Below are 114,645 nucleotides of genomic sequence, written 5' to 3'. Positions count from 1 at the left end.
GCGCCGACATCCACCGTGACGTGGTGGCGCAGCTGCTGGCGGCGGGTGAGGCTTACGAGGCGTTCTCGACGCCGGAGGAAGTCGAGGCCCGCCACCTCGCCGCCGGCCGTAACCCCAAGCTGGGTTACGACAACTTCGACCGTGAGCTGACCCCCGAGCAGCGGGCCGGTTTTCTGGCCGAGGGCCGCAAGCCCGTCGTGCGGTTGCGGATGCCCGATACCGAACTCGGTTGGACGGACCTGGTGCGCGGGCCGACGTCCTTTCCGGCGGGCACCGTTCCCGATTTCGCGCTGACCCGCGCCAACGGGGATCCGTTGTACACGTTGGTCAACCCGGTCGACGACGCCATGATGAAGATCACCCACGTGCTGCGCGGCGAGGACCTTTTGCCGTCCACGCCACGTCAGATCGCGCTGTACCAGGCATTGATCCGCATCGGCGTCGCTGATCGCGTCCCGGAATTCGGCCATCTGCCAACCGTTTTGGGCGAGGGAACGAAGAAGCTGTCCAAGCGTGACCCGCAGTCGAACCTTTTCGCGCACCGCGACCGGGGCTTCATCCCCGAGGGGCTGTTGAACTACCTGGCATTGCTGGGCTGGTCCATCGCCGACGACCACGACGTGTTCAGCCTTGACGAGATGGTCGCCGCGTTCGATGTGGTCGACGTCAACTCCAACCCGGCCAGGTTCGACCAGAAGAAGGCCGATGCGCTCAATGCCGAGCACATCCGGCTGCTTGACGCCGACGACTTCACCGCACGGTTGCGCAGTTATCTCGACACCCACGGACATGACACCGGCCTGGACGACGCCGGCTTCGGGGTAGCCGCTGCACTGGTGCAGACCCGCATCGTGGTGCTCGGCGACGCCTGGCCGTTGCTGAAGTTCTTCAACGACGATCACTTCGAGCTGGACCCGCGCGCCGCGGCCAAGGAATTGGGCCCCGACGCCGCTCCGGTGTTGAATGCGGCCATCGCTGCGCTGGAGGGCGTGGGGGAGTGGACCACCGCCAACATCGAGGCCGCGCTGAAAGCGGCGCTGCTGGACGAGCTGGGGCTCAAACCGCGCAAGGCGTTCGGGCCGATCCGGGTCGGGGTCTCCGGTGGTCTGGTCAGCCCGCCGCTGTTCGAGTCCCTGGAACTGCTTGGCCCGGACCGCAGCCTGGCCCGGCTGCGGAGCGCCCGAGACGGCGTTGGGGAAGCGCGATGACAACTTCGCCGTAGAAGTTTGGTAGTCTGCTCGTCGGCCCAAGAACGGCTGGCCAGCAGTGCCCACCCGGCACTCTGACCAGCGGTAATGGTCGGCCAATGGGGTATGGTGTAATTGGCAACACAGCTGATTCTGGTTCAGCCATTCTAGGTTCGAGTCCTGGTACCCCAGCAAAAACGGTCCGCTGCAAGCGATTAGGCGGGCCGTGCGGGTTGGGCTATGCTGACAACCCGGAAATGTTCTAGCCCCCGTCGTCTAGCGGCCTAGGACGCCGCCCTCTCACGGCGGTAGCGTGGGTTCGAATCCCATCGGGGGTACATCGCAAAAGGCCCGCACCTTCTCGAAGGTGCGGGCCTTTTTGTGGGTCTGTCCAAGGCCGAGTGGGTGGTTCAGTCGCCCTTCGGGGCGGTGGAACCAGACAGCGGCATTGCCGGCAACCCGAGCTTGCGGTGGTCCCAGGAGCGAGTGCGGCGTGTGACGATGCGCACAGCGACCCGGTTGTTCATCATCGCGTCGACGCCGGGCTTCATCTCGTCGGTGTAGGGACCGGTGTAGCGCTCCCAGATGCTGACGCCTACCCGGAAGAGGGTGTCGGGGTCATCGACGATCTCCGCGACGCCCTCGAAGGCGGCCCCGCGCAGCGTGTCGTACGTCTGGCCGGCCTCCAGAAGGAAGGTGACCCGCGGATCGCGGCGCAGGTTGACCGCCTTCTGGGACTTGGCCTTGGTCTCGAGCCAAATCTCGCCGTCGAGCACCGCGTACCACATGGCGGTCAGATGGGGCTGGCCGTCGGGCCCGATGGTGGCCAGCGTCCCGGTGCGGTGACTGTTGACGAAATCAGCGACCTCGGCCTCGGTCATGACGATCTGTGCGCGCTGTTTGGTTCCCATAGCAGCAGTCTGTCAGGCGGACCGGACCCTCAGGCGAGCGGACGCGGAATCGCACTGAACCGGCCAGTGGCATGCGATTCTGTGGCTGCTCGCGTCCGGGTTACAGCCGCTCGGCGAGCGCGTCGGCCGCCGCGAGCAGGTCGGCGGCCCAGCGCGCGCCCGGGCGGCGCCCCATCCGGTCGATTGGACCCGACACCGAGATCGCTGCCACCACAGTGCCGCGGTGATCGCGCACCGGTGCCGACACGCTGGCCACCCCGGGCTCGCGTTCGGCAACGCTTTGTGCCCAGCCCCGCCGACGCATCTCCGAGAGGGTGCGGCTGGTGAACTTGGCCTCCGCCAGCATTTCCTGTTGCACGGCCGCATCGGCGTAGGCCAGCAGGACCTTGGCGCCCGAGCCGGCCGTCATCGGCAGCCGGGCACCGACCGGAACCGTGTCGCGCAGCCCCGCAGGCGGTTCCAGCGCCGCAACGCAGACCCGTTCGGAGCCCTCGCGGCGGTACAGCTGCACGCTCTCTCCAGTGATCTCTCGTAACCGTGGCAGCACCGCCGCGCCGGCCGCCCGAAGCGGATCGTCGGCGCGAGCCGCCAGTTCGCTGACCGCGGGACCGATCTGCCAGCGACCCTCGTTGTCGCGTCCGAGCAGCCGGTGGGTTTCCAGGCCTGCGGCCAGCCGGTGTGCGGTGGCGCGCGGCAGGCCGGTGCGGTCGCACAGTTCGGCCAGCCCGCACGGCGATTCGGCAACTGAGTGCAGTACTGCCAGCGCTTTGTCCAGAACGCCGATGCCGCTATGCTGTCCCATATACAGATACTAGCGTCTCAAAATATGAGACGACATAGATTGAGGGATGGCAGTGATGTTCAAGACCGAGCAGCCTCGCACCCTGGCCGAGAAGGTCTGGGCAGACCACGTCGTGGTATCCGGCGGCGGAACCGAACCCGATCTCATCTACATCGACCTGCACCTGGTTCACGAAGTCACCAGCCCGCAGGCCTTTGAGGGACTGCGGCTGGCCGGTCGTGGAGTGCGGCGCCCGGATCTGACCATCGCCACCGAGGACCACAACGTGCCGACGGTCGATATCGACAAACCGATCGCCGACCCGGTGTCGCGCACCCAGGTCGAGACGTTGCGGCACAACTGCGCCGAGTTCGGCATCCGGTTACATCCGATGGGCGACATCGATCAGGGGATCGTGCACATCATCGGGCCGCAGCTGGGGCTCACCCAGCCGGGCACGACGGTGGTGTGCGGCGACAGTCACACCTCCACCCACGGCGCGTTCGGTGCACTGGCGATGGGTATCGGCACCTCGGAGGTCGAACACGTGCTGGCCACCCAGACGTTGCCGCTGAAGCCCTTCAAGACCATGGCGGTCAATGTCGACGGGCGACTCGCCGACGGCGTGACGGCCAAGGACATCATCTTGGCGGTGATCGCCCAGATCGGTACTGGTGGCGGCCAGGGCTACGTCATCGAATACCGCGGCAGCGCCATTGAGGCGCTGTCGATGGAGGCCCGGATGACGATCTGCAACATGAGCATTGAGGCCGGTGCCCGGGCCGGCATGGTGGCCCCCGACGAGACCACGTACGAGTACCTGCGGGGCCGGCCGCACGCACCGACCGGTGCGGACTGGGACGCCGCCGTGGCCTATTGGAGCGGCCTGCGCACCGATCCGGGTGCGGTGTTCGACGCCGAGGTCCACCTGGATGCGGACGCGCTGACGCCGTTCGTGACCTGGGGCACCAACCCCGGCCAGGGCGTCCCGCTGGGCGCCCAGGTGCCCGACCCGGAGTCGATCAACGACGAGGCCGAGCGGCGGGCCGCGGAGAAGGCGTTGGCGTACATGGACCTTCAACCGGGGACGCCGATGCGCGACATCACGGTCGACACGGTGTTCGTCGGGTCGTGCACCAACGGTCGCATCGAGGACCTGCGCGCGGCGGCTGATGTGCTGCGCGGACGCCAGGTTGCCGACGGGGTGCGGATGCTCGTGGTGCCGGGTTCGATGCGGGTGCGCAATCAAGCCGAAGCCGAAGGTCTCGCGGAAGTCTTCACCGCCGCCGGCGCCGAGTGGCGCCAGCCCGGCTGCTCAATGTGCCTGGGCATGAACCCGGATCAGCTGGAGCCGGGCCAACGGTCCGCGTCGACGTCCAACCGCAATTTCGAGGGCCGGCAGGGCAAGGGTGGACGCACTCATCTGGTTTCCCCGGTCGTGGCGGCGGCCACCGCCGTCCGTGGGACGCTGTCGGCCCCCCAGGACCTGAACTGACTTGAACTGACCGCCACGGGATTAAAAGGAGCCTAGTCATGGAAGCTTTCCACACCCATACCGGAATCGGAGTCCCGCTGCGGCGGTCCAATGTCGACACCGACCAAATCATCCCCGCGGTCTATTTGAAGCGCATCACCCGGACGGGATTTGAGGACGGCCTGTTCGCCACCTGGCGCACCGATCCGTCCTTCGTACTGAATCTCAGCCCCTTCGACCAAGGTTCGGTGCTGGTGGCCGGGCCGGACTTCGGTACCGGATCGTCACGGGAACATGCGGTGTGGGCGCTGCTCGACTACGGGTTCCGGGTGGTGATCTCCTCCCGATTCGCCGACATCTTCCGGGGCAATGCCGGCAAGGCCGGCCTGCTGGCGGCCCAGGTGGCCCAAGATGATGTGGAACTGCTGTGGAAAGTCATCGAGCAGAGCCCGGGGCTGGAAATCACTGTCAATCTTCAAGATCGGAATATCACCGCCGGAACGGTGGTGGTGGCGTTCACGATTGACGACTACACCGCCTGGCGGCTGTCTGAAGGACTCGACGATATAGGCCTTACGCTGCGGAAACTCGACGATATCGATTCTTTCGAGGCTGCCCGACCGAGCTGGAAACCGCGCACCTTGCCCGCTTCTTGAGGGGCCGCGCCGGAGCTGAATTCCGGTAGGTACGACGCTCTCGTCAGCGTCCAAGGGCGGTAACCGGATTGCCGAATTCGCCCATAATCTCATCTGAAATTGCGCGTGGCTCTTGGATATCAGTGGTATCAGGGTTTACCGTGTGCTCTAGTCGGCTCAAGTAGGGCCACTGGTTTCGGAGGGATTGGATGAACAAAGCAGAGCTCATCGAGGTGCTCACAAAGGAATTGGACACCGACCGCAGGTCGGCGACTGAAGCCGTCGAGCATTTCGTCAATGCCATTGTGCGCGCCGTCCACAAGGGTGAGAGCGTCACCATCACCGGGTTCGGCGTTTTTGAGCGTCGTCGTCGCGCCGCACGCGTGGCCCGCAATCCCCGCACCGGTGAAACGGTCAAGGTGAAGCCGACGTCCGTTCCCGCATTCCGCCCCGGTGCGCAGTTCAAGGCGATTGTTTCTGGCGCGCAGAAGGTCCCGTCCGAGGGGCTCGCCGTCAAGCGCGGTGCTGGTGCCAGCGCCACTGCCGCCAAGAAGGCCCCGGCCAAGAAGGCCACCAAGGCCGCCGCGAAGAAGACCGCCGCCAAGGCTCCGGCCAAGAAGGTTGTCGCGAAGAAGGCAGCGACTAAGGCTCCGGCCAAGAAGGCTGTGACCAAGGCTCCGGCCAAGAAGGTCGTTGCGAAGAAGGCAGCGACTAAGGCTCCGGCCAAGAAGGCTGTGACCAAGGCTCCGGCCAAGAAGGTCGTTGCGAAGAAGGCAGCGACTAAGGCTCCGGCCAAGAAGGTCGTTGCGAAGAAGGCCGCGACCAAGGCCGTGGCGAAGAAGGCTCCGGCCAAGAAAGCCACCAAGGCGCCGGCCCGTAAGGGTCGCAAGTAGCAACGAATAGCCGAGCGCCGCGGGGTTATCCCCGCGGCGCTCGGTCGTTCATACCAGTGCTTGGGTAGCCAGCGGACTACCGATGTGGTCCGCGGCCACCAGTCGGCCGCCCGACAGCGACAGCACCCAGGTGCTGCCCTTGCGGTTGCGGGACTTGTCTGGGCTGACACCGTCGCGCTCGCACCACCAGGCGATCAGGTCCGGAATCACCTTGCCCTGAGTACAGATCACCGGTGTGCCGCCCAATTGCGCGATCTCGACCACCCTGCGGCGGGCCCTTTTCGGGTTGTCGCCGTAAGACTCCTCGGTCAGCGTGGGCTCGTTGTGCACCGCCACCCCGAGTTCGGCGGCCAACGGCTCCACAGTCTGCTGACAGCGCACCCGGTCGGCCGCGTACACTGCGGTCGCGCCGAAGGCCAGCAGCTGATCGGTGAGCGCCTCGGCCTGCGCACGGCCCCTCTTGTCCAGCGGCCGCTGGCGGTCGTCGCCGGAGAACCGGGAACGACGCCCAGCGGTACCGTGCCGCACGATCAACACCGTTTCGGTGTCCGCAGGCTGCTTGGCGAACCGCCGCAATATCTTCCGGTCGTAGGCATACTGCAGTTCCTTCATGGCGGCATCGACCGGTAGCCAGACCAGGTCGTCGACCTCGTGATTGGGCACGAAGTCACCGCCCACCGCCCGCGCGGCCCAGTACCGCACCTTCTTGACGCCCTGGGTGACCGGATAGCGGACCGCTCCCAGCCGACGGCCCAGGTGTGCGTGCTGGCCGGTCTCCTCCAGGATCTCCCGTACGGCTGTCACCGGTTCGGTCTCACCGGGATCGACTTTGCCCTTGGGCAGTGACCAGTCGTCGTAGCGCGGGCGGTGGATGAGGGCCACTTCGACGGTATTGCGCCGTGTCCGCCACAGCACCGCACCGGCGGCGTGGACGACCTTGTCCACCGTCCCGGAGCCATTCGACACTGTCGTTTCGAGCACCTTGCACTCCTGCAGGTCAATTCGGGCTTCGTGGGCGGCGGTGGGCCGCCGGACATCAGGGATTGCGATGTCGGTCCATCAACGACGCCTGGTGATCGCGCACCGTGGCGCCGGCCTGCGGTTCCGCCGTCCACTGACCGTCTGGCCCGAGCTCCCAACAGCGGGTCGCCGGATCCATTGCCGAGTCGAACACATCGCTCAGTTGTGCGGCCAGCCGTGGATTCTTCACCTGCACCATCACTTCGACCCGGCGATCCAGATTGCGGTGCATCATGTCGGCGCTGCCGATCCAGAATTCGTCGATGGCGCGGAAGTGGATGATGCGGGAGTGCTCCAGGAATCGGCCGAGAATCGATCGGACGAGGATGTTTTCGGAGAAACCCTCCACTCCGGGCCGCAGTGCGCAGATTCCGCGGACGAACAACTCGACTCGCACTCCGGCTCGAGAGGCGCGATAGAGCGCATCGATCACCTGCTCGTCGACCAGTGAGTTGAGCTTGAGCCTGATCCGGCCGTTGCCGGAATCGCGGTGTGCCGCGACCTCGCGTTCGATGCGTTCGATGATCCCGGTCCGTACACCGTGCGGGGCCACCAACAGGTTGCGGTAGGCGACTTTCCGCGAATAGCCGGTCAACGAGTTGAACAGGTCGGTCAGATCGGCACCGATGTCCGGGTCGGCGGTGAGCAGACCCACATCTTCGTAGAGACGCGCGGTCTTGGAGTTGTAGTTGCCCGTGCCGATATGGCAGTACCGCCGGATCGTCGAGCCCTCGCGGCGCACGACGAGGCAGACCTTGCAATGGGTTTTCAGACCGATCAGCCCGTACACCACGTGCACACCGGCCTGCTCCAGCTTGCGCGCCCACTTGATATTGGCCTGCTCGTCGAACCGGGCCTTGATCTCGACAAGAGCCACCACCTGCTTGCCGGCCTCGGCGGCGTCAATCAGCGCGGTGACGATCGGTGAATCGCCGGAGGTGCGGTACAGCGTCTGCTTGATCGCCAGCACGCCCGGGTCGGCGGCCGCCTGCTCGATGAACCGTTGCACGCTGGTGGCGAATGAGTCGTAAGGGTGGTGTACCAGCACATCGCCCTCGCGCAGGGTGGCGAAAATGCTTTTGGGGGTTTCCCGTTCGGCGAACGCCGGGTGGGTGGCCGGGACGAAGGTACGGTCCTTGAGATCGGGCCGGTCCTGGCCGTAGACCTGCCACAGCGACGACAGGTCCAGCAGGCCGGGCACCTCGATGACGTCACCGGGGTCCACGTCGAGTTCGCGCAGCAACAGCTCCAGCATGTGCTCGGTCATGTCATCGGCGACCTCAAGGCGCACCGGCGACCCGAACCGGCGCCGCGCCAACTCGCGTTCCAAGGCCTGCAACAGATCTTCGTCGCGGTCCTCTTCGACCTCGAAATCGGCGTTGCGGGTGATACGGAACGCGTGATGCTCGACGATCTCCATGCCGGGGAACAACACCGGTAGGAACGCCGCGATCAACTCCTCCATCGGCAGGAAGCGGACCTCGCCACGGCTGTCGCCGCCGCTGGCGCCGGCATCGAGTTCGACGAAACGGTCGACGTTGTCGGGGACTTTGACCCGCGCGAAGTGACTTCCGCCGTCCTCGGGACGCTTGACCGTCACCGCCAGGTTCAGGCTGAGCCCGCTGACGAACGGGAACGGGTGCGCCGGGTCGACCGCCAGCGGCGTCAGCACCGGGAACACCTGCTCGTGGAAGTACACCGACAACTGGTCACGTTCGGCCGGCAGCAGGTCGGCCCACGTCACGACGTGGATGCCTTCGGCGGCCAGCGCCGGACGGACCGAGTCGAGGAACACCCGTGCGTGGCTGGTGGCGATCTGCTGGGTCTGCTCGCCGATGCGGCGCAGTTGCTCACGCGGGGTCAGGCCGTCGGCCGAGCGCACCGACAAGCCCATCTCGTCACGGCGTTTGAGGCCGGCGACCCGGACCATGTAGAACTCGTCGAGATTGGAAGCGAAGATCGCCAGGAACTTGGCGCGCTCCAAGAGCGGCAATGAGGTGTCGGCGGCCAGCGCCAACACCCGCGCGTTGAAGTCCAGCCAGCTCAGTTCACGGTTGAGGTAGCGGTCCGCGGGCAGTTCGTCGTCATCGGCGGCCGGAAGACTCTCGGTGGCAGCGGGTGGGGCGGTCGGAGCGGCGTCATGCGGGCGCCAGTCGGTCGTGTCGGCACGCGCCTCGGTGAGTTCGCTGCCCTCAATTTCGTCCACGGGGAAATCATTACTCATCCCGCGTGGTGCTGCCACCGGACTTGGCGTGCGCGAGTGCGCGGGCCGTTGCCGCGCCGACTCCGAGCCGTCGCGCTACCGCCAGATCTTCCGGGGTGTCGATGTCGCAACGCAGCCCGGGCCAGGCGCCGGTGAGCTCCAGCGCACCTGACTGCCGGTGCCGATTCGAGGAATCCCGGCCGAAGCGGGGGTCCAGGGCGGTGCCGAATGCGAAAAGCGCCGCAGTGCCCATCCCATGCCGGTCGGCGACGAAACTGCGCGGGTGTGTCCGTGCGGCGGCGATCGCCTCGTCCAGTTCGTAGGATTGCAGAGCCGGTAAATCACCCTGCAACACAACGATATTCGGCACCGAACCGGTCACCGCGGCTTCGGCTGCGGTGAGCGCGTTGTTCAGCGGGTCGCCGTGGCCGTCCGGAGTCGGATCCTCCAGCACCTCGGCGCCCAGCTCGGCGGCCGCCGCGGCGGCCGCCTCATCGGGGGTGACCACGGTGATGTGTTCCAATCCCCGCGCGGCCGACGCCGCGCTGATGGTGTCCACCAGCATGGCCAGCACCACGGCCTCGCGCAGCGGCGCCGGAAACGCCGGCGCCAGCCTGGTCTTGGCCACGCTGAGCCGTTTGACGGCGATGATCAGACCGATACCGGATTCTTCGGCCTGTGTTGACTGCACAACAGACATCCTGCCAGCGTCGGGTTCGGCGGCTCGCGCGTTAGGGTGATGCGCCTATAGGGAGGTGGTGTGCGATGGTCGGCGCCGAGGGCACGGTCGCGGTGATGGGCGCGGGTGCGTGGGGCACGGCTCTGGCCAAGGTGCTCGCCGACGCCGGCAGCGAAGTCAGGCTCTGGGCACGCCGGCCCGACATCGCCGCGCAGATCAACGACACGCGACACAACCCCGCCTACCTGCCGGGCTTCGCGGTACCGGACGCGGTACGCGCCACCAGTGATCCGGCCGAGGCGCTGGACGGCTTGACCACCGTGGTGCTGGCCGTGCCGGCGCAGACCATGCGGGCCAACCTGCAGGCATGGACGCCGCACCTGACCGACAGCGCCACCCTGGTGAGCGTCGCCAAGGGCATCGAACTGGGCACGCTGATGCGGATGAGCCAGGTGATCGCGGCGGTGACGGGATTCGACCCCGGTCAGGTCGCGGTGGTGTCCGGTCCCAACCTGGCGGCGGAGATCGCCGCCGGGCAGCCCGCGGCCACCGTGGTCGCCTGCACTGACTCCGGCCGGGCGGTGGCGCTGCAGCGGATGCTCAACACCGGCTACTTCCGGCCTTACACCAACGCCGACGTCATCGGCACCGAGATCGGCGGCGCCTGCAAGAACGTCATCGCGTTGGCCTGCGGAATGGCGGCCGGAGTGGGCTTGGGTGAGAACACGGCGGCCGCCATCATCACCCGGGGCCTGGCCGAGATCATTCGCCTGGGAGTCGCGCTGGGCGCCAAGGGCGCCACCCTGGCCGGCCTGGCCGGCGTGGGCGATTTGGTGGCCACCTGCACATCGCCGCATTCGCGCAACCGCTCGTTCGGCGAGCGGCTCGGCCGGGGCGAGGCAATGCCGCCGGTACCCGGGTCGACAGGGCTGTCGAGCACCACAGACGGCCATGTGGTCGAAGGGGTGACGTCGTGCCAGTCGGTGCTGGCGCTGGCCTCGAGCTACGACGTGGAGATGCCGCTGACCGACGCCGTGCACCGGGTCTGTCACAAGGGTTCGTCGGTCAGTGAGGCGGTGGCGCTGCTGCTGGGCCGTCGCACCAAACCGGAGTGAGCCGCGCCCGGTTTATGGGGCGGTCCAGCTTCGCCTCTCCTCCGTCGAGGCTCGCTAACCGCCCGGTTTATGGGGCGGTCCAGCTTCGCCTCTCCTCCGTCGAGGCTCGCTAACCGCCCGGTACCCTCTGGCGTGTGAATTCCCACGAACGCACCCGCGTGGCCGTCGTCTTCGGTGGCCGCAGTAGCGAGCACGCCATCTCCTGCGTCTCGGCGGGCAGCATCCTGCGCAACCTGGACCCGCAACGCTTCGAGGTCGTCGCAGTAGGCATCACCCCGGAGGGGGCGTGGGTGCTCACCGACGGTGACCCGGAAACGCTGGCGATCACCGACCGGCAACTGCCGGCGGTCAGCGCGGCCTCGGGCGCCGAACTGGCGCTGGCGGCCGACCCGCAGCGGGCCGGTCAGCTGGTCGCCTTCTCCGCTGCCGGGCCCGCAGAGGTGCTGGAGTCGGTCGACGTGGTGTTTCCGGTGCTGCACGGCCCCTACGGCGAGGACGGCACCGTGCAGGGACTGCTGGAGTTGGCCGGGGTGCCCTATGTCGGTGCCGGCGTGCTGGCCAGCGCGGCGGGCATGGACAAGGAGTTCACCAAGAAGCTGCTGGCCGCCGACGGCCTGCCTATCGGCCCCTACGCGGTGTTGCGGGCCGCCCAGCAGACCTTGTCCATCGACGATCGGGAGCGGCTGGGGCTGCCGCTGTTCGTCAAACCGGCGCGCGGCGGGTCCTCGATCGGGGTCAGCCGGGTGACGTCGTACGACGAGCTTCCCGCCGCGATCGCCGAGGCACGCCGGCATGACCCGAAGGTCATTGTCGAGGCCGCGATCGTCGGCCGGGAAATCGAGTGCGGGGTACTGGAGTTCCCCGACGGCACGGTGGCCGCCAGCACGGTGGGGGAGATCCGGGTGGCCGGCGTGGCTGACCGTGACGACTCGTTCTACGACTTCGCCACCAAGTACCTCGACGATGCGGCCGAACTCGACGTGCCCGCCAAGATCGACGACGAGGTCGCCGAAGCCGTGCAGCAGTTGGCGATTCGGGCGTTCGCCGCGCTGGACTGCCAAGGGCTGGCCCGGGTGGATTTCTTCCTGACCGACGCCGGCCCGGTGATCAACGAGATCAACACCATGCCCGGATTCACCACAATCTCGATGTACCCGCGGATGTGGTCGGCCAGCGGCGTCGACTACCCAACGCTGCTGGCGACGATGGTCGACACCGCCCTGGCCCGCGGGGTCGGATTGCGTTAGCCCCTTTTGCGGCGAGTGTGCGTGTCCCCGGCCGACACGCCGCGGGCGCAAGCGTTTTTGCGCACGTTCACTAGGCCGGTGGGCCCGGCCTGATCGGCACCGCGTCCACGGTCTCGGCGATCAGATCCGACACCTCCTGAATCGGCGTGGGCCCTGACCCCGGCGGCAGTGTCAGCGCCAGATAGATCTTCCGGTCCACCACATACCAGGTGGCGCGGTCGCCTTCGCGGACCTCGAACCACTGCACGTGATCGACCACCTGGATGGGTGAGCCCACCACGAAGTCGGCCGGCCGGTCCAGCCCGCAGCGCAGCACCACCGCCTCGCCGTCGTCGGCGGTCCAGGCCGCGGCGCCCTGCGGCGCCGGCGCGGCGAGCTCGGCGCGCTGGTAGTCGCCCAGCTGAGGCGGCAGCGCGTCGAGGATGGCACGGCAGTCCGCGCTGTCGGCGTGCGGGGCCGGCACTGTCGCGACCGGGACCGGTGCAGCCGGTCGCTTGCCCGGCTGGTGGAGCGCGGCGACCGTCAGCGCCGCCAATACCGCCGCGACGGCGACCACCAGTGCAACGATCAGCGCGAGTCGCGGCGGTCCGTCCGCGTCGTTCTCCGGATTGGTCAAGGCCCGCCTACCGTTCTGATCACACCTACACTCCAGGCTGTGCGCGGTAACGAGCCCACGCTGGGTCAGCTTGGAGAGTTTCCCATGATCGACCGGCTGGTGGCCGGGCGACGTCAGCCCGCCACCACGCAGCTGGGCCCCGGGGACGATGCGGCGGTGGTGCAGTGCGCCGACGGCCGAGCCGTGGTGTCCACCGACATGCTGGTGGAAGGCCGGCACTTCCGGCTGGACTGGTCAACCCCACAGCAGGTCGGGCGCAAGGCGATCGCGCAGAACGCGGCCGATATCGAGGCGATGGGTGCGCGCCCCACCGCGTTCGTCGTCGGTTTCGGTGCGCCGGCCCGAACTCCTGCCGCCGACGCCGCCGCACTGGCCGACGGGATGTGGGCCGAGGCGGAGCGCCTGGGGGCGGGCGTGGCCGGTGGTGATCTGGTCCAGGCCGACTGCTGGGTGGTGTCGGTGACGGCGCTGGGGGACCTGGGCGGTCGGATGGCGGTGCTGCGGTCTGGAGCGCGGCCCGGGGCGACGCTGGCGGTGGCCGGGGAGCTGGGCCGCTCGGCGGCGGGGCTGCGGCTGTGCAGTGACGGCGTGGGCTCAGCGGAATTTGCGGAGCTGAGGCGGCGGCATCTGGTCCCGGAGCCGCCGTACGGGCAGGGCACGGCGGCGGCCGACGCGGGGGCGCAGGCGATGACCGATGTCTCCGACGGCCTGATCGCCGATCTGGGGCACCTGGCCGCCGCGTCGCAGGTGACGTTGGAAGTGTCCACGGCGGCGCTGGAGCCCGATTACCGTGCCGTGGCCCCCGCGGCTGCCGCCGTCGGTGCCGATGCGTGGTCGTGGGTGCTGGGCGGGGGAGAAGATCATGCCCTGGTCGCCGCGTTCTCTGGTGTGGTGCCCTCCGGTTGGCGGGCCATTGGGCAGGTGCTGGCGGGGCCGGCGCGGGTGCTGGTCGACGGGGCGGTGTGGGACGGGGAGGCGGGCTGGCAGTCGTTTGATTCCGGCGCCCCATTACGTTGAGACACCATGACTGCGCGTCCACTTCCTGAACTTGTCGAAAGCGGTTGGGCCAGTGCGCTGGCGCCGGTGACCGATCAGGTCGCTTCGATGGGACAGTTTCTGCGGGAGGAGGTCGCGGCCGGGCATCGCTATCTTCCGGAGGGGAAAAACGTACTGCGCGCCTTCACCTTTCCCTTTGACCAGGTCCGGGTGCTGATCGTCGGACAGGACCCGTACCCGACGCCCGGTCATGCGGTGGGTCTGAGCTTCTCGGTCGCTCCGCACGTGCGCCCGCTGCCGCGCAGTCTGGAGAACATCTTCACCGAGTACACCACGGATCTGGGCTATCCCAAGCCGTCCAACGGCGATCTGTCCGTGTGGGCGCAGCGAGGCGTGCTGCTGCTCAACAGGGTGCTCACCGTGCGGCCGGGCACCCCGGCATCACATCGCGGCAAGGGCTGGGAGGCTGTCACCGAATGTGCGATCCGCGCGTTGGTGGCCCGCAGTCAGCCGATGGTGGCGATCCTGTGGGGACGCGACGCGGGCACGCTCAAGCCGATGCTGTCGGACAGCTGCGTCGCGATCGAGTCACCGCACCCGTCGCCGCTGTCGGCGTCGCGCGGGTTCTTCGGATCGCGGCCGTTCAGTCGCGCCAACGAGCTGCTGGCGCAGATGGGCGCCGAGCCGATCGACTGGCGACTGGAGTAATACGGCTCAGGCAGTCGCACATCCGCGTAGGAGGGACGGGTGTCCCGCCACGCGGTCTAAAGAGCGGACTCAGCCGCGGGAGACCTTGCCGGCCTTGATGCACGAGGTGCAGGCGTTCAGGCGCTGCTTGTTGCCGCCGGGACGAGCGGCGTGCACGACCTGAACGTTCGGGTCCCACCGGCGGCTGGTCCGACGGTGCGAGTGGGACACCGACTTGCCGAAGCCGGGGCCCTTTCCGCAGATATCGCACACGGCAGCCATATGTGACACTCCTCAAAACGTCTGCTTGAGGGCCAACGACCTCAGCGGGTGGCCCGACAACCTGATCAGGATACCCGCCCGGCGGGGCAACCACCAAAACGCCCCATCCCGGCCGGACGTACGTGACCTGTGCTGTCGCCGGGAGTGATTAGGCTTGCGGCCACCGGAGGTGGCGGCAGGAAGGTGGGTGGAGGTGGGCAACCCCGATCGTCGGCTGGATGCGGCGACCCTGCGGGACTGGGCACACACTGCCGTCGGGGACCTGATCACCCACACCGACGAGATCAACCAGCTCAACGTGTTCCCGGTCGCCGATTCCGACACCGGAACCAACATGCTGTTCACCATGCGTTCGGCCCTGGCTGAGGCCAACACCGAGGCCGGCTCGGGCCAAGTGGGCCGGGTCGCGGCCGCGCTGTCATCCGGGGCGCTGCACGGTGCGCGCGGCAACTCCGGGGTGATTCTGTCGCAGATCCTGCGCGGACTGGCCGATGTGACCGCGGCCGACACGGTAGTCAGCGTCATCGACGCCGCGCTGCTGGGCGCCGGTCTGCGGCACGGGGTCGAGCTGGTGATCACCTCGATGGGCGGCCGGGAGGTCCCGGGCACCATCGTGTCGGTGCTGCAGGCTGCCGCCGCAGCCGTCGAGCGGAGCGCGGCGCAGGGGGCCGAGTTGGGCCCGGCGCTGGTGGCCGGCACCGATGCGGCGGCCGAGGCGCTGGAGGCGACCACCGCACAGCTTGACGTGCTCGCCGAGGCCGGGGTGGTCGACGCGGGCGGCCGCGGGCTGCTGGTGCTGCTCGACGCGCTGCGCTCGACGATCACCGGACAGGCGCCGGTTCGCGCGGTGTATCAACCCTCTCCCCGGCCCCGGCCGCCGGAAGCGGGCACCGAGGCACCCGCGCCGCAGTTCGAGGTGATGTACCTCCTCGGCGAGTGCAGCCCCGAAGACACCGAAGCCCTGCGTGAACGGCTGACCCAGCTCGGCGACTCGGTCGCGATCGCGACCTCGGGGGTGGTCGGCGGGTATTCCGTGCACGTCCATACCGACGACGCCGGTGCGGCCGTTGAGGCCGGCCTGGCCTTCGGCCGGCCGCGACGGATCCAGATCTCGGCCCTGGCCGGGGCCACCGGCCCGTCCCCGGGCAGCTGGGCACGGGAGCGTGCGGTGCTGGCCGTGGTCGACGGCGACGGCGCCGAGGTGCTGTTCGACTCCGAAGGCGCCTGCGTGCTGCGGCCCGACCCGCACAGTGCCGAGCCGGTCATGATGGTCACCGCCCAGCAGCTGTTGCGGGCGGTGGTGGACACCGGCGCAGCCCAGGTGATGCTGCTGCCCAACGGCTATGTCGCCGCCGAGGAGCTGGTGGCGGGCTGTACGGCGGCCATCGGCTGGGGTATCGACGTGGTGCCGGTGCCGACTGGCTCGATGGTGCAGGGATTGTCCGCCCTGGCGGTTCACGATCCGGGCCGGCCGGTGGTCGATGACGGCTACACCATGGCTCGGGCAGCTGGCAGCACCCGGCTCGGATCGGTCCGGGTGGCTACCGAACAGGCGCTGACCTGGGCCGGTGCCTGCCAGCCGGGTGACGGCCTGGGCATCGCCGGCGACGAGGTTCTGATCGTGGCCCGCGATGTCGGCGCGGCGGCGATCGGTCTGATCGATCTGCTGCTGGCGGCCGGCGGTGAGCTGGTGACGGTGTTGTTCGGGGCCGGTTTCGATGGGGAGATCATGGATGTCTTGGCCCGGCACGTGCACGATCAGCACCCGGGAACCGAACTGGCGACCTACTTCACCGGCCATCGGGGGGACGCGCTGCTGATCGGGGTCGAGTAGCGATGGTCACGTTGGCCGACCGGCTGGACTGCGTGGTGGGTTCTGATGCCGCCGGCAAACTCGACGAGTTCTTCGGCATCCGTACCGTCGACGACCTGCTGCGGCACTACCCGCGCAGCTACGTCGAGGGCGCAACGAAACGCGGCCTCGACGACGCCCAGGCGCTCGAAGGCGAACACATCACGCTGGTCGACACCATTGCCACCGCCGTGGCCAAACCGATGAGGACTCAGCCGGGCCGACGACCCAACGAATACCTGGTGATCACCCTGGGCAGCGGCCAGAAAAAGGTCAGCGCCACGTTCTTCAACGCGCGCGGCCTGAAATACAAACTCACCCCCGGGACCCGGGTGATGCTGTCCGGCGAGGTGGGCTATTTCAAGCGCAAGCTGCAACTGACCCATCCCGACTTCCTCATCCTGGACGCGCCGGACAAGGACAACTTCGGCAGTGACTCGCTGCGCAACATCGCCGATGCGTCTCAGGCGATAAGCGGCGAAGTGCTGCAGTCGGAGTTCGAACGGGCCTGCTATCCGATCTACCCGGCCAGCACCAAATTGCAGAGCTGGGACATCTTCGCCTGTGTGCGACAGGTTCTCGAAGTGCTCGACCCAGTACCGGATCCGCTGCCGGCCGCATTGCTGGCCGAACGCGGCCTGATCGGCGAGGACGAGGCGCTTCGCGCGATCCACTTGGCCGAGAGCGCTGCCCAGCGGGCGCGGGCCAGGGAGCGACTGACCTTCGACGAGGCGGTCGGGCTGCAGTGGGCGCTGGCTATCCGCCGCAACGGCGAGCTCTCCGAGTCCGGGCCGCCGGCCCCGGCCCGTACCGACGGGTTGGCCGCGGAAATGGTGGCGCGGCTGCCCTTCGAGCTGACAGCAGGTCAGCAAGAAGTGCTCGGTGTGTTGCGATCTGAACTGGCCGCAACCCGCCCGATGAACCGGATGCTGCAGGGCGAAGTCGGTTCCGGTAAGACGATCGTGGCACTGCTGGCGATGCTGCAGATGGTCGACGCGGGTTATCAGTGCGCGCTGCTTGCTCCGACCGAAGTGCTTGCCGCCCAGCATGTTCGGTCGATTCGAGACATGCTCGGACCGCTGGCCCTGGGGGGACAGCTCGGCGGCGCGGACAACGCCACCGCGGTGGCGTTGCTCACCGGGTCGATGTCGGCGCCCGCCAAGAAGCAGGTCCGTGCTGAGATCACCAGCGGCACAGCCGGGATCGTGGTCGGTACGCATGCCCTGCTGCAGGACGCCGTGGCGTTTCACAACCTGGGCATGGTGGTCATCGACGAGCAGCATCGCTTCGGCGTGGAACAGCGAGACCAATTGCGCGCCAAGGCGCCCGAGGGCATCACCCCGCATCTGCTGGTGATGACCGCCACGCCGATCCCGCGGACCGTCGCGCTGACCGTCTACGGCGATCTGGAGACTTCCACGCTGCGTGAGCTGCCCCGTGGGCGCCAGCCGATCCGGTCCTCGGTGATCTTCGAAAAGTCCAAACCGGCCTGGCTGCAGCGGGCCTGGCAGCGCATCCGCGAGGAGGTCGCAGCCGGCCGGCAGGCATATGTGGTGGCGCCGCGCATCGATGAGACCGACGAATCTGCGCAGGCCGGCGATCAAGAGCAGGGTGAGGCCCGCCCGTCGGCGACGGCGGTAGACCTCTACCAGCGCCTGGGAGCCGGGCCGCTGGCCGGATTGCGGCTCGGTTTGATGCATGGCCGGTTGTCCGCTGACGAGAAGGACGCGGTGATGAGCGCGTTCCGGGCGGGGACGGTGGACGTGCTGGTGTGCACCACCGTGATCGAGGTGGGCGTCGATGTGCCGAACGCGACGGTGATGGTGGTGGCCGATGCCGACCGGTTCGGCATCAGCCAGCTGCACCAGCTGCGCGGACGGATCGGGCGTGGCGAGCACGCCAGCCTGTGCCTGCTGGTCACCGCGGCCGCCGAGGGCTCCCGGGCCGGCAAGCGACTGGAGGCCGTGGCCGGCACGCTGGACGGGTTCGCGCTGGCCGATCTGGATCTGCGGGAGCGCGGTGAAGGAGATGTGCTGGGCCGCAACCAATCCGGTTGGCGCGGTGGCCTGAAGTTATTGTCACTGGCCGACCACGGCGAGGTCATCGAGGCGGCCAGGGCGTGGTGCGACAGGGCCTTCGCAGCCAACCCGGGTGATCCCGGCCCAACGGCGCTCGCTGCGCATTTCACCGACATCGAGTACCTGGACAAGGCATGAACCCGAATCGCAAGACCCTGCTGTGGCTGGCCGTGGCGGCGGTGCTCGCCGTACTGGTGGCCTACCAGACGGTGTCTGCGGTGGGGCATCGCAGCCGTGCCCTGGCCGCGCAGGCGGGCATGCCCATCGTGGCGCCCGGCACCGATGTCCTGGCCGGCATCACGGTGGTTCCGGCCCGCACCCACCGCTACGACTACCGTCGCTCGCTGTTCGGCGACGCCTGGGATGACGACAACGACGCACCGGGCGGACACAACGGTTGCGACACCCGCGACGACATCCTGAACCGCGATCTCGTGGACATCACCCACGTGTCGACCAAACGCTGCGCCGGCGCGGTGGCCAGCGGAACCCTGCATGACCCCTACACCAACACCGTCGTCGCCTTCACCCGCGGCGCGAAGGTCGGTGAGGCGGTGCAGATCGACCACATCGTGCCGCTGGCCTACGCCTGGGACATGGGTGCCTCCGCCTGGCCGTATCGCCAGCGGTTGCGCTTCGCCAACGACCCCGCCAACCTGCTGGCGGTCGCCGGGCAGGGCAACCAGGACAAGGGCGACGCCGGGCCGGGGCAGTGGATGCCGCCGAACAGATCGTTCGCCTGCCAGTACGCCGTCGCTTACCTAGCGGTCCTGCGGGGCTACGCACTGCGGCTCGATCAGCCCTCAGCCGACGTGCTGCGCGAGGCCGCGGCCACCTGCCCGACCGGTTAGTCGCGCGGACGGAATCAGATACCGGCGTAGGTCAGCGGGTCTTCCCGCACCCGAGTGCCGTCATTGAGCCCGCCCAGGCTCGCCATGTGCTCGTCGGCCAGCTCGAAGCCGAACACGTCGAGGTTGGCCGCGATGCGCTCCGGCTGGGCCGACCGGGGGATCACCACGTTGCCCAGTTGCAGGCTCCACCGGATCAGCACCTGCGCCGGGGTCTTGCCGTACTCGCCGGCGATAGCCGTCACCGTCGGATGGTCGAGCAACCGGCCCACCGCCAGCGGGCTGTAAGCCTCCGTGACGATGCCGCGCTCGGCGTTGGCGGCACGCAGCTCCGCCTGGTTGAGCAGCGGGTGCAGCTCGATCTGGTTGACCGACGGCGTCTCGAACGCCAGGTCGATCACGTCGTCGAGGTGTTCCGAGGTGAAATTGCACACCCCGATGGACCGGGCCAGGCCCAGCTCCCGGATCTGGATCAGCCCGCCGAAGCTGTCGACGTACATGCCCAGCGACGGGGCCGGCCAGTGGATCAGGTAGAGGTCCACATAGTCCATTCCGAGCCGCTCCAGGCTTCCCTTGCAGGCTTCGATGGCGGCGGTCAGCCCCTGGTCGGCGTTCGCCAGCTTGGTGGTGACGAACACCTCATCGCGGGGGATCCCCGATGCGGCGATCGCCCGGCCCACCGCGGCCTCGTTGCCGTACACCTTGGCGGTGTCGATCAACCGGCAGCCCAGCTCGAGCGCGGTCGAGACCGCCCGCTCGGTTTCGGCGTCGGACAATTCGGCCACCCCGATGCCCAGCGTCGGCATGGTGCGGTCGTCGTTGAGGGTGACCGAAGGGATCGCAGTGCCCGACGTCATTTCACCTACCTGTGTAATCGAAGGTTCGCGGATCGGGTCCCAGTCGGGCGCCGTCGTCGAGCGAGGATATCTCGGCCATCTCTCCTGTGCCGAGTTCGAAGTCGAAGACGTCGAAATTGCCGACGATGCGCTCCGGGTGGACCGATTTCGGAATCACAATATTACCCAGTTGGAGATGCCACCGGATCAGCACCTGCGCCGGTGTCTTGTCGCAACGGCGCGCCACCTCGGTGACCTTCGGATGCGCCAGCAGCGAACCCCGACCCAGCGGCGCCCAGGCTTCGGTGGCGATCCCGAGGCGAGCGTGCACCTCACGCAGTTCGGCTTGGTTGAAGCGCGGATGTAGCTCGACCTGGTTGACGACAGGCACGATCCCAGTTCCGTCGATGAGCGTCTCGAGGTGTTCAGGCGCGAAGTTGCTCACCCCGATCGAGCGGATCCGGCCCTGATCCCGCAGGTGGGCCAGCGCCCGGAAGGTCTCGACGAATTTGCCGCGGGCCGGCAACGGCCAGTGGATCAGGTAGAGGTCCAGGCATTCCAGGCCGAGCCGGTCCATGCTCGCCTCGAATGCCCTCAGCGTCGAGTCGTAGCCCTGATCGGAGTTCCACACCTTGGTGACCACGTACACCTGGTCGCGCGGCAACCCTGATGCCGCGACGGCACGACCGACCTCCCGCTCGTTTCCGTACAGGGCCGCAGTGTCGAGGTGGCGGTATCCGGCCGCAAGTGCGGTACTGACCGCCTGCTCGGTCTCGGCGGGCGAAATCTTGTAAACCCCGAAACCGACGCTGGGGATGGAATTACCGTCGTTGAGCGTGACCGAGCGCAAGTTATCTCCAGCAGCCATGACACGAAGTCTGCCAGGCGACCCCGGTTCCGGACCGGGTGCGCGATGGACCGACCAGCTGCGGAGCACCCTCATGACCGTCGGCATGAAGGCGGTTCCGATGCTGCCTATCGGGGTACAGCGGGCGCTGACCGGCGGACGGTCGGTGACCATCGACGGCACGACGTTGGACCCCACCCTGCGGTTGACGCTGGCCGCGCAGCGCGCGATGGGCATCAACGGCTTGGTCATCGGCGACGACGCGGATGCTTCCCGCGCCCGGCTACGCGAGACGACCGCCGGGCTCGGCGGCGGCGATATCCACGTCGACGTTCGCGACATCGTGTTCCCCGGACCGGCCGGCGACATCACCGCCCGGCACTACCGTCCGGTCGGTGGTGGTGCCAAGCCGCTGCTGGTCTTCTACCACGGTGGCGGATTCGTGATCGGCAACCTGGACAGTCACGACGCGATCTGCCGGTTGACCTGCCGGGACGGTGACATCGCGGTGCTCTCGGTGGACTACCGGCTGGCGCCCGAGCATCCCGCACCGGCGGCGCTCGACGATGCCTTTGCAGCATTCCGATGGGCCCATGACCACGCCGCGGAGCTGGGTGGCATCCCGGGACGGGTTGCCGTCGGTGGGGACAGCGCCGGCGGCAACCTGGCCGCCGCGGTGGCACTGCTGGCACGTGATGAGGGGGGACCGGCGCCCATCCTGCAGTGGCTGATCTACCCGGTGACCGACCAGACCGCCCAGACCCGCTCACGGACGCTGTTCGGCGACGGCTTCCTGCTGACCAAGCACGACATCGAATGGTTCACCAGCCAATACGTGGGCACCTCGAAGCTGGACCCGACCGACCCGCGGGTGTCGCCGTTGCTGGCCGGCGACCTGTCCGGGTTGCCGCCCGCGCTGGTCGTGGTCGCCGGTTTCGACCCGCTGCGTGACGAGGGCGAATTGTTCGCGGCGGCGCTGCGTGACGCCGGAGTGGTGGTCGACCTGCGGCGGATGCGGTCGCTGACGCACGGCTTCATCAATCTGTTCGGCCTGGGCGGCGGCAGCGCCACCGGCACCTCCGAGTTGATCTCGGCACTGCGCGCCCACCTCAGCCGCGGCTGAGGCTCCCGGCCCACGCCGGTACGCTGAACCGCAAAACCGACCACCGAAGACGAGGACCAACCGACTGTGGCCAGCAAACCCAAACGCCCCGGCGTCTCCGGCTTGAGGGCCGGCGACCAGAAACGCAACCTCGCTATGCAGATCGGGCTCGTCGCCATCGTGGTGGTCTTCGCGGTGGGACTCATCGGCTACATCGTGGTGTCCAACGGTCACAAGAAGGGCGCCGGCGCCGGCGAGGCGATCCGGGTCACCTCGAGCAAGCTGGTCACCAAGGACGGGACCGATGAACCCAAGGCCGTGCTGACCTTCTACGAGGACTTCCTCTGCCCGGCCTGCGGCAACCTGGAGCGGGCGTTCGGCCCGACGGTGTCGCGGCTGATCGACAGCGGGGCGATCGCCGCGGACTACCACATGGTCGCGATCCTGGACCGGCCGCAGAACGACAACTACTCCTCGCGCGCCGGTGCCGCCGCCTACTGCGTCGCCGACGAGAACAACGACGCCTTCCGGCGGTTCCACACCGCGCTCTACACCGAGCAGCTGCAGCCGTCGGAGATCGGGACCGAGTTTCCCGACAACAAGCGTCTGATCGAACTGGCCCGCCAAGCCGGCGCCGCCGGCACTGTTCCGGCGTGTATCAACAGTGGGAAGTACCTCAAGATGGTGGGCGGTATGGCCCAGGCCGGCGGCATCCACGCCACTCCCACGCTGCGCATCAACGGCGAGGACTACCGCCCCTCGACTCCCGAAGCCCTGGTCTCCAAGATCCGCGAGATCGTCGGTGACCTACCGGGCATGGACGTACCGGCCCAGGAGTCGTGACCATCACGGCTTCGGCGGTCGAACCGCCCGAACAGGCGGTGCCGGTGGCGGCGTCCCGGGCTTGGGCGGTGCTCATCGGCGGAGTCATCGGGCTGGCCGCCTCGGTCACGTTGACCGTCGAGAAGATCAAGCTGCTCACGGACTCGGGATACGTGCCGTCGTGCAACCTCAACCCGGTGCTGTCCTGCGGATCGGTGATGGTCACCCCGCAGGCCTCCGTGCTGGGTTTCCCCAACCCGCTGATGGGCATTGTCGCCTTCACCGTGGTGGTCGTCACCGGCGTGCTGGCGGTGACGAAAGTGCCTTTGCCGCAGTGGTATTGGACTGGCTTGCTGCTCGGCACGCTGGCCGGAGCCGGGTTTGTGCACTGGCTGATCTTCCAGAGTCTCTACCGGATCGGCGCGTTGTGCCCGTACTGCATGGTGGTCTGGGCGGTCACGCTGTTCCTGCTGGTGATATTCGCAGGCATGGCATTCGAGTCAGGTTCTGTACGCAAGAATTTGCAGCATTTGCACCGGTGGCGGTGGACGCTGACTGCGTTATGGTTTATCGCGTTATTCCTGTTGGTATTCATCAGATTTCAGGATTACTGGTTGACGCTGATTTAAGGGGTGCCCTGTGATCTCCAAACTGCTGGTCGCCAACCGCGGAGAGATCGCCATCCGGGCGTTTCGCGCCGCCTATGAACTGGGAATCGACACGGTGGCGGTCTACGCCTACGAAGACCGCAATTCGGTGCACCGGCTCAAAGCCGACGAGTCCTACCAGATCGGCGAGCCCGGGCACCCGGTACGCGGCTACCTGTCGGTGGAGGCGATCGTCGCCACCGCCAAACGGTGCGGCGCTGATGCGGTTTATCCCGGCTACGGCTTCCTCTCGGAGAATCCCCACCTGGCGCAGGCGTGTGCCGATGCCGGCATCACCTTCGTCGGGCCCAGCGCGGCCGTACTGGCGCTGGCCGGCAACAAGGCGCATGCCGTGGCTGCCGCCCGCGAAGCCGGGCTGCCGGTGCTGGCGGCATCGGAGCCGTCGCGTTCGGTCGACGAATTGATGGCAGCCGCAGCCGATATGTCGTTCCCGCTGTTCGTCAAGGCGGTCGCGGGTGGGGGCGGTCGCGGAATGCGACGGGTGGCCGAGATCGGCGGGCTGGCCGAGGCCATCGAAGCCGCCAGCCGGGAAGCCGAATCAGCTTTCGGTGACGCGACGGTGTACCTCGAACAGGCGGTGATCAACCCGCGCCACATCGAAGTGCAGATCCTGGCCGACACCCATGGCAACGTGGTGCATTTGTATGAGCGCGACTGCAGCGTCCAGCGCCGGCATCAGAAGGTCGTCGAGTTGGCGCCGGCTCCGAACCTGGATCCGGTGCTGCGGGAGAAGATCTGCGCCGACGCCGTGAAGTTCGCCCGGCATATCGACTACAGCTGCGCCGGCACGGTGGAATTCCTGCTCGACGAACGTGGCAACTACGTGTTCATTGAGATGAATCCGCGGATTCAGGTGGAGCACACCGTCACTGAGGAGATCACCGACGTGGACCTGGTCTCGTCTCAGCTGCGGGTCGCGGCCGGGCAGTCCCTCGATGATCTGGGGCTGCGGCAAGACGACATCGTCTTGCACGGCGCAGCACTTCAGTGCCGGATCACCACCGAGGATCCGGCCAACGGCTTCCGGCCCGACACCGGCCGGATCACCGCGTACCGCAGTCCGGGCGGGGCCGGAATCCGGCTGGACGGGGGCACCAACCTCGGCGCGGAGATCAGCCCGCATTTCGACTCGATGCTGGTCAAACTGACCTGCCGAGGCCGGGACTTTTCCACCGCCGTGAATCGGGCGCGCCGGGCGATCGCCGAATTCCGCATCCGGGGGGTTTCGACGAACATTCCGTTCCTGCAGGCGGTGCTCGACGATCCCGACTTCCGGGCCGGACACATCACCACGTCGTTCATCGATGAACGCCCGCAACTGTTGACCTCGCACGCATCGGCCGACCGCGGCACCAAGATCCTGACTTACCTGGCCGACGTCACCGTCAATCAGCCCCACGGTGCACGACCTTCGGCGGTATACCCGCGCGACAAGCTGCCCAAGGTCGATCTGTCCACTGCGCCGCCGGCGGGCTCCAAGCAACGACTGATGGCGCTGGGGCCGGAGGGATTCGCCCGTTGGATGCGGGAATCGCCCGCCGTCGGGGTTACCGAGACGACTTTCCGGGATGCGCATCAGTCACTGTTGGCTACCCGGTTGCGCACCAAGGGCCTGCTCAATGTTGCGCCGTACATCGCCCGCACCACCCCGCAGTTGCTGTCGATGGAGTGCTGGGGCGGCGCGACCTACGATGTGGCGCTGCGGTTTTTGAAGGAAGATCCGTGGGAGCGGTTGGCGGTGCTGCGTGAGTCACTGCCGAACATCTGTCTGCAGATGCTGTTGCGGGGCCGCAACACCGTCGGCTACACCCCGTATCCGGAGCTGGTGTGTTCGGCGTTCGTGCAAGAGGCGACGGCAACTGGGATTGACATCTTCCGGATCTTCGATGCGCTCAACAACGTCGACTCGATGCGCCCCGCGATCGACGCAGTGCGCGAAACCGGCAGTGCGGTAGCCGAAGTCGCCATGTGCTACACCGGCGACCTGACAAACCCTGCGGAGAAGCTCTACACACTCGACTACTACCTGCGGCTGGCCGAGGAGATTGTGGATGCCGGCGCCCATGTGCTGGCCATCAAGGACATGGCCGGGTTGCTGCGCCCCGCCGCAGCCACCACGCTGGTCAGCGCGCTACGGAGTCGCTTCGACCTACCTATCCACGTTCATACCCACGACACCCCGGGTGGGCAGCTGGCTACCTATGAGGCGGCCTGGCACGCCGGCGCCGACGCCGTGGACGGGGCAGCTGCACCGCTGGCCGGCACCACCAGTCAGCCCGCGCTGAGCTCGATCGTTGCCGCAGCGGCGCACACCGATTTCGACACCGGCCTGTCGTTGTCGGCGGTATGTGACTTGGAGCCCTACTGGGAAGGGGTGCGAAAGGTCTACGCGCCGTTCGAGTCCGGGCTGGCCGGGCCGACCGGGCGGGTGTACCGTCACGAGATCCCGGGCGGTCAGCTGTCCAACCTGCACCAGCAGGCCAAGGCGCTGGGGCTGGCCGACCGGTTCGAGGAGATCGAAGCGAACTACGCCGGAGCTGATGCGGTGCTGGGTCGATTGATCAAGGTCACCCCGAGTTCGAAGGTGGTCGGTGATCTGGCGCTTGCTCTGGTCGGCGCCGGCATCACAGCCGAGGAGTTCGCGGCCGACCCGGCGCGGGTGGACATTCCCGATTCGGTGATCGGATTCCTGCGCGGGGAACTGGGGGAGCCGGCCGGCGGGTGGCCGGAGCCGTTGCGCACCAAGGCGTTAGCCGGACGGGGGCCGGCGCGCGAGATGCAGCAGTTGTCCGCCGACGACGAGGCTGCGTTGGCGCTCACCGGACCGAAGCGGCAGGCCACGCTGAACCGGCTGCTGTTTCCCGGACCCACAAAGGAATTCGAGGAGCATCGGGACCTCTACGGCGACACCTCACAATTGTCGGCAAACCAGTTCTTCTACGGACTGAGGCAGGGCGAGGAGCACCGGGTTCGACTCGAACGCGGCGTAGAGCTGCTGATCGGGCTCGAGGCCATCTCCGAGCCGGATGAGCGCGGCATGCGGACCGTGATGTGCATCATCAACGGTCAACTGCGGCCGGTGGAGGTGCGTGACCGCAGCATCGCCAGCGAAGTGCCGGTAGCCGAAAAGGCCGACCGCACCAAGCCGGGCCATATCGCCGCACCGTTCGCCGGCGTGGTCACCATCGGGGTGGCCGAGGGGGATCAGGTCACCGCCGGGCAGACCGTCGCCACCATCGAGGCGATGAAAATGGAGGCCGCCATCACCGCGCCGGCCGACGGGACGGTGGCGCGGGTGGCCGTTGCCGAGACCGCGCAGGTCGAAGGCGGGGATCTCCTGGTGGTGCTGAGCTGACCCGCATCGTCGGCGGTGCAGCCGGTGGACGACGCCTCGCCGTGCCACCGCGCGGGACCCGGCCAACCACCGATCGGGTGCGCGAGGCGCTGTTCAACGTGCTGGATTCCCGGATGGACCTGACCGGGATGGCGGTATTGGACCTGTATGCCGGGTCAGGGGCGCTGGGCTTGGAGGCGCTGTCGCGGGGCGCGGCGACCGCGCTGTTCGTCGAATCGGACCGACGCGCCGCCGATGTGCTGGCCGCCAATATCGCCGCACTGCGGCTGGCCGGTGCAGTGCTGCGCCGCGGCACGGTGGCCACAGTGCTGACCGGGGGTACCGAGACGCCGGTGGATCTGGTGCTGGCCGATCCGCCCTACGAGGTCGATGCCGCCGCGATCGACGCGCTGCCCGGGTTGTTGACCGCCGGCGGCTGGGCGGTCCCGGGCACCGTCGTGGTGATCGAGCGGGCCGCCTCCAGTCCAGCGGTGGGCTGGCCGGAGGGTTGGGCAGCGTGGCCCTCGCGCCGTTACGGCGACACCCGGCTGGAGTTGGCCGAGCTCAGCTGAACTTGGGGGACCGGCGCCAGAATCGGATATCGATGCCGGCCGTCAGCCGCTGAGCCGGGCAGCCCGCCTCCCGGCACACCTGCGCAACTGTCTGCTCAGACGCGGAATCGAAGACCGCGAAGACGATCTCGTCGTCGGGGATGGCCAGGGTCGCACGGAGCCTCACTGGGGAGCCGCTGGCGGACACCGCCGCCGCGGTCTCAATGATCCGGGCGATACTGCGGCCGAGCGGCTCGTCGGTGATGGCGGGGCGGTACCACTCGGCCAGGATGTGCACCGATGACTGCCCGGCGATACCCATCGCGTCATGCTAAGCGGAAGGGATTCTCGGCGAATCGGGAATTTCCCTATCATTCGGCCAAACCCACGGCCCGTCCGAGTTCGGCGCGCGACCGGATGCCGAGCTTTCGGTAGATCCGAGACAGATTGGCCTCCACCGTTTTTGGGCTGACAAAGAGTGCTGCCGCGACCTCGCGGTTGGACATTCCGGATGCCGCCAGTTCGGCCACGCGGCGTTCCGACGCGGTGAGATCTGCCCGAGCGCTGAGGCCGCTGACCTGATCGAGCTTGGCGCGGCAGCGATCCACCCACAGCGATGTGCCCAGATCCTCGAACGTCGCCAGGGCGTCGCGCAGTATTGCGGTCGCGAGGTCCCGCTTGTGTTGACGACGTGCGACGTCAGCGAGTACCAGCTGGGTGCGGGCCCTTTCGAAAGGTATTGGCAGCCGGTCGTGGAAGGCCATCGCCGCCTGCGCCGCGCGCTCCGCCCCGGCGAGATCGTCCTGCGCGGCCAGCAGCATCGCGCGGCACCTCCCGCCGATAGCCAGCATCCAGTCCCGCCCCAGTCGGTTGCCATTGGACTCCAGAGCGTCGACCAGCGGCTCTGCCTCGGATGCCCGACCCAGTGCGGTCAGGGCTTCTACGGCATCGGGGATGAACGACGCGGCGATGATCTCCGTCGACCTCAGCATCTCTTTGGACGCCGCCAGCAGCGGCGCCAATGCCTGTAGCGCGGCGTCATAGTCGCCCAGCGACACATCCAGAAAACCCAGCGTGGTGATCGGCCACTCCAACATTCGATGGGATCCGCTCCGCTGGGCCGCCGCCAATGCGTCGGCGATGTCGCGACGAACGGCGTCGACCCGGCCCGCGTAGGCCCCATGCATGGCCCGGATCGTCAACGCGATGAACAGCGGCAAGTCACCCCCCAGCTGCCGCGCAAGCTCCATGGTCGCGTCGGCGACGCGTCCCGCCTCGCCCATGTTGCCCCGCCACACCTGTAGCAGGACGGTGTGGAAGCCGAGAAAGATGAGTTCGCTGTCCTCACCCTGGTCCAGGCAGCGCTGACGGATGACGGCCAGTTCGCGTGCGGCGTCGTCGAGCTGCCCGGTCCACGCCATCAGCAGTGCGTTCTGCACCGCGGGACGAGCTGCCAGTGGAACGTCCAACGGATAGGGATCCAGCTCCAACGCTTGTCGCATGTCCGCCCCGGCTACACCTTCGCCGCTGATAAATCGCAACGTCGCCCGCATACCCAGGGCTGGGGCCAGCAGTTGCGGCTCATCGAGAAGCGCGGCCTTCGCCACGGCCTCGTCGGCGTGCTGCAACGCTTGCTCCTGGCGGCGTCCGTTGAACAGTGCGTACGCCAGCATTACCGTCATCTGCACAGCGGCGGCGTCGCTCGGGTCCGAGGTTGCCAATACTTCAGCCAACAGCTCAGCCGCCCCGAGGAAACCGTCGTCGGCCATTCTGATCGTGGCCAGCAGCACGATCGCGTCGCTGCGCAGTGCGCCGGGAGCAAGGTGGGCGATCGTGGTCTCCAGCAGGCTTCGGGCTCGGCCCGGGTCGCCGGCAGCGTAGTGATTGGCGGCCAACCGAATTCGCCGCTCCGGTGTGTCGCCCCCGAGGCCTATTGCCAAATCCAGAAATTCGGCTGCGGCGCTCGGCGCCCCGCGCAGCCGTGCTTTCTCGGCTGCGGCGTCGAGGGCGCGCAACGTTCGTACGCCGCCGCCGGTCCCGGACAGGGCGAGATGCCTGGCCTTGAGCTCTGGATCATCGATGATGTCAGCGAGACGACGGTGCATGAGGTCACGGCGCGCCGCGGTGGCCTCGGTGTACACGCCCCGGGCGAGAATCGGATGGGCGTAAGTGACCCGATGGCCGTCGATCCGGACGATGCCGGCGCCCTCTGCCTCCTCAAGGATCTCGGTGATGGTTGCGACGTCGTTGTCGGTGGCTGAAGCGATCACATCGAGCGTGGGGTCGGCCAGGCAGGCGGCCGCAAGCAGCGCGTCGGTGCACCCGGAACCTAAGTCCGTCAACCGGCTCCGCACCAGGTCGGCGAGCCTGGTGGGCAAGGCCGGCTCAGGGATCGCAGTGTCACCGTCGATGACACGGCCGAGTTCGAGCGCGTAGAACGGATTGCCTCCCGACAGCTCGTGGATACGAAGGATGGTTGGTCGAGCGAAGGATCGTCCCAGCTCTTCACACAAGACCGTGTGCGTTGCGCCGACGCTGAGCGGCCGTACCCGGACGCGTCGCACCATATCGGGCCGACGTAGTTCCAACCAAGCCGTCGCAGCAGCATCCTCGGGGTCGTTTCGCACTGTCGCGAGAACGCCTATTGGCCCGCTCAAGCGGCGCAACACCGCGGAGAGCACCTGCTGACTCGGCGAGTCCACCCACTGCAGGTCATCGATGGCGATCACCACGGGCGATCGCTCGGTGAGACGCTTCACCACCGCGACGATGGCGGCTGCGAACGCGCGCTGGTCGGTGACCGGTCCCTCGGCGCTGCCTCGTGAGAGCGCGCGATCGACGGCAAGGCGTTGCGGCGGAGGCAATTCCGCTAAATCGGCGTTGTCCAGCCAACCCAACAGGTCCGACAGGGTGGTGTAGGCGGCCACCGATTCGGCCGGTGTCACTCGCGCCGACAACACCCGGAAGCCCGCGCGTTGCGCGCGCTCGACGGCGGCCAGCCAGACTGTGGTCTTGCCGATCCCCGCTTCGCCTTCCACCACCAGAGCAGTGGGGCCCGACGGCACCGCGGCGAGCAGTTCGTCCACTGCCCGGTACTCGATCTCCCGCCCTACCACCTCGGTGGCCACCCGATCAGTTTCGCACAGGGGACGGCGGGCAGAACAGCGTCGTCGGGGCCGTAAATGGTAGGGATTCTCCCGATTCAAGACTGGCAATCGGTCGATAGCGTCACGTCCAGGAAATCGCTCGTGAAAGGACCGTCGATGGCAACCAAATATCCGTCCCGGTTGATCTCTCCGGTGGCGGCCGTGGCGGCATTCGCCGGTCTCACGGGAGTTGCGGTGGCAGTGGCCGACCCATTGCCGTACGGGCCCGATACATGTATCCAGGGCTACGTCTGGCGTGAGGCGATCCCGAATGACCATGTCTGTGTGACCCCGGCTGTGCGCGCCCGCACCCAGCAGGAGAACAGCACCGTCGCCGAACGTCGTGACCCCACAGGCGCTTACGGGTCGAACACCTGCAAGCAGGGCTACGTGTGGCGGGAAGCGTTCGACGGCGACGTCGTGTGCGTGACGCCGGACATCCGCTCGGCGACCAAGGCCGACAACGCCCAGGCCGCGTCGCGCGTGCAGAAACCCCAGTCGCAGGCGAACCGGACGACCATCACTGGGGATGTTGACATCTACGCGCAGCCCGGTGGCCAGGGCAAGCCTTATGGGATGGTGTCGAAGGGTACCCAGGTCGAGGTCAAGGTCCGACAGGATGACAGGTGGGTGCAGATCGCCGGACCCAACGTCCCGGGAGGATCGGGCTGGGTCTGGGGTGACTACGTCGGGAGCTGATCCGCTCCCAGATCAAGGCCGACAACGCTCGGGCGCTGTCTCGCGTGTAGCACCGACCCCGACTGCACAGGGGGAGGCCGGCAGAACGGCACCGCCGGGGCGCAAATGGTAGGGATTCTCCCGATTCAAGACCGGCAACTGGTCGATAGCGTCACGTCCAGGAAATCGCTCGTGAAAGGACCGTCGATGGCAACCAAGTATCCGCCCCGGTTGATAGGCCCAGTGGTGGCCGCGGCATTCGCCGGCTTCACGGGAGCTGCGGTGGCAGTGGCCGACCCATTGCCGTACGGGCCCGATACATGTATCCAGGGCTACGTCTGGCGTGAGGCGATCCCGAATGACCATGTCTGTGTGACCCCGGCTGTGCGCGCCCGCACCCAGCAGGAGAACAGCACCGTTGCCGAACGTCGTGACCCCACAGGCGCTTACGGGTCGAACACCTGCAAGCAGGGCTACGTGTGGCGGGAGGCGTTCGACGGCGACGTCGTGTGCGTGACGCCGGACATCCGCTCGGCGACCAAGGCCGACAACGCCGCTGCGGCATCTCGGGTGCAGTCGGCATCTCAGTCGCAGGACAAAACCGGCGGCCAGGTCCGGTTCGAGCTGACCGGATCGGGCACGGCCGACACCATCGACATCGACCCCGGTGGTCGGGTCTACGGCGCATCAGCACCGTGGGGCAAATCTGTCAGCGCGGGGCCCAACGACAGCTTGCTTCAAATGGTTGTGGTGGTCAAAGACGGTTCGTTGGGTTGTCGGATCACGTTGGACGGCAAGGTCGTCAACGAACAACCAGCGGGGCAGGCTCCGCACTGCATCTACGACAGGTCATGACCATGAACAAGGCAAACTCCGCATGGTTCGCGCTGTCGGCAGTGCCCGTCGCGGCTCTCGCGGTGCTGGTCGGACAGACGCCGGCACAGGCCGATCCGTTGCCCTATGGGCCGGACACGTGTATTCAGGGTTACGTGTGGCGTGAGGCGATCCCGAATGACCATGTCTGTGTGACCCCTGCTGTGCGGGCGCGTACCCAGCAGGAGAATGGGACGGTCGCCGAGCGTCGTGACCCCACAGGCGCTTACGGGTCGAACACCTGCAAGCAGGGCTACGTGTGGCGCGAGGCGTTCGACGGCGACGTCGTGTGCGTGACACCGGACATCCGCTCGCAAACCTGGGCCGACAACGCCGCGGCGGCATCGCGCGTGCAGGCGGATGCTCCGGATCCCACGCCGGACCCCGCGCGCCAAGACCTAACGTGCAAGCAGTTGGGAATCTGCTGATCACCAGGTCGGTGCGGTCTCGCTCATGACTCGGCCGAGTTCGGCGCGTGAGCGGATGCCGAGTTTGCGATAGATCCGGCTGAGATTGGACTCCACCGTCTTCTGGCTGATGAACAGGGCGGCGGCTATCTCGCGGATAGTTGCGCCGGTGGCCGCGAGTTCGGCGACGCGTTGTTCAGATGCGGTGAGTCGATCATGGCGCCTGGTGCCACTTGCCCGTTGCAGATCCTCGCGTGCACGTTGTGCCCAGAGCGGAGTTCCGAGTTCCTCGAAGCTGGCCAGTGCATTCTGCAGTGTTCTGGAGGCCGCTTCGCGTTTGCGTTGCCGCCTCAGGATCTGGCCCAACACCAGCTCGGTACGAGCGCGTTCGAACGGCATTGGCACACGGTCATGTTGGTCGAGGGCCTGCTGCGCCACGTCGACGGCGGCATCTATGTCGCCGGTGGCTGCCAACAACAGCGCCCGGCAGCGTCCGCCGGCTGCGCGCATCCAGGCACGGTCCAGCCGGCGACCGTTGCTTTCGAGCAATTCGACAAGGGGCCCGGCGTCGTCGAGTCGGCCGACGTGGACCATGGCCTCGATGGCGTCGGGCAGGAACGGCGCGAGGAAGATCTCGGTGGCCTTCGGCGTCGATTGCAGGGCGAGCAGTCGTGGTTGCAGTGTCGCGAGGGCAGCTGAGTAGTTGCCTACTGTTACGTCCAGAAACCCCAGTGTGGTGGTGGGCCATACCGCCACCAGTTCCGGCGAGTCACAACGTCGGCAGATGCGAATCGCCTCAACGGAATCGCGGCGAGCATCGGATTCGGCACCTGTGTAGGAGGACGCCGCGGCCCGCAGCATCAGTGCAACCGCGAGCGGGAGATCGCGCTCGAGAAGCAATGCCCGTTCCATGGCATCCTCGGCGATCAGGGTCGCCTTGGCGAAGTCTCCGCGCCAGAGCTCGTTGAGGCCGTTGTGGAACGCGACCAGAATCAGTTCGCTTTCCTCACCGCTCTCGAGGTAGCGCTGTCTGATGTTCAGCAGCTGTTCTGCGGCCTTGTCCAGGTGACCGGTCGCTGCCGTCAGCGCCGCACTGTGCACCGATGGCCCGAGCAACGACGACATCGGAAGCTCGGGATCTTCGAAATCCAGCGCCCGAGCCAAAGTGCTCTCGTCCAGGCCGTCGCCGAGCAGGAACCGGACGAGCACGGACATGCTGAGCGCCTGGCTCAACAGCTGCCCCTGCGGTAGCTGCATCGCGGCCGTGACGGCATCCTCGGCACTACGGGCGGCATGGTCATGACGGCGGGAGTTGACTTCTGCGAACGCGAGCGGCACCAGGATCTGCACCCGCAGGGCGAGATCGTCGCCGGCCTCGTCGAGTGCTCGGCCCAGCAGCTCAGCGGCATCGCGGGAACTGCCATCGAGCAGGCTCCAGAGCCCGAGCAGTCGTAACGCCTCTGATCGTGCGGGTCCCGATTCCGATCGAGCGATCACCTCATTGAGTAGCGCTCGGGCGCGCGTAGCGTCGCCCGCGTTGAAATGGTGTATGGCCGCTGAGATTCGGCGCTGCGGTGTGTCTCCGCCGAGGCCGATCGCAAGTTCAAGAAGTTCGGCAGCCGCGGTCGGTGCTCCCCGAATCCGCGCCAACTCGGCGCCGGTATCCAGGGCCTGCAGGGTGAGCGGGTCGCCGGCCGTGGTGGCGAGCGCGAGATGCCTGGCCTTGAGTTCAGGATCGTCAACGATCCCGGCCAACCGTCGGTGCATTGCCCGGCGATCCGCCGGTGTCGCATCGCGGTAAGTGCCACGGGCCAACAGTGGGTGGGCGAAATGGAGCTGTTCGCCCGAGATTTCGATGATGCCCTTGACTTCGGCTTCCTTCAGCAGTGCGACGATGCGGCCGGGGTCGGTGTCAAGGGCGCTCCTGATCAACCCGACTGTCGGGTGGGGGAGACACGCCGCGGTAAGCAGTACTTGCCTGACTTCCGGTGTCAGGCTGCCGATCTTGGCCCGCACCAACCCCTCCAAGGTTGCGGGCAACGACGTAGCGGTGTGAGCGGACTCGTCGTCAATGGTTCGGGCCAGCTCGAGCGCGTAGAAGGGATTTCCCGCCGAGACCTGGTGGATTTCCAGCAGCTTCGGGCGGGAGAACGACCTGCCCAGCCGTCCGAGCAGCACGCTGTGCAGCGCACCCGGGCTCAAGGGACCCAGACCGATATGACGCACCAGGCCCGGCGCGCGCAGTGTCAGCCCAACCGGTGGTTCGCCGGCGCCGGTGCGCACAGTGGCGAGCAGACCAACGGGGCCGGTCAGCCGTCGCACCGCTGCCGAGACCACCTGCTTGCTGGGCGGATCGACCCACTGCAAGTCGTCCAATGCCAACAGGACCGGAGAGTCTTCGGACAGCCGCTCCACCACCCGGACAAACGCTGCCGTCGTCGCGCGCTGATCTGTGACCGGTCCGTCGGTGCTGACGCGCAACAAGACCCGATCGATGGCCAAACGCTGTTGTGTTGCCAAGCCGGCCAATACGGAGTCGTCCACCGTTTCGAGCAGCGCGGCCAACGAGGAAAACGCCAGGACCGACTCCGCGGGAGCCGCCCGGGACGACAGCACCCGGTAGCCGAGTTGTTCGGCGTGATCGAGGGCGGCCAGCCAGACGGTGGTCTTTCCGATGCCTGCTTCGCCTTCCAGGATGAGCGCGGCCGGCCCAGCCGGCACCGAGCCGAGGAACTCGGCAATCTGGCGCGACTCCACCTCACGGCTCACTACCGGCGTGGCCATGGGTGAATACTTGCAGTTAGCTGGCACCAGGTCCACAGTTCAGGCCTTCACCGGAGCCGTCTTCGCGGTCGGGCTGCTAGCGTCATGAGCCATGAGTGGCGCGGTATGCCCCGGTTCCTTTGACCCGGTGACGTTGGGACACGTCGACATCCTGGAGCGCGCTGCCGCCCAGTTCGACGAGGTGGTGGCCGCCGTACTGGTCAATCCCGCCAAGAAGGGCATGTTCACCCTGGACGAGCGCCTCGAGATGATCGCCGAAGCCACTGCGCATCTGCCCAATGTCCGCGCGGAGTCGGGTCAGGGCTTGGTGGTCGACTTCGTCCGCGAGCGAGGGCTGACCGCGATCGTCAAGGGTCTGCGTACCGGCACCGACTTCGAGTACGAGCTGCAGATGGCGCAGATGAACAAGCACATCGCCGGTGTCGACACGTTTTTCGTGGCGACCACCCCGCGGTATTCGTTCGTGTCGTCCTCGCTGGCAAAAGAAGTGGCGTCGATGGGCGGTGATGTCTCCGACCTGTTGCCCGAGCCGGTGAACCGTAGGTTGGCTGCCAAGCTGGCCGGGCGCTGACCTACTGCGGCGCCAGCGCCAAACGGTGTTCGGTCGAGGTGCGCATCGTGGTGAACCCGCTGGTGCAGCCCAGCACCCGTAGCGCCGCTTCGGCGATGGTCCACGGATAATCCGGCGGACAGCAGCCGTCGTCGGAGCGGCGGTTGATCACCGCCTCCACCAACCGGAACGGTAGGTCGTCGGCATCGGCTGGACCACCATGGTCGGCGATCACCGCACGCGACAGCTCCTGGTAGTGGCTGCGCAACTCGCTGCGGCGCCGGCGGAAGGCGGCGAAGCGCTCGAGGCGGAGCTCCGGAAGCAGATACAGGGTGCCCAGATTCCAGGCGCCGCCGCACAATTGCGCGGTGTCGGCGACGAGGAGCGTGTGCAACCGCGGAGCGCTCGGCCCCGTTTCGGCCAGTAGCTCGGCGGCCAGCTGCACGGAGGTGTCGACGGTGTCGGCCAGCAGCGCGTCGAGGATGTCGTCCTTGGCGGCGAAGTGGTGATACAGCGAGGCCTGCCGAATCCCGACGCTCTCGGCGATGCGCCGGGTCGAGGTGGCGGCGTAGCCGACGGTGGTGAACAACTCCGCCGCGGCATCGAGGATCTCGTCGCGCGCGCTGCGGCCCGGCCTGCTGGAAGCCACCAGGCGGGGACGCCCTCGTCGATCGGTCTGCACGCCTTACTGCCTATCACGCGCGAGGTCTGGCGCACTAAAACCTGTCAGTTGATAGAAAATGTGCTAGCTTCCTGTCATGGACAATCCACGCACCGATTCCACCGACGGGGCGCGTTCACATGCGCGCGCTCAGGTGCAGCGCGCGTCGATGCGCATCCCGACGGCCCCGGGCGACGTCGACCCGGCGACGATGATCTGGGCAGAGTCGATCCCGGCGGGCGGCTACGCCACCAAGGTGCTGGCCCGTGGCAGCCGGGTCCGGCTGGTCGACATCGAGGGCGGCGCGTGCGCGAACCTGCTGCTGTACCGCGCCGAGGCCCCCTGGGAACGGCTCAATGTCGCCGACACCATGAAGGTGCCGTGGCAGGCATACCTCGGCGTCGGCCATCCGTTGTTGTCCGATCAGGGCCGGGTGCTGGCCACCGTCGTCGCCGACTCTTCTGGCCACCACGACATGCTCTGCGGCCCGGAAGCCACCGGCCGCCAGTTGCTGCTGCTGGGGGCGACCAAGCACGGCATGGACATTCGAGACGTGGCACCGTCGGTGTCGTTGTTCCGCGGAGTCCGCGTCGACCCCGCCAGCGGCGCACTGGAATTCACCGGGTCCGCGGGTGCGGGCGCCGCGGTCGACCTGCTGGTCCACCTGCCGGTGGTGCTGGTGCTGGCCAACGCTGCCCACCCGCTGGATCCCGACCCGCCTGAGGGCGCGCTGGACGTGCTCGGCTGGCAAGCCGGCGAGCAGTTGGCCGACCTGGCCAACCAGGACCCGGAATACCAACGCGCGGTGCAGAACACCGAGGCCGCCTGGGCCGCCGGATCGGGGACGCGATCATGACGAACCCCGCGCAGATCCTCTCCGACGAGGTGGTGGCCGCCCGCGCGCCGTGGTCGGCGGTGGTGCGCGCCGGAGACCTGCTGCAGATCATCGACCTGCACGGCAACCAGGCGGTGGACTGCCTGCTCTACGACGCCGCCGACCGCACCCGCCGCTACAGCGCCCAGGCCACCGTCGCAGCCGAGCGCAACATCTTCTTGAGCACCGGATCGATGCTGCGCAGCGCCGACGGCACCGCCCTGATGACGGTCGTCGCCGACGACGTCGGCAACCACGACACCCTCGCCGGGGCCTGCTCGCAGGAATCCAACACCCTGCGCTACGGGCATCACACCGCCCACCAGCACGCCTGCGTGGAGAACTTCCTCGTCGAAGGCGCCCGGTGGGGCCTGGGCAAACGCGACCTCGTCTCCAACATCAACTGGTTCATGAACGTCCCCGTCGAAGCCGACGGCACGCTGGGCATCGTCGACGGCCTCTCGGCCCCGGGCAAGAGCCTGACCCTGCGCGCGGAGACCGACACTCTGGTGCTGGTGTCGAACTGCCCGCAGATCAACAACCCGTGCAACGGCTTCGACCCGACACCGGTGCGGATGGTCATCAGCCGGCCATGATCGGCATCGAGGTGGTCTCCCCGGGCATGTTCACCACGGTGCAGGACTGGCCCGGGCGCGTCGGCTACTGGCATGTCGGGGTGCCGCCGTCTGGGCCGATGGACGACCTGTCGTTTCGGATCGGCAACCAGGTGTTGGGCAATCCCGAAGGCGCAGCCGGGTTGGAATGCACCAAAGCCGGACCGGCCCTGCGGTTTTCGAGCTCCGCCTGGGTATGCGTTACCGGCGCCGCGGTGCCGGTCAGTCTGAACGGTGCGCCGGTTCCGCAATGGCAGTCGGTGCGGATCCCCGCCGGTGGAATGCTTGAGATCGGGGTGATTCCCGGGCCCGGGATGCGCTGCTACGTCCTGGTCGAGGGAGGCATCGCCGCACCGGAATTCCTGGGCAGCGCAGCAACCTTCACCCACGGCGTGTTCGGCGGTCACCACGGCCGGGCGCTGCGCGAATCGGATCGCCTCAGCGCCGTCGGCCGGGGCGGTGCCCCACCGTCCCTCACCCGCGCCCCGAGCCAGAGCCAGCCCAGCATCGGCCGGCACTGGGAGCTTGCGGTGACCGAAGGGCCGCACGCCGCGCCGGAGTTCATGACCCGCGCCGACATGACCACCCTGACCACCACCGACTACACCGTGCACTTCAACTCCGACCGCACCGGCGTGCGACTCGTCGGGCCGAAACCACGATGGGCTCGTCCGGACGGGGGAGATGCCGGCCTGCACCCGTCCAACATTCACGACACCGCGTACAGCGTCGGGGCGCTGGACTTCACCGGCGACACCCCGATCCTGCTCGGCCCCGACGGGCCCAGCCTCGGCGGATTCGTCTGCCCGGTAACGGTGGTGCGCGGCGACCGATGGAAACTGGGACAGCTCTCGCCCGGCGACACCGTGCGGCTGGTGCCGATCCGTGCCGACCACGCCCCACCGTCAGCGGCGCTTGGTGTGCAGCGGCGCGCGGCATGGCCGGTCGTGGTCTCCCGCTCCGGCGACGGTGACGACGGAGTGTTGCAGCGCTACACCGGACGTGATGGGACGGCCGTCACGCTGCGGCGCGCCGGTGACAGTGGAGTGTTGCTCGAATACGGGCCGATGACATTGGATTTGGCGCTGCGGGCGCGGATACAGGTGCTCTACGACCAACTCCGTGAACGTCGGCTGCCCGGGCTGGCCGAACTGACTCCGGGTGTGCGGTCACTGCAGATCCAGTTCGACGCCGAACAGTTCTCGTGTGCCGAGGTGATCGACGAAGTGGCCGCCATCGACGACGCCCTGCCGCCCTGCGATGAGCTCATTGTGCCGAGCCGCTCGGTGCGCCTGCCGCTGAGCTGGGACGACCCGGCCACCCGTGAGGCCATTCGCCGCTACATGTACGGGGTGCGGGCCGACGCTCCGTGGTGCCCGTCGAACATCGAGTTCATCAGGCGCATCAACGGACTCGACGACATCGCCCAGGTGTATGACATCGTGTTCGGCGCGCAGTACCTGGTGTTGGGCCTGGGCGATATCTACCTCGGCGCGCCGGTGGCCACCCCGCTGGATCCCAGACACCGGCTGGTGACCACCAAATACAATCCGGCCCGCACCTGGACGCCGGAGAACGCCGTCGGGATCGGCGGGGCCTACCTGTGTATCTACGGTATCGAGGGGCCCGGCGGGTACCAGTTCGTCGGGCGCACCACCCAGGTGTGGAACCACCGGCACGCCACGGCCGGGCTGTTCGACCCCGAAACTCCGTGGCTGCTGCGCTACTTCGACCGCATCAGCTTCTATCCGGTCGAAGCCGAGGAGCTACTGGAGTTACGTGCTGAGATGGCCGCCGGACGCGGCCGGGTCGACATCGCCGACGGCGAGTTCTCGCTGCGGGCCTACCGCCGGTTTCTGGACGGCAATGCCGAGGGCATCGCGGGGTTCCGCCGGCAACAAACGGCCGCGTTCGCCGCGGAGCGCGACGCGTGGCGTCAGGCCGGCGAAATCACGGCCACCGCCAGCGTTTAGAGCACCACCGTTTCGTTGCCCACCCGGATCACCCGGTCCTGGCAGTGCCATTGCACCGCGCGCGACAACACCGCCCGTTCCACATCAGCGCCCAGTCGCACCAGATCGCTGACAGTGTGAGTGTGGTCCACCCGCACCACGTCCTGCTCGATGATCGGGCCCTCGTCCAGCACCTCGGTGACGTAGTGCGCGGTGGCGCCGATCAGTTTCACGCCGCGTTCCCGGGCTCGCTGATAGGGCGCTGCACCGATGAACGCCGGCAGGAAGGAATGGTGGATGTTGATCAGCGGACAGCCCACCGCCTCGATGAAGTCGCCGGTGATGATCTGCATATACCGGGCCAGCACCACCAGATCGACGTTGCCGCAGAGCAACTGCAGCTGACGCTGTTCGGCTTCGGCGCGAATGTCGCGGGTGGCGGGGATGTGGAAGAACGGCACCCCGAACGGGCGTACCTGCTCGGCCAGCTCCGGGTGATTGGAGATCACCATCGCCACGTTCATCTCCAGCTCGCCGCGGCGGTTGCGCCACAACAGGTCCAGCAGGCAATGGTCGGTCTTGGACGCCATGATCGCCACCCGCTTGGGCTTGGCGGCCTCGGTGAACCGGTAGTCCATCGCGAACTGCCTCGCCACCGTGGCACCGAAGCGTTCTTGGAGCCCGTCGAGGGCCGCCGGCAGACCGGGCAGGTGAAAGATCGCCCGCTGCACGAAAGTCCCGTCTTCGGGGGCGGTCGAGTGCTGATCCAACGAGATGATGTTGGCTCCGGCCTCGGCGAGAAAGGCGCTGACCGCGGCGATGATGCCGTGGCTGTCCTGACAGCTCAGCAGCAGCCGGCCGATATCGGTGGTCGCCGGGGTGCCGGACTGTTGCGGATAGCCCTGTGCAGCCTGCCCTGGTGTCGCGGTGCCTCCGTGGCCCCCAGAACCGTTCGTCATGGCCGCCCTTCGCCGATCTCCGACTTCAACGGGTCAGGCTACCGGTGGAGTGGACGAGAATCCGACACACCGGGCGACTAACACAGTCACACACGTAACACAGGGCACACTAGTAACAACAACTATGCCTGGAGGGTGCTGCCGTGTACCGAGTGTTCGAAGCCCTTGACGAACTGGGCTCCATCGTCGAAGAGGCCCGTGGCGTGCCGATGACGGCAGGCTGCGTGGTGCCCCGCGGTGACGTCCTGGAATTGATCGACGACATCCGCGACGCCATCCCCGGGGAACTGGACGACGCCCAAGATGTGCTTGACGCCCGCGACTCGGTCCTCAACGAGGCCAAGGAGCACGCGGACTCGATGGTCAGCTCGGCCACCGCCGAAGCCGACTCGCTGGTCAGCCATGCTCGCGCGGAGGCCGACCGGTTGCTGGCCGACGCCAAGGGGCAGGCTGACCGGATGGTGGCCGAGGCTCGCGGACACAGCGAGCGGATGCTCGGCGAAGCCCGCGAGGAAGCGGCCCGGCTGAGCGCCACCGCCAAGCGCGAGTTCGAGACCGCCACCAGCCGCGCCCAGGCGGAATGCGACCGACTGGTCGAGAACGGCAACGCTGCCTACGAGAAGGCCGTACAGGAGGGCATCAAGGAACAGCAGCGGCTGGTGTCGCAGAACGAGGTGGTGGTGTCGGCGCGCGCCGAATCCACCCGGCTGATCGACTCGGCACACGCCGAGGCCGACCGGATGCGCGGCGAATGCGACATCTACGTCGACGCCAAACTGGCCGAATTCGAGGACTTCCTCAACGGCACGCTGCGCTCGATCAATCGTGGTCGTCACCAACTGCGTACCGCCGCGGGCACTCACGACTACGCGACTCGCTGACCCGAGAACGCCGACTAACGCGCTGCGTAGAATCGCGGCATGGCGAGGCACCCCGGCGCAGGTATGAAGGCAGCACGACGACAGCAGCCTGCGCCGTTCGTGGTCAATGTCTCCCGGTTGGGACGGCGCCCCGGTGCGTTGATGCCGCTGCATGAGCAGCGGATCAGCCCCACCCGCATCGGGCTGGATCTGGTGGCGATTCCGGCGGATGGCGCAGTCGATCTGGATCTGCGGGTGGAGTCGGTCTCCGAGGGTGTTCTGGTCAGTGGTGTGGTCTCGGCGCACACTGCGGGCGAATGTGCGCGCTGCCTGCAACCACTGACCGGCGACATCGAGGTCGAGTTGACTGAGCTGTTCGCCTACCCCGACAGCACCACCGATGCCACCACTGACGACGACGAGATGGGCCGGGTCGTCGACGACGCGGTAGACCTCGAACAGGCCATCGTCGACGCGGTCGGCCTGGCTCTGCCATTGTCCCCGTTGTGCGACCCGGACTGTCCGGGACTGTGTCCGGACTGCGGGGTGGTGCTGGCCACCGCCGAGGCCGGCCATCACCATGACAAGATCGATCCGCGCTGGGCGAAATTGGCGGGAATGCTGGAACCGCAGGACGGCGCCGGGCCGAGCGACGACGGTGAGCGGTGAGCCGACCCCGGCAAGCCGTGCTGGATGCACTCGGCGTGGACCTGCCCGACGAAATGCTCACGTTGGCCGTCACGCACCGCAGCTACGCCTACGAGCACGGCGGCCTGCCCACCAATGAGCGCCTGGAGTTCCTGGGCGACGCCGTGCTCGGACTGACCATCACCGACGAGCTGTTCCACCGCCACCCGGACCGGCCCGAGGGCGACCTCGCCAAACTGCGCTCCAGCGTGGTCAACACCGCCGCCTTGGCCGATGTGGCGCGGGGCCTGACCGAGGACGGACTGGGCGCCCACCTGCTGCTCGGCCGGGGCGAGGAAAACACCGGCGGCGCCGACAAATCCAGCATCCTGGCCGACGGGATGGAGTCCCTGTTGGGGGCGGTGTACCTCCAGCACGGCATCGACACCGCCCGGGAGGTGATCCTGCGCCTGTTCGGTCCGCTGCTCGACACCGCGGCCACGCTGGGCGCCGGCCTGGATTGGAAAACCAGCCTGCAGGAACTGACGGCCGCCCGCGGTCTGGGTGTGCCGTCCTATCAGGTCACCTCCACCGGACCCGACCACGACCGCGAGTTCACCGCGACCGCCGTTGTGTCCGAGACCGCCTACGGCACCGGCGTCGGCCGGACCAAGAAAGAAGCCGAGCAGAAAGCCGCGGCAGCGGCCTGGCAGGCCCTGGACGCCTCGGACACCCCGGCTGCAGTGAACGAAGCGCCGCAGGCCTGAGCATGCCCGAACTCCCCGAGGTCGAGGTGGTTCGGCGCGGCCTGAACGAGCACCTGGTCGGGCGCACGATCACCGCAGTGCGGGTGCACCATCCGCGGGCGGTGCGCCGGCACGACGCCGGCCCGGCCGATCTGACCGGCCGACTGCTGGGCGCCCGGATCACCGGCACCGACCGGCGCGGTAAATACCTCTGGCTGCTATTGAGTACGGACGAGGCGCTGGTGGTGCACCTGGGGATGAGTGGTCAGATGCTGCTGGGGGAGCTGCCCGACAGCAGGCATCTGCGGATCGCCGCGGTGCTCGACGACGGTACGAAGGTCAGCTTCGTCGACCAGCGGACCTTCGGCGGGTGGCAGCTCACCGACCTGGTCGCCGTGGACGGCAGCGTGCTGCCGGTTCCGGTCGCCCATCTGGCCCGCGACCCGCTGGATCCGCGCTTCGATGTCGAAGCGGTGGTCGAAGTGTTGCGGCGCAAGCACTCCGAGATCAAACGCCAACTACTCGACCAGACCGTGGTCTCGGGTATCGGCAACATCTACGCCGATGAAGCACTGTGGCGGTCCGGGATTCGCGGCACCCGGGTGGCCGATCGGCTGTCTCGGCCGCGGCTGCGGGCACTGCTGGGCGCCGCCGCAGAGGTGATGAACGACGCCCTGGCCGTCGGGGGCACCTCGTTCGATTCGCTCTACGTCAACGTCAACGGTGAATCCGGTTACTTCAGCCGGTCATTGGACGCCTACGGCCGTGAAGACGAGCCGTGCCGACGTTGCGGGACGCCGATCCGCCGGGTGAAATTTATGAACCGATCGTCGTACTTCTGCCCGAATTGCCAACGCTGACTGTCGTTCTCTTTTCGGCGAACGTGCATGTTTGCACGCCAACACGCCGCAAATCGTGGCATTCTGCGCACGCTCGCGCCGTCGTGGTCCCACGCCGCGGTGGCCCCAATTCACTCGAAGATGTCGCGGCACACCCGCCCCGGCGGCAGCGCCGGATCGACGAACCACTCCCGGCCGAACATCAGGCCGGCCACCTGCGGGGGAAGCCGCAGCAACACTGCGAACAGGCGGGCCGCGGCCGGGTTGGCGCCGATCTGGGAGCGGTGCGCGGCGAAGGCATCCCGCTTCTGCCGGGCGAACCCGAACACGTTGATCCGGTGGGTGATGCTCGCCCCCGGCGCGTACGCGGTGCGCACCACGTCGCGCTCGTAGGGGGCCGGCAGCCGCAGTAGTCGCGCCGCATTGGCGATCCGGGCCAACAGTTCCCGGGGCATCGTCGCCTCGAGCACCCGCGGTGTCGCCGCGATCTGCGCGGCCCGCTTGCCGACGTGATGAACCCGCACGTGATCGCGGTGGCCGTAGCCGCCGTTGGACTGGTAGCTCAGGAGCAGATCCGCGTCTTCGTCACGCAGGATGGCTGCCAGTCGCTGCGCCGCATCCTCGATGTCGGCGCGGGCGAACCTGACCCGCCCCGGCGGGTCGGGATAGAACTCCGCCCCGAAGCCACTGTCGGCGAAGCCCAGACATTCGACCCGGTGCGCGCCGAGAATCTCTGCACTCGAACGCAATTCGACGAGACGATCGCCGTCGTCATTGCTGACCCGTCCGTCGGTCGCTACCACCACAACCACGCGATGCCCCTCGGCGGCCGCTCGCGCCAAGGTTCCCCCGGTCAGGATCGCCTCGTCGTCGGGGTGGGCGTGGAAGGCGACGACGGTGGCCATAACGGACCAGTATGCCCGCGACTGCCGGGTGCGTCAGCGCCGCAGCTGCGCGGCCCGCCGCCGGACGCCCTCGCCGGCTTTGGCCAGTGATCCGCAGTCAAACGGGGGCTGCGGGTCGTACTCGATCAGCAATTGGACGGCGCACGCCGTTTCGGTGTCCACCAGCAGTTCGACGAGCCGCAGCGCCATATCGATGCCGCTGGAGACCCCCGCGGAGGTGACGATCCGCTGCGGCAGATGCTCGACCACGCGCTGCTCCACATAGCGGGCGCCCAGGTGTTCCAGCAGCTCGACGGCCCCCCAATGGGTGGTCGCGGTCAGGCCATCCAGGATCCCCGCGGCGGCCAAGAGCAGCGAGCCGGTACACACCGAGGCGGTGAACCTGGTGTGGGTGTGGGCAGTGCGCACCCAGTCGAGCAACTCCGCGTCGTCGAGCAATGCCCGCGTCCCGATACCGCCAGGGACGACGATCACATCCGGTGCGGTCAGCTCGTCGAATCGGGCGTCGCAGAGGACTCCGAGCATGCCGTTGTCGCTGCGAACCTCGCCGCGGTGGTGCCCGACGAAAATCACCTCGACACCCGGAATCCGTTGCAGCACCTCATAGGGCCCGATCGCGTCCAAGGCGGTGAATCGCGGGAAGAGTGGGATCGCTACCTGCATGATCCAGATGAGACTACGCGCCTTGGCACCGTTCACCGAGCGTGTAGTGACGCCGAGAAATCGATAGTTTTGTCGCGCTGAGTACACATTCGGCGAAGGCGAGCCTGGGGCTGCCAAGATGTCCCCATGACGGAACTATGGGTGGAACGAACCGGAACCCGCCGCTACACCGGACGCAGTTCGAGAGGCGCGCAGGTGCTGGTCGGCAGCGAAGACGTCGACTGCGTCTTCACCCCCGGGGAGCTGCTCAAGATCGCGCTTGCCGCGTGCAGCGGAATGTCCAGTGACGCACCGCTGGCCCGCCGGCTCGGCGATGACTATTCAGCGACGATCCGGGTGTCCGGGCCCGCCGATCGTGAGCAGGAGCGTTATCCGCTGCTGGAAGAGATTCTGGAGCTGGATCTGTCGGGCCTGGAGGACGCCGACAAGCAGCGCCTGCTGACCGTCGTGCACCGGGCGATCGATCAGGTCTGCACGGTGGGCCGCACCCTGAAATCCGGCACCGAGGTGCGCTTCGAGGTCGACTCCGGTGACCGCTCCTGACGTCCGCCTGTCCGCCTGGGTGCACGGCCACGTCCAGGGCGTCGGATTTCGGTGGTGGACGCGTTCGCGGGCGCTGGAGCTGGGTCTGACGGGGTACGCCGCCAACCGCCCAGACGGCCGCGTGCACGTCGTCGCTCAGGGACCCCGCGCGGACTGCCAGCGCCTGCTGGAGCTGCTGCAGGGTGGCGCCACGCCGGGCCGGGTGGACACCGTCGTCGCCGACTGGACGGACGCCGGAGACCCGATCGACGGATTCGCCGAACGCTAGACCGGTAGTCTCACACCCCGTGCACCTCAAGAGTCTGACGCTGAAGGGCTTCAAGTCCTTCGCTGCGCCGACGACTCTGCGCTTCGAACCGGGTATCACCGCGGTGGTCGGACCCAACGGTTCGGGCAAGTCCAACGTGGTCGACGCGTTGGCCTGGGTGATGGGGGAGCACAGCGCCAAGACCCTGCGCGGCGGCAAGATGGAAGACGTCATCTTCGCCGGCACCTCCTCGCGCGCCCCGCTGGGTCGCGCCGAGGTCACCGTCACCATCGACAACTCCGACAACGCCTTGCCGATCGAGTACGCCGAGGTCTCGATCACCCGGCGGATGTTCCGCGACGGAGCCAGCGAGTACGAGATCAACGGCGCGAGCTGCCGGTTGATGGACGTCCAGGAGCTGCTGAGCGACTCCGGCATCGGCCGTGAGATGCATGTCATCGTCGGCCAGGGCCGGCTGGCGCAGATCCTGGAGTCGCGGCCCGAAGACCGCCGGGCCTTCATCGAAGAGGCCGCCGGGGTGCTCAAGCACCGTAAGCGCAAGGAGAAGGCGGTCCGCAAGCTGGACGCGATGGCGGCCAACCTGGCCCGCCTGACCGACCTGACCACCGAGCTGCGCCGCCAGCTCAAACCGCTGGGCCGCCAGGCCGAAGTTGCCCGGCGAGCCGCCACCATCCAAGCCGACCTGCGCGACGCCAAGCTGCGGTTGACCGCCGACGACCTGGTCTCGCGGCAGGCCGAGTTCGCCGGAACCACCGACGCCGAGGCGACGTTGCGTCGCGAGCACGACCAGATCACCGAACGCCTCGCGGTGGCTGCCGACGAACTGACCGCTCACGAGTCCGCGGTCGCCAGCTTGACCCATCGCGCCGAGGCCGCCCAGCAGACGTGGTTCTCGCTCTCCGCGCTCGCCGAGCGGGTCAGCGCCACGGTGCGGATCGCCAGCGAACGCGCCCAACATCTCGACGAGGAGCCGATCACCACCGCCGGCGTCGACCCGGACGCCCTGGAGGCCGAGGCCGAGCAGGTGGCTGCGGCCGAGCAGCAACTCCTGGCCGAACTGGCCGAGGCCGGTATCCGGCTGGAGGCGGCCCGCGCAGAGCTGGCCGAACGGGAGCGCCGCAGCACCGAGGCGGAGAAGGCGCATCTGGCGGCGGTCCGTGCTGAAGCCGACCGGCGTGAGGGCCTGGCCCGGCTGACCGGTCAGGTGGAGACGATTCGGGCGCGGGTCGAGTCGATCGACACTCACGTCGGGCAGCTGTCGACGCGTATCGAGGAGGCCGCCGCGCGGGCCCAGGCCGCGCAGGCCGAGTTCGAAACGGTTCAAGGCCGGGTCTCCGAGCTCGATCAGGGCGAGGTCGGCCTCGACGAGCACCACGAGCGGACCGTGGCCACCTTGCAGCTGGCAGAGGAGCGCGTCGCCGAACTGCAGGCCGCCGAGCGCGCCGCCGAGCGACAGGTGGCTTCGCTGCGCGCCCGTATCGAGGCGTTGTCGATGGGGCTGGAACGCCGGGACGGCGCCGCCTGGCTCGCGGCGAACCACACTGATCCCGGGCTGTTCGGGTCGATTGCGAAGCTGGTCAAGGTGCGCTCGGGTTATGAGGCGGCGCTGGCCGCGGTGCTCGGGTCTGCTGCCGACGCGCTGGCCGCGGAGAACGCCGGCGCGGCCCGCTCGGCGCTGAACGCGCTGAAGACCGGCGACGGTGGCCGGGCCGCGATCGTGCTGGGGGACTGGCCGCTGCCTGCCACGGAACAGCGTGCGGCACTGCCCGACGGAGCGCTGTGGGCACTGGAGTTGATCGAGGCCCCCGATCGGCTGCGCGGCGCGATGACGGCCATGCTGTCGGCGGTGGTGGTGGTCGCCGACCTGCCCACGGCGCTGGACCTGGTGGCTGCGCGCCCCGGGGTGCGCGCGGTGACGCTGGACGGCGACCTGGTGGGTGCCGGCTGGGTCAGCGGCGGATCGGATCGCAAGCCGTCCACCCTGGAGATCAACAGCGAGATCGACAAGGCCCGCGCTGAGCTGGCGGCCGCAGAGACGCAGGCCGGCGAACTCGGCGCGGCCCTGGCGGGAGCACTGGCCGAGCAATCGGCGCGCCGCGACGCCACCGAGCAGGCGTTGGCCGCGCTCAACGAGTCCGACGCCGCCATCGCCGCGACCCACGAGCAGTTGGGCCGGCTGGGGCAGGAGGCGCGCGCCGCCGAGGCCGAGTGGCGCCGCCGGCTGCGCGAGCGTGACGAGCTGGAGGCCGGCCGAGCCCAGACCGTCACCGAGCTCGGCGAGCTCGAGGCCCGGCTGCGCAACGCCGAAGAGGACCAGCCCACCGAAGCCGTGGAACCGGTGGACCGCCAACAGATCGCGGCAGCCGCGGAAGCGGCGCGCAGCGTCGAGGTGGAGGCCCGGCTGGCGGTGCGTACCGCGGAGGAACGCGCCAACGCGGTCCGCGGCAAGGCGGACTCCCTGCGCCGGGCGGCCGCGGCCGAACGCGAGGCGCGGCTACGCGCCGAGCAGGCCCGTGCCGCACGCGCACGCGCGGCGACGACGGCGGCCGCGGTGGCCGACGCCGGCAGCGCGCTGGCCCAGCGCCTGCACCATGTGGTGATCGCGGCGGCGCGGATCCGCGACGGCCTGGCCAGCGAGCGCCAGCAGCGGGCCGCCGCGATGGCCGCCGTCCGCGACGAGGTGAACTCCCTGAGCACCCGGCTGACCGCGCTCACCGAGTCGCTGCACCGCGACGAGGTCGCCAAGGCGCAGGCCGCGTTGCGCATCGAGCAGCTCGAGCAGACCGTGCTCGAACAGTTCGGTATGAGTTCGGCAGACCTGATCGCCGAATACGGTCCGGACGTCGCGCTGCCGCCCACCGAACTGGAGATGGCCGAATTCGAGCAGGCCCGCGAACGCGGCGAGCTGGTGACCGCGCCCGCCCCGATGCCCTACGACCGCGCCACCCAGGAGCGCCGGGCCAAACGTGCCGAACGCGAGCTGGCCGAACTGGGCCGGGTCAACCCCCTGGCACTTGAGGAGTTCGCGGCGCTCGAGGAGCGCTACAACTTCTTGTCCACCCAGCTCGAGGACGTCAAGGCGGCCCGCAAAGACCTCCTCGACGTGGTCTCCGAGGTCGACGCGCGCATCCTGCAGGTCTTCACCGACGCCTACGCCGACGTGGAGCGCGAGTTCACCGAGGTGTTCGCGGCGCTGTTCCCGGGTGGGGAAGGCCGGCTGCTGTTGACCGACCCCAGCGACATGCTGACGACCGGCGTCGACGTCGAAGCCCGTCCGCCCGGCAAGAAGGTCAAGCGGCTGTCGCTGCTGTCCGGCGGGGAGAAGTCGCTGACCGCGATCGCGATGCTGGTCGCGATCTTCCGGGCCCGCCCGTCGCCGTTCTACATCATGGACGAGGTCGAGGCCGCGCTCGACGACACCAACCTGCGCCGGTTGCTGTCGCTGTTCGAGATGCTGCGGGCCCGCTCGCAGCTCATCGTCATCACCCACCAGAAGCCGACCATGGAGGTCGCCGACGCGCTGTACGGGGTGACCATGCAGGGCGACGGGATCACCGCGGTGATCTCCCAACGCATCCGGGGCGAGGAGCTGGTCTCCAGCCAGAGCTAGCCGGCCAACTGGCCGAGGGTGAACCGTATGTCGACCGGCTCGTGCATGTGTACCTGTTCTCCGGCAACGGCCGCGATCGGCCGGTACTCCTCGCCGTCGAGACGGTATGCGAGGAACCACTCGCCCGACGGCGCTTCGGGGTCGACGATCCAATAGTGCTCGATGCCCGCCTTGGCGTACTCGTACCGCTTCATCACGTGGTCCATGCTGCGCGAGCCCGCCGAGACGATCTCGACGATGAGCACCACATCGGTTGCCGGGACACGAACAGTACGTCCCTCGACCGCTTCGCTGCGGATCACGGCGATATCCGGGTCTCGGACACTGGGCGGGAACGACGCGATGGTGGTGACCTCGATCTCGGCCAGCGGCTCGAGCCCGTCGGGCAGGTGATCTTGTAGGAGGCCGATGAGTTGTCGTGAAATCCGTTGATGGGTGACCTGTGGGCGCGGCGACATGATGATGCTTCCCTCGCTGAGCTCCCACCGTCGCGTGTGGGCGACCTCAAGTGCGTCCCACTGCTCCAGGGTCATCAGGTCGAACGGCCGATCATCTGCCAGCACGGACATGACACCCCCTCTGGATGGCAACTCGAATACTCGCAGGTTACGCCCCAAGGCGTGTTGACCGCAGTCTGCCGGGCACCACCGACAAGCCCTGCCCTTCGCAGCCCTGAAACAATGGCGAAGTGTCTGAAGGTCTCTGGATTGCCCTAGCGGTCGCCGCCGCCCTCGTCGTCATCGCCACACTGATCTTCGGTCTGGTGCGTCACCGCCGAGGGCGTATCAATCTGTCGGCGCCGCAACGCGAGAGCCTGGACCGCTCTGGGGGCTACGCCGCCGAATCGGGCATCACGTTCAGCCGGACTGAAGCTTCGGAGCCACCGGCCCCCGTCATCGGAGACGACGCGACCGTTCCGCGTGACGCGCCGAAACGGACCATCACCGACGTCGAACTGCCCGAAGCGCAACCGGCAGCACCCGCGATCGAACCTGTCGACGGCCGGATGGAACGTCTGCGCGGTCGGTTGGCCAAGTCGCAGAACGCTTTGGGCCGCAGCATGCTCGGGCTGCTGGGCGGCGGAGATCTCGACGAGGACTCCTGGCAGGACGTCGAGGACACCCTGCTGGTGGCCGATCTGGGCCCCGTGGTCACCGAATCGGTGGTGACTCAGCTGCGCGGACGGCTGGCCGGCGGTCAGGTGCGCACCGAAGCCGAGGCTCGCGCCGTGCTGCGCGACGTGTTGATCGCCGAGCTGCAGCCCGGTCTGGAGCGCTCCATTCGGGCCCTGCCGCACGACGACCACCCGTCGGTACTGCTGGTGGTCGGGGTCAACGGCACCGGCAAGACCACCACCGTCGGCAAACTGGCCCGGGTGCTGGTGGCCGACGGCCGCCGCGTGGTGCTGGGGGCGGCCGACACGTTCCGGGCCGCCGCGGCCGACCAGCTGCAGACCTGGGCAGCGCGGGTGGGGGCCGAGGTGGTGCGCGGCGCCGAGGGCGCCGATCCGGCCTCGGTCGCCTTCGACGCCGTCGACAAGGGCGTGTCCGAAGGCGCCGACGTCGTGGTCATCGACACCGCGGGACGACTGCACACCAAGACCGGTCTGATGGACGAGCTCGGCAAGGTCAAGCGGGTGGTGGAACGCCGGGCTGCCGTCGATGAGGTGCTGCTGGTCCTGGACGCCACCATCGGGCAGAACGGCCTGGCCCAAGCCCGAGTGTTCGCCGACGTCGTCGACATCACCGGGGTGGTGCTGACCAAGCTGGATGGAACCGCCAAAGGCGGGATCGTCTTCCGCGTGCAGCAGGAGCTCGGAGTGCCGGTCAAGCTGGTGGGGCTCGGTGAGGGACCCGACGACCTGGCTCCGTTCGAGCCGGGCGCCTTCGTCGACGCGCTGCTCGGCTGAGCGATCCGGCCGCGATCGTGACCTTCTTGTGACCTCAAGTCGGCGGTGAGGTAATTTTTGCCTGTGATCCCCTCAGCATTTGGTGCAGTCGCGCGCTGCCTCACCCCCCTCCTTGCCGCTGCGGCCCTGGCGGGCGCAGCCCCCGCCCACGCCGACGGGGACAACCCGCTGGCCGGCATGCCCTTCTATGTCGATCCCATCTCGAAGGCGATGCATGCCTCCAATGCCCAGCCGGAGAGCGCCGAGCTGGCCCGGGTAGCCAACACGCCGCAGGCGTACTGGCTGGACCACGCGTTCGGTGCGGGTTCGGTCGGCTCGACGGTGGCCCGTCACACCGGTGCGGCGGCGGCGGCCGGTGCCATGCCGGTGCTGGTGCTCTACGCCATACCGCACCGTGACTGCGGCAGCTACGCCGCGGGCGGATTCTCCTCCGGCGCGTCCTACCGCGCCTGGATCGACAGCATCGCCGACGGGATCGGCGGCAACCCGGCCGCGATCGTCCTCGAGCCCGACGCGCTCGCGATGGCCGACTGCCTCTCCGGCGACCAGCGCCAGGAGCGCTTCGACCTGATCAGCTACGCCGTCGACACGCTGGGCCGCAACCCGGCCACCGCCGTCTACGTCGATGCCGGGCACTCGCGCTGGGTCAACGCCGGTGAAATGGCTAACCGCCTCAACCAGGCCGGGGTGGGCCGCGCGCGGGGCTTCGCCCTCAACTCCACGAACTACTTCAGCACCGAAGAGGAAATCGGTTACGGCGAAGAGATCTCCGGGATGACCGGCGGCGCGCACTACGTGATCGACACCTCCCGTAACGGCAACGGCCCGGCCGAGGGCGACCCGTACGGATGGTGCAATCCCAGCGGACGCGCGCTGGGCACGCCGCCCACCGCCGACACCGCCGGGCAGCACGCCGACGCCTACCTGTGGGTCAAGCGGGTCGGGGAGTCCGACGGCAGCTGCGGCCACGGCGAACCCGCGGCGGGACACTTCGTCAGCGACTACGCGATCAACCTGGCGCGCAACGCGGGCTGATCGGACACGGCTAGCCGGCCTCCAGATCACCGTCATGCCACCGCGCGAACACGTCGGGGTGGGCGCGTCTCTTGGCCTTCCACATGTTTTCGCCGTAGGTGCTGTGGAGCCGATTGTTTGCGTCGTGGCTGATCGGCCGGGTCTTGGCGGCAAGATCCCGCGGTAGTGCCAGGGTGGGTACGACGCCGTCGAGCGCTGGGCCGAAGAAGTAGGGGATCGAGATGCGTGCCGGGGCGGTCGCCGGTGTCAGCACCCGATGCGGTGTAGCACGTAGGTAGCCCTGGCTTGAGACTTCCAGCAGCTCACCGATATTGACGATGAATGCGCCGTCTAGCGGCGGGGCATCCAGCCATTCGCCGTCGAGCGATTGCACCTGCAATCCCGTCGAGTCGTTCTGCAGGTGCAGCAGCGTCATGACTCCAGGATCCTTATGCGCGCCGACGCCTTGGTCGTCACGGGAGTTCGCGGGCCGTCGCGGGTAGTGGATCAGCTTCATCAACGACGCGGGTTCGGCGCCGAAAGCGGAATCGAATATCTCTGACGGCGAGCCCAGGGCTTGCGCCCAGCGCCGCAACAACTCCCGCGCAACTCGGTTCATCTCCTGCTGGTAGCGCCCGATCAGCTCCGGCATCGCGGGGATAGCCGACGGCCACTGATTGGGTCCCCGTAACCACTGCGGGCCGGCAGCGCCGTCGATGGCGTCGGCTTCGGGGCCGAAGTCGATCTGCTCGCGCCAGTCCACCTCGCCATTGGTCAACTCACCGCCGACTCTCGAGTAGCCGCGAAAGTGTGGGCTGCGCGCGAGTTCGATCGCCAGCTTGTCTGGCTCGGGTAGGGCGAAGAATTCACGTGCCACGGCGTCCAGTTCACCGACCAGCTCCGCCGGAACACCATGTCCGACGAGGTAAAAGAACCCAATGGTGTGGGTGACTTCACGGAGCCGGATGCGTTCATCGGAACGGTCGAGCAGCGCGAAGTTCACCACCGGCAGCATGGCTGGGTCTCCTTCACGTCAGCGCCTGGTCGCGATGTAGTAGTAGTTCGACGGGTCCGCGTCGATCTCGGTGCATTCCACGTGGGTGAAACCGGCGTCGGCCAGCATCGACATCGCGGCTTGGCGGCCCCACATGGTGCCCAGACCGGCGCCGTTCAAGGCCAACGACACCGGCATGCAGTGCATCAGGGAGACCGTGTAGCGGTAGGTGTTCATGGGAATGCCGATGTTGTCTTCCAGGCTGCTTGACGCCTTCGAATCGGCCATCAAGAAGATGCCCCCTGGCCGCAAAGATCGATAGATGTTCTCCAGCACCCGCGCGGGCTGAGCCTGATCGTGGATGGCATCGAATGCGGTGACGAGGTCATACACCGAAGCTCGGTCGAACGTCGTCAGATCGTGGCTCTCGAAGGTGGCGTTCGCCAGTCCTCGTTGAGCCGCCTCCCGAGTCGCTCGCGCGATGCCCTCGGACGAGAAGTCAATGCCGGTGAACCGGCTGTTGCGGAACGCCTGGGCCATCACGTTGACGGCGTGACCACTGCCGCAGCCGAAATCGGCCACATCTGCACCCTCGCGGAGCCGTTGCGGCAAGCCCTCGACGAGGGGGAGGACGACGTCGATCAGAGCTGAGTCGAAGACCTCCCCGCTTCGCTCCGCCATCACCGCATGAAAGCGGGGATAGTCGCTGTAGGGCAGTCCGCCGCCGCGCTGGAAGCAGTCCAAGACTTTCTGCTCGACTTCGCCCATCAGTGCGATGTACTGCGCGACGCGCGCCAAGTTGGCGGCCCCGGCGGCGCGGGTCAACACCGCGGCATGGTGCTGCGGCAATCGATACGTCTGGTTGGCGGGGTCGTACTCCACAACGCCGGCCACGGTCGTGCCGCCCAACCACTCGCGAACGTAGCGTTCGTTGAGTCTCGTGAGCCCGGCAATCTGGGTGCTGGTTGCCGGTTCCGGCAGGGTGGCCAAGGCATCGAACAGGCCGCTTTGGTGTCCGAGGCTCAGTAGCAGCGCGAGGCTGGCGGCGTCCAGCGCTTCAGTGACGCGATCGGCGAATGCCAGTACCTGCGCAGGAGGCTCCGTCGGCTGGTGCCCGCTCACTGGTGTTGTCACTGCACTCCTTGGGGTTTTCTGCGCCAGATGCAACTAGGATACTAGCGGTATCCTAGAGTGTCCCCCGGCGATCAGGAGGTCCACGTGCGCGACGTGACGGTCAATTCCGCGCAGCGCGCTCACGCCCTGATTCGTGCGGGCATTCTCAGCGGCGAGTTCGCCGCCGGGGCCATGCTCAGCGAGTCGACTCTGGCGGCGTCGATGTCGATGAGCCGTACGCCGGTGCGTGCGGCGCTGGGGCGTCTGCAAGATGAGGGGCTGGTGCGGATCTACCCCAAGCGCGGTGCGCTGGTACGTGAACTGACCGTCGATGAGATCCGCGAGTCAGACCAGGTGCGGCATGCCTTTGAATGCGCCGGTGTGCAACTGGGCAACCCTGAGGCGCGGCATCAATTGGCCGCGCGTCTGCGGGAAAACCTCGACGGACAAGAGCAGGCGCTGTACCGGCGCGACTATCCCGGCTTTGCGGCCCTGGCGATGCAGTTTCATCGGGCATTTGTGGAGCTCGCGAACAACTCCACGATGCTGGCGTTTTACGACCGGCTGCAAGATCGACAGCATCTCTCGATCGTGCGCAACTCGACGGTCCGCGGGCAGCCAGACCTCGTGCTCGCCGAACATCGGAGCCTGCTCAAGGATGCCGAGGCGGGCGATTGGATGACCTTCGCGACCCGGCTTCGCGAACACCAGTCCCACGGCAACGACTTCGAATAGTCGACGGCCTCCGGACTACAGTGGCGGCATCGGCCGGAAAGGAGCGTCCCTATGATCGAGCTACTGCCAGACATGCCGCAGGGAGTGACCGGGCTTCGTGTTTCCGGGCGGCTTCGCGGTGACGAACTGCGTGAGATCAAGCCTTCGCTGCACGAGCTTCTGCAGGGCGGCGATGTCCGCATCGTCGAGGTCATCGACTCCGACTACGAGGGTTTCGGGCCCGGCGGGCTGGCCGAGGACATCAAGCTCGGGCTGGGCGCCGTTCTGCCGCATCATTCGGCGTTCAAGCGCATCGCGGTGGTGTCCGACAAGGACTGGGTCGCTCATGTTCTGCACGCGTTGGAGTGGATGATTCCGGGCGAGCTCAAGGTGTTCGGCCTCGACGAAGTCGAACGCGCCAAGGAGTGGGCCGCCGGCTGAGGATCGTTCCCGCCACGCCGCCTATGGTCGAGCGGTGACGATCAGTTATGACGAGGCGCTGCGGGAACGGATCCGGGCGCATCTGGACGGGCACGACCGCCGCGCCGTGACCGACCCGTCGAAGCGGCACGCGGCCGTCGCGGTGGTGATCGTGGACTCCGAAGTCGCCGAAGACCGGGTCGACCCTGCGCCCGTGGACGACTGGATCGCCGGGCGGCCCATGCCGGAAGCTGGTCTTGATGGCCGCATGGTCGATGTATCCGGGGGAGCTGCCTTTCTCTTGTGCCGCAGGGCCTCTCGTCTCACCTCGCATGCTGCTCAATGGGCGCTGCCCGGCGGCCGCCTGGATCCCGGCGAAACCGCGGTCGACGCGGCTCTGCGTGAGTTGGACGAAGAGGTCGGCATCAGGTTGCCCGACTCGGCTGTGCTGGGCGTACTAGACGACTATCCGACTCGCTCCGGATACGTCATCACGCCCGTGGTGATCTGGGGCGGGGGTCGGCTCGATCTCCGTCCCGAGCCGGCTGAAGTGGTGGCGGTCTATCGCGTGGGGCTGCATCAGCTGCAACGCGATGATTCGCCGCGCTTCGTCAGTATTCCGGAGAGCCCGCGTCCGGTCGTGCAGATCCCATTGGGCAACGACCTCATTCACGCGCCGACGGGCGCGGTGCTGTTGCAAGTGCGGTGGCTGTGCCTGGAGGGTCGAGGTGACCGAGTCGACGAGTTGGAGCAACCGGTGTTCGCCTGGAAGTAGGTTCGGGCGCAGGCGTCGGGCCCTAGGCTGCGGTCCATGATCAAAGACCGTGCCGCGCTGGTCGCGGGCAGTATCCGGCTGGCGTCGGGGATTTCGTTTCTGGTAGATCCTCTTCGGGCGAATCGGTTGTGGGGAGAGCCGGACGATCCCGGGCCTTCCGCGCGCCTGCTGCTTCGTTCGATGGGTTACCGCGACGCGCTGATCGGTGGGTTACTCCTGAACGCGGCGTTGCGCGGTCGCGACACGCGCGGCTGGTTCCTGGCATCCGGCGGTGCCGACGCGGCCGACTTGCTGGGCGGGATCAGCGTGCACGCCGATCTCAAGCGCGGACAGCAGATCGTCGGCCTCGGCGGGGCGGTTGTCGGCATCGGCGTTGGGCTCTGGGGCGCCACGCGCCGGCGCGCTCCCACACGCCCCTAGACGTTGCTTGTGATTGCGTCCAGGGCTGTACATTCTGCGGTGTACGCGACCCTGGACGCAATCTCAACCTCGGGTGCGCGAACTACTTCGGTGGCATCCGGATGCCACCGTCCACGCGGACGACCTCGGCGTTCATGTAGGAGTTGGTGAGCAGCTCCAACACCATCGATGCCAGCTCTTCGGGCTTGCCGAGCCGGTGCGGGAACAGCACGGACTCGCCGAGCTTGGCTTTAAAGGCTTCCGAGGCCTCGCCTTCGCCGTAGATCGGGGTGTCGATGAGGCCGGGAGCCACGGTGTTGACCCGGATGCCCGCCGCCGACAGGTCACGGGCAACCGGCAGGGTCAGGCCCACAACGCCGCCCTTGGACGACGAGTAGGCGGCCTGGCCGATCTGGCCGTCGAAAGCCGCAACGCTGGTCATGTTGACGATTGCGCCCCGCTCGCCGGTGTCGGTCAGCTCGTTGCGGCTCATCGCGGTGGCGGCGATCCGGATGCAGTCGAAGGTGCCGACCAGGTTGATGGCGAGCACCTTCTTGTAGGCGTCCAGGTTGTGCGCCGACTCGAATTCGCCGTCCTTGCCGATGGTGCGCTGGGCCCAGCCGATACCGGCGGAGTTCACCAGCGCCCGCAGCGGGCCGAGGTCTGTCGCCGTGTTGACCGCGTCGATGATCTGCTCGGTGCTGGTCACGTCGACGGACACGAACACGCCGCCGATCTCGTGGGCCAACGCCTCGCCCTTGTCTGCCTGTAGGTCGGCGACGACGACCCGTGCACCCCTGTCGGCCAGCTGGCGGGCGGTGGCCGCGCCGATTCCTGATGCGCCACCGGTGACGATCGCGCTTGCTCCATTAATATCCACGAAAGGCACCTTACTTGGACCGCCGTCCGCCTCATGATTCGGGGAAGGCGAAAGGTCGCTTTTTATCACGCCGCAATAACGACAGTTATGTCAGTCTGGCTGGCTTTCCGCGGAACTACTGACTAAAACTGTTGCGGGTGATCTAATTTCGGGTGGGTTTCCGCGTTCGGCGGTGCGTTGAAGGACATTTCAAGGGGTTTCCATGGCTGGTGTCGTCGCGATGACCGGTCCGCAGGGGGGGCGTTCGCTCCGTCGTGGTCGTGTAGTTCTCGCTGTCGTAAGCGTTCTCGCAGTCTTCGTCGGCATGGCAGGGCTTGCCACGGTACCGCCGCTGTCTGCGCGGGCGTCGGCCGCGGTGTCGGCGGACATAGCGCTCGCCGCGGGTGACATCGCGTTCGTCATGGGCGGCAGCGGTATTCCGTTGCCGTCGGAGGGTTACGTCAACGCCGCCAACCTGTTGTACCTACAGCCGCACGGCTTCACCGGAACTGCGGAGTCTCTGTTCACGCCGCAGCTGTACTTCCCGGGCAACGTCTCGGAAGTCCAAGGCGCCCAGATCCTTGCCGAGGCGATTGAGAATCAGATCGCCGGTGGCGGAGTCGACGCCAACAACCCGGTGTACGTCTTCGGCTACTCGCAGAGTTCGGCGATGTCGTCGATGACCATGGAACAGCTTCACCATGAGGGAGTGGGGGCCCAAGACGTTCATTTTGTGCTCGTCGGTAATTCCGCGAACCCGAACGGTGGTCTGATCGAACTACTGAACTTTTGGGGCGGGGATCTCACTTTCTGGAACGGTTTGACCCTCGGGCATCCGACCCCGGACTACTTCACCACCGACGTCTACACGATGGAATACGACGGCTTCGCCGACTTTCCGCGTTATCCGCTGAATCTGCTGGCCGATCTCAATGCGGTTGCCGGCATGTTCTTGCTGCACGACGGATATTTCGGACTGAGCGCCGATGACATTGCCAACGCCATCCCGCTGGAAACTACCGGTGGGAACGGTCTCACCAATTACTACATGATCCCCAGCGAGTCCCTGCCGCTGCTGGACCTGCTGCGGCTGAACCCGGTCTGGGGCAACCCACTGGCCGACCTGTTGGAGCCGAGCATGCGCATCCTGGTGAACCTGGGCTACGGCAGCCTCACCGAAGGTTGGAACCAGGGACCGGCCAATGTGCCCACCTCGTTCAGCTTCGAGCTGCTGCCCAGCAACATCAGCTGGGACCAGATCAACGCCGCCCTGAGCGATGCCTGGTCGCAGGGCGTTCAGGCGGCATTTCGTGATCTGGGAGACCCGGCGAACTACGTGTGGGGGTCGTTTATGGAGCAGGAGCCGTTCTCGATCCTGTGGAACGCCGCCCAGCGCGTCTTTTTCGATATCCAGGACCCGACCCCGCTGTTCGGTGGCCTGTTCGGCGGCTCGGCGATGGCGACCGACGCGGGGGACTCGTCGGATTTCCTGAACTCCCTCGGGTCATTTGTTGATGGGAATCCCGATCTGTCCTGGATCGGCGATTTCCTCGGCCTCGACACGATCACCCCCGCCTAAGTCGGCTTCGGCCAGTCAATACGGATTAGTCGTAGAAAGGTCAATGCAATGAATCGTCGTCTTCGCCGTCGTGCCGGGCACCGGGGTGGTAGCGCAACTGGTCGGATGAGTCGCGCGATGGGCGGTGCGGCGGCGGCGTTGATGCTCGCCGTGGCGCCCCTGGCGGCCGCGCCGTCGGCCCAGGCGGATTTCGACTTCTTCGACCCCGGGACCTGGTTCGACACGGCCGACATGAACCCGGCCGGCGTCGATCTCGGCGACGTCGGCGTGGCCAGCGCCGACCCGGGCAGCGTCGACTTCAACGCGTTCGTACCGGCTGACTGGGCTCAGCTCTATCAGGACAGCTTCTATCTCCCGATCCACGACGCCCTGGAGAGCTTCCTGCACAACGCCGGAAACCAGCTGCTGATCGACCTGATCAACACGCCCTTTGTGCTGACGTTCGGCCGGGACCTGATCGGCGACGGTATAGACGGCTTCAACGGGGTCAACAACTCGTTGTTCGGATGGTTGGGTCTGGGAAACCTTGGTGACGGCGGGTTCCTGTTCGGCGACGGCGGTGACGGTGCGGCCGGCGTCGCCGGGGTCAACGGGGGCGTGGGTGGTGACGGTGGCGACGCCGGATTGTTCGGCAACGGTGGTGCGGGCGGTCAGGGCGCCGCCGCCTACCTCGGCACGGGCGGCGTGGTGATCGAGGCCGGCGAGGGTGGCCAGGGCGGCACCGGCGGAATGTGGTTCGGCGACGGTGGTGTCGGCGGCCGGGGCGGTACCGGCTTCCATGACACCTTCGACGGCACGTCGTTGGTGACGCATGCCGGGGGTACCGGCGGTGCGGGTGGCGACTCCCTGGCCGGTTGGGGCTTCGGTGGAACCGGTGGGCGCGGTGGCTCCGGCTGGGCTGGCGTCAACGGCCCCGACGTGACCGCATTGAACGGTGGTCTCGGCGGCAACGGCGGCGTCGGTGGTAACGCCGGGTGGCTCTTGGGCTTCAGCGGTAACGGCGGCGCCGGTGGTGTCGGCGGGGTGGGGGCCGCCGGCGGCGTCGGCACCGCCAGCCAGCCCAACGGCGGTAACGGCGGTGACGGTGGCGACGGCGGGCGAGGCGGTGCCGCCGGCGTCGGTGCCGGCTGGATCGGCGCGGCCGGACAGGCCGGCGACGACGGCGACGGCGGCGCCGGTGGTGCGGGTGGCGCAGGTCTGACCAACCCGTTCGGCACCGGAGGCCACGGCGGCAACGGCGGCGCGGGCGGCGCCGGCGGCTTCGGAACAACCGGTGGGAACGGTGGTGCCGGGGGAGTCGGTGGTGCCGGCGGCAGCGGCCGGGTCGGCGCGGACGGCGGTGACGGTGGCAACGGCGGCGCCGCAGCCGACCAGACCGGCAGTTCGGGTGGCCGCGGCGGTAACGGTGGTGCGGGCGGCAACGGTTCTGTCGGTTCCGGCGGTGCCGGAGGCGACGGTGGCGACGGTGGGTCCGGCGGAGGTACCCCCGGTGGTGCGGGCCGGCCCGGCGAGTCCAACGTCGGCGGTAACGGGGGTGCCGGGGGCGCCGGGGGCGCGCCCGGTGCAGGTACCTAGCGCGGTCGCCTAACCCGGCAGCGAACCTCAGTTTCTGCGCCTCGGCGGCGCGTCGGGCCCTTTCCTGCGCTCTTGCTGGCTCACAGCTGTGAGCAGGTGGTCACACATCTGCAACGGAGCGGCGCTAGTGCCGAAACAACTGTTGCGCATGGTTATGACCAGCCTGGTTCATATGGCAACCGGTCGCGGCGGAGGAGGTTTGGTGCATGGATCAGTTCCCGACGATGGGGGTGCCCGACACCGGCGACACTGCCTGGATGCTGACCAGCGCCGCCCTGGTGCTTTTGATGACGCCCGGTCTGGCGTTCTTCTACGGCGGCATGGTCCGGGTCAAGAGTGTCTTGAACATGATCATGATGAGCATCAGCGCCATGGGCGTGGTGACCGTGCTGTGGGTGCTTTACGGTTACTCGCTCGCCTTCGGCGATGATGTTGGCAACCTGGCGGGAAACCCAACGGACTATTGGGGATTGAAGGGTCTGATCGGCGTCAACGCGGTCGCTGCCGATCCGCTCAGCGGCACACCTGCGGTCGAGATTCCGCTGGTCGGCACGGTACCGCAGACCGTTTTCGTGGGATTCCAGATGATGTTCGCGATCATCACGGTCGCGTTGATCTCCGGAGCGGTGGCAGATCGGATGAAGTTCGGCAGTTGGCTGTTGTTCGCCGCCCTGTGGGTCAGCGTCGTGTATTTCCCTGTCGCCCACTGGGTGTTTGCATTCGACGACACCACCGCGCCGCACGGCGGCTGGATCGCCAACAAGCTCCATGCGATCGACTTTGCGGGGGGCACCGCCGTCCACATCAATGCCGGCATGGCCGCTTTGGTATTGGCGATCGTCCTGGGTAAACGCCAAGGCTGGCCGACCCTTCCGATACGGCCGCACAATCTGCCGTTGGTGATGCTCGGGGCCGGCCTGTTGTGGTTCGGTTGGTACGGATTCAACGCCGGATCGGCGGTCAGCGCCAACGGTGTTGCCGGCTCGACCTTCGTCACCACGACGGTCGCGACAGCCGCCGCGATGCTGGGCTGGCTACTGGCCGAGCGGATCCGCGACGGCCACGCCACCTCGTTGGGTGCAGCGTCGGGTATTGTCGCCGGACTGGTGGCGATCACCCCGGCGTGCGCGTCGGTCGATGTCGTCGGCGCGCTGGTTGTCGGCGCGGTTGCCGGCGTAGCCTGTGCACTCGCAGTGGGCCTGAAATATCGCTTCGGCTTTGATGATTCGCTTGATGTTGTCGGAGTGCACCTGGTCGGAGGTCTCGTCGGAACCCTGCTGGTGGGCCTGGTCGCGGCGCCGACCACGGCGGCCATCGACGGTGCGTCCGACGTGTCGCCCGGCTTGTTCTACGGTGGCGGCTTCGATCAGCTGTGGCGGCAGGCCATCGGGGCGTCGAGCGTTGCGGTGTATTCGGCCGTCGGAACGGCGATTTTGGCCTTGATCCTCAAATACACCATCGGACTACGACTGGACGCCGAGGATGAAGCTTCGGGCATCGATGAGGCCGAGCACCTCCAAAGCGGTTATGACCTCGTGAGTGCCGGCAATGCGGTTCTTGCTTACTCGGCTGAAGACAGGAGAGAAGATGAAGCTGATCACCGCGATCGTGAAGCCGTTTACGTTGGAGGACATCAAGACTGGCTTGGAAGAGGCCGGAGTGCTGGGGATGACGGTCAGTGATGTCCAGGGATACGGGCGGCAGAAGGGCCACACCGAGGTCTACCGCGGTGCCGAGTACTCGATCGATTTCGTTCCCAAGGTGCGGATCGAGGTGCTGGTCGACGACTTCGCGGTGGACAAGATCGTCGAGGTCATCGTGCGGGCGGCACGCACCGGCAAGATCGGCGACGGCAAGGTGTGGGTCAGCGCGGTGGAATCCGTGGTCCGGGTGCGCACCGGTGAACGTGGCGCCGACGCGGTATGAGCCGGTAGTGCGATCCGAGTCGATGTAGACCGCCATGAACCGCGGGGGTCCAACCACGAGCCCTGAGCAGCGTCGACGTAGTTGCTCCGCAACCGACCTAGTTGCTGTTCGAGCGGCACTGCGGTGTGCCACGTCAGCGCAATGGGATTCGGTCGCCCTGCGGCAAATGTGGCGCCAGGTGCACGAGTCGTGGCTGGTTGCCAAGGCGAGCGAGATCGGGGTGGTGGCCGGAAGTGGTTTCGCGGTTGTCGCTACCGGTTCGCTGGGCCGCCGCGAGTTGCTTCCGCACTCGGACTTGGACCTGCTGCTGGTGCACGACGGCATGCCTGCCGACGCAGTCCGGCGAACGGCGGAACTGCTCTGGTATCCCTTGTGGGACGCCAATGTTCGTCTCGATCACAGCGTGCGCACAATTCCGCAGGCGCTGCGCGTTGCAGACTCCGATATCCTCGCCGCTCTGGCCATGCTGGACGCACGCCACATCGCCGGCGACGAGCTGCTGTCGACACGCCTCATCGCCGGGGTCCGACAGCAATGGCGCCACAGAATCGGCATCCGTTACGGCGAGCTCGTCGATGTGACACATGCCCGGTGGCAGCGCAGCGGGGAGATAGCGGGTAGCGCCGAACCCGATCTGAAATGTGGCCGCGGCGGCTTACGCGATGTTCAGCTGCTCGATGCGCTGACTGCCGCACAGGGTCCCGGCCGCTTGGCCGTGCGTCGGCCGAAGGACCGTGGCACGTCGTTGCGCGGTGCCTGTCGCACGGTGCTGGACGTCCGCACCGAACTTCACCGGGCCTGCGGGCGCGGACATGATCTGCTGTCGGCCCAGTACGTCGAAGAAATCAGCGGCGCCTTGGGACTGGGCGACAGGTACGACTTGGCGGCCAGCCTCTTTGATGCGGCGCACACGATCAGCCAGCGCGTCGACGCCGAACTGCGGGCCGCTGCCAACGTATGGTCACGCCGGGGGATGTCAGCGCTGCGGGTGTGATATTCCGCGGAATTATCAGCTTTGCTGGCAGTGGTTGGCACGGCCGGCATGGACCTGTTGCAACCATTGTTCGTTCCCGCTGCGTTGGGAAACATACCCGCCTCGACATCAGCCGCGATCGGGGCGAACGGCCCGCAATCGTGGTCTTCCCGCCCTTTAGATAGCGAAAGCGTGCATTTCTGCCACTCGATCGGAATTGTTTTTCGCAGAATTTAGGACGTCAGACGATATAGATGGGCGGGCGGCCACCGAAATTGGGCCTCGATTATCGGCATCGCCGTCGTAAGCCCGGGGCCGCCGGCTTACCGCACGATCGCCCGCGCGCCCCGGGGGCGGTGAGCTGTGGAGACTCAGATAGATGTCAGGAAGTTTCAGATGGATGCCAGGAACGGGAACTACCTTGTGTGAAGGGGGTGAAACACGGACGAAACATAGGGATTGCGATGAGACACTTCGCCAGGATGACCGCCGCATTGTTGGGAACTACGGGCGTCGCCCTGGCGGTCGGGCTCACCGGAGCCGGCACGGCCGGCATCGCGCAGGCAGCGCCTGTCCCTATTGGCGGTGTGGCTCCCGTGCCGGGTGTGACCTCCCTCAGCCCCCAGGTCTGCATTATCGGCCTCAACTGTGGCTGCATCCGGGGCCGCACCTGCCCCGGTGACCGGCGCAGGCATGCGGTGCACCCTCCTGAAGCGCGCCTTGACGGCGCTCCCGTCGTCGCCAGCGATGCTCCCGCCGTTGCCGGCGATCAAGAGGGCGCCCCCGGCTTTACACCAGCACCTGTTTTGGCATCACCGTAGGTTTGAAGCCGTAACGCGGGCCACCGGACCCGAGACCGCCGCGGCCGCCTGCGCCCACCGGCGCCATTCCGGCTGGCGCGGCGTGCATCTGCGCGGTCTCTTCGGCGGCGACCGTCCAGCCGGAACCCGTCGATGCGGCGAGCTGCGTGCCTGCCGCGGCCGACCAGCCGGCCGGTACCGACATGCCGCCCATCGTGGATGCCTGCCCCAGGCCCGCCAGCACCGGCGTCCCGGTTGCAGCCACCGCGCCGACCGGTTGGGTCATGCCCGCCAGGACGCCCGAGCCCAGTCCGGCCGCAAGGCCGTCGACCCCGGTGACATCGGACGCCAGGCTTGCCGGTCCCGCGAGGGCCAGCGTGTGGCCCAGCGACACCGCCGTCGGGATGGCGGTGCACACAAACCAGGCTGCGGTGTTCACACCGCCGTTGATGGCATTGCCGAACAGTGGGGTCCCGAGAAACAGGTCAAATGCAGTCCCCAGGTCCGGCATCGACGCCGTGGCTGACAGGGGCGACGCAGCCGCCTGCAGCGCGCCCTGCAACGAGGAAAGTGATTGAGTCAGCTCCTGCTGGAGCCCGCCGGTAGCACTGCCGGCGGTGGCGACGGCTGCGCCCACCGGGTTGGTGGTCTGAGGCGCCGGAGACATCGGGGTCAGCGCAGCAGCGCTGGACGACGCGGTGCTGTAACCGAACATGGCCAAGGTGTCCTGGGCCCACATCTCCATGTAGTGGGCTTCGGTGGCCAGGATCGCCGGCGTGTTCACGCCCAGGAAATTCGACGCAACCAGGGCTGCCAGCTGGGCCCGGTTGGCGGCGATGATCGCTGGCGACACCACGGCCGCACGGGCGGCCTCGAATGCTCCTGCCGAGGCCATCGCCTGCGAACCGGCCTGGTGGGCGGCTGCCGAGGTGGTGTGCAACCACGTCAGATACGGGGTGACGGCGCTGGTCATCGCCGCTGAGGCCGGGCCCGTCCAGTCTCCGCCGGCCAGCTCGGAAACCACCAACTGGGCGGACGCCGCTGCAGATTCCAGCTCGGCGGCAAGGCTGCTCCACGCCGAGGCGGCCGACATCAGCGGACCGGAACCGGCGCCGCTGTACATCCACGCCGAAACGATCTCCGGGGGTAGCGCTCCAAAATCAAAAGGCATTTGCGTAATCCCATTCTCGTCGGGGCAGGTTGCTAAACGGCGGTCGGCTTGGGCATGACGGTGTGTTTGACCCCATAGCGCGGCGCACCGAACCGCCCGACGCCCCGGTCGCCGGCTGCCGCTGCGCCCATCGCGGCCGGCACGGCCGCCATACCGGGAACCGCGTGCGGGGTAGCCATGCCCGCGGTCGCAGCCGCCAACCGGGCTGGGGCGGCGGTCGTGGCTGCCGAGGCCTCGGCAGCCCAGGTCGGCGGCGCGGACAAAGCCCCGACTGTGGTGGCCTGGGCCATGCCGGCTGCCACGGGCATCGCGCCGATGCCGGCCATCGGTGCGCCCACCATGGGCGCCTCGTAGCCCACGAGACCGGCGGCTCCTTCGGCGGCGATCTCTTCGGGGAAGTCGAGCAGGCCACCACCGGCCAAGCCGAGCAGTGCTGAGCCGGCCGAGGCCCAGTTGCCCGTCCCGATGTTGGCGATGTTGCCGAGGTTGCTGGACAGCAGTGAAGTACTGCCGCTGGACGGGACGCCGAGGATGTTGGTCAGGAACCACTGGAGTCCCGAGTCCATCGAGGACGTCGCCTGGTTGGTCGCCTCGGCGGTGGAATAGGCCCCGGCGTTCTGCCCGAGGACCTGCACCAGCTGCTGGTGTACGGCTGCCGCCTGCTCGCTGATCGACTGGTAGAGGCTTCCGTAGGTCGCGAATACGGCGGCCTGCAGCGCAGAGACCGGGTCGGTGCCGGCCGGCGCGATCACCGTAGTCGGGATCGCCGCCGCGCTGCTCTCGGCGGACAGCGCTTCGCCGATACCTGCGAGTTGACCCGCGGCGTGCGTCATTGATTCGGGGAGCGTTTTCACAAAGGACATGCATCCTCCTCGCAGGAAGCCGGACCAGAATGGGATGGTCCGACGGGCCGGTCATCGATGCTGTGAAGCATTGCAGGAATTGGAGAGGCTAAGTCGATCGGTAACGGTTTCTTAGCGGCAGAGCGCTAATCCTTAACGGAAATCGACAGGTTGTGAAAGCTCTGAAACAGCCGTTTAACGGATGAGAATTGCGGCATTAACTGTGCAATTTATCTAACGTCGCGGTTACAATTCGATCGGCACGAATAGCGTTTGCGATGGCGGCCGGCTGTCCGGTCGGGCCGCCCGATGTCGCCTTGGTCCGCCACCCGCGCTATAGGCTGGCGGCGTGTTTGAATCGCTCTCCGACCGGTTGACCGGGGCCCTGCAGGGCCTGCGCAGCAAGGGCCGTCTCACCGACGCCGATATCGACGCCACCGCCCGGGAGATCCGGCTGGCCCTGCTGGAAGCCGACGTGTCGTTGCCGGTGGTGCGCGCATTCATCGGCCGGATCAAGGACCGCGCCAAGGGCGCCGAGGTCTCCGGTGCGCTCAACCCGGCTCAGCAGGTCGTCAAGATCGTCAACGAAGAGCTCATCGGCATCCTCGGCGGACAGACCCGGCAGCTGGCGTTTGCCAAGACCCCGCCGACGGTCATCATGCTGGCCGGCCTGCAGGGCGCGGGAAAGACCACACTCGCCGGCAAACTGGCCACCTGGCTGCGCGGTCAGGGGCACACCCCGCTGCTGGTGGCCTGCGACCTGCAGCGTCCGGGCGCCGTCAACCAGCTACAGGTCGTCGGGGAGCGCGCCGGGGTCACGGTGTTCGCCCCGCACCCGGGCACCTCGGTCGCCGGTGACACCGGCGCGCCCGGTGACCCGGTCGCCGTGGCCGCCGCCGGCCTGGCCGAAGCCAAGGCCAAGCACTTCGACGTCGTCGTCGTCGACACCGCCGGGCGCCTCGGCATCGACGAGGAGATGATGGCCCAGGCCGCCGCGATCCGCGACGCCGTGCAGCCCGACGAGGTGCTGTTCGTCCTGGACGCCATGATCGGCCAAGACGCGGTCACCACCGCCGACGCGTTCCGCGAAGGCGTGGGCTTCACCGGAGTGGTGCTCACCAAGCTCGACGGAGACGCCCGCGGCGGTGCGGCCCTGTCGGTGCGGGAAGTCACCGGCGTGCCCATTCTGTTCGCGTCCACCGGTGAGAAGCTGGAAGACTTCGACGTCTTCCACCCCGACCGGATGGCCAGCCGCATCCTCGGCATGGGCGACGTGCTCAGCCTGATCGAACAGGCCGAGCAGGTCTTCGACGCCCGCAAGGCCGAAGAAGCAGCCGCCAAGATCGGCTCCGGCGAGCTCACCCTGGAGGACTTCCTCGAGCAGATGCTGGCGATCCGCAAAATGGGCCCGATCGGCAACCTGCTGGGCATGCTGCCCGGAGCCGGCCAGATGAAGGACGCGCTGGCCGCCGTCGACGACAGCCAGCTGGACCGCCTGCAGGCCATCATCCGCGGCATGACGCCGGCCGAGCGGGCTGACCCGAAGATCATCAACGCCTCCCGGCGGCTGCGCATCGCCAACGGCTCGGGTGTCAGCGTCTCGGAGGTCAACCAGCTCGTCGACCGGTTCTTCGAGGCCCGCAAGATGATGTCGTCGATGATGGGCGGCCTTGGCCTGCCCGGGCTGGGCCGCAAGAGCTCCGCCCGAAAAGTGAAGGGCGGCAAAAACAGAGCCGGTAAGAAGGGCAAGGGCCGCGGCCCCACCCCGCCGAAGGTGCGGGGCCTGTTCGGTCCCGGTGGTCCTGGCATGCCTGCCGGTTTCCCCGACCTGTCGCAGATGCCCGAAGGCCTCAACGAGCTGCCCCCCGGCCTGGCTGACTTCGACCTGTCCAAGCTGAACTTCCCGGGCCAGAAGTAATTTGGCGCTCCACGTTTCCGGCCGCGGGCTGCCCGATGAACAGCCCGTCGACTACTGGATCGTTGACGGCGCCATCAGCCTCGAGCCGGTCGACGGCGCTGAGACCGTCTTCTCCGATGGTTGGATCATCCCGGGCCTGGTCGACGCGCACTGCCACGTGGGAATCGGGCCCGGAGGTCCGGTAGACGTCGACGAGGCGGTGCGCCAGGCCGAGACCGAACGTCGCGCCGGGGTCCTGCTGATCCGTGACGCGGGCTCACCGGTCGACACCCGGGGTATCGACGACCGTGCCGACCTGCCGCGCATCATCCGCGCCGGACAGCACCTGGCCCGCACCAAGCGCTACATCCCCGGGCTGCCGATCGACGTCGACGACGAGACGCAACTGCCGGAAGCCGTTGCGGCCCAAGCCCGTCGCGGCGACGGCTGGGTGAAGCTGGTGGGGGACTGGATCGACCGGGGCATCGGTGACCTGGCGCCGCTGTGGTCCGATGAGGTGTTGAAGTCGGCCATCGACGCCGCGCACGCCAACGGCGCCCGGGTCACCGCGCACGTCTTCGGCGAGGACGCACTGCCCGGTCTGATCAACGCCGGTATCGACTGCATCGAGCACGGCACCGGCATCACCGACGACATCATCGAGCTGATGCTGGCCAACGGCACGGCCCTGGTGCCGACGCTGATCAACATCGACAACTTCCCCGGTATCGCCGAGTCGGCTGCCAAGTACCCGACCTACGCGGCGCACATGCGCGCGTTGCACGCCACCTGTCGGTCGCGGATCGGTGCTGCTCGGGAAGCCGGCGTGCCGATCTATGCCGGCACCGATGCCGGTGGCATGGTGGCCCACGGCCGCATCGCCGACGAGGTCGACGCGCTGTCCGGGGTGGGCCTCAGCCGGACCGAGGCGCTGGGTGCGGCCTGCTGGGATGCCCGGCGCTGGTTGGGCGCACCGGTGCTGGAGCACGGCGCTCCGGCCGACCTGGTGTGTTTCGCCGACGACCCGCGCAGCGGCCCCGAGGTGCTGGGGCGTCCCGACCTGGTGATGCTGCGCGGCCGCGTGTACTAGCTGCGGTTACAGGCTGCCGACACCCGACGTCGGGCCCTGCGCGAAGCCCCAGTCCAGCAGAGCGCTCGCCTGATCCCAGTAGTTCGGCCCGCCTTCGCGGATGAGCCCGTACATCATCGCGACCACCAGCCGCCGGCCGTCGCGGGCCGCCCCGCCGACGTAGGTCTTGCGGGCGGCGTCGGTAAAGCCGGTCTTGCCGCCGAACGCCCCCGGGTAGCGGGCCAGCAGCTCGTTCATGTTCACGATCGGACGCTCCCCGGAATCGGTGGGGAACGTCGCCGCCGGCTGCGCGGTGATTTCGGCGAACACCGGGTTGGCCATCGCCGCCCGGAAGATGGCCGCCAGGTCGTGCGGGGTGGTCGCGCCGGGGCCACCCGGACCGTCCAGCCCGGACGGTGTGCTGGCATGAGTGTCGGTCGCACCGACCTCACTCGCCTTGGCGTTCATCTTCGCGACCGCCGCTTCGGGCCCGCCCAGCATGTCCGCCAGCGCGTTGGCGGCGTCATTGCCCGACACCAGCAGCAGGCCCTCCAGGAGCTCACGCGCGGTGTAGCTGTGGCCGGCCTTGACCCCGACACAGTTGCACTCCACCTGGGTGTCGGCCGGGGTGGCGACCACGGCGTCGTCGAGGTTCAGCTCGTCGAGCGCCACCAGCGCCAGCAGCACCTTGATGGTGCTGGCCGGCGGAGTCGCGGCGTAGCCGTTCTGCTCGGCGAGGATCTGCCCGGAGTCCAGGTCGGCGATCAGCCAGTTGGGCGCCGGCCCTGCTGGGATCGGTGCCGAGCCGAGGGGCTGGGCTGCATCGGCGTGGGCAGTCAGGGCGGGGGAGGCGAACATGGTCGCGAGAGCCGCGATTGCGGCCAAGGTTTTCCGCATGGCGGCTTAGCCTACCGCCCCTTACCGCTGCAGTGTTGAATCGAGGAATGCTCAGCCAACAGGAGATCTTCGACCAGTGGCAGATCCAGCAGCTGCTGGTCGACTACTCCACCGCGATCGACACCCACAACTTCGACGGTCTCGACGCGGTGTTCACCGGCGATGCGTACATTGACTACCGCGCGATGGGCGGTATCGACGGGCGCTTCCCGGAGGTCAAGGCGTGGCTGGCGGAGGTGCTGCCGAATTTCGCGGGTTACGCCCACATGCTGGGGCTGCCGTCGATCCGGGTGGACGGCGACACGGCCACCGCGCGCACCTTCTGTTTCAACCCGATGGTGTTCGGCGGGGATAAGCCCGCCACCATGCTGCTGGGCCTGTGGTACGACGACGAGTTCGTCCGCACCGCCGACGGCTGGCGGATGAGCCGGCGCTGTGAGATCAAGTGCTTCGAGAAGCTGCCCTGAGGCGATTTCAGCTGACCGGCCCGGTTCTGGCACAATGGGCGGCTGTCCGCCGCGTGACTGTGCCCTTTGAGGGCGTGCGGTCCCACGGCGCAACATGCGAGGCAAAACCGGATGGGGGCAAACCCGCCCCCGTCGCTGAATTGCAGCGTGCTACCCCAGGAGTAATTCATGGCTGTCAAGATCAAGCTCACCCGGCTCGGCAAGATCCGCAATCCGCAGTACCGCATCGCGGTTGCTGACGCGCGCACCCGCCGGGACGGCCGCTCGATCGAGGTCATCGGCCGCTACCACCCGAAGGAAGAGCCGAGCCTGATCGAGATCGACTCGGAGCGGGCCCAGTACTGGCTGTCGGTCGGCGCCCAGCCCACCGAGCCGGTCCTCAAGCTGCTGAAGATCACCGGTGACTGGCAGAAGTTCAAGGGCCTGCCCGGCGCCGAGGGGCGGCTGAAGGTCAAGCCCGCCAAGCCGAGCAAGCTGGAGCTGTTCAACGCCGCGCTGGCCGCGGCCGAGGGCGGTCCGACCACCGAAGCCACCACCGCCAAGAAGAAGAAGGCGCCGGCGAAAAAGACTGAGCAGGCGGCCAAAGAAGAAGCCGCCGACGAAAAGGCCGAGGCTCCCGCCGAGGACGCCGCTGCTGAAGCTCCCGCTGCTGAGGCCGCCGAGCCGGCCACCGAGAGCTGATCGCGGCCATGAGTGCCGTGGTGGCAGACGCTGTCGAGCACTTGGTGCGCGGCATCGTCGACAACCCCGATGACGTACGGGTCGACATGGTGACCAACCGCCGTGGCCGCACCGTCGAGGTGCACGTGCACCCCGACGACCTGGGCAAGGTGATCGGCCGCGGCGGTCGCACCGCCACTGCGTTGCGCACCCTCGTCGCCGGTATCGGCGGACGCGGCATCCGCGTGGACGTGGTGGACACCGACCGGTAGTCGGCCGGCTCATGGAGCTGACGGTCGGGCGCGTGGTCAAAGCCCACGGCATCAGCGGCGAGCTCGTCGTCGATGTCCGTACCGACGATCCCGAACTCCGGTTCGCGCCGGGTGCCACGCTGCACGCCCGTAAATCCGGTGCGCCGCAACGCGACTACGTCGTCGAGGGTGCCCGCCCGCACGGTGCGCGCCTGTTGGTGCGGTTAGCCGGAGTGGATGACCGCGACGGTGCCGACGCATTACGCGGCAGCGTTTTCGTCGTCGATTCCGCAGAACTGCCGCCGATCACCGAGCCCGACACCTACTACGACCATCAACTCGAGGGTCTGCAGGTGCGCACGGTGGCGGGGGAGGAGATCGGCGCCGTGACCGAGGTGCTGCACACCGCCGCCGGGGAGCTGCTCGCGATCAAGCGGACCGACGGCCGGGAACTGTTGGTGCCGTTCGTCGCCGCGTTCGTGCCGTCGGTGTCGCTGGCCGAGGGCACCGTGGTGATCGAACCTCCCGACGGGCTGCTGGAGCTGGACGGGTAAAACGCGGCATGAGAATCGATGTCGTCACGATCTTTCCCGACTACCTGGCTCCGATCCGTCAGTCACTGCCCGGCAAGGCGATCGAATCCGGGATGGTCGAGTTCGAGGTCCACGACCTACGGCGCTGGACCCACGATGTGCACCGCTCGGTCGACGACTCGCCCTACGGCGGCGGCCCCGGGATGGTCATGAAGGCGCCGGTCTGGGGTGAAGCGCTGGACGAAATCTGTTCGGAGCGGACCGTTCTGATCGTCCCGACCCCGGCGGGAACCCTGTTCGACCAGGCCACCGCGCAGCGCTGGAGCATCGAGCAGCACCTGGTGTTCGCCTGCGGCCGTTATGAGGGCATCGATCAGCGGGTGGCCGACGACGCCGCGCGGCGGATGCGGGTCGAAGAGGTGTCGATCGGTGACTATGTGCTTGCCGGTGGCGAGCCCGCGGTCCTGGTGATGCTGGAGGCGGTGCTGCGGCTCATGCCCGGTGTGCTCGGTAATCCGGCGTCGCAACGGGACGATTCGCATTCCCCGGACCGCGACGGGCTGCTGGAGGGGCCGAGCTACACCCGGCCGCCGAGCTGGCGCGGCCTGGATGTGCCCGAGGTGCTGCTCTCCGGTGACCACGCCCGGATCAACGCCTGGCGGCACGAGGCTGCGCTCGAGCGGACCCGCGAACGCCGCCCGGATCTGCTGGACTAGACCCGCCCGCCGGGGAAGATGGTCTTGACGGCCTCGGTGATGGTGGTGCGCGCGGTGGCGTCGTCGCTGGGCTGCAGCGACTCGATCACGACGATGTAGCGACGATCTGCCCCGATCACACCGGTCGACAGGTGCATCCAGTTGTTGCCGATGCAGCACATCCAGCCCTGCTTCACCGCCACCGGCTCGTCGTACAAGCCCTCCGGGATCCCGAATCGCTGCGGGTAGCCGTCGAGGCCGCTCGGGGTGGACAGCGCGAGGTTGTTGAGGATGACGCTGGCCTGGGCGGGCGGCAGACCGCCGGAGCCGTTGAGCAACATGTCGTAGTAGCGCGCCAGGTCCGGTGCGGTGCTGATGGTGTTCCACCAGGCACCGTTCGACGGCGGCGAGGTGCCGGCCAGGCCGTAGCGGCCGGCGACCCGAGTGATGATCGCATTGCGGCCGTTCTGGTTCCAGAACGTTTCGGCCGCCCCGTCGTCAGACGCGCGCAGCATGGAATCCAGCGCAGCCCGGTCGTCGGCCGACAGGCTGCCGTCGGCTTGGCGAAGCAACAGGTCGTCGGCGATGAACAGCTTGGCCACCGAGGCGGTGGCGATCGGCCGGGTGTTGCCGTTGGTGATCAGCTGGTGCGAGATCCGGTCCAGCACGGCGACCGAAATGTTGGCACCGACCTTGGCGGCCTCATCGGTGGCTTCCTGCATGCGCGCCGCGAGCCCGTCGACCACTGCGGCCGGCTGAATCGCCGGCGCCCGGGGAGCCTCGATCGCCGTGGCCACCGGCGTCACCTCGGGGGTGCGGTATTGCGCCGGCCGTGCGGTGGCAGCAGCGCCGTAGACCTTCTCGTCGCAGCCGAATACCACCGTCGAGATCACCATGACGATGGTCAGCAGAAGCATCGATGGCCGCACGGCGGGTGGCCTCCTCAACAGGTATCAGTCGCGTAATTGCACCGACATGGGGTTACGGGCTCGCCACACTGCTGCCATCGGCCCGCCGGATAGGTTACCGCGTGGACCTACGGATTGCGCAGTTCGGTCGCTTCCAGACTTATCATGGCGGCGGCGTCCGGCGTGGAACGACCAGCGGCGATTTGCGCGATTTCACTGGTTGCGCTGCGTCTGGCACAATTGAGCAGTTGTCGCCCGGCAGTTGATATTGCAGCGGGGTCCTGGCGTCCCGGTCACCGCACAGCGCGACAACATGCCCGAACCCATCGGCTCGGTAGCCGTCTGCACGCTCACAACGCGTGCCGGTTGGCCCGCAGCCGCGACCCGCGAGGAAGTGTTTCCGCAATGAACACGCTGGACATCGTCGACAAGGCGTCGCTGCGCGACGACATCCCGGCCTTCGCCCCCGGCGACACGGTCAACGTGCACGTGAAGGTGATCGAGGGCTCCAAGGAGCGCATCCAGGTGTTCAAGGGTGTGGTCATCCGCCGCCAGGGCGGCGGCGTTCGCGAGACGTTCACCGTCCGCAAGGAGAGCTACGGCGTCGGCGTGGAGCGGACCTTCCCGGTGCACTCGCCCAACGTCGACCACATCGATGTCGTGGTCCGCGGCGACGTTCGGCGCGCCAAGCTGTACTACCTGCGTGAGCTGCGCGGCAAGAAGGCCAAGATCAAGGAAAAGCGCTGACCTTGCCCGCGCCGGGCTTTATCCGGTCGGTCCCCGGTACCGCTGACGCGGTCATTACCCTGATCTCGTGACCGAAACCACGGGCTCGTCACCCGAGAGTTCCCCCGAGGCAGCCGAGACGGCCGAGACAGCCGAGCACGGCAAGCACACCACGCTGCGCGAGTCGGCCGTGCTGATCGCGATCGCACTGGTGCTCTACTACCTGATGCTGACGTTCGTGGCACGTCCGTACCTGATTCCGTCGGAGTCGATGGAGCCGACGTTGCACGGCTGCCACGGCTGTGTCGGCGACCGGATCATGGTGGACAAGGTCACTTACCGGTTCGGCGCACCGCAGCCCGGCGATGTCGTCGTCTTCCGCGGCCCCCCGTCGTGGAATGTGGGCTACAAGTCGATCCGGTCGACCAACACACCGGTGCGCTGGGTGCAAAACGCCCTGTCGTTCATCGGGTTCGTTCCTCCCGACGAGAACGACTTGGTCAAGCGGGTCATCGCGGTAGGCGGTCAGACGGTTCAGTGCCGTAACGACACCGGCCTGACCGTCGACGGCAAGCCGCTGCACGAGCCCTACCTGAACCCGGCCACCCTGATGGTCGACCCGATGGTCTATCCCTGCCTCGGCAACGAGTTCGGTCCGGTGACCGTGCCGCAGGGACGGCTGTGGGTGATGGGTGACAACCGCACCCATTCGTCGGACTCGCGCGCGCACTGCGACTCCGTGCAGGTCCAGCCGGACCTGCAGCACCGAATCCTGTGCACCGGAGAAGATGTGGATGCCGGCACGGTGCCGGTGGCCAACGTGATCGGCAAGACCAGGTTCATCGCATGGCCGCCGTCGCGCTGGGGACCGGTAAAATCGGTAAATCCCCAGAAGATGGCCGAGCAGGGGCCTTAGGCGATGGCCCCGGTCTGGCCGCCGCGCACGGTGATCCGTCGCTCACCGGGGCTGCGCACTCTGGAGTCGGCGCTGTACCGCAGCGGGCTCGGACCGGTCGCCGGCGTCGACGAGGTCGGTCGCGGCGCCTGTGCCGGACCACTGGTGGTGGCCGCCTGTGTGCTCGGACCGGGCAAACCCGCGGCTCTGGCTGCGCTCGACGACTCCAAGAAGCTCACCGAGAAGGCCCGCGAGGAGCTGTTCCCGGTGATCCGCCGGCACGCACTGGCCTACCACGTGGTGTTCATCGAGCCCGCCGACGTTGATGTACGCGGGGTGCACGCAGCCAACATCGAGGGCATGCGGCGTGCGGTGGCGGGTTTGGCGCTGCGGCCGGGATATGTGCTCTCCGACGGGTTCCGGGTGCCGGGACTGCCGATGCCCTCGCTTCCGGTGATCGGCGGCGACGGGGCGGCGGCGTGCATCGCCGCGGCGAGCGTGCTGGCCAAGGTCAGTCGGGACCGCTACATGGCGACCCTGGACGCCGATCACCCCGGCTATGGCTTCGCGGTGCACAAGGGTTACTGCACCGCGGCACACACCGCGGCCCTGGCCGCCTTGGGGCCGTGCAGCCAGCATCGCTTCTCGTTTATCAACGTGCGCAGCGTGGCGATGGGCGCGGCGGTGACTGGGACAATGGGGACGAACCGAACAGAAGGACGGCTGAGCAGATGAGTGCCGAAGATCTCGAGAAGTACGAAACCGAGATGGAACTCTCGCTGTACCGCGAATACAAGGACATCGTGGGGCAGTTCAGTTACGTCGTGGAGACCGAACGGCGCTTCTACCTGGCCAACAGCGTGGAGATGGTGCCACGCAACGCCGACGGTGAGGTGTATTTCGAGCTTCGGTTGGCCGATGCCTGGGTGTGGGATATGTACCGCCCGGCCCGATTCGTCAAGCAGGTGCGGGTGGTCACCTTCAAAGACGTCAACATCGAAGAGGTCGAGAAGCCCGAGCTGCGGCTGCCCGAATAAACACCGCACCGGTGCGGGCCGCTTCGGTCTAGGCTGACAGCTATGACCGCTGTCGACCGTGCCGTCTCCCGCCGTGAAATCACAGATGCCCTGCTCAAGGCCATGGAACGCCGCCACGAGGTGCTCGACGTGATCGTCGATTCCGACGACCGTGCCTCGGCGGTACAGGCGATCGCGGACCTGCTCGGCGTCTCGCCTCTGGGCTGCGAAGCGGTGATCGGAATGTCGCTCGATCAGCTCACCAAGGCGTCGCGCGACAAGATCGCCGATGAGCTCAACGACTTGAACAACGAGCTGACCTTCACCCTCGGTGACCGGCCCGCCAGTTCCGGCGAGACGTTGGCGCTTCGGGTGTTCTCCGGTGAACAGGACCGAGACATTTTGGCGGATCGGACAGCGGACGTCGGCGCCAGCGCCGACGGGACCGGCCGACCCGCCGACGACATCGGCGACGAGATCAGCTCGGCGCTGGCGCGCGTCGAGGACGAGGACGCGGCCCTGTTCGTCGCCATCGACGGTGGGCAGAAGGTGGGGATGGTCTTCGGCGACCTCAACCACGGCGAGGTGAACGTGCGGATCTGGATCCATCCCGAACACCGCAAGAAGGGCTACGGCACCGCCGCGTTGCGCCGTGCGCGTGCCGAGATGGCGGCCTACTTTCCCGGCGTGCCGTTGATCGTTCGCGCACCGGGCGCACACGCCGGCTGAACCGGTTCCGTGTCGTTGGGTGCGGAGAGTCCGAAAACCCGCCGGAAGGAGTCTTCGCCGTAGCTGGTGGGTTCGGGCTCGCCGGGCTGAAGCCGGAAGGTACGCACACCGTCGGAGCGGCGCTCGGCGCGAAGGAACAGGCTGGTCGGATCGCCGATCGCGTACAGGCCGTGGGCCAGGTCGTAGAGGTGAGTCACGAACACCACTTTGACACCGGTCTCGCGCAGGGCGCCCACGATATCCCGGGCGATCTGCGATCCCTCGCGTTCATTGGTGGAGGCAAACGATTCGTTACACAACAGCAGTGAGTTCGCCCCGATGTACTCGGCGATCTCGCTCATCCGGGCCAGCTCCTCGTCGAGCTTGCCGTGCGCCATGGTGGCGTCTTCCTCCCGCTTGAAATGGGTGAAGACGCCATCGCGGACATTGGCGCAGAACGACTCCGCGGTGACGAACATCCCGGCCTGCATCATCAGCTGAGCGACGCCCACGCTGCGCAGAAATGTCGACTTTCCGCCTTCGTTGGCGCCGGTCACCATGATCAATGACCTACCGTCCGCGTCGATGTCGTTGCCCGTGACGTCACGACCGGCGGCCAGGCACAGACCGACGTCGCGTAGGCCGTGACAGCTCAGGCGTTGTTCATCGACGGGGGCCGGGACCGGAAAGCAGGTCGGCACGCCCGAGTGGACGAGCAGGGCATGCAGGTTCGCGCACCCCAGATAAAACGCCAATTCGGTGCGCAACCGGCCGAAGAATCGCTCGACATGCTCGGCGGACTGCGCGACGGTGTTGGCGATGTCGTTCACGGCGCGTCCGGCCAATTCCGTGAGGGCCTGAGCGCCGGCCTCGTCGCGCTCATCCACCACGAAGCCACACCCGCTGTGCCCTCCGGCCAGTTTGTCGCGCCAGGTGCGCCGCGGCGGCTGGTGCAGCACGTGCTGTTCGCCCTTGTTGCCCAACCCAAGCCGGGCGGAGAGCAACACGCCACGTGGCAGATGCAGTTCGGACAGTTGCTCGTCCAGCGCTCGGAGATAGTCGTCGGACAGCTGCTTGCCGACTGTCGCCAGCAGGCGCCGAAACCCCACCGAACGAAACTTATCGGCATGCTGGTCCGCCAACCCGCGCAACTGTCTCAAACTGTTGCCCAGGTATTCCAGGATCCGGACCGAGCGGCGCAGCACCGCTTGGGGATCGCGTAACAGCATCCCGCCCAGAAACACCTTGCGCCGTACCTCGACCCCACCGACGGCAAGGTCGTAGATCTCTTGCACGACAGCATGATTAGCCAGACAATCGGCCAGAATCTGCTGCCGATACCGGATGACTTCGGGGTTCGACACGATCGACGGCAGCACTTTGCCGGCGATATCGAGGAGGAAGGCGTCGCCGTCCGCCATGGCCCGGTACAACCGGCGCAACTCCAAATCCTCTTCGATCAACTCGGATAGGTGCCACGGCAGCCGGGGCGCCATGTCGAAATCGCGGTCGGGGTCCAGCAGCCTGACTTTCATCGCGCGATCCTTTGCAGTAGAACGTCGTGGTTGAGCCCGTACTTGCGGGCCAACGCGGCGGCGTAAGCCCGTCCGTCGGCGGGGCGGCGGGTGAACCGGAATGTGCGCTGCGTCGGGTCGTCCGCGGCGACCTCGCCGACCATGCTCACGCAGGCGGGGTCGAAGCCGGCCAGTTCGTCGAGGAAGGTGACGTAGACCGTCACGCATCCCAGATCGATGATGCGCCGCAGTACCTCGGCACCGATCAGCAACGCGTCGTTGACGGTGGTGGAGGCGAAGCTCTCGTTCATGATCACCAGGCTCGCGGCGGTTGCGCGCGACAGGATGTCGTGGATGCGCACCAGTTCGTCGTCGAGTTTGCCGTGCAGCGTCGTCAGGCTTTCCTGCCGTTCGAAGTGGGTGTAGACCTCGTCGGGGAGGGTCAACGCGGCGCGGGTGCCGGGTATCGGACAACCCAGCGCCGCCAGGTAGGCGCATTGTCCGATGGACCTGGCGAAGGTGGTCTTGCCGCCCTGATTGGGGCCGGTGACGACGAAGATCCGTTCCGGACCTGACAGGTGAAAACTGTTGCGCACAATGCTCGTTTTGTCGTCCAGCGCCTTCACCGCCAATGCCAGGTCGAAGGCGTGCTCGACCGACACCATGCCGGGTTCGGTGGTGACCCGCGGGTAGTTGAACGTCAGCTCCGCCTCCACAAGTCGACGAACAACGCCGAGATAGCAGAGATAGAAGTGAATTTCACGCGCGAACCGCGCGATCACCGGCTCGACGAAGCCCGCATGGCCGGTGCAGAAGTCGCGAAGCCGGGCGAACGACTCGGGATACAGTTTCGCGACACATTCCAGGACTTGCTCTTCTACGTGATCCATGTCGGGGAACGTCGGCAGACGAACGTGATAGTCCTTGATTGATTCGGCCGCGAACCGCTCGAAGGTACTTGCGACGTCTGCGCTGTAATCGCTTTGACCGGAATACTTCTCAACATGCACTCGCAGGCCGTCGATGTGGACGAGATATCTCACGCGGTGAAGTTCCTCCTGGACGTCCTGCGCCTCGCGCTCGAGTGTCTGGAACGCGCCGGTGTTGACGTATCGCGCAATGTACTCGGCAAGTCCACGCAGTCCGATCGAGGTCAGCGGGGTCTTCGGGAGGTCTGCTGCCAGATTCCGCACTGCACTGCAATAGGTTTCGACCGCATAGACGAACCAGCCGTATTGCTGCAGAGGATGGTACAGATTCTCGGATTGGTGGATCCGGTCTCGCACCATGCGCATGGTGTCTACGAAATTGTTTACCGAACAGCGTATTTCGGACTGCTCAAGATCACGAAAGACATCGTGACGGTAGGCGACGTCCGCGACGTCATGCAGCGGTGTATAGAAAAAGTTCCGCACCGAAGCGTCAGCGTCGGCGACGATCGCGTCGAACACTTGGTCCAGGTGCAGATCGGCGCAGCAACCGGGCGCTGCCGGGTCGTCGACCCGGATCGCCGCGTCGTGTGGGAACAGGATGCTGCTGAACGTTGTCATCGATCGCACCCGCCCTTCTACCCATGGGTGTTGCCCTGGTAGAAGCCATCAGCCGGTGCGGCGGTTAAAGGCGAGCTCCATCGCCTGCCTGGATGATACTCCGGACGACCGTCGCGTCCAGGGAGAGAAGTCTGCCGAAGGTGTGTTCACGGGGCGGGTCGCTGTGTATTCTTTGCCCAGAATGCAGTAAGCGATGGAGCTCGCTTAACGCGCTGATCCCCGGTCTTTTGATCGGCCGGCGCTGATGGCTCCTACCCGGTGTGTCGTGACCGACACGGCGCACGTCGCGTCTGGTAGGAGCTCGCCATGAAAGTCGCCACGTATCCACAGATCCAGCGAAACGCACTTGCTCTTTTGACCGATCTCCTTTGCGGCAGAGCCGCCCTCGCCGTCGCGTCGACGGCCGTATCGGCCACCGTTCCCACCCCGGGCCGTCACTGTTCTGGTCGCCGTGCGAACCGAAGGAGAAGTTAGATGCTGTACGAGTTCTGGCAGAACTTCACGCACAACCTGTTCAAACCGCTGCTGCTGTTCTTCTACCTCGGATTCCTGATTCCGATACTGAAGATCGAGTTCGAGTTTCCACTCGTCATCTACCAAGGGTTGACGATGTATCTGCTGCTGGCCATCGGCTGGCACGGCGGGGAGGAGCTCGCCGCGATCCAGGCATCCAGTATCGGCAACATTGCCGGATTCATGCTCCTGGGCTTCGTCTTGAACTTCGCGATCGGCACCCTCGCGTACGTCTTGCTGAACTACCTGACCAGCATGCGGCGAATCGACAAGGCAACCGTCGCCGGCTATTACGGGTCCGACTCCGCGGGAACGTTCGCGACCTGCGTGGCCGTCCTGACCAGTATCGGCATGGCGTTCGACGCGTACATGCCGGTCATGTTGGCGGTCATGGAGATCCCGGGCTGCCTGGTGGCGCTGTACCTGGTTTCCCGCCTGCGCTACCGCGGGATGGACGCGGCGGGCTTGATGCCGGGTGAGTCGGGCTACACCCCACCGGTCTCCGCACCCGGCGCCCGCACCGCGACCGAGACGAAGGCGCCCTTCATGTCACGAGAGCTCCTCCGAGAAGTCTTCCTCAACCCGGGTCTGGTACTGCTGATCGGGGGCATCGTCATCGGTCTCATCAGTGGACTGCAGGGCGAGAAGGTCTTGCACGACAACGACGTAGTCTTTGTCGCGGCGTTCCAAGGCGTGCTCTGCCTATTCCTGCTTGAGATGGGCATGACCGCTTCCCGCCGGCTGGTCGACCTCAAGTCGGCTGGGCCCGGCTTCATCATCTTCGGTCTCGTTGCCCCGAATCTGTTCGCGACGATAGGCATCACGGTCGCCCACAGTTACGCGCACCTCACCCATACCGAATTCAAGCCGGGAACCTACGTTCTGTTCGCCGTGTTGTGCGCCGCGGCCTCCTACATCGCCGTGCCCGCGGTCCAGCGGCTGGCGATCCCCGAGGCGAGTCCCACCCTGCCGTTGGCGGCGTCGTTGGGCCTGACGTTCTCCTACAACGTCACCATCGGAATCCCGCTCTATATCGAGATCGCCCGCATCGTCAGGGCTTGGTTCCCCGTCACCTGAGCTCAGCTGTCGGTGATGCGGTTGTAGGCGTCCACCCGCCAGGCGCCGTCGACCAGGCTGAGCTGATTCCAGCACGCGGTCTGTTGCTCGACGTGATCCAGCGCCGGGTCGAGCTGCTTGAGCAGGGCTTGGTTGAACGCGTCGTGGGACACCATGACGACGGGGCCGGGCCCGAGTTCGGCCACCAGCTCGAAGAAGCCTTGTCGAGCCCGCTCGGCCAGGGCCGCAACAGGTTCCACACCCGGCGCCGCATCGACACTGCCGTACTGGCGTTCCACGTCGGCCCGGATCAGGCCGGTTTGCGGCCCATAGTCGCGGTCGTTGAGCCGGTCGTCGATCTGCACCGGGATCCCCGCTGCGGCGCCGATGGCCTGCGCCGTGGCGACGGCCCGCTGCAACGGGCTGGAGATCACTATCGAGGGATGCCGGCTGGCGAGCTGGCCGGCCAGCCTGGCAGCTTCGGCCAGCCCGACTTCATCGAGAGGCGGATCGCTGAGTCCGCGCAATTGTCCGTTGGCATTGAATGCGGTACGACCGTGCCGTGCCAGATATACCCGTGTCGTCGTGGCCACCGCGACCTCCTCGCGTCCGGTCCAGGCAGGAACCATCAGCCAGAACGGCGGTTTGGGCACTCAAGTGCCCCGGCGGAGATCCATCGCGCGTCCCCAGCTTAAGCGATGCGCGCGACCAATCGCCACCGTCAAAGTGTTGACCTGTCACGGCGCGCAGACGTAGCGTCGTGGGTAAGTAGGCGGAGGGGCTCGCCACGCCGCAGTCGCCGTTCAGCGATTGACAACGGTCCCTGGGAATTGACCAAGCCGACGATTCGGTCTGCGCGAGCGGCCCGGATCGTGGGCCGGACCCAGGAGCCGACCATCATGAAATTCCAGCCCCAGAACACCCCTCCCGTCACGCCCAGCTTCCTGGATCCGCCGGACCGGATCGCGATCGCGGGGGACTGGCACGCCGACATCCACTACGCGGTGGCGGCTATCGAACATGCCGCTCAGCGGGACGTCGATGTGCTGATTCAGCTCGGTGACTTCGGCTACAACTGCACCGACGAGTATCTCGACGCACTCGATGAGGAGCTACTCCTACACGACATGGTGTTGGGGTTCGTAGACGGCAACCACGAGAATTTCGACCGGTTGTACAGCTGGCCAGTCGCCGACGACGGCCTGCGTCACCTGCGCGCGCGGGTCGTACACCTGCCGCGCGGATTCCGATGGCACTGGGGAACGACTCGGTGCCTGGCGGTCGGCGGCGCCTACTCCATCGACCGCTGCCTTCGGATCCCCGGCAGATCATGGTGGGCGCAGGAGTCCATCACGACCGAGCAGGCGTGCGCGATCGTGGCGCAGGGCCACGCCGACGCCATGTTCTGCCACGACTGCCCCGCCGGGATCACCGTCCCGGGTGCGGCGCGGGACCGGCTCGGTTTCCCCGCCGCTGAGTTGGAACGGTCCGAGGAGCACCGGGCGCTGTTGCGCGCCATCGTCGACGCAGTCCAGCCAGCGCGGCTGTGGCACGGTCACTTTCATCACCGCTACCAAGCGCTGCTCGACGGTGGCCGGTACCGGACCGTGATCGACGGTCTGGGCAAGAACGCCGAACCTATTGACAACAACATGGTGGTGGTCAACCTGACGATGCTGGGATATCACCGACTCAGCTGCACACCGTCGACACCCGGCGCATGTTCTGCTTGACCAAACAGAACCGTGATTGGTTAACTTGAGCTCGGCGATGGGTCCCGCCCGGAAGCTTTGACTTCCGAACCGCCACACGGCTGATGGCCCCTGCGAACGAGGGAGTCGCAGGTGGCGTGTGTCCTTTTCCGGCCCGCTCAGGTCCGCAGATGACGGGTCTGCCGTTGCCCGTCATCCAGGGACTGCAAGTGCTCACCGTGGCTGGGGGAGCGCCCGGGCTGAGCGGTTTCATCGCATGGTTCGAGGCCCGGCTCCAAGGGCGCCGCGGTCCGCGTATCGTCCAGCCCTACCTGGATCTGTTCAAGCTGTTCGGCAAGGAATCGCTGGCTCCCACAGGTGCCGGACCGATGTTCCGGCTCGCGCCCGCCATCGCCCTGGCGTGCTATCTGACCGTTCCGATGTTGATTCCGGTGCTCACCAGCTACCCCTTGCCGCTGGGGTATATGGGCGACATCCTTGGTGGCGGACTGATTCTCGCGTTCGCCAGCTTCCTGGTGGCGGCTGCCGCAGCAGAGACCGGCGACAGTTACGCCCAGATGGCCTCCAGCCGTGCCAAGACGTTCGCGGCGATCACCGAACCCGTGATGCTGCTGGTGTTCTTCACGGTGGCCTTGATCACCTCTACCGACCTGCCCTACGCCATCGGTGCGACCGTCCGCAGCGGTCCCGACCAGATTGTCCGGCCGGCCCACCTATTGGCGTCAGCCGCGCTGTTCATGGTGATCATCTACGACACCGCTCGCATTCCAGTCGAAACACACACCGGCACCATCGAATTCGGCATGATCGAAACGGGACGGTCATTCGAGCACTCCGGTCCCGACCTGGCCTTGTTGCATTGGGGTTCAGCCGCCAAGCAGTTGGTGCTGTACGTCATCTTGATCAATGCCTTCGTCGCACCGTGGGGCCTGGCGTCCGACACCTCGGCGATCGCGGTTCTGGCCGCGATTCCGGCTGTGCTGGGTAAGGCCGCCGTGCTCGGATGTGTGGTCGCCGTCCTGGACAACAGCTACGCCAAGCTACGGCTGTTCAAGATCACCGAATTCGTCTCGGCCGCATTGCTGCTGATCGTGTTGGCGGTGTTCGCGCTCTATCTCGGGGGCGGCTGATGGGATTTCAGCCAAACCCCATAGTTCCCAGCGTCTTCGACAGCGTCGCGAATACGGTGGCGCTGATCGTGCTGCTGCTGGAGTTCGGGATGCTGCGGGCGGCGCTGTTACGCGCACAAGTGCGCCTGTACGCCGGGCAGTCGCTGGCCGTCAGCGCACTGGCGGCAGTGGTGGCCTTCGGCCACCATGTTCCCGAACTGTACGTGTTGGCGGTTCTTTCGCTGTTACTCAAAGTGATTGTGGTGCCGCTGGTGGTGTTGCGGCTGCTGCGCGAAGCCAGCGAGGAAATCGCGGGCAGCGGTGCTCTCGGGGTGGCCAACGAGGTGCTGATCTCGATCGCCGTGTCGGCGTTCGGGTTCTTTGCCGTCGGCGTGCTCGGTATTCATTCCGACGTCCTGCCCTCCGCGGCGCTGAGCCTGTCGGTAGCCGTGGTGCTGGTCGCATTCATCCTGATGATCGTGCGGCGTGACGTCGTCAGCCAGGCCATCGGATTCTTCTCCCTGGAAAACGGGGTGTCGGTGGCCAGCTTGGTGGTGGCAGCCGGGATGCCGCTCATCCTGGAGGTCGCGTTCCTGTTTGACCTGCTGGTCGCCGTCGTGGTGTTCGGAGTGCTGATGCGCACCCACCACCGGCGCACCCGCTCACTGTCGACCATCACGCTCGATCGGCTTCGGGGGTGAGCCGATGCCGATGCTGATGGTGCTGCTGGTCCTCCTGCCGCTGATCGCCACGCTGGTGTGTTCGCGCGCCACGCACCACGTCGCCGCGGCGGTCACCGCCCTGACCGGCGTGCTCACCTTCGCACTGGCCGCGGCACTGGTATCGGCCGCCGCAGACCACACGGTGACCGCGCTGCGCTATCTGCGCGCCGACGCGCTGTCGGTGATCTTCCTGCTGGCAACCTGCTTCCTGTACGCCGCGGTGGGGATCTATTCCATTGGCTACCTCGCCGACGAGGAGTGCGCCGCCCGCGCCGAAGGCCGGCAGGAACAGCGGATGTTCGCCCGGCACAGCGCCCGGTTCTATCTGGCGCTCAATGCGTTCGCCTGGTCGATGATCTGTGCACCGCTGGTCAACGGGTTAGCTCTGTTGTGGATCGCGATCGAGATCACCACGGTGGTCTCCGCGCTGCTGGTCGCCCTGGACAACACCGAGGGTGCCACCGAGGCGGCATGGAAGTACGTGCTGATCGCCTCATCCGGGTTGGGGATCGCGTTGCTGGCCACCATTTTCATGTATTACGCGGGTGCCCAGGTGGTGGGCCAGTACTACGACCTTGCCTTCGACCCGTTGATCGACGCCGCCGGTCAGCTGCCGCCGACACCGGTCCGGCTGGCCTTCGTGCTGGCGGTCGTGGGCTTCGGGACCAAGGTCGGCCTGTTCCCGGTACACACCTGGCTTCCCGACGCGCATGCCGAAGCCCCGACCCCGGTGTCCGCACTGCTGTCGGGATCGCTACTGGCGGTGAGTTTCTACGCGATCCTGCGCTACTACCAGATCGGTATCGCCGCGCTCGGGCCGCGATTCCCACAGACGGTACTGCTGGTCTTCGGTGCACTGTCGCTGCTCCTGGCCGCCCTGTACCTGCTCGAACAGCGCGATATCAAACGACTGCTGGCCTATTCGAGTGTGGAGCACATGGGCATTCTGGCGATCGGTGTCGGCTTCGGTGCGCCGATCGCCTTGTCCGGGGCGCTGTTACACGTGTTGGCCCACGCCGCTGCCAAGGGCAATGCCTTCATGGGTGCCGGGGTGCTGGTGCGCAAGTTCGGCACCAAGGAACTCACCCGAATGGCCGATGGCATCGCGGTACTGCCCTGGTCGGGCCCGTTGTTTCTGGTCGCGATCCTGGCACTGTCCGGTATGCCACCGTTCGGGTTGTTCCGCAGTGAGTTCCAGATCGTGTACGGCGGCTTCGCGAATACCCGGGATGTCGCCGCGGCCGCACTGGTTTGTCTGATCACCCTGGCATTCCTCGGGCTGGCGCTGTCGACGACGCGAATCCTGTTCCGCCCCAATATCGGTGAAATGACGCCACCGGAGCGTGGCGAGCCCAGCGGCTGGATGGTGATACCCGTGGTGGCGGGGGTGCTGGCGCTGCTGGTGCTGGGTGTGGCGCCGCCGTCGGACCTGGTCGAGCTGTTGAACCATGGGGCCGACCAACTTCTGGCGGGTGCCCGGTGACCGCCGCGGCGACGACCACGGTCATCGATCTGCCACTGGATCGCTGGCACGCGGAGGTCAGCGCCCGGGTCGGCTCCGGTGACCGTTTCGCCGGGGTGTACGCCAGTCATAGCGGCGACACCGTGCTGCTGCACGCCCTGGTGGTCGGGGGGCCGGTGGTCGGCTGCCTGCGGACGCGGTTGGAGTCCGGGCCCGGTGCGTTGTCGTACCGGTCACTGACACCCGAGGTGCCGGCCGCATTCTGGTATGAGCGGGCCCTGCACGACCTGTCCGGTGTGGTTCCGATCGGGCATCCGCGATTGGACCCGCTGCTGTTGGCCCGCGAACCCGGCCAGCCGACACCACGGCCGGGGCACGTCGACCTCACCGTGCTGGATCGCCACATTCACTCCAGCGCCACCGAACAACACGGACCGGTCGACGTGGGCGGCGGCGGCGTGTTCACGTTGCCGTTGGGCCCGGTCCGTTCGGGGGTCTTCGAGTCGATCGAGTTCCTCATCGAGACGCCCGGCGAAGATATCCCGCATCTCAACATCCGCCCGCACTACAAGCATCGCGGCATTGCGAAGCGGTTCGAGACGTTGCCGGTCCAAGACGGGGTCCTGGTCGCAGAACGGGTGGAGGGGATCGCGTCGGTTGCCCACGCGCTGGCGTTCGCGCACGCCGCCGAGGCACTGGCCGAAGTCAGCGTTCCACGGCGGGCCCAGCTGGTCCGGCTGATCCACGCCGAACTGGAACGTATCGCCAACCACCTCGACATCGTGGTGCGGCTGTGCGACGCCGCGGGCCTGGCCGTACCGCTGGCTCGATTCGGTTGGTACAAGGAACGCGTGATGCGGCTGGTCTCCGCGCTGTGCGGCAACAGGTTCGGGCGTTCGGTGATCAGCGTCGGGGGGATCGCGGCCGAGCCGAGGTTGGCCCCGATGACGGTATCGGATCGGCTGGCGGAGATCCTGCACCGAATGCGTGGCGATCGTGATGCGTTGATGGTCGACGCGTCGTTTCTCGATCGGCTCCGCGGCACTGGGCGGCTGGATCCCGCGCTGGCCGCTTCCCACGGTGCGGTGGGGCCGGTGGGTCGCGGGTCGGGCTGCGACGACGACGCACGACGACGCAGCTATGACGGCTACACCGAGCTGCCGGTGGTTGCGCAGGTCGAGCATCACGGCGACGTGCTGGCTCGGCTGCGGGTGCGGTGGGCCGAAATCGATGCCGCCGCCGGCTTGATTCGGCGCGCCTGCGATCGGCTGGAGGCCGCGGCCGAGCCGATTGCCACGGTCCCGACAGCGGTGCCCGACGGTTTCGCCCTGGGTTGGGCGGAGGCGCCGCAGGGGGAGGTGCTCTACGGGCTCGAGGTGCGGGACGGTGTGATCGGGCGGTGCTTCGCCCGAACCGCATCTCTGCACAACATGCTGCTGTTCCACGATGTGTTCGGCGGCGATGTGTTCACCGACTTTCCCTTCATCGAAGCAAGTTTCGGACTGTGCTACGCCGGGGTGGCGATGTAGATGCCGTGGGTATTTCGTGGACTGCGCGAGCGGGTGCTCACCACCCGCTGGCCCCGGCACGCCGACGACTACTTCGACGAATTCCCCGCGACACTACGGGTGTCCGATCGCATCGAAGCCGCAGCGCCGGCCGACGTCGAGGCCGCTGCGGCCGCCTGCCCGACCGCGGCGATCTCGGTTCGGCCCGCACTGCGCCTGGACCGCGGTCGTTGCATCCTGTGTGGACGTTGCGCCACGGTCGCGCCGGAATTCTTTTCCTGGGAAACAGGTTCGGCCACGGCCACCCTGAGTCGTTCCGCGCTGGTCGTCGGCGACGTCGAGGAGAGCGACGAAGCCCTGGCCGAGCTGCGTGCGGCGCTGGCCCGGCGGGTGCGCCGACTGCGCCGGTCCGTGCATCTGCGTCATATCGACACTGGATCCGACGGCAGTGACGAATGGGAGATCCAGGCATTGACCAACCCGGTCTATGACCTGCACCGGTTGGGCATCTTCTTCACCGCCAGCCCGCGCAGCGCGGATGTCTTGCTGGTCACCGGGATCGGGGCCACCGGCATGGTGGAGCCGCTGTGCCGAACGCTGGATGCGATGCCGGCGCCCACGGTGGTGGTGGCGGTCGGCGGCGACGCGATCAGCGGGGGACTCATCGGGCGCGGCTACACCGGCGGGACCGGTGTCGCAGACCTGGTGCCGGTCGATGTGTGGGTGCCGGGTGCGCCGGCCACTCCGTTCAGCGTGCTGCACGGCATTCTGTTGGCGCTGGGCCGAGTCCCGCTGTCGGGAAGTGAGCGTGCCCGGTGATCGCGGTCGGACTGGCGTTGCTGATGGCGGCCGCGGGGATCAGCTGGGGTGCGGGGCTGGGCGGCGAGACCGCCCAGCGCCGTCTGGGCGGTACCGCCTGGGCCGCGAACACCGTTGCCGCGGTGGTTTTCGTGCTGGGTGGCGTGCTCGGATTGCTCGGTCGGCCGCAGCGCCTCGATCTGGGCGGGTGGGCGGGGATCGGCCCGGCAAGCCTGGGCGTGGACCCACTGTCCGGACTGTTTCTGGTTATCGCGTTCGGTGTCGCGATTCCCGCCCTGGCCGCCGCCGGTGCCACCGCCAATCGCCCGCGTCCGCGCTTGCCCGGCGCCGTCGGTGTGGCACTGGCCGCGGTCGCGGTGATCATCACCACCGACAACCTGTTTGTCCTGCTGTTCGGATGGGAGCTGCTCAGCATCGCCTTCTACCTACTGGCCGGGTATGACCGGGAGCTGCCGGGTCGGGTGGGCGGGTCGGTGGTGACGGTGGTGTTCGGCAAAGCCAGCGGCGCCGCGGTCTTGATGGGCGCACTGTTGCTGGCCGGGCAGACCGACACTTTCGTCTACACCGTGGACGGGATCGATCCGCACAGTGCCGTTGGCCAAGCCGCCTATGCGCTGCTGTTGTTCGGTTTCGGCGTCAAGGTCGGACTCGTGCCGGCCCACATCTGGATGCCGCGCGGATACACCGCCGCTGCCGGTCCGGCCCGCGCGGTGATGGCGGGTGCCGCCGTCAACGTCGGTTTCTACGGCATGTGGCGAACACTGGAAGTGCTGGGCGCCCCGGAGGTCTGGCTGGCCTGCGTGGTGCTGGTGGTCGGTGGCGTCACCGCGATCTTGGGGATTGGCCACGCGGCCGTCAATCCCGATCTGGCCAGGCTCATCTCGTGGTCCAGCGTGGAAAACGCGGGTGTCATCACCGCCGGGTTCGGGGTGGGGTTGGTCGGTGCGGCGACCGGTGAACCGCAGCTGGTGGCCGCCGGACTGGTAGCCGGCACCGCCCAGGTGGTGGCGCATGCGCTGGGCAAGACGCTGCTGTTCGTGTCGACGTCGACGATTGAGCATGCGCTGGGAACCACCGATCTCGACTGTTTGGGTGCCGTTGTACGTCGCCTGCCCTGGGCCGGAACCGGTTTGGTGATCGGATCTTTCACCCTGGCCGGCCTGCCGCTGACCGCCGGGTTCGCCTCGGAGTGGTTCACGCTGGAGGCGTTGATGCAGCAGTTCCGGGTGTCGAACCTGGCGATGCAACTGTGCATTACGGTCGCCGGGGCGCTGATCGCACTGACGATCGGCATCGCCGGGGTGACCTTCGTGCGCGTGGTGGCGTTGACGGCCTTCGGGCCGGCGCGCATCGGTGAGCCTGCCATCGATCCCGTCGGCGCTGCCGTGGACGGGCAATGGCCCTACCGTTTCGGGATTGCCCTGTTGGTGGCGGGCTGCCTGGGCGCCGCGATGTTCGCGCCGCTTGAGGTGCGGTTGATTGGAGCCGGTCTGGTCCCCATCGTCGGAGACAGGGCCGGCGGAGCCAACGCCGCACCGTGGGTGCTGCAGCCGGTGTTCGCCGACTTCTCCGCGCTGTCGCCGACCTGGCTGTGGCTGGTCCTGCCCACAATGGCCCTGGTGATTGTGGCGTGCACCGCGATGTTCGCCGGCCGCAACCCGTTTCGGGCACGCGTGGTGGCACCGTGGTCGTCGGCATCGCCCGGCGTGCATCGCGGGGTCGGATACACCTCGTTCGCCTACGCCAACCCGGTGCGCAACATCTTGTCCACCGTCTTGTTGACCCGTACCGAATTGGTCGAGACGGTCGACCAATCACCCGGTCAGGACGTGGCGCCGTTGCTCTACACCTATCGGGTTGACGTCGTCGACATGGTCGAACGTTACTTCTATCGGCCATCGAGCCGCGGGCTGCTGATCGTGGCCCGGTCGGCGAAACGACTTCAGTCCGGACGGTTGGACGCCTATATGGCCTACATGCTGATCGCGGTGCTGGCCGTCCTCGCCGTCGTCATCGCGACCTCATGAACGGCTCACGGTTCTGCGGGCGCCGGCAGGCCGAACGGCAGCTGCGGTGCTGCGGCCGCGATGGCGAGCAGCCGGTTGTACTTGGCCACTCGCTCGCCGCGGGCGGGTGCGCCGGACTTGATCTGGCCGCAACCCGAACCGACGGCCAGGTCGGCGATGAACGCGTCGACGGTCTCGCCGGACCGATGCGAGATCATCGCGCCATACCCGGACTGTCGGCACAGAGCAAGCGCTTCAAGGGTTTCCGATACGGTGCCGATCTGGTTGACCTTGATCAGTGCGGCGTTACCGATGCCAGAGCGTATCGCGGACCCGATGATGTCCGGGTTGGTGACGAAGTTGTCGTCACCCACCAACTGCACCCGATGACCCAGTGTCTCAGTCAGCCGGCGCCATCCGGCGGTGTCGTGCTCGCCCATCCCGTCCTCGATACTCCACACCGGGTACCTGGACACGATGTCGACGTAGCGGTCGATCAGGTCCTCGCTGGACAGCGATTCGCCGTTGAGCAAGTAGGCGCCGTCTCGGTGGAATTCGCTGGCGGCGGGGTCCAGCGCAATGGCCACCCCGGACGGCCCGGTGATATACCCGGCGTCGCCGATGGCTTGGGTGAGCAGTTCCAGCGCTTCTTCGGGTCGGTCGATTTCGGGCGCAAAGCCGCCCTCGTCACCCAGCCCGGTGGCCAGCTTGCGGTCGGCCAGCACCGTGCGCAGTTGCCGGTACACCTCGGCGCCGGCACGGACGGCTTCCGGCAGCGACGGCGCGCCGAGCGGAGCGATCATGAATTCCTGAAAGTCCAGGCCGTTGAGCGCGTGCACGCCACCATTGATCACGTTGAAGGAGGGGACCGGCAATCGGGCACCGACTCCGGGCGGAACAAGCCACTGCCACAGTGGCTGTTCGGCTTTGGCGGCGAATGCCCGGGCGGCGACCATCGATGCCCCGACGATCGCGTTGGCGCCCAACTGAGACTTGTCGGTGGTGCCGTCCAACTCCAGCAGGGTCTGGTCCACCTCTTCCAAGGAGGTGAATGGGCGCTCGGTCAGCGCAGCGGCGATCGGTCCATTGACATGGTCGACGGCTCGGCGTACGCCCAGGCCCGCGTAGCGGGTGCTGTCGTGGTCGCGCAGCTCGACCGCTTCGCGGGAGCCGGTGGAGGCGCCGGAGGGGACACCCGCGCACACCTCGGTGTAGTCGGCGAGGATCGCACACACCGACAGGGTCGGCCGGCCTCGAGAATCGAGTATTTCGATGGCAGATATCGACGAAAACTCCACAACCACCTGCGTACCTCCCCGCTGGCGGCCGGGTGGCACCCGGCCGGACGTTGTTGTCTTCCGCAGGGACCGTTGGCAGTCCGATATGGACGTGCAGTTGTGGCGAGCCCCACCGCCGGGTGCGCCAGTCAGCCTACCAGCGGCGCCGTTGGCGCGATAGTGGTTGCACGGCAAGGGGAGTGAACATCGATGACTGAGAGGGAGTGGGGCATGTCAGGTGCGCAGAAATCTGTCCCGACGACTCGTTGCGGAGCGGACCGATGAACGTCCGCCGGCTGCAGCTCGACGTCGACAAAGCCATACCCAGACCTGACCTGTTAGAGCTGGCCGAGGCGATCGAGAACGCTCCCGGTGTGGAAGCACTCAACATCACCGTCGCCGAGATCGACCTGGAAACCGTCGGCTTGGAGATCACCGTCGAAGGCGAGAATATCGATGCGCCCCGGTTGATTCGAGAGATCGAGAAGGCGGGCGCGGCCGTGCACAGCATCGATGAGCTTGTCGTCGGCAACCGCATCGTCGAGCGCGTGCCCCGAACCCGGTGACACGCTGGCGGCCGCCTCGCCGAATTCGGGTGCGCTCCCGCGGCCGGGTGTTGTTCGCGACCGCACTGGGCGTGTCGGACGGCATCCTCAACGCGCTCATCTTGGCTTCGGCAACCGTGCTCCGCGGTGTTGGCCTGAACCTGGGCTTGGGCGCGCGAGTCGGTGTGGTCGCCCTGTGCTCGGCGCTGCTGACCGTGTTCGTCGCGGAGTACACCCAGTACCGCTCCGAGTTGATGCGGGCCGAGCGTCAACTGCTGTTCACCCGGTCGGGTCGTCTCGCGGCGACCAGCCTGGGCAGGGCCGTGCTGCGTGACGCGGTCACCGTCGCCGCCGTCGCGGGTGCTGCCAGCTTCGCCGGTGCCGCACTGCCCCTGGTAATCGGTGCGCTGGTGCCGTCGGCACGCTGGACGGCGTTGCTGGCGTCGGTGGCGGCGCTAGGAGGATTGGGCGTGCTGCTCGCGGTGCATGTCGGTGGCCGGCGTTCGCTGTGGGCAGTCGGGCTGGTGATCTCCGGCGTAATTGTGACGGTCATCGGCGTAGAGGTGGATCTGGTGTGACGCACGGCCTTGCCTGGTTTAGCTCCGGGCCGTCGTTCCGAGGTGTCTGTGGATGAAATCGTCTCTGGGGATAACTGACCGCGCGGCAGCTGGTTTCGGATCTGGCCGGCTCGACGCTGTCGGAGTCCTGGCCGACCCTGACCGGCATGACAACCATGTCTCGTGCCGAGCTGGGGGCGCTCGGAGAACAAGTGGCCGTCGACCACCTGATCGGGCAGGGGTGGGCCATTCTCGCCCGCAACTGGCGCTGCCGATACGGCGAACTGGACGTGATCGCCGCGGACCCGGACGCGCGCACCGTGGTTTTCGTCGAAGTCAAGACGCGCAGCGGTGACGGTTTCGGCGGGCTGGCGTACGCGGTGCCACCCGAGAAGGTGCGCAGGTTGCGCCGGCTGGCCGGAGCGTGGCTTGTGGGTCAGCAGTCGCACTGGGACCAGGTCCGTCTCGACGTGATCCGGGTGCGGATCGGGCGGAGCCGAACCCCGGAGGTCAGCCACCTGCAGGGGGTGGGCTGAATGGCACTGGGCCGGGCGTTCTCAGTCGCGGTGCGCGGCCTCGACGGCTTGATCGTGGAGATCGAGGCGGACATCACCTCCGGGCTTCCCGGGGTGCATCTGGTGGGGCTGCCCGACGCCGCACTGCAGGAGTCGCGGGATCGCGTGCGGGCGGCGATCACCAACAGTGGGCAACGTTGGCCCGCGGCCCGGCTGACGTTGGCGCTCTCGCCGGCGACGCTGCCGAAGATGGGCTCGGTCTACGACATCGCCCTGGCCGCCGCCGTGCTTTCCGCTGACCGCAAAACGCCGTGGTCCCGGTTGGAGAAGACGGTGCTGCTCGGAGAGCTGGCACTCGACGGGCGCGTGCGGCCGGTCCACGGGATACTGCCCGCGGTGTTGGCCGCCAAGAACGGCGGCTGGGCTGCCGCCGTGGTTCCAGTGGACAACCTCGCCGAAGCCAGCCTGGTGGACGGCATCGACGTCTACGGCGTGGCAACGCTGAGCCGGCTGCACGGCTGGCTGGAGGGGACCGCACGGCTACAGGACCGGATCACGACCGTGGCTCCGGTGGTCGAGCCGGTCGCGGACCTGGCTGAGGTGGTCGGCCAGGCACAGGCCCGGTTCGCCGTCGAGGTGGCCGCCGCCGGCTCACATCATCTGATGCTGACCGGACCGCCCGGAATCGGTAAAACCATGCTGGCCCAACGTCTTCCCGGACTGCTGCCGCCACTGACCGAAACCGAGTCACTGGAGGTCACCGCCATCCACTCGGTCGCGGGTCTACTGTCGGGCAGGGCACCACTGATCACCCGGCCACCCTTCATCGCACCGCATCACAGCTCGAGCGTCGCGGCGCTGGTCGGCGGTGGGTCCGGGATGGCCCGGCCCGGCGCGGTCAGCCGCGCACATCGAGGCGTGCTGTTCCTCGACGAGTGCGCCGAGATCCGGGTCAGCGCCTTAGAGGCGCTTCGTACCCCGCTGGAAGACGGTGAGATCCGGCTGGCCCGGCGCGACGGGGTGGCCTGTTACCCGGCCCGCTTCCAGCTGGTCTTGGCCGCCAACCCGTGCCCGTGCGCGCCGGCCGACCCCAGGGACTGCACATGTAAGTCGATGGAGAAGCGGCGCTACCTCGGCCGGTTGTCGGGCCCGCTGCTGGACCGAGTGGACCTGCGGGTGGAGATGCATCCGGTGCGGGCGGGCGCGTTCTCGGCGGCAGACGGGGAGCCGACGGCTGCGGTGCGGGCCCGGGTCGCGCAGGCCCGGGCCGCCGCGGCCCAACGGTGGGCACCGCACGGCTTTCACACCAACGCCGAGGTCAGCGGAGCGCTGCTGCGCCGCAAGTTCCGGCTCAGCACCGCGGCGATGGCGCCGCTGCGTGCTGCACTGGATCGCGGTCTGCTGTCCATCCGCGGCGCCAACCGCACGCTGCGGGTCGCGTGGACCCTGAGCGACCTGGCCGGGCGGACCTCACCCGGGTTGGACGAGGTCTCCGCAGCCCTGAGCTTCCGCCAGCCAGGCGCGGCCCGATGAGCGCCGCGGACATCAGGATGCAGGCCTGGGCCTACCTGTCCCGGGTTGCCGAGCCACCGCGCCCGGAGTTGGCTGCGCTGGTCGATCGGGTCGGCCCGGTGGAGGCAGCGGAACGGATTCGCCGCGGTGCCGTAGCTCCGGAGCTGGCCCGTCACACCGAAGCCCGACGTGAGATCGATGTCGCCGCTGACGATCTGGCGGTGCTCGCCCGCCGCGGAGGACGCCTGATCACCCCCGATGACGACGAGTGGCCGGCGCTGGCGTTCGCCGCCTTCGGGGGCGCCGACGCCGCGGACAAACCGGATTGCCGGCCACCGCTCGTGCTCTGGGCGGGGGGTCCGGCGCGCCTTGACGAGATCGCCGAGCGGGCCACCGCGATCGTCGGAACCCGGGCCGCAACCGCCTACGGCGAGCTGGTGGCCGCGGATCTGGCCGACGGACTGGCCGAACGCGACGTGGCGGTGGTCTCTGGCGGCGCCTACGGAATCGACGGCGCGGCGCACCGCGCCACGCTCGCCGCAGACGGCACCACCGTGGCGGTACTCGCCGGGGGTATCGACATCGCCTACCCGGCAGGGCATTCCGCGCTGCTGCATCGGGTCGGCGCCACCGGCCTGCTGGTCACCGAATACCCACCCGGGGTCCGCCCGGCCCGCTATCGGTTTCTGACCCGCAACCGGCTGGTGGCGGCGCTGGCAGGGGTGACGGTGGTGGTGGAGGCGGGACTGCGCAGCGGCGCGGCCAACACCGCGGCCTGGGCGCGGCTGCTGGGCCGGCCGGTGGCCGCCGTCCCGGGTCCGGTCACAAGTGCGGCATCGGCCGGTTGTCACGTGCTGGTGCGCGGCGGCGCCGAATTGGTGACCCGGGCCGACGAGGTGATCGAGTTGGCGGGGCGGGTTGGGGAATTGGCGGACGACCCGCCGCGGCCGGTCACTGCGTTAGACGGCCTCAGCGGCGCCGAACGTCAGGTCTACGAAGCGCTGCCCGGCCGCGGCGCGGTCACCGTCGATCAGATCGCGGTGGCCTCCGGTCTGGCGCCGGCGCAGGTGTTCGGCCCACTGGCGATGTTGGAGGTCGCCGGCCTGGTGCAGCGGCGCGACGGCAGCTGGGGGATAGCTCGCCCGAAGCGGTAGCTCGTATAGTCGGCTGGGGCAAGGCGAAAGACGGGAGACAGCGTGGCGGGACGACCAGTTCACACCTTCGAAGTTGTCCGCACCGAGCAGCTGTCGGCACATATGATTCGAGTCGTGTTGGGCGGCAACGGTTTCGACACGTTCAAGCCCAGCGATTTCACGGAAGTGTAAGGAGCTCATTTCGGGCTCATTGTGGTTGAGGGAGTAGTGCGGGTTCGAATGTGCCTGAATTCCGTGAGGAATCGACACTGTGATCGGTGAGTTGCGGAATCGCAGCGGGGCCGGGAGACGCCGCATCTAGGCCGAGTTGCATCACGGCCAGTGCGTTCGGGTCGGCGAACAAGCGCGGTCGCGTATGAAGATCATTGGAGTCCACGGGATTCGTCGCCGTTGGCACCGGCGCCGCCCACCACGAGAAGCTAGTTCACTTGGACGGAACGGTGATCATCGGGTAGCCGATGCGTCGTTTATGGAACTCATCGACGGCTGCGGGAATGCCGGCGATCTCTAGTGGTACGCCAACTGGAGCCTTGACTAGTTCTGGTTTGTGGACAATAGTTGACTGTAAAGGTGTTTCGCCCCGGAAGGCTGGAAAGCAATGCGCATTGGGACGATCGGACGCGTTTCTGTTAGCAGTATGGCTGCAGCGTCAGTCGTATTGTTTGCTCCTGCGGCGTCCGCGGGCCCGCCGACGCACCGGTGTCCCCACGAAACCCCTGTATGGGATTTTAATAGCGATAGCTGCGTCCCATACCACAACGACCACCCATGCCCCCCGCCGATCCCCGGCATCGGTTGCATTATTTGTTGTCCTAACCCCTAGTCGGCGCTGGCTGGAATGGTTTGGCCCCACCTAGGTTTCGGGCGATGGGTCGCGTAGTTGAGTGTTGGCAGTCGAATCGAATGCGCATGCCCGTTTCGGATAGCCGGAGTGACTTAGATCGCTGTGTGAGGTCCGGCCGTGCTCCCGGTTTTCCCGGACATCGGGAAAACGCACCGCTGATCGAGGCGATCACCACCGCCGCGTGGCGGCCGGGCCAGGTGGCAGGTATTCATCCACGGCGAGGCCCCAAGCCGTCATGCACAATCTGCGGCCCTACATCGCGGATCCGCTCGAGGGCGTCGCTGCCGAATTCGGTGACACGCCAGGGTTTTTCCAGCTGTACACGCCCAAAGACCGGGAGCTGGCCGCCAGCCTGGTGCATCGCGCGGAGGCCGCCGGCTACAAGGCGATCGTCGTCACCCTCGACACCTGGGTCCCGGGCTGGCGTCCCCGCGACCTGGCCACGTCGAACTTCCCGCAGCTGCGCGGGAACTGCCTGTCCAACTACTTCTCCGACCCGGTGTTCCGGGCGGGGCTGGCCCAGCCGCCCGAGGAGAATCCGCAGGCCGCCATCTTGTCCTGGATCCAGACCTTCGGCGCTCTGCTGACCTGGGATGATCTGCCGTGGCTGCGGTCGTTGACCGACCTGCCGTTGATCGTCAAGGGCATCTGCCACCCCGACGACGTGCGGCGTGCCCGGGACGGCGGTGTCGACGGAATCTACTGCTCCACGCACGGCGGTCGTCAGGCCAACGGCGGGCTGCCGGCCCTGGACTGCCTGCCGGATGTGGTGGCGGCCGCCGACGGGATGCCGGTGCTGTTCGACTCGGGCATTCGCACCGGGGCCGACATCGTTAAGGCCCTTGCGTTGGGGGCCACGGCGGTGGGAATCGGGCGGCCGTATGCCTACGGCCTGGCTCTGGGCGGAACCGCCGGAATCGTGCATGTGCTGCGCTCGCTGCTGGCCGAGGCTGACCTGATCATGGCCGTGGACGGTTATCCGTCACGGCTTGATCTCACCCCGGAAACGCTGCGGCGCGTCACCTGAGGGCGCTCGGGCCCGCTCTGAGACCGCGGTTGTTTAGGACGCGATTCTTGATGAATCCCCCTGACGTGCGCGCAGACTCTCCAATTTGGAGCTCCGGCGGGGTGCTGAGGCCTGGTGGTAGGCCTGTGGATTCATTCACCGCCCGCGTCTGGTGGGCGGATACATGTCCCAGAGCCTGGTGCACCTCTAGGCCGCTAAGCGGACAACATGCCATAAATAATGATCTGAATTCCACTATCATCCAAGTCGGACTGCGCTACAGTCTCAGAAATCGTGACCTGTAGGCAAGAAAGAAGGAGCTTGGGAGATGAGTCATGCTGCGGGCCAACAAGGATGGAGTTCGGCGAGCGTGCGGGCTCCGCGGTATCTCGTGCCAGGAGCAAGTTCGGCGATTGCAGCAATCGGAATCCTCTTAGCGCCACAACTGAGCCTGTCGGCTACCCCGGCGCACATTGAAATGTTTGAGTCCTTTCTTGTAGATGGTCCCGACATTGCCGATGGAGCGAATTCTAACGTTACACTGATGGCGGCAGGGCATGATTATGATAGCCCTTCCTTGGCGGCTGCAGCGGCCGATCCTCAAATCGTATACCAACAGTATATCTCCTACTTCAACCAATTTTTCGCAAGCAATCCGGATCTGGTTGAGGTCATGTATCTGTCCGGGTTAGCCAATAGTGGATTTGGTCAACCCGGGGACGTCTCCCGCTGCCTTGCAGGGGTCACTTGCAACGTCGACTTCCACGACCCGTCAATACAAGAGTTCCTAAGTCGACTTCTTGGCTACTGGGAATTTTTGGATAGGCAAACTACATTCGAACCACAGTATGAGGCATTGCAAGATCAGAGCATCAACGTGCTCAGGCAATTTCTAGGTGGTATCCCTGGATGGAGTCCAGGAGGCACCATCGACACGTATCCCTACCTGCCTGGAACCGAGGGCCTTCCCGAAGGCCTGGCCAAGCTGCTGACCGATCTCGATGCCGGGATAAACGCCCTCGCCGAAACTCCATATTGCGGCGTTATATGTCCATTCGTCAACGCTGCCTGGGATTCCGGGAAGTGGGTCTATTACACACTGACTGGTCAACAACTGTCGGCGTGGCAGGTTGGTGCTGAAATATCGAATGACTGGAAAGATTATTTTGACGAGATACTTGGTGTTCAATATCGCGAAGACTTCTCAAACTTCTTCTCCAACTTCTTCAACCCAACCCCTGATACTTGGGTCCCTGTTATGAATGACATTGGCGAATGGGCATGGAACATTATTCAACACATAGTTCCACTGACCTAGCGCCACGCGCCCTTGGCAGTTATCGATGGTGCGCCGCGGCTATATGGCGTACGGATATGCGCGATCATGGCTATCCGTCACGGCTTGATTCCTCACCCCGGAAACGCTGCGCCGCGTAACCCTGAGCGCCCTTGGGTGGCGTCTGAGACCGTGGTCGGTGTGGACGCGATCCTCGACGAGTGCCTCGCATTGGAGCGGGGCCCAAGTGTTTGCCCAGGTGGGCTCTCCACGGTGATTGTGGAAGCGCCGCAAGCCCGATAGGCAGCTTGCAAGGTGGCGCCACAGGAAACTTCGGGCCACCGATCTCGGGGACGCGGCCGAACTTCATGTAGCGATGTGGATCCGAAATTCGACGTAAGCGTGCTCGTCACGCCCAGTGGTTCACCGGCGACCGGCCGACGTAGGACAGCCGGTTGGTGGGGCAACGACTCGGTGGCGCACGCGCATCGTCGATCAGATCGCGGTGGCCTCCGGTCTGGCGCCGGCGCAGGTGTTCGGCCCACTGGCGATGTTGGAGGTCGCCGGCCTGGTGCAGCGGCGCGACGGCAGCTGGGGGATAGCTCGCCCGAAGCGGTAGCTCGTATAGTCGGCTGGGGCAAGGCGAAAGACGGGAGACAGCGTGGCGGGACGACCAGTTCACACCTTCGAAGTTGTCCGCACCGAGCAGCTGTCGGCACATATGATTCGAGTCGTGTTGGGCGGCAACGGTTTCGACACGTTCAAGCCCAGCGTTTTCACCGATTCGTACGTCAAGGTGGTCTTTGTGCGCTATGACGTCGACGTTGCAGCGCTCCCGCAGCCGTTGACGCTGGACAGCTTCGACGGGCTGCCCGACGAGCAGCGTCCGGTGATCCGGACCCTCACGGTGCGGCGTGCGGATCCGCTCGCCCGGGAGATCGCCATCGATGTCTCCGTGCACGGTGACCACGGTGTTGTCGGACCGTGGGCAAGCAGCGCTCAGCCCGGCGATTCGGTGTACCTGATGGGTCCCGGTGGTGCCTACGCGCCCGATCCCGATGCCGACTGGCACCTGCTGGCCGGTGACGAGAGCGCGCTGCCGGCGATCGCGGCCGCGCTGGAGGCCCTGCCGGCCGGCGCAGTGGGCAAGGTGTTCATCGAAGTTGCCGGGCCCGACGACGAGATTGCGCTGGACGCGCCGGACGGGATCGAGCTGAACTGGCTGCACCGCGGGGGACGCGCGGACCTGGTAGGGCAGGAGCGGGCCGGCGATAACGCGCCGCTGATCGAGGCGGTCACCACCGCCGCGTGGCCGTCGGGCCAGGTCCAGGTGTTCATCCACGGCGAGGCCCAGGCCGTCATGCACAATCTGCGGCCCTACGTCCGCAAGGAGCGCGGCGTCGACGCCAAGTGGGCGTCGATTTCGGGTTACTGGCGGCGCGGTCGCACCGAAGAGACCTTCCGGCAGTGGAAGAAGGAACTCGCCGCCTTGGAAGGTGCAGCAGCGACAGAGGAAAAGACAGGCTAAGCCCATGGCATTCGGCGATTACCAGTTCGAGATCTACCTGCAGGGCCTGGCCGGGGTGATGCCCACGTTGCCGATGACCTACACCGAGTTGGAGGCCAAAGCCGCTGCGGCGCTTTCCCCGTCGGTGTGGTCATACGTGGCCGGCGGTGCCGGTGACGAGCGCACTCAGCGGGCTAACGTCACCGCCTTCGACGGGTGGGGTCTGATACCGCGGATGTTCGTCGGCGCCGCCGAGCGCGACTTGTCGATCGAGATGTTCGGATTGCGGCTGCCCTCGCCGGTCTTCATGGCGCCGATCGGTGTCATCGGGATCTGCGCACAGGACGGACACGGCGACTTGGCCAGCGCCCGGGCTGCGGCGGCCACCGGCGTTCCGATGATGGTGTCCACCCTCACCGCCGACCCGCTCGAGGAGGTCGCTGCCGAATTCGGTGACACGCCAGGGTTTTTCCAGCTGTACACGCCCAAAGACCGGGAGCTGGCCGCCAGCCTGGTGCATCGCGCGGAGGCCGCCGGCTACAAGGCGATCGTCGTCACCCTCGACACCTGGGTCCCGGGCTGGCGTCCCCGCGACCTGGCCACGTCGAACTTCCCGCAGCTGCGCGGGAACTGCCTGTCCAACTACTTCTCCGACCCGGTGTTCCGGGCGGGGCTGGCCCAGCCGCCCGAGGAGAATCCGCAGGCCGCCATCTTGTCCTGGATCCAGACCTTCGGCGCTCTGCTGACCTGGGATGATCTGCCGTGGCTGCGGTCGTTGACCGACCTGCCGTTGATCGTCAAGGGCATCTGCCACCCCGACGACGTGCGGCGTGCCCGGGACGGCGGTGTCGACGGAATCTACTGCTCCACGCACGGCGGTCGTCAGGCCAACGGCGGGCTGCCGGCCCTGGACTGCCTGCCGGATGTGGTGGCGGCCGCCGACGGGATGCCGGTGCTGTTCGACTCGGGCATTCGCACCGGGGCCGACATCGTTAAGGCCCTTGCGTTGGGGGCCACGGCGGTGGGAATCGGGCGGCCGTATGCCTACGGCCTGGCTCTGGGCGGAACCGCCGGAATCGTGCATGTGCTGCGCTCGCTGCTGGCCGAGGCTGACCTGATCATGGCCGTGGACGGTTATCCGTCACGGCTTGATCTCACCCCGGAAACGCTGCGGCGCGTCACCTGAGCGCCCTCGGGCGCCGTCTGAGGACGCGATTCTCGACGAGTTCGACAACTACCTCGCTTTGGAGCGGGGCCCAAGTGTGTGTCCACGCCGGCTCTCCATGGCGATTGTGGAAGCGCCGCAAGTCCGATAGGGCATCGATGCATCGTTGCTTCGAGTCGGCGCCGCACGCGCGGCGGTTGAGGGCGGCATGTGGAGTCTCACTGGGGCAACTATGTCCTCGAGCTGCGCCAAGGCGGGCGTGTTGAACAGAACGTTTGCCCGCTGCTGCCTCGCAAGGGTTCGGTGAATCACGTAGATGCTCGTTGGTATGCCGATCGCAGAGCATCGAGTATCCGCGAACGGGTCGCTTGGATCGCGAACATCTTGTCGAGGTGCGCGAGGTTCTCCTTGGCGCAGGCACGTGCTCTAGGAGAAGGATCAGAACTCAGCGCTTGGATTTGTGCGTTAGCGGCGCCGACCGTACTGACCAGCGAGACCCCGCCAACGTCCATCGTCCGGTGGTCATCGTGTATCAGCTTGAGCTTTGCCGTCATCACCATCGGGGTGGTCTCGAATGCGGGCTGGTTCTGCGGTCCGACCGTCAGAACCATCCGGTCGGCGGTACCGGCCTTTACCTCGAAACGGATCTCATTGGCGACGTTGGCCTTTGCGGGCTCCAGGTCGTTCATTGGGATCGCAAGGTGGTAACTCGCGTTGATCGACTCCGGCGCTGGTTCAGCGAAAGTGCAGTCCTGGAGCTGCTGAAAGAAGAGAACCTCGGCCTCCACTCTGGTGATGAGTGATGGCTCGCCGCCCTTGTTTTGAAGGGTGAGATCGATCGGCGTGAGCTCGATTGAACGGGTGGCCCGTTCGGAGCCGGTTATGGTGCCTTGCAGCGCTTGTTGGGTGTCGACGGTCAGTGCGGCGACCTGCAAGTCCACTGGCGGTGTTCGCATAGCCTGGTAGATCTGTGTCATCGACACCACCAGGCCGACGATGCCGACGAGTGCGCCGAGGGTGGTCCAGATTGGATTCTGCACGGCCTTTGTTAGTAACCCCTGCCTGGCATCGCGTTCCCTATCGCGTCCCGTCGGGGCAGGCGCTGCGTGCCCAATCTTGTCGACAAGAACCTCGGAAACCGCGGGAACCTCGGGAACCTCGGGAACCTCGGGAACCTCGGGAACCTCGGGCAGCGTGGCGACCGATGGCACCGGGGTTTGGTTGGGAGGGTCGTGAATGGCTGAGGGATCAAACGGCACGAGATCATCGGGAAGCCAGAACTCCCACCGGTACGGTGGTTCCTCCCAGTCCGCGGGCGGTTGCCAGCCGAGCGGAGGTGTCCAGCCCGGTTCTACGGGCCAGTTGGGGGGTGGATTGAAGCGCATGAGGTACTCCGATCACGGCAACGGGGGTGGACGGATTCTATGCAGGCACGAGGCTGATGCGGGGACTTGTCAATGGCAGTACTGCTGACGCGGGGGCGTGCCCCGGCCTTGAATAACGCACGTCCCAACGGGTCGACGGCAAAACGAGGGATCGGGGCCGGCCACGATCCGTTCGAGAAGCGAAACTCGGAGACCGCAGTCTTTGACCTAGTCGTTCTGTGCGAGGCAACTCCTCCGGGGTGAGTTGACGAAGACCGACCAGACGGCCAGCGTCGAGCCTGATTGGTGAACTGATGTCGCATCTATGTGAACTATATGTTTCACTATGCAGACTGTGGTTTCTGACTACGCTCACTCGTTTGGCAGACTAGGGGAATCGTGGACTCGTCAAAGGTCGTAGGCGCCATCAAGCACCCGGCGTGGGTTGGGGTCGGCACTTTGGCGGGCGTCCTTACATTAGTGGTGGCCGGAGTCGGCTACTTCCAAAGCGCGAACAAGGCGGGGGGACTTGAGGTCTCCGCGGTAACCGTTGAGAACGTCATCGAGTTGTCGGGAGCCGAGTTCGATGCAACAGGTCACTCATCCGAGCGATTTGTGATGGACGTCGGTGCCACACCGGTTGACGTCACGCTGAAAAACAACGGCAGGGCCGCATTAACGATCAAGAAGATCCAAGCTCAGCTGATCAACGAAGTTAGCAAGCGAGATAGCTATGTCAAGAACTGCGCGTTTAGTGGTGGCGGACCTGCCGCAATCACCGCTGAGTACGCACTGAGCCTGCCGGTCGATTCGAGCGGGGAGCTAACGAAGCAGCCGGCGCTTACCGACACGGAATTCAAGATCGAACCTGGGAGCGTGGAACGGCTGTCGGTCACGATCGGCCCCGGAGAGGACTCGTTCTACAGCCTGCGGGTCATCGAAGTGGGGCTGCGATTGATCCAGGACGATAACCAAGAGGTCAACCTTCCAAACATCGTGCTCATCACCCCCCAGAATCACGTCCAGGAAGCCATCGAGATGGCCAACAGCGGCGATATGTACCGGAAATGTTTGGAAACCAGCATTGCGACGTTGGATGACGCTCTGAAGATCGACGGTGTTCACTCGGCGGCTCTCACTGAGCTGCGCGACGCATACCAAGCCGCGCTGCCGAGGTCTCGGTGACTGCCAAGCAGCTTTGCTGCTGAATCCGGGGCGTTGGCCAGGTCGTTCGATGCCCGAACGAATACGTTCATTCATCTGACTACATCGTGGAATCCGGACGGTCACTGGATCACTGACGGCGCGCTCCTGTCCGCCGCCGACGGTGGGGAACCGCCACACCGCCCGATCTGAAAGGACTACACACACCCATGCCGAACGGCGCTGCGCGGACGCCCGCTGAGATCGCAGCAGTTAGTGCGCATTTAGAGGCAAAAGGCGGCATCTGGACTGCTATGCCTCCGGATTACACCGACTTCTCGCGGGACCAGCTCCTGAAGAACCTTTCCGATGTCGCGATCGCGGTCGGTATGGAAACCGATGCCGACCCCGCTGCCATCTCCCGTGCCCACGAGAAAAATCAGGACTTCGTAGAAAGGTCATTCGACTACTTCGAAGGCACCCGCACGGTCGGCCGGCCGATCGCGCGTGCGTTCTGTGTGCCGATGCGCTCGTCGCGCCACGATCAGGCCAATGCGAGCGAGTCAACGCCATTCACGCCTCTGCTGGATCCGGTTAGGTTCGGGGTCGATTCAGACAAGCGGATGCGGGGGATGTATGGGCTTCCGCCTACGGTGCTCGATACCTACACTCGAAGCAGTCTCGACGAAGAAAGTGGCGCTCTGGTCTTGGTGCCCATGTACAGCGATATGCTTACGGATCTTTGGCCTGACCGCAGCGACGCGCAACAGGCAGTGGCGATGGCAACGGCTGCAGCGTTTGTGCTCAAAGAGACAACTCTATTCGCCCATCACCGATTAGGTGCCAAAGTTCTAGGTCTCGGCGCCATTCTTCCGCATCCCACTATTACTAATTTCGGTCAGCGACTGCGCGAATTTGACGGAATGGCCGACCTTGTCACCACTACCGGGCATGGCGGTACGGTCTCCATGATTGTTGAGACAGTCAAGAAAGTCATGTACGAGACTCGAACCGAATCCTTTGGCAGGATCGGAGTCATAGGCGGGGCCGGCTCGATCGGGATGTCAGCTACGGTGGCATTGCTGCACGCATTCGACGACTACATCATCCACAGCCACGACCGAAGACATCTCGATCTGAGTGCGCACGAGGCCATGCGAGACCGGGTAACGATTGAGGACAGCTCGGCCGAAGTGCTTCGAGCAACCAATATCATCGTTACGGCAGTAACCGGATCTATCGACCTGGATAATGAAGAATACGATGGCATTGACTTGACCGGCAAGGTCATTATTGATGACAGTCAGCCTGGCTGCTTCGACAAAGAGCAGGTCGAGGAACGCGGTGGCAAACTGCTCTGGGTCGTCGGCGAAGACGGCAGCGACAGTCACTTCATAACCCGCGATGGCCTCTACACTGACGGCACGCCCTACAACTACGGGAATACTTCCGGCCTGTACGGTTTTCATGCTGAGTTCGCCTGCGGTCAAGAAGCGGCGGTTATTGCCAAATACGGTGCCTACGACCGGGCAATCGCAGGTCCGGTAACTCCTGAAAGTGCCCAAAGGATTAGCACGTTATTTTCCGAGGCCGGTGTCCGAGTCGCACCATTTCAGGCGTATGGTCAGCCTGTATCGTTCGACTGAGGGGCGGGGAGAAGATCAATCCGGTCCAAGTTTCGGAAGGAATCGGTTGATTGCCCCGCTGAGAAATAGATGGCCCATCCTCGGTTTTGCGCAGCAGGGCGCGTCGGATATCGGATGAGATAGTTGACAAATTTCGAGGAGATGCCGGCAACAATTTAGCGGGTTTCGAGCCGCATTATTACCCGTACTAGGACGAATTGGGGTAGGAGGGGCTCGCTCGGCAGGGTGTTGCCAAGATGCCTATCCTTCGTTACCTTGAGTGTCATTCTCAGAACCGAAGTCGATGAAAGCATGCATGAAGCGGACTCTAAGATGCCAGTCTTCCTGCCGATTGGCCTGTGGACTTTTGGTGGGGGCGTTGGATAGGCGAGGATGAGCTTTTTGGGTGCGGGGGCGTTTGGGCGGCTGTGGGTGCCGTTGGTGGTGGTTGTGGCAGTCACGCTGGGTGGTTTTGTGGTCTGGCGGCTGCACGGGATGTTCGGTGGTGAGCCGCAGGGCGGCATGGTCGTAGGGCGGGCTGAGGAGATCGTGCCGCTGAGCCGGAAACGCGTGACGTATGAGCTATTCGGGCCGCCGGGAACCGCAGGGCAGGTCAGCTATCTAGACGATAGGGCGCGGTCGCAGCGGGTGGTGTTCACGGATCTGCCGTGGTCGTATTCGCTGGTTACGGACTCGCCAGCGGTCTTTGCCCATGTGGTGGCGCAAGGTGACGGCGATGTTCTGGGCTGCCGGATTGTGGTCGACGGTGTGATCAAAGATGAGCAGTTGGTCGATGCGGCTCGTGCTCAGGTGTCGTGTTTGGCCAAGTCGGCGTGAGCAGCGGGGCGGGGTCGTCGCGGTTCGCGCGGGTGTTGTACCGGTTTCCGGTGCCGATCATTGTGGGCTGGCTGCTGCTCACCGTGGCGGTCAATGTGGTGGTTCCTCCATTGGAGGTGGTGGGGAACCAGAACTTAGCTTCGCTGACGCCTCAAGATGCACCATCGATGGTGGCGATCAAGCAGATGGGGCGGGTGTTTGGGGAATTCGACTCCGACGGCATGGCGATGCTCGTGCTGGAAGGTCAACAGGAGCTCGGAGACGTCGAACACCGTTACTACGATGGGCTAATTCGGGCGCTGGAGGCGGATACCGTCCACGTTGCCCATGTGCAGAACTTTTGGGGTGATCTGACCACTGCGGCCGGCGCGCAAAGCGCCGACGGCAAGGCCGCCTACACGCAGGTCCATATCGCCGGCGACCAGGGCAGCACATTGAGCAACGAATCGGTCAGCGCGATCCGCGACATCGTAGGACGCTCGGATCCGCCACCCGGACTGGGTGTCTACGTCACTGGACCGGCGCCCTTGGAAGCGGATATGGATACCGCGGGCGACAAGTCCATGACGAAGATGACGGTGATCACCGTCGCGGTCATCACACTCATGCTGCTGATCGTCTACCGGTCGATCATCACAACGCTGCTGGTGCTGGCGTTGGTATTCATCGAATTATCCGCGGGACGCGGGGTTGTCGCGATTTTCGGCTACCACCACGTTGTCGGTTTGTCGATTTTCGTCGTCACGGTGCTGACCCCGTTGGCGATCGCGGCAGGCACCGATTACGCGATTTTTTTGGTGGGCCGGTATCAAGAGGCGCGTCAAGCTGGCGAAGATCGACAGACCGCGTTCTACAGCACCTATCGCGGTGTAGCCCACGTGATCGCGGGATCTGGGTTGACGGTTGCCGGGGCGATGGTCTGCCTGCGTCTGACGCGGTTGAACTACTTCAGCTCGATGGGCATCCCGTGTGCGATCGGTTTGCTGGTGGTGTTGGCGGCGGCGCTGACCCTGGGGCCGGCAATTCTGGTCCTCGCCAGCCGATTCGGCCTGTTGGAGTCCAAACGGCCGATGCGGACCCGCGGGTGGCGGCGGTTGGGGACGGCGATCGTGCGCTGGCCGACGCCGATCCTGGTGTGCTCGTTGGCCGTGACAATGATCGGTTTGCTAGCGCTGCCGGGATACCGCACCAGCTATGACAGCAGGCATTACGTCCCCGCTGGTCTGCCGTCCAACATCGGGTACGCGGCCGCCGAACGGCATTTCACCGCTGCCCGGATGAACCCCGACCTGCTGATGGTGCACGCCGACCACGACATGCGTAACCCGGCCGACATGCTGGTGTTGGAGAGAATCGCCAAGAACATCTTCAGGCTGCCCGGGATCGCGCGCGTGCAGGCCATCACCCGGCCGTTGGGAGCGCCGATCGAGCACAGTTCGATTCCCTTCCAGGTCGGCATGCAGGCGGTGCCGATCACCCAGAACCTGGCGTTCCTCAACGACCGCCTGGCCGACATGCGCACCATGACCGACGATCTGGGCGTCATGATCGTCCACATCGAGCGGATGTATGAACTGATGGTCCAGCTCAACGACATTACACACCGCACTGTCGGCGACACCGAGGATATGGCCGCGGTCACCACCGAGATCCGGGACCTGCTCGCGGTCTTCGACGATACTTGGCGGCCGGTTCGCAACTATTTCTATTGGGAACCGGGCTGTTTCAACATCCCGCTGTGCCAGTCGCTGCGGTCGAGCTTCGATGCGCTCGATGGAGTCGATCGGCTCACCGAGCAGGTCGAGACGATGCTCGGCGATCTAGAGCAGATGGATGCGTTGATGCCGCAGCTGCTCAGTCAGCTGCCGCCGACCATCAGCATCGCCAAGTCGATTCGCGGCACGGCCATGGCAATGTACGCGACGTTCTCGTCGATGATCACCCAGATGGAGCGGATGACCGACACCGGAAACGCCATGGGCCAGGCCTTCGATGACGCGCGCAACGACGACTTCTTCTACCTGCCGCCCGAGGCGTTCGACAACCCAGACTTTCAAAGGGGGATGGCCCTGCTGATGTCGCCCGATGGTGCTGCGGCGCGGTTCATCATCACCCACGACGTCGACCCCTCCACACTGGAAGGCATCTCCCACGTCGACGCCGAAATCAATGCCGCGCGCGAGTCGGTCAAAGGCACACCACTTGCCGGTGCGCACTTCTCTCTCGCCGGCACTGCAGCGATGTACAAAGATATCCAGAATGCGTCGCGCTATGACCTGATGATTGCCGTCATCGCCACCATAGTCTTGATCTTCGTGGTGATGCTCATTATCACTCGCGCACTCGTGGCGGCCTTCGTCATCGTCGCCACCGTGGTGTTGTCACTGGCCGCCTCATTCGGCCTGTCCGTACTGCTATGGCAGCACCTTCTCGGAACCGACTTACACTGGATGACTCTGGTATTTGCCATCATTATCTTGCTCGCGGTCGGATCGGACTACAACCTGCTGCTGGTCGCACGGCTCAAAGAAGAGCTTCCAGCCGGGATCAACACCGCCATCATCCGGGCGATGGGTGGAACCGGGGGAGTCGTCACGGCAGCCGGCTTGGTCTTCGCCTTCACCATGGCCTCGATGATCACCAGCGACCTGCGATCGATCGGCCAAATCGGCATCGCCATCGGACTCGGACTGCTGTTCGACACTCTCATCGTCCGCGCACTCATGACGCCATCAATCGCCGCCAAATTAGGTCATTGGTTCTGGTGGCCCATGAATTCGCGAAGGCACTATCACCACTACGCCCAATTCGACGTTCGCCCACGATCGACCGTGAGATTCTGAAGTTCGAATCGCCTCTAAGCGGTGGTCGGACTGTCCGCAAATCATTGCAGGCTATCCGGATCCATCGGTGGCTCGCTTTCGTTGGCGGCTGGGGACCGCCGAGATCGTGCACGTGCTGCGCTCGTTGTTGGCCGAAGCCGACTTGATCATGGCAGTGGACGGCTATCCGTCACGGCTTGATCTCACCCCGGAAACGCTGCGGCGCGTCATCTGAGGAGCTCGGGCACCGTCTGAGACCGTGGCCGGTGTGGACGCGATTCTCGACGAGTTCGACGAGTACCTGGCTTTGGAGCGGGGCCGGTCCGACCACACCCGGCGCGCCTACCTCGGCGACCTGCGATCGCTGTTCGGGTTCCTGGCCGAGCAGGGGCATACCGGTATCGAAGACCTGAGCCTTCCACTGCTGCGCAGCTGGCTGGCCGCGCAGGCCGGTGCCGGTGCCGCCCGCAGCACACTGGCGCGCCGCACGTCGACGGTCAAGACCTTCACCGCGTGGGCGGCGCGGCGCGGACTGCTGGCATCAGATCCCGGTGCGCGGCTGCAGCTGCCGAAGGCGCGCCGGACGCTGCCGGCGGTACTGCGCCGAGACCAGGCGCACGACGCGATGACTGCCGCCAAATCCGGTGCGCAACAGAATGATCCTCTTGCTTTGCGGGACAGGCTGATCGCCGAGTTGCTTTACGCGACCGCGGTGCGGGTCAGCGAACTGTGTGGCCTTGATATCGACGACGTGGACAGCTCACGACGGGTGTTGCGGGTGGTGGGCAAAGGCAACAAGCAACGCACGGTGCCATTCGGGGAGCCCGCCGCCGAAGCGCTGCAGGCATGGCTCACCCGCGGGCGCCCGCCGCTGGCGACGGTGGATTCCGGACCGGCGCTGCTGCTCGGCGCGCGCGGCGGGCGCCTCGATCCGCGTCAGGCCCGCACCGTGGTGCACCAGACCGTCGCCGCGGTCGGGGGAGCGCCGGATATGGGACCGCACGGGCTGCGCCATACGGCGGCCACCCATCTGTTGGAGGGTGGGGCGGACCTGCGGATCGTGCAGGAACTGCTGGGTCACTCCAGCCTGGCCACCACTCAGCTGTACACCCATGTCACGGTCGCCCGGCTGCGTGCCGTGCACGATCAGGCCCACCCGCGGGCATGACGGCGCGATCAAGTGTCGAACTGGCGTCGGGACGGGTCTCCTACCTCGATTTTCGTCCCGACAATCCAGCTTTCTCAGCGGCCGGCACCGTGGTGCTGCTGCACGGCGGCGGCGTGGACAACGCGTCGCTGTCCTGGGACGAGATCGGTCCCCGGTTGGCGGCGGAGGGCTACCGCGTCATCGCCCCAGATCACCCCGGCTTCGGCCAGAGCCCGCCGCCGCCGTGGCGGTTAACCCAGGAACGGCTGGTCGGCTACGTCGGGGAGTTCGTCGACGCGCTGGCCCTCGACCGCTATGTCGTCGGCGGGCTGTCGCTCGGGGGCGGAATGGCCCTCGGCCATGCTTTGCGGCGGCCCGAGCAGACATCCGGGGTGATGCTGCTGGGCAGTTACGGGCTGATGTCGCGAGTCTCCGACGGGCCGCTGGCCGGTGTGCGACAGGGCTTGACGTGGGCGATGCTTCGCAGTGGAGCGCTCGCGCTCGTGGGCCGCCTTACGGCCCGCAGCCCGGCGGTGTTGGCGTGGAGCGTCAAGACCGCGCTGATTCGCGACCCCGCTCGACGCACCCCCGAACTGATGGCTGAGGTGACGGCGGCGGTGCAGCAGGACTCCGGCGTCTTCGAACAATGGCAGCGCGATGAGGTCAGCTGGAACCGGCTCAAGACCGATTACACCCCGAGACTGTCGGCACTGCGGTGCCCGGTGCTGATTATTCACGGCGACAAGGACACTGGTGTTCCGGTGGCACGCGCCCGCGCCGCAGCCCGACTCATCCCGGGTGCCCGGCTCGTGGTCCTTCCAGGTGCCGGCCACTGGGTGCAGCGGGACCGTCCGGCCGAAACGCTGGCCGCTATGACGGAGTTTCTGGCTCGGACCGGCTGACCTCAGCCCGGCGCCACCGGCTTGAGCCGGATCGGTGTCGAGGCCAGCAGTCCCAACGGATCGACATAATCGGCCCGCGACGCCGGTCCCCACATCGCGCCCCAGTGCAGGCAAGCAGCGCACCCAGGGTGGCCGGGCTCCAACGTGCCGATCACCGATCCCGCGGCCACCAGCTGACCGATCCGGACTGACGCGGACACCGGCTGGTAGCTGGTGCGCAACCCCCCGGGATGGGCCAGCGACACCACCGGCTGCCCACCGGAACGCCCGGCGAACACCACCGTCGCCGCACCGGCGGCATACACCGGTTGGCCCGGTGCCCCGGCCAGGTCCACGCCCCGGTGGCCGCGCTGCCAATCCGGGCGCGGCGCGTCGAATTGCCGCACCACCACCGGGCGCGGCCGCAGCGGCCACTGCAGCCGAATCGTGTCCCCGCGCGCCGGCGCGGCCAGCAAAAAACCGCCGACCAGCAACAACGCCACGCATCGCATGCGCCTAGTGCACCCCGGCAGCCCCGAATCCGGCCAGTCACCGCTGTGGACAAAGCACCTGGTTCATGGGGCGGTTCCAGCTTCGCCTCTCCTTCGTCGAGGCTCGCTAAACCACCCGTTCGGACCGTGTAAACTCATCTGCGCAGTTCGCGTATGCGGACTGACTTCGCGTGCCTGCACCACAACCGGATGCCGGGTGGTCCCCGACAGGGGTCCGGCATCTCAGCAGGCACCAGGGCCCGGCCTCACCCGACGCCGGGCGACAACCGACACCAAGAAAGCTGGGTAGAACCATGGCCGTAGTGACCATGAAGCAGCTGCTCGACAGCGGCGCCCACTTCGGGCATCAGACCCGTCGTTGGAATCCCAAGATGAAGCGGTTCATCTTCACCGACCGCAACGGCATCTACATCATCGACTTGCAGCAGACGCTGACGTTCATCGACAAGGCGTACGAGTTCGTCAAGGAGACCGTCGCGCACGGCGGGTCCATCATGTTCGTCGGCACCAAGAAGCAGGCCCAGGAATCGGTCGCGGCCGAGGCCACCCGGGTCGGAATGCCGTACGTCAACCAGCGCTGGCTGGGCGGCATGCTCACCAACTTCTCCACCGTGCACAAGCGCCTGCAGCGCCTCAAGGAACTCGAGGCCATGGAGCAGACCGGCGGCTTCGAGGGACGCACCAAGAAGGAAATCTTGATGCTGACCCGTGAGAAGAACAAGCTGGAGCGCAGCCTCGGCGGTATCCGCGACATGGCCAAGGTGCCGTCGGCCGTCTGGGTCGTCGACACCAACAAGGAGCACATCGCCGTCGGCGAGGCCCGCAAGCTGGGCATCCCGGTCATCGCGATCCTGGACACCAACTGCGACCCCGACCTGGTCGACTACCCGATCCCGGGCAATGACGACGCGATCCGCTCGGCGGCTCTGCTGACCAAGGTCATCGCCTCCGCGGTGGCCGAGGGGCTGCAGGCCCGG

At 66.7% G+C, this 114,645-nt stretch carries 104 protein-coding genes, 2 tRNA genes, 6 pseudogenes and 3 riboswitches (2 of these 115 only partly in view); of the genes and pseudogenes, 82 read left to right on the top strand and 30 right to left on the bottom strand.

Annotation, left to right across the window (positions count from 1 at the left end):
- The 3 genes from gltX to K3U94_RS15405 all read left to right on the top strand — a co-directional run.
- Positions 1-1,208: the 3' portion of a glutamate--tRNA ligase gene (gene gltX, locus K3U94_RS15415; RefSeq protein WP_220694268.1), read on the top strand. The gene continues 265 nt to the left of window position 1, outside the view; the window shows 1,208 of its 1,473 coding nt (coding positions 266-1,473); its start codon lies off the left edge, out of view; the stop codon is at positions 1,206-1,208.
- 99 nt (positions 1,209-1,307) lie between these two features.
- Positions 1,308-1,379, top strand: a tRNA-Gln gene (locus tag K3U94_RS15410).
- A 73-nt stretch (positions 1,380-1,452) separates the two neighbouring features.
- Positions 1,453-1,525, top strand: a tRNA-Glu gene (locus tag K3U94_RS15405).
- A 72-nt stretch (positions 1,526-1,597) separates the two neighbouring features.
- Here K3U94_RS15405 and K3U94_RS15400 read toward each other — a convergent pair.
- Positions 1,598-2,098 (bottom strand): PPOX class F420-dependent oxidoreductase, encoded by a 501-nt coding sequence (locus K3U94_RS15400; protein WP_220694267.1) that lies wholly within the window; start codon positions 2,096-2,098, stop codon positions 1,598-1,600.
- Between the two features lie 100 nt (positions 2,099-2,198).
- Positions 2,199-2,900 carry an IclR family transcriptional regulator gene (locus tag K3U94_RS15395; protein ID WP_047319361.1) on the bottom strand — a complete coding sequence of 234 codons (702 nt, stop codon included), beginning with the start codon at positions 2,898-2,900 and terminating at the stop codon, positions 2,199-2,201.
- 55 nt (positions 2,901-2,955) lie between these two features.
- On the opposite strand from K3U94_RS15395, the gene leuC reads away from it, so the two are divergent.
- The 3 genes from leuC to K3U94_RS15380 all read left to right on the top strand — a co-directional run bounded on the left by leuC (position 2,956) and on the right by K3U94_RS15380 (position 5,881).
- Positions 2,956-4,374: a 3-isopropylmalate dehydratase large subunit gene (gene leuC / locus K3U94_RS15390; protein WP_047319433.1), complete on the top strand. Its 1,419-nt coding sequence runs from the start codon at positions 2,956-2,958 to the stop codon at positions 4,372-4,374.
- Positions 4,375-4,412: 38 nt separating this feature from the next.
- Positions 4,413-5,009 carry a 3-isopropylmalate dehydratase small subunit gene (gene leuD, locus K3U94_RS15385; RefSeq protein WP_047319360.1) on the top strand — a complete coding sequence of 199 codons (597 nt, stop codon included), beginning with the start codon at positions 4,413-4,415 and terminating at the stop codon, positions 5,007-5,009.
- Positions 5,010-5,197: 188 nt separating this feature from the next.
- Positions 5,198-5,881 carry an HU family DNA-binding protein gene (locus K3U94_RS15380; RefSeq protein WP_047319359.1) on the top strand — a complete coding sequence of 228 codons (684 nt, stop codon included), beginning with the start codon at positions 5,198-5,200 and terminating at the stop codon, positions 5,879-5,881.
- Positions 5,882-5,929: 48 nt separating this feature from the next.
- Here the strand turns inward: K3U94_RS15380 and mutT1 are convergent, their stop codons facing one another.
- From mutT1 to cofC, 3 genes are read right to left on the bottom strand one after another with little or no spacing between them, the layout of a single operon-like run.
- Complete coding sequence (gene mutT1 / locus K3U94_RS15375; protein WP_220694266.1) at positions 5,930-6,862, bottom strand: 8-oxo-(d)GTP phosphatase MutT1; 933 nt, start codon at positions 6,860-6,862, stop codon at positions 5,930-5,932.
- 55 nt (positions 6,863-6,917) lie between these two features.
- Entirely contained in the window at positions 6,918-9,125 is a 2,208-nt protein-coding gene (locus K3U94_RS15370) for an RNA degradosome polyphosphate kinase (RefSeq protein ID WP_047319357.1), read from the bottom strand.
- The gene (cofC, locus tag K3U94_RS15365; RefSeq protein WP_434084872.1) at positions 9,118-9,804 is read right to left on the bottom strand and encodes a 2-phospho-L-lactate guanylyltransferase; all 687 of its coding nucleotides are present in this window, start codon (positions 9,802-9,804) and stop codon (positions 9,118-9,120) included. Before cofC ends, K3U94_RS15370 begins: the two co-directional genes overlap by 8 nt.
- A 65-nt stretch (positions 9,805-9,869) precedes the next feature.
- Between cofC and K3U94_RS15360 the strand changes: the two genes are divergently transcribed.
- A complete protein-coding gene (locus tag K3U94_RS15360) occupies positions 9,870-10,898 on the top strand; it encodes an NAD(P)H-dependent glycerol-3-phosphate dehydrogenase (protein WP_220694264.1) in 1,029 nt (342 codons plus the stop codon).
- 134 nt (positions 10,899-11,032) lie between these two features.
- Positions 11,033-12,145 carry a D-alanine--D-alanine ligase family protein gene (locus K3U94_RS15355; RefSeq protein ID WP_220694263.1) on the top strand — a complete coding sequence of 371 codons (1,113 nt, stop codon included), beginning with the start codon at positions 11,033-11,035 and terminating at the stop codon, positions 12,143-12,145.
- A gap of 70 nt (positions 12,146-12,215) precedes the next feature.
- Here K3U94_RS15355 and K3U94_RS15350 read toward each other — a convergent pair whose 3' ends face one another.
- On the bottom strand, positions 12,216-12,761 hold the full coding sequence (locus K3U94_RS15350; protein ID WP_220694262.1) for a DUF3515 domain-containing protein: 546 nt from the start codon (positions 12,759-12,761) through the stop codon (positions 12,216-12,218).
- Between the two features lie 39 nt (positions 12,762-12,800).
- On the opposite strand from K3U94_RS15350, the gene K3U94_RS15345 reads away from it, so the two are divergent.
- Positions 12,801-13,778, top strand: a complete 978-nt coding sequence (locus K3U94_RS15345) for a thiamine-phosphate kinase (RefSeq protein WP_267878326.1) — start codon at positions 12,801-12,803, stop codon at positions 13,776-13,778.
- A gap of 6 nt (positions 13,779-13,784) precedes the next feature.
- Positions 13,785-14,465, top strand: coding sequence for a uracil-DNA glycosylase (locus tag K3U94_RS15340; protein ID WP_220694261.1), 681 nt, complete (start codon positions 13,785-13,787; stop codon positions 14,463-14,465).
- Between the two features lie 69 nt (positions 14,466-14,534).
- Here K3U94_RS15340 and rpmB read toward each other — a convergent pair whose 3' ends face one another.
- Positions 14,535-14,726, bottom strand: a complete 192-nt coding sequence (gene rpmB / locus K3U94_RS15335; RefSeq protein WP_047319352.1) for a 50S ribosomal protein L28 — start codon at positions 14,724-14,726, stop codon at positions 14,535-14,537.
- 193 nt (positions 14,727-14,919) lie between these two features.
- Here rpmB and fakA point away from each other — a divergent pair, with 193 nt between their 5' ends.
- From fakA to K3U94_RS15320, 3 genes are read left to right on the top strand one after another with little or no spacing between them, the layout of a single operon-like run.
- A complete protein-coding gene (gene fakA / locus K3U94_RS15330; RefSeq protein ID WP_047319430.1) occupies positions 14,920-16,560 on the top strand; it encodes a fatty acid kinase ATP-binding subunit FakA in 1,641 nt (546 codons plus the stop codon).
- Between the two features lie 2 nt (positions 16,561-16,562).
- The gene (gene recG, locus K3U94_RS15325; protein WP_220694260.1) at positions 16,563-18,794 is read left to right on the top strand and encodes an ATP-dependent DNA helicase RecG; all 2,232 of its coding nucleotides are present in this window, start codon (positions 16,563-16,565) and stop codon (positions 18,792-18,794) included.
- Entirely contained in the window at positions 18,791-19,507 is a 717-nt protein-coding gene (locus K3U94_RS15320) for an HNH endonuclease family protein (RefSeq protein WP_220694259.1), read from the top strand. The genes recG and K3U94_RS15320 overlap by 4 nt, the downstream gene beginning before the upstream one ends.
- Positions 19,508-19,521: 14 nt before the next feature.
- Here K3U94_RS15320 and K3U94_RS15315 read toward each other — a convergent pair whose 3' ends face one another.
- Together K3U94_RS15315 and K3U94_RS15310 are read right to left on the bottom strand one after the other, a co-directional pair.
- The gene (locus K3U94_RS15315) at positions 19,522-20,361 is read right to left on the bottom strand and encodes an aldo/keto reductase (protein ID WP_220694258.1); all 840 of its coding nucleotides are present in this window, start codon (positions 20,359-20,361) and stop codon (positions 19,522-19,524) included.
- A gap of 1 nt (position 20,362) precedes the next feature.
- Complete coding sequence (locus K3U94_RS15310) at positions 20,363-21,208, bottom strand: aldo/keto reductase (protein WP_220694257.1); 846 nt, start codon at positions 21,206-21,208, stop codon at positions 20,363-20,365.
- On the opposite strand from K3U94_RS15310, the gene K3U94_RS15305 reads away from it, so the two are divergent.
- The 5 genes from K3U94_RS15305 to rsmD all read left to right on the top strand — a co-directional run bounded on the left by K3U94_RS15305 (position 21,207) and on the right by rsmD (position 27,685).
- Entirely contained in the window at positions 21,207-22,310 is a 1,104-nt protein-coding gene (locus tag K3U94_RS15305; protein ID WP_047319348.1) for an alpha/beta hydrolase, read from the top strand. The two genes, K3U94_RS15310 and K3U94_RS15305, sit on opposite strands and share 2 nt — an antisense overlap.
- A gap of 66 nt (positions 22,311-22,376) precedes the next feature.
- Positions 22,377-23,132: a DsbA family protein gene (locus K3U94_RS15300; protein WP_047319347.1), complete on the top strand. Its 756-nt coding sequence runs from the start codon at positions 22,377-22,379 to the stop codon at positions 23,130-23,132.
- Positions 23,129-23,740 carry a vitamin K epoxide reductase family protein gene (locus tag K3U94_RS15295; protein WP_220694256.1) on the top strand — a complete coding sequence of 204 codons (612 nt, stop codon included), beginning with the start codon at positions 23,129-23,131 and terminating at the stop codon, positions 23,738-23,740. The genes K3U94_RS15300 and K3U94_RS15295 overlap by 4 nt, the downstream gene beginning before the upstream one ends.
- A gap of 10 nt (positions 23,741-23,750) precedes the next feature.
- The gene (locus K3U94_RS15290; RefSeq protein ID WP_220694255.1) at positions 23,751-27,134 is read left to right on the top strand and encodes a pyruvate carboxylase; all 3,384 of its coding nucleotides are present in this window, start codon (positions 23,751-23,753) and stop codon (positions 27,132-27,134) included.
- Positions 27,131-27,685 (top strand): 16S rRNA (guanine(966)-N(2))-methyltransferase RsmD, encoded by a 555-nt coding sequence (gene rsmD / locus K3U94_RS15285; RefSeq protein ID WP_220696820.1) that lies wholly within the window; start codon positions 27,131-27,133, stop codon positions 27,683-27,685. The genes K3U94_RS15290 and rsmD overlap by 4 nt, the downstream gene beginning before the upstream one ends.
- On the opposite strand, the gene K3U94_RS15280 is transcribed toward rsmD, so the two are convergent.
- Positions 27,678-27,986, bottom strand: a complete 309-nt coding sequence (locus K3U94_RS15280) for a hypothetical protein (RefSeq protein ID WP_047319344.1) — start codon at positions 27,984-27,986, stop codon at positions 27,678-27,680. The genes rsmD and K3U94_RS15280 overlap by 8 nt on opposite strands.
- 49 nt (positions 27,987-28,035) lie before the next feature.
- Positions 28,036-30,792: a helix-turn-helix transcriptional regulator gene (locus K3U94_RS15275; protein ID WP_220694254.1), complete on the bottom strand. Its 2,757-nt coding sequence runs from the start codon at positions 30,790-30,792 to the stop codon at positions 28,036-28,038.
- Between the two features lie 135 nt (positions 30,793-30,927).
- Here K3U94_RS15275 and K3U94_RS15270 point away from each other — a divergent pair, with 135 nt between their 5' ends.
- The 3 genes from K3U94_RS15270 (at position 30,928) to K3U94_RS15260 (ending at position 32,789) form a co-directional block, all read left to right on the top strand.
- On the top strand, positions 30,928-31,509 hold the full coding sequence (locus tag K3U94_RS15270) for an SH3 domain-containing protein (protein ID WP_220694253.1): 582 nt from the start codon (positions 30,928-30,930) through the stop codon (positions 31,507-31,509).
- 186 nt (positions 31,510-31,695) lie between these two features.
- The gene (locus tag K3U94_RS15265) at positions 31,696-32,343 is read left to right on the top strand and encodes an MmpS family transport accessory protein (protein WP_220694252.1); all 648 of its coding nucleotides are present in this window, start codon (positions 31,696-31,698) and stop codon (positions 32,341-32,343) included.
- Positions 32,340-32,789, top strand: a complete 450-nt coding sequence (locus K3U94_RS15260; protein WP_220694251.1) for a hypothetical protein — start codon at positions 32,340-32,342, stop codon at positions 32,787-32,789. The genes K3U94_RS15265 and K3U94_RS15260 overlap by 4 nt, the downstream gene beginning before the upstream one ends.
- On the opposite strand, the gene K3U94_RS15255 is transcribed toward K3U94_RS15260, so the two are convergent.
- Positions 32,790-35,552 carry an ATP-binding protein gene (locus tag K3U94_RS15255; RefSeq protein ID WP_220694250.1) on the bottom strand — a complete coding sequence of 921 codons (2,763 nt, stop codon included), beginning with the start codon at positions 35,550-35,552 and terminating at the stop codon, positions 32,790-32,792.
- A 91-nt stretch (positions 35,553-35,643) separates the two neighbouring features.
- Between K3U94_RS15255 and coaD the strand changes: the two genes are divergently transcribed.
- Positions 35,644-36,123 (top strand): pantetheine-phosphate adenylyltransferase, encoded by a 480-nt coding sequence (gene coaD, locus K3U94_RS15250; RefSeq protein ID WP_047319341.1) that lies wholly within the window; start codon positions 35,644-35,646, stop codon positions 36,121-36,123.
- 1 nt (position 36,124) lies between these two features.
- Here coaD and K3U94_RS15245 read toward each other — a convergent pair whose 3' ends face one another.
- On the bottom strand, positions 36,125-36,751 hold the full coding sequence (locus K3U94_RS15245; protein WP_275564531.1) for a TetR/AcrR family transcriptional regulator: 627 nt from the start codon (positions 36,749-36,751) through the stop codon (positions 36,125-36,127).
- A gap of 109 nt (positions 36,752-36,860) precedes the next feature.
- Between K3U94_RS15245 and K3U94_RS15240 the strand changes: the two genes are divergently transcribed.
- Genes K3U94_RS15240 through K3U94_RS15230 form a run of 3 tightly spaced genes read left to right on the top strand, consistent with a single transcriptional unit; the run spans position 36,861 to position 40,224 of the window.
- Positions 36,861-37,619, top strand: coding sequence for a DUF1989 domain-containing protein (locus K3U94_RS15240; RefSeq protein ID WP_220694248.1), 759 nt, complete (start codon positions 36,861-36,863; stop codon positions 37,617-37,619).
- Positions 37,616-38,233 (top strand): urea amidolyase associated protein UAAP2, encoded by a 618-nt coding sequence (locus K3U94_RS15235; protein ID WP_220694247.1) that lies wholly within the window; start codon positions 37,616-37,618, stop codon positions 38,231-38,233. The genes K3U94_RS15240 and K3U94_RS15235 overlap by 4 nt, the downstream gene beginning before the upstream one ends.
- Complete coding sequence (locus tag K3U94_RS15230; RefSeq protein ID WP_220694246.1) at positions 38,230-40,224, top strand: 5-oxoprolinase/urea amidolyase family protein; 1,995 nt, start codon at positions 38,230-38,232, stop codon at positions 40,222-40,224. Before K3U94_RS15235 ends, K3U94_RS15230 begins: the two co-directional genes overlap by 4 nt.
- Here K3U94_RS15230 and purU read toward each other — a convergent pair.
- Complete coding sequence (gene purU / locus K3U94_RS15225; RefSeq protein ID WP_230987143.1) at positions 40,221-41,162, bottom strand: formyltetrahydrofolate deformylase; 942 nt, start codon at positions 41,160-41,162, stop codon at positions 40,221-40,223. The two genes, K3U94_RS15230 and purU, sit on opposite strands and share 4 nt — an antisense overlap.
- A 143-nt stretch (positions 41,163-41,305) precedes the next feature.
- Here purU and sepIVA point away from each other — a divergent pair, with 143 nt between their 5' ends.
- Genes sepIVA through mutM form a run of 4 tightly spaced genes read left to right on the top strand, consistent with a single transcriptional unit; the run spans position 41,306 to position 44,255 of the window.
- The gene (gene sepIVA, locus K3U94_RS15220) at positions 41,306-42,043 is read left to right on the top strand and encodes a cell division protein SepIVA (protein ID WP_047319298.1); all 738 of its coding nucleotides are present in this window, start codon (positions 41,306-41,308) and stop codon (positions 42,041-42,043) included.
- 39 nt (positions 42,044-42,082) lie between these two features.
- Positions 42,083-42,691: a YceD family protein gene (locus K3U94_RS15215; RefSeq protein WP_082134070.1), complete on the top strand. Its 609-nt coding sequence runs from the start codon at positions 42,083-42,085 to the stop codon at positions 42,689-42,691.
- Positions 42,688-43,416: a ribonuclease III gene (gene rnc, locus K3U94_RS15210; protein ID WP_220694245.1), complete on the top strand. Its 729-nt coding sequence runs from the start codon at positions 42,688-42,690 to the stop codon at positions 43,414-43,416. Before K3U94_RS15215 ends, rnc begins: the two co-directional genes overlap by 4 nt.
- Positions 43,417-43,418: 2 nt before the next feature.
- Positions 43,419-44,255: a bifunctional DNA-formamidopyrimidine glycosylase/DNA-(apurinic or apyrimidinic site) lyase gene (mutM, locus tag K3U94_RS15205; RefSeq protein WP_220694244.1), complete on the top strand. Its 837-nt coding sequence runs from the start codon at positions 43,419-43,421 to the stop codon at positions 44,253-44,255.
- A 110-nt stretch (positions 44,256-44,365) separates the two neighbouring features.
- Here the strand turns inward: mutM and K3U94_RS15200 are convergent, their stop codons facing one another.
- Together K3U94_RS15200 and K3U94_RS15195 are read right to left on the bottom strand one after the other, a co-directional pair.
- Positions 44,366-45,139 (bottom strand): PIG-L deacetylase family protein, encoded by a 774-nt coding sequence (locus K3U94_RS15200; RefSeq protein ID WP_220694243.1) that lies wholly within the window; start codon positions 45,137-45,139, stop codon positions 44,366-44,368.
- Positions 45,140-45,172: 33 nt separating this feature from the next.
- Positions 45,173-45,802: a DJ-1/PfpI family protein gene (locus tag K3U94_RS15195; protein WP_047319408.1), complete on the bottom strand. Its 630-nt coding sequence runs from the start codon at positions 45,800-45,802 to the stop codon at positions 45,173-45,175.
- Between the two features lie 126 nt (positions 45,803-45,928).
- On the opposite strand from K3U94_RS15195, the gene K3U94_RS15190 reads away from it, so the two are divergent.
- From K3U94_RS15190 to smc, 3 genes are read left to right on the top strand one after another with little or no spacing between them, the layout of a single operon-like run.
- The gene (locus tag K3U94_RS15190) at positions 45,929-46,345 is read left to right on the top strand and encodes an OsmC family protein (RefSeq protein ID WP_220694242.1); all 417 of its coding nucleotides are present in this window, start codon (positions 45,929-45,931) and stop codon (positions 46,343-46,345) included.
- Positions 46,332-46,613 (top strand): acylphosphatase, encoded by a 282-nt coding sequence (locus tag K3U94_RS15185; protein ID WP_220694241.1) that lies wholly within the window; start codon positions 46,332-46,334, stop codon positions 46,611-46,613. The genes K3U94_RS15190 and K3U94_RS15185 overlap by 14 nt, the downstream gene beginning before the upstream one ends.
- A gap of 19 nt (positions 46,614-46,632) precedes the next feature.
- Entirely contained in the window at positions 46,633-50,223 is a 3,591-nt protein-coding gene (gene smc / locus K3U94_RS15180; RefSeq protein WP_047319291.1) for a chromosome segregation protein SMC, read from the top strand.
- Here the strand turns inward: smc and K3U94_RS15175 are convergent.
- Positions 50,220-50,792 (bottom strand): Uma2 family endonuclease, encoded by a 573-nt coding sequence (locus K3U94_RS15175; protein ID WP_047319290.1) that lies wholly within the window; start codon positions 50,790-50,792, stop codon positions 50,220-50,222. The two genes, smc and K3U94_RS15175, sit on opposite strands and share 4 nt — an antisense overlap.
- A gap of 119 nt (positions 50,793-50,911) precedes the next feature.
- Between K3U94_RS15175 and ftsY the strand changes: the two genes are divergently transcribed.
- Entirely contained in the window at positions 50,912-52,132 is a 1,221-nt protein-coding gene (gene ftsY / locus K3U94_RS15170) for a signal recognition particle-docking protein FtsY (protein ID WP_220694240.1), read from the top strand.
- 63 nt (positions 52,133-52,195) lie between these two features.
- Positions 52,196-53,167: a glycoside hydrolase family 6 protein gene (locus tag K3U94_RS15165; protein WP_220694239.1), complete on the top strand. Its 972-nt coding sequence runs from the start codon at positions 52,196-52,198 to the stop codon at positions 53,165-53,167.
- Between the two features lie 10 nt (positions 53,168-53,177).
- Here the strand turns inward: K3U94_RS15165 and K3U94_RS15160 are convergent, their stop codons facing one another.
- The gene (locus K3U94_RS15160) at positions 53,178-54,161 is read right to left on the bottom strand and encodes an isopenicillin N synthase family dioxygenase (RefSeq protein WP_220694238.1); all 984 of its coding nucleotides are present in this window, start codon (positions 54,159-54,161) and stop codon (positions 53,178-53,180) included.
- Positions 54,162-54,179: 18 nt separating this feature from the next.
- Positions 54,180-55,223, bottom strand: coding sequence for a class I SAM-dependent methyltransferase (locus K3U94_RS15155; protein WP_230987623.1), 1,044 nt, complete (start codon positions 55,221-55,223; stop codon positions 54,180-54,182).
- 135 nt (positions 55,224-55,358) lie between these two features.
- On the opposite strand from K3U94_RS15155, the gene K3U94_RS15150 reads away from it, so the two are divergent.
- Genes K3U94_RS15150 through K3U94_RS15135 form a run of 4 tightly spaced genes read left to right on the top strand, consistent with a single transcriptional unit; the run spans position 55,359 to position 57,582 of the window.
- Positions 55,359-55,988: a GntR family transcriptional regulator gene (locus K3U94_RS15150; protein ID WP_220694237.1), complete on the top strand. Its 630-nt coding sequence runs from the start codon at positions 55,359-55,361 to the stop codon at positions 55,986-55,988.
- 51 nt (positions 55,989-56,039) lie between these two features.
- Positions 56,040-56,408 (top strand): SpoIIAA family protein, encoded by a 369-nt coding sequence (locus tag K3U94_RS15145; RefSeq protein ID WP_047319285.1) that lies wholly within the window; start codon positions 56,040-56,042, stop codon positions 56,406-56,408.
- Positions 56,409-56,442: 34 nt separating this feature from the next.
- Positions 56,443-57,162: an NUDIX hydrolase gene (locus K3U94_RS15140; RefSeq protein ID WP_220694236.1), complete on the top strand. Its 720-nt coding sequence runs from the start codon at positions 56,443-56,445 to the stop codon at positions 57,160-57,162.
- A gap of 36 nt (positions 57,163-57,198) precedes the next feature.
- Positions 57,199-57,582, top strand: coding sequence for a DUF4267 domain-containing protein (locus K3U94_RS15135; RefSeq protein WP_220694235.1), 384 nt, complete (start codon positions 57,199-57,201; stop codon positions 57,580-57,582).
- 82 nt (positions 57,583-57,664) lie between these two features.
- Here K3U94_RS15135 and K3U94_RS15130 read toward each other — a convergent pair whose 3' ends face one another.
- Positions 57,665-58,441, bottom strand: a complete 777-nt coding sequence (locus K3U94_RS15130; protein ID WP_047319283.1) for an SDR family NAD(P)-dependent oxidoreductase — start codon at positions 58,439-58,441, stop codon at positions 57,665-57,667.
- Between the two features lie 304 nt (positions 58,442-58,745).
- On the opposite strand from K3U94_RS15130, the gene K3U94_RS15125 reads away from it, so the two are divergent.
- The 5 genes and pseudogenes from K3U94_RS15125 to K3U94_RS15105 all read left to right on the top strand — a co-directional run.
- A complete protein-coding gene (locus K3U94_RS15125; RefSeq protein WP_220694234.1) occupies positions 58,746-59,999 on the top strand; it encodes a PE-PPE domain-containing protein in 1,254 nt (417 codons plus the stop codon).
- Positions 60,000-60,104: 105 nt separating this feature from the next.
- Entirely contained in the window at positions 60,105-61,574 is a 1,470-nt protein-coding gene (locus tag K3U94_RS24140; protein ID WP_220694233.1) for a hypothetical protein, read from the top strand.
- Between the two features lie 206 nt (positions 61,575-61,780).
- The gene (locus K3U94_RS15115) at positions 61,781-63,256 is read left to right on the top strand and encodes an ammonium transporter (RefSeq protein WP_220694232.1); all 1,476 of its coding nucleotides are present in this window, start codon (positions 61,781-61,783) and stop codon (positions 63,254-63,256) included.
- A complete protein-coding gene (locus K3U94_RS15110) occupies positions 63,162-63,500 on the top strand; it encodes a P-II family nitrogen regulator (RefSeq protein ID WP_047319280.1) in 339 nt (112 codons plus the stop codon). The genes K3U94_RS15115 and K3U94_RS15110 overlap by 95 nt, the downstream gene beginning before the upstream one ends.
- Positions 63,501-63,534: 34 nt before the next feature.
- A pseudogene (locus K3U94_RS15105) lies at positions 63,535-64,485 on the top strand ([protein-PII] uridylyltransferase family protein); the annotation flags it as partial.
- A 777-nt stretch (positions 64,486-65,262) separates the two neighbouring features.
- On the opposite strand, the gene K3U94_RS15100 reads toward K3U94_RS15105, so the two are convergent.
- Together K3U94_RS15100 and K3U94_RS15095 are read right to left on the bottom strand one after the other, a co-directional pair.
- Positions 65,263-66,444, bottom strand: a complete 1,182-nt coding sequence (locus tag K3U94_RS15100; protein ID WP_220694230.1) for a PPE family protein — start codon at positions 66,442-66,444, stop codon at positions 65,263-65,265.
- 32 nt (positions 66,445-66,476) lie between these two features.
- Entirely contained in the window at positions 66,477-67,307 is an 831-nt protein-coding gene (locus K3U94_RS15095) for a PE family protein (RefSeq protein WP_047319278.1), read from the bottom strand.
- 328 nt (positions 67,308-67,635) lie between these two features.
- Here K3U94_RS15095 and ffh point away from each other — a divergent pair, with 328 nt between their 5' ends.
- Entirely contained in the window at positions 67,636-69,204 is a 1,569-nt protein-coding gene (gene ffh / locus K3U94_RS15090) for a signal recognition particle protein (protein WP_220694229.1), read from the top strand.
- Between the two features lies 1 nt (position 69,205).
- Positions 69,206-70,273, top strand: a complete 1,068-nt coding sequence (locus tag K3U94_RS15085) for an amidohydrolase family protein (protein ID WP_220694228.1) — start codon at positions 69,206-69,208, stop codon at positions 70,271-70,273.
- Between the two features lie 6 nt (positions 70,274-70,279).
- Here K3U94_RS15085 and K3U94_RS15080 read toward each other — a convergent pair whose 3' ends face one another.
- Positions 70,280-71,149, bottom strand: a complete 870-nt coding sequence (locus K3U94_RS15080) for a D-alanyl-D-alanine carboxypeptidase family protein (RefSeq protein ID WP_220694227.1) — start codon at positions 71,147-71,149, stop codon at positions 70,280-70,282.
- Positions 71,150-71,196: 47 nt separating this feature from the next.
- On the opposite strand from K3U94_RS15080, the gene K3U94_RS15075 reads away from it, so the two are divergent.
- The 5 genes from K3U94_RS15075 to trmD all read left to right on the top strand — a co-directional run bounded on the left by K3U94_RS15075 (position 71,197) and on the right by trmD (position 73,776).
- The gene (locus tag K3U94_RS15075; protein ID WP_220694226.1) at positions 71,197-71,616 is read left to right on the top strand and encodes a nuclear transport factor 2 family protein; all 420 of its coding nucleotides are present in this window, start codon (positions 71,197-71,199) and stop codon (positions 71,614-71,616) included.
- A 168-nt stretch (positions 71,617-71,784) separates the two neighbouring features.
- Entirely contained in the window at positions 71,785-72,297 is a 513-nt protein-coding gene (gene rpsP / locus K3U94_RS15070) for a 30S ribosomal protein S16 (protein WP_220694225.1), read from the top strand.
- Positions 72,298-72,305: 8 nt separating this feature from the next.
- On the top strand, positions 72,306-72,548 hold the full coding sequence (locus K3U94_RS15065; protein WP_019736217.1) for an RNA-binding protein: 243 nt from the start codon (positions 72,306-72,308) through the stop codon (positions 72,546-72,548).
- An 11-nt stretch (positions 72,549-72,559) separates the two neighbouring features.
- Positions 72,560-73,081: a ribosome maturation factor RimM gene (rimM, locus tag K3U94_RS15060; RefSeq protein WP_047319272.1), complete on the top strand. Its 522-nt coding sequence runs from the start codon at positions 72,560-72,562 to the stop codon at positions 73,079-73,081.
- Positions 73,082-73,089: 8 nt separating this feature from the next.
- Positions 73,090-73,776 carry a tRNA (guanosine(37)-N1)-methyltransferase TrmD gene (gene trmD, locus K3U94_RS15055; RefSeq protein WP_220694224.1) on the top strand — a complete coding sequence of 229 codons (687 nt, stop codon included), beginning with the start codon at positions 73,090-73,092 and terminating at the stop codon, positions 73,774-73,776.
- Here trmD and K3U94_RS15050 read toward each other — a convergent pair.
- Entirely contained in the window at positions 73,773-74,672 is a 900-nt protein-coding gene (locus K3U94_RS15050) for a serine hydrolase (protein WP_047319404.1), read from the bottom strand. The two genes, trmD and K3U94_RS15050, sit on opposite strands and share 4 nt — an antisense overlap.
- 396 nt (positions 74,673-75,068) lie before the next feature.
- On the opposite strand from K3U94_RS15050, the gene rplS reads away from it, so the two are divergent.
- From rplS to K3U94_RS15025, 5 genes are all read left to right on the top strand, one after another.
- Entirely contained in the window at positions 75,069-75,410 is a 342-nt protein-coding gene (gene rplS, locus K3U94_RS15045; protein ID WP_024443224.1) for a 50S ribosomal protein L19, read from the top strand.
- A gap of 67 nt (positions 75,411-75,477) precedes the next feature.
- The gene (gene lepB, locus K3U94_RS15040) at positions 75,478-76,305 is read left to right on the top strand and encodes a signal peptidase I (protein WP_220694223.1); all 828 of its coding nucleotides are present in this window, start codon (positions 75,478-75,480) and stop codon (positions 76,303-76,305) included.
- Between the two features lie 3 nt (positions 76,306-76,308).
- A complete protein-coding gene (locus K3U94_RS15035) occupies positions 76,309-77,019 on the top strand; it encodes a ribonuclease HII (RefSeq protein WP_220694222.1) in 711 nt (236 codons plus the stop codon).
- Positions 77,016-77,321 carry a DUF2469 domain-containing protein gene (locus K3U94_RS15030; protein WP_012393608.1) on the top strand — a complete coding sequence of 102 codons (306 nt, stop codon included), beginning with the start codon at positions 77,016-77,018 and terminating at the stop codon, positions 77,319-77,321. The genes K3U94_RS15035 and K3U94_RS15030 overlap by 4 nt, the downstream gene beginning before the upstream one ends.
- A gap of 42 nt (positions 77,322-77,363) precedes the next feature.
- A complete protein-coding gene (locus K3U94_RS15025; protein ID WP_220694221.1) occupies positions 77,364-78,029 on the top strand; it encodes a GNAT family N-acetyltransferase in 666 nt (221 codons plus the stop codon).
- Here the strand turns inward: K3U94_RS15025 and K3U94_RS15020 are convergent.
- Together K3U94_RS15020 and K3U94_RS15015 are read right to left on the bottom strand one after the other, a co-directional pair.
- Positions 77,975-79,543, bottom strand: a complete 1,569-nt coding sequence (locus K3U94_RS15020; protein ID WP_220694220.1) for a MutS-related protein — start codon at positions 79,541-79,543, stop codon at positions 77,975-77,977. The two genes, K3U94_RS15025 and K3U94_RS15020, sit on opposite strands and share 55 nt — an antisense overlap.
- Positions 79,540-81,072 (bottom strand): MutS-related protein, encoded by a 1,533-nt coding sequence (locus K3U94_RS15015; RefSeq protein WP_220694219.1) that lies wholly within the window; start codon positions 81,070-81,072, stop codon positions 79,540-79,542. The genes K3U94_RS15020 and K3U94_RS15015 overlap by 4 nt, the downstream gene beginning before the upstream one ends.
- A gap of 32 nt (positions 81,073-81,104) precedes the next feature.
- A riboswitch (Fluoride riboswitch) is annotated at positions 81,105-81,166 on the bottom strand.
- Positions 81,167-81,546: 380 nt separating this feature from the next.
- Here K3U94_RS15015 and K3U94_RS15010 point away from each other — a divergent pair.
- The gene (locus K3U94_RS15010; protein ID WP_220694218.1) at positions 81,547-82,662 is read left to right on the top strand and encodes a sodium-dependent bicarbonate transport family permease; all 1,116 of its coding nucleotides are present in this window, start codon (positions 81,547-81,549) and stop codon (positions 82,660-82,662) included.
- 2 nt (positions 82,663-82,664) lie between these two features.
- On the opposite strand, the gene K3U94_RS15005 is transcribed toward K3U94_RS15010, so the two are convergent.
- On the bottom strand, positions 82,665-83,234 hold the full coding sequence (locus K3U94_RS15005) for a histidine phosphatase family protein (protein WP_230987140.1): 570 nt from the start codon (positions 83,232-83,234) through the stop codon (positions 82,665-82,667).
- Between the two features lie 19 nt (positions 83,235-83,253).
- Positions 83,254-83,331, bottom strand: a riboswitch (Fluoride riboswitch).
- A 209-nt stretch (positions 83,332-83,540) separates the two neighbouring features.
- Here K3U94_RS15005 and K3U94_RS15000 point away from each other — a divergent pair.
- The 7 genes from K3U94_RS15000 to K3U94_RS14970 all read left to right on the top strand — a co-directional run bounded on the left by K3U94_RS15000 (position 83,541) and on the right by K3U94_RS14970 (position 92,000).
- Positions 83,541-84,374 carry a metallophosphoesterase family protein gene (locus K3U94_RS15000; protein WP_220694217.1) on the top strand — a complete coding sequence of 278 codons (834 nt, stop codon included), beginning with the start codon at positions 83,541-83,543 and terminating at the stop codon, positions 84,372-84,374.
- Positions 84,375-84,398: 24 nt separating this feature from the next.
- Positions 84,399-84,474: riboswitch (Fluoride riboswitch) on the top strand.
- Positions 84,475-84,523: 49 nt separating this feature from the next.
- Positions 84,524-85,483, top strand: a complete 960-nt coding sequence (locus K3U94_RS14995) for a respiratory chain complex I subunit 1 family protein (RefSeq protein ID WP_220694216.1) — start codon at positions 84,524-84,526, stop codon at positions 85,481-85,483.
- Positions 85,483-86,163 carry a hydrogenase gene (locus K3U94_RS14990; RefSeq protein WP_047319264.1) on the top strand — a complete coding sequence of 227 codons (681 nt, stop codon included), beginning with the start codon at positions 85,483-85,485 and terminating at the stop codon, positions 86,161-86,163. The genes K3U94_RS14995 and K3U94_RS14990 overlap by 1 nt, the downstream gene beginning before the upstream one ends.
- Positions 86,164-86,167: 4 nt before the next feature.
- Positions 86,168-87,667: a proton-conducting transporter transmembrane domain-containing protein gene (locus K3U94_RS14985; RefSeq protein ID WP_220694215.1), complete on the top strand. Its 1,500-nt coding sequence runs from the start codon at positions 86,168-86,170 to the stop codon at positions 87,665-87,667.
- A complete protein-coding gene (locus K3U94_RS14980) occupies positions 87,664-89,175 on the top strand; it encodes a hydrogenase large subunit (RefSeq protein ID WP_220694214.1) in 1,512 nt (503 codons plus the stop codon). Before K3U94_RS14985 ends, K3U94_RS14980 begins: the two co-directional genes overlap by 4 nt.
- Positions 89,176-89,973 carry an NADH-quinone oxidoreductase subunit B family protein gene (locus K3U94_RS14975; RefSeq protein ID WP_220694213.1) on the top strand — a complete coding sequence of 266 codons (798 nt, stop codon included), beginning with the start codon at positions 89,176-89,178 and terminating at the stop codon, positions 89,971-89,973. It begins immediately after the preceding gene.
- A complete protein-coding gene (locus tag K3U94_RS14970; protein ID WP_220694212.1) occupies positions 89,970-92,000 on the top strand; it encodes a proton-conducting transporter transmembrane domain-containing protein in 2,031 nt (676 codons plus the stop codon). The genes K3U94_RS14975 and K3U94_RS14970 overlap by 4 nt, the downstream gene beginning before the upstream one ends.
- A 5-nt stretch (positions 92,001-92,005) precedes the next feature.
- Here the strand turns inward: K3U94_RS14970 and eno are convergent, their stop codons facing one another.
- Positions 92,006-93,283, bottom strand: coding sequence for a phosphopyruvate hydratase (gene eno, locus K3U94_RS14965; RefSeq protein ID WP_220694211.1), 1,278 nt, complete (start codon positions 93,281-93,283; stop codon positions 92,006-92,008).
- Positions 93,284-93,537: 254 nt separating this feature from the next.
- Between eno and K3U94_RS14960 the strand changes: the two genes are divergently transcribed.
- The 11 genes and pseudogenes from K3U94_RS14960 to K3U94_RS14910 all read left to right on the top strand — a co-directional run bounded on the left by K3U94_RS14960 (position 93,538) and on the right by K3U94_RS14910 (position 103,358).
- A complete protein-coding gene (locus K3U94_RS14960; RefSeq protein ID WP_047318610.1) occupies positions 93,538-93,822 on the top strand; it encodes a DUF211 domain-containing protein in 285 nt (94 codons plus the stop codon).
- Positions 93,819-94,379 carry a hypothetical protein gene (locus K3U94_RS14955; RefSeq protein WP_230987138.1) on the top strand — a complete coding sequence of 187 codons (561 nt, stop codon included), beginning with the start codon at positions 93,819-93,821 and terminating at the stop codon, positions 94,377-94,379. The genes K3U94_RS14960 and K3U94_RS14955 overlap by 4 nt, the downstream gene beginning before the upstream one ends.
- A 146-nt stretch (positions 94,380-94,525) precedes the next feature.
- Positions 94,526-94,894: a YraN family protein gene (locus K3U94_RS14950; RefSeq protein WP_220694210.1), complete on the top strand. Its 369-nt coding sequence runs from the start codon at positions 94,526-94,528 to the stop codon at positions 94,892-94,894.
- Positions 94,895-96,406: a YifB family Mg chelatase-like AAA ATPase gene (locus tag K3U94_RS14945; protein WP_220694209.1), complete on the top strand. Its 1,512-nt coding sequence runs from the start codon at positions 94,895-94,897 to the stop codon at positions 96,404-96,406. It begins immediately after the preceding gene.
- Positions 96,403-97,539, top strand: coding sequence for a DNA-processing protein DprA (gene dprA / locus K3U94_RS14940; protein WP_220694208.1), 1,137 nt, complete (start codon positions 96,403-96,405; stop codon positions 97,537-97,539). The genes K3U94_RS14945 and dprA overlap by 4 nt, the downstream gene beginning before the upstream one ends.
- A gap of 42 nt (positions 97,540-97,581) precedes the next feature.
- A pseudogene (locus K3U94_RS14935) lies at positions 97,582-97,704 on the top strand (siderophore-interacting protein); the annotation flags it as partial.
- A gap of 938 nt (positions 97,705-98,642) precedes the next feature.
- Positions 98,643-99,410 (top strand): annotated as a pseudogene (locus tag K3U94_RS14930) (alpha-hydroxy-acid oxidizing protein); the annotation flags it as partial.
- Positions 99,411-99,717: 307 nt separating this feature from the next.
- The gene (locus tag K3U94_RS14925) at positions 99,718-100,707 is read left to right on the top strand and encodes a hypothetical protein (protein WP_220694207.1); all 990 of its coding nucleotides are present in this window, start codon (positions 99,718-99,720) and stop codon (positions 100,705-100,707) included.
- A 448-nt stretch (positions 100,708-101,155) separates the two neighbouring features.
- Positions 101,156-101,284, top strand: a pseudogene (locus K3U94_RS14920) (DprA-like winged helix domain-containing protein); the annotation flags it as partial.
- A 42-nt stretch (positions 101,285-101,326) separates the two neighbouring features.
- Complete coding sequence (locus K3U94_RS14915) at positions 101,327-102,193, top strand: siderophore-interacting protein (RefSeq protein WP_220694206.1); 867 nt, start codon at positions 101,327-101,329, stop codon at positions 102,191-102,193.
- 4 nt (positions 102,194-102,197) lie between these two features.
- On the top strand, positions 102,198-103,358 hold the full coding sequence (locus tag K3U94_RS14910) for an alpha-hydroxy-acid oxidizing protein (protein WP_220694205.1): 1,161 nt from the start codon (positions 102,198-102,200) through the stop codon (positions 103,356-103,358).
- 287 nt (positions 103,359-103,645) lie between these two features.
- Here K3U94_RS14910 and K3U94_RS14905 read toward each other — a convergent pair whose 3' ends face one another.
- Positions 103,646-104,722 (bottom strand): hypothetical protein, encoded by a 1,077-nt coding sequence (locus tag K3U94_RS14905; protein WP_220694204.1) that lies wholly within the window; start codon positions 104,720-104,722, stop codon positions 103,646-103,648.
- A gap of 378 nt (positions 104,723-105,100) precedes the next feature.
- On the opposite strand from K3U94_RS14905, the gene K3U94_RS14900 reads away from it, so the two are divergent.
- The 7 genes and pseudogenes from K3U94_RS14900 to K3U94_RS14870 all read left to right on the top strand — a co-directional run bounded on the left by K3U94_RS14900 (position 105,101) and on the right by K3U94_RS14870 (position 113,177).
- Positions 105,101-105,886, top strand: coding sequence for a hypothetical protein (locus K3U94_RS14900; RefSeq protein ID WP_220694203.1), 786 nt, complete (start codon positions 105,101-105,103; stop codon positions 105,884-105,886).
- A 188-nt stretch (positions 105,887-106,074) separates the two neighbouring features.
- The gene (locus tag K3U94_RS14895; RefSeq protein ID WP_220694202.1) at positions 106,075-107,490 is read left to right on the top strand and encodes a hypothetical protein; all 1,416 of its coding nucleotides are present in this window, start codon (positions 106,075-106,077) and stop codon (positions 107,488-107,490) included.
- 372 nt (positions 107,491-107,862) lie between these two features.
- Positions 107,863-108,306 (top strand): MmpS family transport accessory protein, encoded by a 444-nt coding sequence (locus tag K3U94_RS14890; protein WP_220694201.1) that lies wholly within the window; start codon positions 107,863-107,865, stop codon positions 108,304-108,306.
- Positions 108,303-111,149 (top strand): MMPL/RND family transporter, encoded by a 2,847-nt coding sequence (locus tag K3U94_RS14885; protein WP_220696816.1) that lies wholly within the window; start codon positions 108,303-108,305, stop codon positions 111,147-111,149. Before K3U94_RS14890 ends, K3U94_RS14885 begins: the two co-directional genes overlap by 4 nt.
- Before the next feature lie 91 nt (positions 111,150-111,240).
- Positions 111,241-111,363, top strand: a pseudogene (locus tag K3U94_RS14880) (lactate 2-monooxygenase); the annotation flags it as partial.
- A 33-nt stretch (positions 111,364-111,396) separates the two neighbouring features.
- A complete protein-coding gene (locus K3U94_RS14875; RefSeq protein WP_220696815.1) occupies positions 111,397-112,296 on the top strand; it encodes a tyrosine recombinase XerC in 900 nt (299 codons plus the stop codon).
- Complete coding sequence (locus tag K3U94_RS14870; protein ID WP_220694200.1) at positions 112,293-113,177, top strand: alpha/beta fold hydrolase; 885 nt, start codon at positions 112,293-112,295, stop codon at positions 113,175-113,177. The genes K3U94_RS14875 and K3U94_RS14870 overlap by 4 nt, the downstream gene beginning before the upstream one ends.
- A gap of 11 nt (positions 113,178-113,188) precedes the next feature.
- On the opposite strand, the pseudogene K3U94_RS14865 reads toward K3U94_RS14870, so the two are convergent.
- A pseudogene (locus K3U94_RS14865) lies at positions 113,189-113,632 on the bottom strand (M23 family metallopeptidase); the annotation flags it as partial.
- Between the two features lie 329 nt (positions 113,633-113,961).
- Here K3U94_RS14865 and rpsB point away from each other — a divergent pair.
- A protein-coding gene (gene rpsB / locus K3U94_RS14860; RefSeq protein WP_047318602.1) for a 30S ribosomal protein S2 crosses the window boundary here: on the top strand, positions 113,962-114,645 show its 5' portion. The gene runs 144 nt beyond the window's last position; 684 of the gene's 828 nt are visible here — the first part of the coding sequence; the start codon lies at positions 113,962-113,964; its stop codon lies beyond the right edge, outside the window.

The organism is Mycolicibacter heraklionensis (assembly GCF_019645815.1).
In the GTDB taxonomy this organism is placed as follows: domain Bacteria; phylum Actinomycetota; class Actinomycetes; order Mycobacteriales; family Mycobacteriaceae; genus Mycobacterium; species Mycobacterium heraklionense.
This window is presented reverse-complemented; position numbering and strand designations above follow the sequence as displayed.

Coding starts and splice junctions, on each gene's coding strand:
- K3U94_RS15145 (WP_047319285.1), top strand. CDS start 56,040: ATGATCGAGCTACTGCCAGACATGCCGCAGGGAGTGACCGGGCTTCGT.
- K3U94_RS15400 (WP_220694267.1), bottom strand. CDS start 2,098: ATGGGAACCAAACAGCGCGCACAGATCGTCATGACCGAGGCCGAGGTC.
- K3U94_RS15240 (WP_220694248.1), top strand. CDS start 36,861: ATGGACAATCCACGCACCGATTCCACCGACGGGGCGCGTTCACATGCG.
- K3U94_RS15230 (WP_220694246.1), top strand. CDS start 38,230: ATGATCGGCATCGAGGTGGTCTCCCCGGGCATGTTCACCACGGTGCAG.
- K3U94_RS15000 (WP_220694217.1), top strand. CDS start 83,541: ATGAAATTCCAGCCCCAGAACACCCCTCCCGTCACGCCCAGCTTCCTG.
- K3U94_RS14950 (WP_220694210.1), top strand. CDS start 94,526: ATGACAACCATGTCTCGTGCCGAGCTGGGGGCGCTCGGAGAACAAGTG.
- K3U94_RS15315 (WP_220694258.1), bottom strand. CDS start 20,361: ATGACGTCGGGCACTGCGATCCCTTCGGTCACCCTCAACGACGACCGC.
- K3U94_RS15270 (WP_220694253.1), top strand. CDS start 30,928: ATGGCAACCAAATATCCGTCCCGGTTGATCTCTCCGGTGGCGGCCGTG.
- K3U94_RS15190 (WP_220694242.1), top strand. CDS start 45,929: ATGACGGAACTATGGGTGGAACGAACCGGAACCCGCCGCTACACCGGA.
- K3U94_RS15035 (WP_220694222.1), top strand. CDS start 76,309: ATGGCCCCGGTCTGGCCGCCGCGCACGGTGATCCGTCGCTCACCGGGG.
- K3U94_RS15380 (WP_047319359.1), top strand. CDS start 5,198: ATGAACAAAGCAGAGCTCATCGAGGTGCTCACAAAGGAATTGGACACC.
- coaD (WP_047319341.1), top strand. CDS start 35,644: ATGAGTGGCGCGGTATGCCCCGGTTCCTTTGACCCGGTGACGTTGGGA.
- mutM (WP_220694244.1), top strand. CDS start 43,419: ATGCCCGAACTCCCCGAGGTCGAGGTGGTTCGGCGCGGCCTGAACGAG.
- rimM (WP_047319272.1), top strand. CDS start 72,560: ATGGAGCTGACGGTCGGGCGCGTGGTCAAAGCCCACGGCATCAGCGGC.
- K3U94_RS15135 (WP_220694235.1), top strand. CDS start 57,199: ATGATCAAAGACCGTGCCGCGCTGGTCGCGGGCAGTATCCGGCTGGCG.
- trmD (WP_220694224.1), top strand. CDS start 73,090: ATGAGAATCGATGTCGTCACGATCTTTCCCGACTACCTGGCTCCGATC.
- rplS (WP_024443224.1), top strand. CDS start 75,069: ATGAACACGCTGGACATCGTCGACAAGGCGTCGCTGCGCGACGACATC.
- K3U94_RS15125 (WP_220694234.1), top strand. CDS start 58,746: ATGGCAGGGCTTGCCACGGTACCGCCGCTGTCTGCGCGGGCGTCGGCC.
- K3U94_RS15050 (WP_047319404.1), bottom strand. CDS start 74,672: ATGCTTCTGCTGACCATCGTCATGGTGATCTCGACGGTGGTATTCGGC.
- K3U94_RS15265 (WP_220694252.1), top strand. CDS start 31,696: ATGGCAACCAAGTATCCGCCCCGGTTGATAGGCCCAGTGGTGGCCGCG.
- rpmB (WP_047319352.1), bottom strand. CDS start 14,726: ATGGCTGCCGTGTGCGATATCTGCGGAAAGGGCCCCGGCTTCGGCAAG.
- purU (WP_230987143.1), bottom strand. CDS start 41,162: ATGACGAACGGTTCTGGGGGCCACGGAGGCACCGCGACACCAGGGCAG.
- K3U94_RS15360 (WP_220694264.1), top strand. CDS start 9,870: ATGGTCGGCGCCGAGGGCACGGTCGCGGTGATGGGCGCGGGTGCGTGG.
- K3U94_RS15370 (WP_047319357.1), bottom strand. CDS start 9,125: ATGAGTAATGATTTCCCCGTGGACGAAATTGAGGGCAGCGAACTCACC.
- K3U94_RS15065 (WP_019736217.1), top strand. CDS start 72,306: ATGAGTGCCGTGGTGGCAGACGCTGTCGAGCACTTGGTGCGCGGCATC.
- K3U94_RS14925 (WP_220694207.1), top strand. CDS start 99,718: ATGAGTCATGCTGCGGGCCAACAAGGATGGAGTTCGGCGAGCGTGCGG.
- K3U94_RS15110 (WP_047319280.1), top strand. CDS start 63,162: ATGAAGCTGATCACCGCGATCGTGAAGCCGTTTACGTTGGAGGACATC.
- K3U94_RS14985 (WP_220694215.1), top strand. CDS start 86,168: ATGCCGATGCTGATGGTGCTGCTGGTCCTCCTGCCGCTGATCGCCACG.
- K3U94_RS14945 (WP_220694209.1), top strand. CDS start 94,895: ATGGCACTGGGCCGGGCGTTCTCAGTCGCGGTGCGCGGCCTCGACGGC.
- K3U94_RS15340 (WP_220694261.1), top strand. CDS start 13,785: ATGACTGCGCGTCCACTTCCTGAACTTGTCGAAAGCGGTTGGGCCAGT.
- K3U94_RS15025 (WP_220694221.1), top strand. CDS start 77,364: ATGACCGCTGTCGACCGTGCCGTCTCCCGCCGTGAAATCACAGATGCC.
- K3U94_RS15260 (WP_220694251.1), top strand. CDS start 32,340: ATGACCATGAACAAGGCAAACTCCGCATGGTTCGCGCTGTCGGCAGTG.
- K3U94_RS15395 (WP_047319361.1), bottom strand. CDS start 2,900: ATGGGACAGCATAGCGGCATCGGCGTTCTGGACAAAGCGCTGGCAGTA.
- K3U94_RS24140 (WP_220694233.1), top strand. CDS start 60,105: ATGAGTCGCGCGATGGGCGGTGCGGCGGCGGCGTTGATGCTCGCCGTG.
- K3U94_RS15255 (WP_220694250.1), bottom strand. CDS start 35,552: ATGGCCACGCCGGTAGTGAGCCGTGAGGTGGAGTCGCGCCAGATTGCC.
- K3U94_RS15305 (WP_047319348.1), top strand. CDS start 21,207: ATGACACGAAGTCTGCCAGGCGACCCCGGTTCCGGACCGGGTGCGCGA.
- K3U94_RS15320 (WP_220694259.1), top strand. CDS start 18,791: ATGAACCCGAATCGCAAGACCCTGCTGTGGCTGGCCGTGGCGGCGGTG.
- K3U94_RS14895 (WP_220694202.1), top strand. CDS start 106,075: ATGCCGAACGGCGCTGCGCGGACGCCCGCTGAGATCGCAGCAGTTAGT.
- K3U94_RS15115 (WP_220694232.1), top strand. CDS start 61,781: ATGGATCAGTTCCCGACGATGGGGGTGCCCGACACCGGCGACACTGCC.
- K3U94_RS14995 (WP_220694216.1), top strand. CDS start 84,524: ATGACGGGTCTGCCGTTGCCCGTCATCCAGGGACTGCAAGTGCTCACC.
- leuC (WP_047319433.1), top strand. CDS start 2,956: ATGTTCAAGACCGAGCAGCCTCGCACCCTGGCCGAGAAGGTCTGGGCA.
- K3U94_RS15015 (WP_220694219.1), bottom strand. CDS start 81,072: ATGACAACGTTCAGCAGCATCCTGTTCCCACACGACGCGGCGATCCGG.
- leuD (WP_047319360.1), top strand. CDS start 4,413: ATGGAAGCTTTCCACACCCATACCGGAATCGGAGTCCCGCTGCGGCGG.
- cofC (WP_434084872.1), bottom strand. CDS start 9,804: ATGTCTGTTGTGCAGTCAACACAGGCCGAAGAATCCGGTATCGGTCTG.
- K3U94_RS14905 (WP_220694204.1), bottom strand. CDS start 104,722: ATGCGCTTCAATCCACCCCCCAACTGGCCCGTAGAACCGGGCTGGACA.
- K3U94_RS15160 (WP_220694238.1), bottom strand. CDS start 54,161: ATGCTGCCGGTGGTGAACTTCGCGCTGCTCGACCGTTCCGATGAACGC.
- K3U94_RS15175 (WP_047319290.1), bottom strand. CDS start 50,792: ATGTCCGTGCTGGCAGATGATCGGCCGTTCGACCTGATGACCCTGGAG.
- K3U94_RS15100 (WP_220694230.1), bottom strand. CDS start 66,444: ATGCCTTTTGATTTTGGAGCGCTACCCCCGGAGATCGTTTCGGCGTGG.
- K3U94_RS15010 (WP_220694218.1), top strand. CDS start 81,547: ATGCTGTACGAGTTCTGGCAGAACTTCACGCACAACCTGTTCAAACCG.
- K3U94_RS15030 (WP_012393608.1), top strand. CDS start 77,016: ATGAGTGCCGAAGATCTCGAGAAGTACGAAACCGAGATGGAACTCTCG.
- K3U94_RS14960 (WP_047318610.1), top strand. CDS start 93,538: ATGAACGTCCGCCGGCTGCAGCTCGACGTCGACAAAGCCATACCCAGA.
- recG (WP_220694260.1), top strand. CDS start 16,563: ATGGTCACGTTGGCCGACCGGCTGGACTGCGTGGTGGGTTCTGATGCC.
- K3U94_RS14870 (WP_220694200.1), top strand. CDS start 112,293: ATGACGGCGCGATCAAGTGTCGAACTGGCGTCGGGACGGGTCTCCTAC.
- K3U94_RS15080 (WP_220694227.1), bottom strand. CDS start 71,149: ATGCGGAAAACCTTGGCCGCAATCGCGGCTCTCGCGACCATGTTCGCC.
- K3U94_RS15310 (WP_220694257.1), bottom strand. CDS start 21,208: ATGGCTGCTGGAGATAACTTGCGCTCGGTCACGCTCAACGACGGTAAT.
- K3U94_RS14890 (WP_220694201.1), top strand. CDS start 107,863: ATGAGCTTTTTGGGTGCGGGGGCGTTTGGGCGGCTGTGGGTGCCGTTG.
- K3U94_RS15020 (WP_220694220.1), bottom strand. CDS start 79,543: ATGAAAGTCAGGCTGCTGGACCCCGACCGCGATTTCGACATGGCGCCC.
- K3U94_RS15215 (WP_082134070.1), top strand. CDS start 42,083: ATGGCGAGGCACCCCGGCGCAGGTATGAAGGCAGCACGACGACAGCAG.
- K3U94_RS14910 (WP_220694205.1), top strand. CDS start 102,198: ATGGCATTCGGCGATTACCAGTTCGAGATCTACCTGCAGGGCCTGGCC.
- K3U94_RS15235 (WP_220694247.1), top strand. CDS start 37,616: ATGACGAACCCCGCGCAGATCCTCTCCGACGAGGTGGTGGCCGCCCGC.
- rpsP (WP_220694225.1), top strand. CDS start 71,785: ATGGCTGTCAAGATCAAGCTCACCCGGCTCGGCAAGATCCGCAATCCG.
- K3U94_RS15075 (WP_220694226.1), top strand. CDS start 71,197: ATGCTCAGCCAACAGGAGATCTTCGACCAGTGGCAGATCCAGCAGCTG.
- K3U94_RS15280 (WP_047319344.1), bottom strand. CDS start 27,986: ATGGGTATCGCCGGGCAGTCATCGGTGCACATCCTGGCCGAGTGGTAC.
- K3U94_RS14975 (WP_220694213.1), top strand. CDS start 89,176: ATGCCGTGGGTATTTCGTGGACTGCGCGAGCGGGTGCTCACCACCCGC.
- dprA (WP_220694208.1), top strand. CDS start 96,403: ATGAGCGCCGCGGACATCAGGATGCAGGCCTGGGCCTACCTGTCCCGG.
- K3U94_RS15200 (WP_220694243.1), bottom strand. CDS start 45,139: ATGGCCACCGTCGTCGCCTTCCACGCCCACCCCGACGACGAGGCGATC.
- K3U94_RS14990 (WP_047319264.1), top strand. CDS start 85,483: ATGGGATTTCAGCCAAACCCCATAGTTCCCAGCGTCTTCGACAGCGTC.
- K3U94_RS15195 (WP_047319408.1), bottom strand. CDS start 45,802: ATGCAGGTAGCGATCCCACTCTTCCCGCGATTCACCGCCTTGGACGCG.
- K3U94_RS15095 (WP_047319278.1), bottom strand. CDS start 67,307: ATGTCCTTTGTGAAAACGCTCCCCGAATCAATGACGCACGCCGCGGGT.